Origin of the sequence: Streptococcus sp. 1449 (assembly GCF_013276805.1) — a bacterium.
GTDB classification, from domain to species: Bacteria; Bacillota; Bacilli; order Lactobacillales; family Streptococcaceae; genus Streptococcus; species Streptococcus pseudopneumoniae.
The window spans coordinates 1-115,343 of sequence record NZ_VMLS01000003.1 but is presented as its reverse complement, the minus strand read 5'-3'; the positions used below and the strand labels follow the sequence as shown (position 1 = coordinate 115,343).

The 115,343-nt window shown below is 39.1% G+C and carries 112 protein-coding genes, 1 tRNA gene, 9 pseudogenes, 1 riboswitch and 2 other annotated features (1 of these 125 running past the window's edge); of the genes and pseudogenes, 101 read left to right on the top strand and 21 right to left on the bottom strand.

Going from position 1 to position 115,343, the window contains the following annotated elements; translation table 11 throughout:
* The 5 genes from hrcA to dnaJ all read left to right on the top strand — a co-directional run.
* Positions 1 to 1,025, top strand: partial view of a heat-inducible transcriptional repressor HrcA gene (gene hrcA / locus HT687_RS01245; RefSeq protein ID WP_023935624.1) — the 3' portion only. It extends 10 nt beyond the left edge of the window; only the last 1,025 of its 1,035 coding nucleotides appear in the window; the start codon falls outside the window, past its left edge; it ends in the stop codon at positions 1,023 to 1,025.
* Between the two features lie 26 nt (positions 1,026 to 1,051).
* A complete protein-coding gene (grpE, locus tag HT687_RS01240) occupies positions 1,052 to 1,576 on the top strand; it encodes a nucleotide exchange factor GrpE (RefSeq protein WP_023935625.1) in 525 nt (174 codons plus the stop codon).
* Positions 1,577 to 2,052: 476 nt separating this feature from the next.
* Positions 2,053 to 3,876, top strand: a complete 1,824-nt coding sequence (gene dnaK / locus HT687_RS01235) for a molecular chaperone DnaK (RefSeq protein ID WP_000034669.1) — start codon at positions 2,053 to 2,055, stop codon at positions 3,874 to 3,876.
* Position 3,877: 1 nt separating this feature from the next.
* Positions 3,878 to 4,279: a hypothetical protein gene (locus HT687_RS01230; protein WP_000114360.1), complete on the top strand. Its 402-nt coding sequence runs from the start codon at positions 3,878 to 3,880 to the stop codon at positions 4,277 to 4,279.
* A gap of 278 nt (positions 4,280 to 4,557) precedes the next feature.
* Positions 4,558 to 5,697 carry a molecular chaperone DnaJ gene (gene dnaJ / locus HT687_RS01225; RefSeq protein WP_014017330.1) on the top strand — a complete coding sequence of 380 codons (1,140 nt, stop codon included), beginning with the start codon at positions 4,558 to 4,560 and terminating at the stop codon, positions 5,695 to 5,697.
* Between the two features lie 682 nt (positions 5,698 to 6,379).
* Here the strand turns inward: dnaJ and HT687_RS01215 are convergent.
* Together HT687_RS01215 and HT687_RS01210 are read right to left on the bottom strand one after the other, a co-directional pair.
* On the bottom strand, positions 6,380 to 6,667 hold the full coding sequence (locus HT687_RS01215) for a hypothetical protein (protein ID WP_000777749.1): 288 nt from the start codon (positions 6,665 to 6,667) through the stop codon (positions 6,380 to 6,382).
* 9 nt (positions 6,668 to 6,676) lie between these two features.
* A complete protein-coding gene (locus tag HT687_RS01210) occupies positions 6,677 to 7,087 on the bottom strand; it encodes an HIT family protein (protein ID WP_001278321.1) in 411 nt (136 codons plus the stop codon).
* A gap of 67 nt (positions 7,088 to 7,154) precedes the next feature.
* Here HT687_RS01210 and HT687_RS01205 point away from each other — a divergent pair, with 67 nt between their 5' ends.
* Positions 7,155 to 7,886 (top strand): ABC transporter ATP-binding protein, encoded by a 732-nt coding sequence (locus tag HT687_RS01205; RefSeq protein ID WP_023935627.1) that lies wholly within the window; start codon positions 7,155 to 7,157, stop codon positions 7,884 to 7,886.
* The gene (locus HT687_RS01200) at positions 7,883 to 8,932 is read left to right on the top strand and encodes an ABC transporter permease (protein WP_000653756.1); all 1,050 of its coding nucleotides are present in this window, start codon (positions 7,883 to 7,885) and stop codon (positions 8,930 to 8,932) included. The genes HT687_RS01205 and HT687_RS01200 overlap by 4 nt, the downstream gene beginning before the upstream one ends.
* Before the next feature lie 61 nt (positions 8,933 to 8,993).
* On the opposite strand, the gene HT687_RS01195 is transcribed toward HT687_RS01200, so the two are convergent.
* Together HT687_RS01195 and HT687_RS01190 are read right to left on the bottom strand one after the other, a co-directional pair.
* Positions 8,994 to 9,323, bottom strand: coding sequence for a hypothetical protein (locus HT687_RS01195; protein ID WP_023935628.1), 330 nt, complete (start codon positions 9,321 to 9,323; stop codon positions 8,994 to 8,996).
* A gap of 28 nt (positions 9,324 to 9,351) precedes the next feature.
* Entirely contained in the window at positions 9,352 to 9,603 is a 252-nt protein-coding gene (locus tag HT687_RS01190) for a hypothetical protein (protein ID WP_001130045.1), read from the bottom strand.
* Between the two features lie 358 nt (positions 9,604 to 9,961).
* On the opposite strand from HT687_RS01190, the gene HT687_RS01185 reads away from it, so the two are divergent.
* Genes HT687_RS01185 through HT687_RS01175 form a run of 3 tightly spaced genes read left to right on the top strand, consistent with a single transcriptional unit; the run spans position 9,962 to position 12,396 of the window.
* Positions 9,962 to 10,300 (top strand): LytTR family DNA-binding domain-containing protein, encoded by a 339-nt coding sequence (locus HT687_RS01185; protein ID WP_023935629.1) that lies wholly within the window; start codon positions 9,962 to 9,964, stop codon positions 10,298 to 10,300.
* 4 nt (positions 10,301 to 10,304) lie between these two features.
* Complete coding sequence (locus HT687_RS01180) at positions 10,305 to 11,042, top strand: LytTR family DNA-binding domain-containing protein (RefSeq protein ID WP_023935630.1); 738 nt, start codon at positions 10,305 to 10,307, stop codon at positions 11,040 to 11,042.
* Positions 11,043 to 11,055: 13 nt separating this feature from the next.
* Positions 11,056 to 12,396, top strand: a complete 1,341-nt coding sequence (locus tag HT687_RS01175; protein WP_023935631.1) for a sensor histidine kinase — start codon at positions 11,056 to 11,058, stop codon at positions 12,394 to 12,396.
* Between the two features lie 44 nt (positions 12,397 to 12,440).
* Here the strand turns inward: HT687_RS01175 and blpC are convergent, their stop codons facing one another.
* From blpC to blpA, 3 genes are read right to left on the bottom strand one after another with little or no spacing between them, the layout of a single operon-like run.
* The gene (blpC, locus tag HT687_RS01170) at positions 12,441 to 12,596 is read right to left on the bottom strand and encodes a quorum-sensing system pheromone BlpC (RefSeq protein ID WP_000358814.1); all 156 of its coding nucleotides are present in this window, start codon (positions 12,594 to 12,596) and stop codon (positions 12,441 to 12,443) included.
* Between the two features lie 56 nt (positions 12,597 to 12,652).
* Positions 12,653 to 14,014, bottom strand: coding sequence for a bacteriocin secretion accessory protein (locus HT687_RS01165; protein WP_023935632.1), 1,362 nt, complete (start codon positions 14,012 to 14,014; stop codon positions 12,653 to 12,655).
* A 10-nt stretch (positions 14,015 to 14,024) separates the two neighbouring features.
* Positions 14,025 to 16,178 (bottom strand): peptide cleavage/export ABC transporter BlpA, encoded by a 2,154-nt coding sequence (blpA, locus tag HT687_RS01160; RefSeq protein ID WP_023932574.1) that lies wholly within the window; start codon positions 16,176 to 16,178, stop codon positions 14,025 to 14,027.
* A 281-nt stretch (positions 16,179 to 16,459) separates the two neighbouring features.
* Here blpA and HT687_RS01155 point away from each other — a divergent pair, with 281 nt between their 5' ends.
* The 20 genes and pseudogenes from HT687_RS01155 to HT687_RS11680 all read left to right on the top strand — a co-directional run.
* Positions 16,460 to 16,687: a Blp family class II bacteriocin gene (locus HT687_RS01155; RefSeq protein ID WP_023935633.1), complete on the top strand. Its 228-nt coding sequence runs from the start codon at positions 16,460 to 16,462 to the stop codon at positions 16,685 to 16,687.
* Between the two features lie 51 nt (positions 16,688 to 16,738).
* Positions 16,739 to 17,113, top strand: a complete 375-nt coding sequence (locus HT687_RS01150) for a hypothetical protein (protein WP_023935634.1) — start codon at positions 16,739 to 16,741, stop codon at positions 17,111 to 17,113.
* A 5-nt stretch (positions 17,114 to 17,118) separates the two neighbouring features.
* Entirely contained in the window at positions 17,119 to 17,337 is a 219-nt protein-coding gene (locus HT687_RS01145; protein WP_000438253.1) for a hypothetical protein, read from the top strand.
* Between the two features lie 319 nt (positions 17,338 to 17,656).
* Positions 17,657 to 17,981, top strand: a pseudogene (locus tag HT687_RS01140) (immunity protein).
* A gap of 165 nt (positions 17,982 to 18,146) precedes the next feature.
* Positions 18,147 to 19,184, top strand: a complete 1,038-nt coding sequence (locus HT687_RS01135) for a thioredoxin domain-containing protein (protein ID WP_023935635.1) — start codon at positions 18,147 to 18,149, stop codon at positions 19,182 to 19,184.
* Positions 19,185 to 19,491: 307 nt separating this feature from the next.
* Entirely contained in the window at positions 19,492 to 19,725 is a 234-nt protein-coding gene (locus HT687_RS01130) for a ComC/BlpC family leader-containing pheromone/bacteriocin (RefSeq protein ID WP_000379956.1), read from the top strand.
* Between the two features lie 31 nt (positions 19,726 to 19,756).
* Positions 19,757 to 20,446 (top strand): CPBP family intramembrane glutamic endopeptidase, encoded by a 690-nt coding sequence (locus HT687_RS01125; RefSeq protein ID WP_023935636.1) that lies wholly within the window; start codon positions 19,757 to 19,759, stop codon positions 20,444 to 20,446.
* Between the two features lie 42 nt (positions 20,447 to 20,488).
* The gene (gene blpZ / locus HT687_RS01120) at positions 20,489 to 20,737 is read left to right on the top strand and encodes an immunity protein BlpZ (protein ID WP_023935639.1); all 249 of its coding nucleotides are present in this window, start codon (positions 20,489 to 20,491) and stop codon (positions 20,735 to 20,737) included.
* Between the two features lie 26 nt (positions 20,738 to 20,763).
* Complete coding sequence (locus HT687_RS01115) at positions 20,764 to 21,375, top strand: type II CAAX endopeptidase family protein (protein ID WP_023935640.1); 612 nt, start codon at positions 20,764 to 20,766, stop codon at positions 21,373 to 21,375.
* A 159-nt stretch (positions 21,376 to 21,534) separates the two neighbouring features.
* Positions 21,535 to 22,329 (top strand): phosphotransferase family protein, encoded by a 795-nt coding sequence (locus HT687_RS01110; protein ID WP_000363006.1) that lies wholly within the window; start codon positions 21,535 to 21,537, stop codon positions 22,327 to 22,329.
* Positions 22,326 to 22,961, top strand: coding sequence for a tRNA (guanosine(46)-N7)-methyltransferase TrmB (gene trmB / locus HT687_RS01105; RefSeq protein WP_001266096.1), 636 nt, complete (start codon positions 22,326 to 22,328; stop codon positions 22,959 to 22,961). The genes HT687_RS01110 and trmB overlap by 4 nt, the downstream gene beginning before the upstream one ends.
* Before the next feature lie 125 nt (positions 22,962 to 23,086).
* Positions 23,087 to 23,566, top strand: coding sequence for a ribosome maturation factor RimP (rimP, locus tag HT687_RS01100; RefSeq protein WP_007284956.1), 480 nt, complete (start codon positions 23,087 to 23,089; stop codon positions 23,564 to 23,566).
* Positions 23,567 to 23,609: 43 nt separating this feature from the next.
* Positions 23,610 to 24,746, top strand: a complete 1,137-nt coding sequence (gene nusA / locus HT687_RS01095) for a transcription termination factor NusA (RefSeq protein WP_023932582.1) — start codon at positions 23,610 to 23,612, stop codon at positions 24,744 to 24,746.
* Positions 24,747 to 24,767: 21 nt separating this feature from the next.
* Positions 24,768 to 25,061 carry a YlxR family protein gene (locus HT687_RS01090; protein ID WP_000857562.1) on the top strand — a complete coding sequence of 98 codons (294 nt, stop codon included), beginning with the start codon at positions 24,768 to 24,770 and terminating at the stop codon, positions 25,059 to 25,061.
* The gene (locus tag HT687_RS01085) at positions 25,054 to 25,353 is read left to right on the top strand and encodes a YlxQ-related RNA-binding protein (protein ID WP_001041390.1); all 300 of its coding nucleotides are present in this window, start codon (positions 25,054 to 25,056) and stop codon (positions 25,351 to 25,353) included. Before HT687_RS01090 ends, HT687_RS01085 begins: the two co-directional genes overlap by 8 nt.
* A gap of 16 nt (positions 25,354 to 25,369) precedes the next feature.
* Entirely contained in the window at positions 25,370 to 28,171 is a 2,802-nt protein-coding gene (gene infB, locus HT687_RS01080; protein ID WP_023935641.1) for a translation initiation factor IF-2, read from the top strand.
* 250 nt (positions 28,172 to 28,421) lie between these two features.
* The gene (gene rbfA, locus HT687_RS01075; protein ID WP_001273597.1) at positions 28,422 to 28,772 is read left to right on the top strand and encodes a 30S ribosome-binding factor RbfA; all 351 of its coding nucleotides are present in this window, start codon (positions 28,422 to 28,424) and stop codon (positions 28,770 to 28,772) included.
* A gap of 256 nt (positions 28,773 to 29,028) precedes the next feature.
* Positions 29,029 to 29,367, top strand: a pseudogene (locus HT687_RS11685) (hypothetical protein); the annotation flags it as partial.
* A 139-nt stretch (positions 29,368 to 29,506) separates the two neighbouring features.
* Positions 29,507 to 30,269 (top strand): annotated as a pseudogene (locus tag HT687_RS01065) (DpnI domain-containing protein).
* Positions 30,265 to 30,645: pseudogene (locus HT687_RS11680) on the top strand (DpnD/PcfM family protein); the annotation flags it as partial. The pseudogenes HT687_RS01065 and HT687_RS11680, both read left to right, overlap by 5 nt.
* A 63-nt stretch (positions 30,646 to 30,708) precedes the next feature.
* On the opposite strand, the gene dcm reads toward HT687_RS11680, so the two are convergent.
* Positions 30,709 to 31,974 carry a DNA (cytosine-5-)-methyltransferase gene (gene dcm, locus HT687_RS01055; RefSeq protein WP_023935642.1) on the bottom strand — a complete coding sequence of 422 codons (1,266 nt, stop codon included), beginning with the start codon at positions 31,972 to 31,974 and terminating at the stop codon, positions 30,709 to 30,711.
* 116 nt (positions 31,975 to 32,090) lie between these two features.
* Here dcm and HT687_RS01050 point away from each other — a divergent pair, with 116 nt between their 5' ends.
* Positions 32,091 to 33,581 (top strand): Sau3AI family type II restriction endonuclease, encoded by a 1,491-nt coding sequence (locus HT687_RS01050; protein ID WP_023935643.1) that lies wholly within the window; start codon positions 32,091 to 32,093, stop codon positions 33,579 to 33,581.
* A gap of 55 nt (positions 33,582 to 33,636) precedes the next feature.
* Here HT687_RS01050 and HT687_RS01045 read toward each other — a convergent pair whose 3' ends face one another.
* The 4 genes from HT687_RS01045 to HT687_RS01030 all read right to left on the bottom strand — a co-directional run bounded on the left by HT687_RS01045 (position 33,637) and on the right by HT687_RS01030 (position 37,265).
* A complete protein-coding gene (locus HT687_RS01045) occupies positions 33,637 to 34,899 on the bottom strand; it encodes a nucleobase:cation symporter-2 family protein (RefSeq protein WP_172922777.1) in 1,263 nt (420 codons plus the stop codon).
* Entirely contained in the window at positions 34,899 to 35,480 is a 582-nt protein-coding gene (locus tag HT687_RS01040; protein WP_172924044.1) for a xanthine phosphoribosyltransferase, read from the bottom strand. Before HT687_RS01040 ends, HT687_RS01045 begins: the two co-directional genes overlap by 1 nt.
* A gap of 123 nt (positions 35,481 to 35,603) precedes the next feature.
* A riboswitch (purine riboswitch) is annotated at positions 35,604 to 35,699 on the bottom strand.
* A 340-nt stretch (positions 35,700 to 36,039) separates the two neighbouring features.
* Complete coding sequence (locus HT687_RS01035; RefSeq protein ID WP_023935644.1) at positions 36,040 to 36,426, bottom strand: VOC family protein; 387 nt, start codon at positions 36,424 to 36,426, stop codon at positions 36,040 to 36,042.
* Between the two features lie 11 nt (positions 36,427 to 36,437).
* Positions 36,438 to 37,265 carry an exodeoxyribonuclease III gene (locus HT687_RS01030; protein ID WP_031233478.1) on the bottom strand — a complete coding sequence of 276 codons (828 nt, stop codon included), beginning with the start codon at positions 37,263 to 37,265 and terminating at the stop codon, positions 36,438 to 36,440.
* A 219-nt stretch (positions 37,266 to 37,484) separates the two neighbouring features.
* Between HT687_RS01030 and HT687_RS01025 the strand changes: the two genes are divergently transcribed.
* The 29 genes and pseudogenes from HT687_RS01025 to trpA all read left to right on the top strand — a co-directional run bounded on the left by HT687_RS01025 (position 37,485) and on the right by trpA (position 68,793).
* Positions 37,485 to 38,384, top strand: coding sequence for a type II CAAX endopeptidase family protein (locus HT687_RS01025; protein ID WP_000066794.1), 900 nt, complete (start codon positions 37,485 to 37,487; stop codon positions 38,382 to 38,384).
* Complete coding sequence (locus HT687_RS01020) at positions 38,368 to 38,655, top strand: autorepressor SdpR family transcription factor (RefSeq protein ID WP_000006513.1); 288 nt, start codon at positions 38,368 to 38,370, stop codon at positions 38,653 to 38,655. The genes HT687_RS01025 and HT687_RS01020 overlap by 17 nt, the downstream gene beginning before the upstream one ends.
* Complete coding sequence (locus HT687_RS01015; RefSeq protein WP_023935645.1) at positions 38,636 to 39,277, top strand: SdpI family protein; 642 nt, start codon at positions 38,636 to 38,638, stop codon at positions 39,275 to 39,277. Before HT687_RS01020 ends, HT687_RS01015 begins: the two co-directional genes overlap by 20 nt.
* Before the next feature lie 126 nt (positions 39,278 to 39,403).
* Positions 39,404 to 39,855, top strand: a pseudogene (locus tag HT687_RS01010) (DUF3290 family protein).
* Positions 39,852 to 40,483, top strand: a pseudogene (locus HT687_RS01005) (DUF421 domain-containing protein). Before HT687_RS01010 ends, HT687_RS01005 begins: the two co-directional pseudogenes overlap by 4 nt.
* Positions 40,484 to 40,537: 54 nt before the next feature.
* Positions 40,538 to 42,283, top strand: a complete 1,746-nt coding sequence (locus HT687_RS01000) for an ABC transporter transmembrane domain-containing protein (protein ID WP_172924043.1) — start codon at positions 40,538 to 40,540, stop codon at positions 42,281 to 42,283.
* Complete coding sequence (locus HT687_RS00995; protein WP_023935646.1) at positions 42,273 to 44,024, top strand: ABC transporter ATP-binding protein; 1,752 nt, start codon at positions 42,273 to 42,275, stop codon at positions 44,022 to 44,024. Before HT687_RS01000 ends, HT687_RS00995 begins: the two co-directional genes overlap by 11 nt.
* Positions 44,025 to 44,196: 172 nt before the next feature.
* Complete coding sequence (locus tag HT687_RS00990) at positions 44,197 to 44,889, top strand: sugar transferase (protein ID WP_023935647.1); 693 nt, start codon at positions 44,197 to 44,199, stop codon at positions 44,887 to 44,889.
* A gap of 42 nt (positions 44,890 to 44,931) precedes the next feature.
* Positions 44,932 to 46,158 (top strand): DegT/DnrJ/EryC1/StrS aminotransferase family protein, encoded by a 1,227-nt coding sequence (locus HT687_RS00985; protein WP_023935648.1) that lies wholly within the window; start codon positions 44,932 to 44,934, stop codon positions 46,156 to 46,158.
* Positions 46,159 to 47,321: 1,163 nt separating this feature from the next.
* On the top strand, positions 47,322 to 49,478 hold the full coding sequence (pfbA, locus tag HT687_RS00980) for a multi-ligand-binding adhesin PfbA (protein ID WP_172924042.1): 2,157 nt from the start codon (positions 47,322 to 47,324) through the stop codon (positions 49,476 to 49,478).
* Positions 49,462 to 50,208, top strand: a pseudogene (locus HT687_RS12275) (protein phosphatase 2C domain-containing protein). The gene pfbA and the pseudogene HT687_RS12275 overlap by 17 nt, the downstream one beginning before the upstream one ends.
* Positions 50,209 to 50,265: 57 nt before the next feature.
* The gene (locus HT687_RS00960; protein ID WP_000945329.1) at positions 50,266 to 50,907 is read left to right on the top strand and encodes a phosphate uptake regulator PhoU; all 642 of its coding nucleotides are present in this window, start codon (positions 50,266 to 50,268) and stop codon (positions 50,905 to 50,907) included.
* Positions 50,908 to 50,919: 12 nt separating this feature from the next.
* A complete protein-coding gene (gene galT, locus HT687_RS00955) occupies positions 50,920 to 52,395 on the top strand; it encodes a UDP-glucose--hexose-1-phosphate uridylyltransferase (RefSeq protein ID WP_023932602.1) in 1,476 nt (491 codons plus the stop codon).
* Between the two features lie 12 nt (positions 52,396 to 52,407).
* Positions 52,408 to 53,418 (top strand): UDP-glucose 4-epimerase GalE, encoded by a 1,011-nt coding sequence (gene galE / locus HT687_RS00950; RefSeq protein WP_000996560.1) that lies wholly within the window; start codon positions 52,408 to 52,410, stop codon positions 53,416 to 53,418.
* Between the two features lie 180 nt (positions 53,419 to 53,598).
* Positions 53,599 to 54,258 carry a DUF1868 domain-containing protein gene (locus tag HT687_RS00945; protein WP_000793816.1) on the top strand — a complete coding sequence of 220 codons (660 nt, stop codon included), beginning with the start codon at positions 53,599 to 53,601 and terminating at the stop codon, positions 54,256 to 54,258.
* A gap of 24 nt (positions 54,259 to 54,282) precedes the next feature.
* A complete protein-coding gene (locus tag HT687_RS00940) occupies positions 54,283 to 55,350 on the top strand; it encodes an extracellular solute-binding protein (RefSeq protein ID WP_000738376.1) in 1,068 nt (355 codons plus the stop codon).
* Positions 55,351 to 55,452: 102 nt separating this feature from the next.
* On the top strand, positions 55,453 to 56,463 hold the full coding sequence (locus HT687_RS00935; protein WP_000589142.1) for an ABC transporter ATP-binding protein: 1,011 nt from the start codon (positions 55,453 to 55,455) through the stop codon (positions 56,461 to 56,463).
* A gap of 11 nt (positions 56,464 to 56,474) precedes the next feature.
* Positions 56,475 to 58,166 (top strand): iron ABC transporter permease, encoded by a 1,692-nt coding sequence (locus HT687_RS00930; protein WP_001216169.1) that lies wholly within the window; start codon positions 56,475 to 56,477, stop codon positions 58,164 to 58,166.
* Positions 58,167 to 58,168: 2 nt separating this feature from the next.
* Positions 58,169 to 58,879, top strand: a complete 711-nt coding sequence (locus HT687_RS00925) for an MgtC/SapB family protein (RefSeq protein ID WP_000127548.1) — start codon at positions 58,169 to 58,171, stop codon at positions 58,877 to 58,879.
* Between the two features lie 95 nt (positions 58,880 to 58,974).
* The gene (locus HT687_RS00920) at positions 58,975 to 59,343 is read left to right on the top strand and encodes a hypothetical protein (protein WP_138699396.1); all 369 of its coding nucleotides are present in this window, start codon (positions 58,975 to 58,977) and stop codon (positions 59,341 to 59,343) included.
* A gap of 107 nt (positions 59,344 to 59,450) precedes the next feature.
* Entirely contained in the window at positions 59,451 to 60,452 is a 1,002-nt protein-coding gene (locus tag HT687_RS00915; protein ID WP_000789951.1) for a LacI family DNA-binding transcriptional regulator, read from the top strand.
* Between the two features lie 217 nt (positions 60,453 to 60,669).
* Positions 60,670 to 60,900 (top strand) — a binding site (T-box leader).
* A 161-nt stretch (positions 60,901 to 61,061) separates the two neighbouring features.
* Positions 61,062 to 62,240 carry a tryptophan synthase subunit beta gene (gene trpB, locus HT687_RS00910; RefSeq protein ID WP_000208439.1) on the top strand — a complete coding sequence of 393 codons (1,179 nt, stop codon included), beginning with the start codon at positions 61,062 to 61,064 and terminating at the stop codon, positions 62,238 to 62,240.
* Positions 62,237 to 62,462, top strand: a binding site (T-box leader). Its footprint overlaps the gene before it by 4 nt.
* Positions 62,463 to 62,533: 71 nt before the next feature.
* Positions 62,534 to 63,895: an anthranilate synthase component I gene (gene trpE / locus HT687_RS00905; protein ID WP_172924040.1), complete on the top strand. Its 1,362-nt coding sequence runs from the start codon at positions 62,534 to 62,536 to the stop codon at positions 63,893 to 63,895.
* Positions 63,892 to 64,458 carry an aminodeoxychorismate/anthranilate synthase component II gene (locus tag HT687_RS00900; RefSeq protein WP_172924039.1) on the top strand — a complete coding sequence of 189 codons (567 nt, stop codon included), beginning with the start codon at positions 63,892 to 63,894 and terminating at the stop codon, positions 64,456 to 64,458. The genes trpE and HT687_RS00900 overlap by 4 nt, the downstream gene beginning before the upstream one ends.
* A 10-nt stretch (positions 64,459 to 64,468) precedes the next feature.
* Positions 64,469 to 65,473: an anthranilate phosphoribosyltransferase gene (gene trpD / locus HT687_RS00895; protein ID WP_023935654.1), complete on the top strand. Its 1,005-nt coding sequence runs from the start codon at positions 64,469 to 64,471 to the stop codon at positions 65,471 to 65,473.
* The gene (gene trpC, locus HT687_RS00890) at positions 65,470 to 66,237 is read left to right on the top strand and encodes an indole-3-glycerol phosphate synthase TrpC (RefSeq protein ID WP_023935655.1); all 768 of its coding nucleotides are present in this window, start codon (positions 65,470 to 65,472) and stop codon (positions 66,235 to 66,237) included. Before trpD ends, trpC begins: the two co-directional genes overlap by 4 nt.
* Positions 66,224 to 66,823, top strand: a complete 600-nt coding sequence (locus HT687_RS00885) for a phosphoribosylanthranilate isomerase (protein WP_023935656.1) — start codon at positions 66,224 to 66,226, stop codon at positions 66,821 to 66,823. Before trpC ends, HT687_RS00885 begins: the two co-directional genes overlap by 14 nt.
* A complete protein-coding gene (gene trpB / locus HT687_RS00880) occupies positions 66,801 to 68,024 on the top strand; it encodes a tryptophan synthase subunit beta (RefSeq protein WP_054387992.1) in 1,224 nt (407 codons plus the stop codon). The genes HT687_RS00885 and trpB (HT687_RS00880) overlap by 23 nt, the downstream gene beginning before the upstream one ends.
* On the top strand, positions 68,017 to 68,793 hold the full coding sequence (gene trpA / locus HT687_RS00875) for a tryptophan synthase subunit alpha (RefSeq protein WP_023935658.1): 777 nt from the start codon (positions 68,017 to 68,019) through the stop codon (positions 68,791 to 68,793). Before trpB (HT687_RS00880) ends, trpA begins: the two co-directional genes overlap by 8 nt.
* On the opposite strand, the pseudogene HT687_RS00870 reads toward trpA, so the two are convergent.
* Positions 68,765 to 68,866, bottom strand: a pseudogene (locus HT687_RS00870) (prepilin peptidase); the annotation flags it as partial. The gene trpA and the pseudogene HT687_RS00870 overlap by 29 nt on opposite strands.
* Before the next feature lie 120 nt (positions 68,867 to 68,986).
* On the opposite strand from HT687_RS00870, the gene HT687_RS00865 reads away from it, so the two are divergent.
* Both HT687_RS00865 and HT687_RS00860 read left to right on the top strand, forming a co-directional pair.
* A complete protein-coding gene (locus HT687_RS00865) occupies positions 68,987 to 69,718 on the top strand; it encodes a hypothetical protein (RefSeq protein WP_023935659.1) in 732 nt (243 codons plus the stop codon).
* A 14-nt stretch (positions 69,719 to 69,732) separates the two neighbouring features.
* A complete protein-coding gene (locus tag HT687_RS00860) occupies positions 69,733 to 70,884 on the top strand; it encodes an XRE family transcriptional regulator (RefSeq protein ID WP_000481761.1) in 1,152 nt (383 codons plus the stop codon).
* A gap of 51 nt (positions 70,885 to 70,935) precedes the next feature.
* On the opposite strand, the gene HT687_RS00855 is transcribed toward HT687_RS00860, so the two are convergent.
* On the bottom strand, positions 70,936 to 71,595 hold the full coding sequence (locus HT687_RS00855) for an A24 family peptidase (RefSeq protein ID WP_000565602.1): 660 nt from the start codon (positions 71,593 to 71,595) through the stop codon (positions 70,936 to 70,938).
* A 69-nt stretch (positions 71,596 to 71,664) separates the two neighbouring features.
* On the opposite strand from HT687_RS00855, the gene HT687_RS00850 reads away from it, so the two are divergent.
* From HT687_RS00850 to HT687_RS00825, 6 genes are all read left to right on the top strand, one after another.
* Entirely contained in the window at positions 71,665 to 72,120 is a 456-nt protein-coding gene (locus tag HT687_RS00850; protein ID WP_023935660.1) for a GNAT family N-acetyltransferase, read from the top strand.
* Between the two features lie 180 nt (positions 72,121 to 72,300).
* On the top strand, positions 72,301 to 73,290 hold the full coding sequence (locus HT687_RS00845; protein WP_164496827.1) for a LacI family DNA-binding transcriptional regulator: 990 nt from the start codon (positions 72,301 to 72,303) through the stop codon (positions 73,288 to 73,290).
* Positions 73,291 to 73,456: 166 nt separating this feature from the next.
* Positions 73,457 to 74,374, top strand: a complete 918-nt coding sequence (locus tag HT687_RS00840; RefSeq protein ID WP_172924038.1) for a sugar ABC transporter permease — start codon at positions 73,457 to 73,459, stop codon at positions 74,372 to 74,374.
* 10 nt (positions 74,375 to 74,384) lie between these two features.
* Positions 74,385 to 75,275: a carbohydrate ABC transporter permease gene (locus HT687_RS00835; RefSeq protein ID WP_050306002.1), complete on the top strand. Its 891-nt coding sequence runs from the start codon at positions 74,385 to 74,387 to the stop codon at positions 75,273 to 75,275.
* A 27-nt stretch (positions 75,276 to 75,302) separates the two neighbouring features.
* Positions 75,303 to 76,919: an ABC transporter substrate-binding protein gene (locus HT687_RS00830; RefSeq protein WP_054387993.1), complete on the top strand. Its 1,617-nt coding sequence runs from the start codon at positions 75,303 to 75,305 to the stop codon at positions 76,917 to 76,919.
* A gap of 9 nt (positions 76,920 to 76,928) precedes the next feature.
* Positions 76,929 to 78,248: a glycoside hydrolase family 32 protein gene (locus HT687_RS00825; protein WP_054387994.1), complete on the top strand. Its 1,320-nt coding sequence runs from the start codon at positions 76,929 to 76,931 to the stop codon at positions 78,246 to 78,248.
* Between the two features lie 207 nt (positions 78,249 to 78,455).
* Here HT687_RS00825 and HT687_RS00820 read toward each other — a convergent pair.
* Positions 78,456 to 78,528: transfer RNA gene (locus tag HT687_RS00820), tRNA-Lys, on the bottom strand.
* Between the two features lie 264 nt (positions 78,529 to 78,792).
* Positions 78,793 to 80,064 (bottom strand): replication-associated recombination protein A, encoded by a 1,272-nt coding sequence (locus HT687_RS00815; RefSeq protein WP_054387995.1) that lies wholly within the window; start codon positions 80,062 to 80,064, stop codon positions 78,793 to 78,795.
* Positions 80,065 to 80,345: 281 nt separating this feature from the next.
* Between HT687_RS00815 and HT687_RS00810 the strand changes: the two genes are divergently transcribed.
* From HT687_RS00810 to pepF, 10 genes are all read left to right on the top strand, one after another.
* Positions 80,346 to 80,567 (top strand): hypothetical protein, encoded by a 222-nt coding sequence (locus tag HT687_RS00810; RefSeq protein ID WP_000425689.1) that lies wholly within the window; start codon positions 80,346 to 80,348, stop codon positions 80,565 to 80,567.
* A 154-nt stretch (positions 80,568 to 80,721) separates the two neighbouring features.
* Positions 80,722 to 80,910, top strand: a complete 189-nt coding sequence (locus tag HT687_RS00805; RefSeq protein ID WP_001862821.1) for a hypothetical protein — start codon at positions 80,722 to 80,724, stop codon at positions 80,908 to 80,910.
* A gap of 135 nt (positions 80,911 to 81,045) precedes the next feature.
* Complete coding sequence (locus tag HT687_RS00800) at positions 81,046 to 81,225, top strand: type II toxin-antitoxin system HicA family toxin (RefSeq protein WP_054387996.1); 180 nt, start codon at positions 81,046 to 81,048, stop codon at positions 81,223 to 81,225.
* Positions 81,226 to 81,261: 36 nt separating this feature from the next.
* A complete protein-coding gene (locus HT687_RS00795; RefSeq protein ID WP_000961810.1) occupies positions 81,262 to 81,714 on the top strand; it encodes a type II toxin-antitoxin system HicB family antitoxin in 453 nt (150 codons plus the stop codon).
* Between the two features lie 290 nt (positions 81,715 to 82,004).
* Complete coding sequence (locus tag HT687_RS00790) at positions 82,005 to 82,475, top strand: DUF3013 family protein (RefSeq protein WP_000257101.1); 471 nt, start codon at positions 82,005 to 82,007, stop codon at positions 82,473 to 82,475.
* Positions 82,476 to 82,493: 18 nt separating this feature from the next.
* Positions 82,494 to 83,582, top strand: coding sequence for a site-2 protease family protein (locus tag HT687_RS00785; RefSeq protein ID WP_000719722.1), 1,089 nt, complete (start codon positions 82,494 to 82,496; stop codon positions 83,580 to 83,582).
* Entirely contained in the window at positions 83,563 to 83,991 is a 429-nt protein-coding gene (locus HT687_RS00780) for an NUDIX hydrolase (protein ID WP_172924037.1), read from the top strand. The genes HT687_RS00785 and HT687_RS00780 overlap by 20 nt, the downstream gene beginning before the upstream one ends.
* A 137-nt stretch (positions 83,992 to 84,128) precedes the next feature.
* Complete coding sequence (prmA, locus tag HT687_RS00775; RefSeq protein ID WP_000451162.1) at positions 84,129 to 85,079, top strand: 50S ribosomal protein L11 methyltransferase; 951 nt, start codon at positions 84,129 to 84,131, stop codon at positions 85,077 to 85,079.
* Position 85,080: 1 nt separating this feature from the next.
* On the top strand, positions 85,081 to 85,824 hold the full coding sequence (locus HT687_RS00770; RefSeq protein WP_172924036.1) for a 16S rRNA (uracil(1498)-N(3))-methyltransferase: 744 nt from the start codon (positions 85,081 to 85,083) through the stop codon (positions 85,822 to 85,824).
* A 10-nt stretch (positions 85,825 to 85,834) separates the two neighbouring features.
* Positions 85,835 to 87,631: an oligoendopeptidase F gene (gene pepF / locus HT687_RS00765; RefSeq protein ID WP_138704708.1), complete on the top strand. Its 1,797-nt coding sequence runs from the start codon at positions 85,835 to 85,837 to the stop codon at positions 87,629 to 87,631.
* Between the two features lie 60 nt (positions 87,632 to 87,691).
* Here pepF and HT687_RS00760 read toward each other — a convergent pair whose 3' ends face one another.
* Entirely contained in the window at positions 87,692 to 88,369 is a 678-nt protein-coding gene (locus HT687_RS00760; RefSeq protein WP_000433071.1) for a metalloregulator ArsR/SmtB family transcription factor, read from the bottom strand.
* 267 nt (positions 88,370 to 88,636) lie between these two features.
* Between HT687_RS00760 and HT687_RS00755 the strand changes: the two genes are divergently transcribed.
* From HT687_RS00755 to HT687_RS00745, 3 genes are read left to right on the top strand one after another with little or no spacing between them, the layout of a single operon-like run.
* The gene (locus tag HT687_RS00755; RefSeq protein ID WP_016399294.1) at positions 88,637 to 89,749 is read left to right on the top strand and encodes a ThiF family adenylyltransferase; all 1,113 of its coding nucleotides are present in this window, start codon (positions 88,637 to 88,639) and stop codon (positions 89,747 to 89,749) included.
* Positions 89,719 to 90,489, top strand: a complete 771-nt coding sequence (locus HT687_RS00750) for an ABC transporter ATP-binding protein (RefSeq protein ID WP_000966495.1) — start codon at positions 89,719 to 89,721, stop codon at positions 90,487 to 90,489. The genes HT687_RS00755 and HT687_RS00750 overlap by 31 nt, the downstream gene beginning before the upstream one ends.
* Complete coding sequence (locus HT687_RS00745; protein ID WP_000475592.1) at positions 90,482 to 91,246, top strand: ABC transporter permease; 765 nt, start codon at positions 90,482 to 90,484, stop codon at positions 91,244 to 91,246. The genes HT687_RS00750 and HT687_RS00745 overlap by 8 nt, the downstream gene beginning before the upstream one ends.
* A 264-nt stretch (positions 91,247 to 91,510) precedes the next feature.
* Here the strand turns inward: HT687_RS00745 and HT687_RS00740 are convergent.
* The 4 genes and pseudogenes from HT687_RS00740 to HT687_RS00725 all read right to left on the bottom strand — a co-directional run.
* A pseudogene (locus tag HT687_RS00740) lies at positions 91,511 to 91,759 on the bottom strand (hypothetical protein); the annotation flags it as partial.
* A gap of 251 nt (positions 91,760 to 92,010) precedes the next feature.
* Entirely contained in the window at positions 92,011 to 92,778 is a 768-nt protein-coding gene (locus HT687_RS00735; protein WP_023935671.1) for a membrane protein, read from the bottom strand.
* Between the two features lie 16 nt (positions 92,779 to 92,794).
* Positions 92,795 to 93,490: an ABC transporter ATP-binding protein gene (locus tag HT687_RS00730; RefSeq protein ID WP_054388000.1), complete on the bottom strand. Its 696-nt coding sequence runs from the start codon at positions 93,488 to 93,490 to the stop codon at positions 92,795 to 92,797.
* A 4-nt stretch (positions 93,491 to 93,494) separates the two neighbouring features.
* Positions 93,495 to 93,860: a GntR family transcriptional regulator gene (locus HT687_RS00725; protein ID WP_000119153.1), complete on the bottom strand. Its 366-nt coding sequence runs from the start codon at positions 93,858 to 93,860 to the stop codon at positions 93,495 to 93,497.
* A 139-nt stretch (positions 93,861 to 93,999) separates the two neighbouring features.
* Between HT687_RS00725 and nrdR the strand changes: the two genes are divergently transcribed.
* From nrdR to HT687_RS00630, 20 genes are all read left to right on the top strand, one after another.
* Positions 94,000 to 94,473: a transcriptional regulator NrdR gene (gene nrdR / locus HT687_RS00720; RefSeq protein WP_001203672.1), complete on the top strand. Its 474-nt coding sequence runs from the start codon at positions 94,000 to 94,002 to the stop codon at positions 94,471 to 94,473.
* Positions 94,474 to 95,643, top strand: a complete 1,170-nt coding sequence (locus HT687_RS00715) for a replication initiation and membrane attachment family protein (protein WP_023935674.1) — start codon at positions 94,474 to 94,476, stop codon at positions 95,641 to 95,643.
* Positions 95,644 to 96,540 (top strand): primosomal protein DnaI, encoded by an 897-nt coding sequence (gene dnaI, locus HT687_RS00710; protein ID WP_023935675.1) that lies wholly within the window; start codon positions 95,644 to 95,646, stop codon positions 96,538 to 96,540.
* Positions 96,537 to 97,250 carry an NADPH-dependent oxidoreductase gene (locus tag HT687_RS00705; protein WP_023935676.1) on the top strand — a complete coding sequence of 238 codons (714 nt, stop codon included), beginning with the start codon at positions 96,537 to 96,539 and terminating at the stop codon, positions 97,248 to 97,250. Before dnaI ends, HT687_RS00705 begins: the two co-directional genes overlap by 4 nt.
* A 13-nt stretch (positions 97,251 to 97,263) precedes the next feature.
* A complete protein-coding gene (gene der / locus HT687_RS00700; protein WP_001207696.1) occupies positions 97,264 to 98,574 on the top strand; it encodes a ribosome biogenesis GTPase Der in 1,311 nt (436 codons plus the stop codon).
* A gap of 88 nt (positions 98,575 to 98,662) precedes the next feature.
* Positions 98,663 to 98,998 carry a hypothetical protein gene (locus HT687_RS00695; RefSeq protein WP_000400493.1) on the top strand — a complete coding sequence of 112 codons (336 nt, stop codon included), beginning with the start codon at positions 98,663 to 98,665 and terminating at the stop codon, positions 98,996 to 98,998.
* Between the two features lie 31 nt (positions 98,999 to 99,029).
* A complete protein-coding gene (locus HT687_RS00690; RefSeq protein ID WP_054388001.1) occupies positions 99,030 to 99,821 on the top strand; it encodes a hypothetical protein in 792 nt (263 codons plus the stop codon).
* The gene (locus tag HT687_RS00685) at positions 99,814 to 100,455 is read left to right on the top strand and encodes a hypothetical protein (RefSeq protein ID WP_054388002.1); all 642 of its coding nucleotides are present in this window, start codon (positions 99,814 to 99,816) and stop codon (positions 100,453 to 100,455) included. Before HT687_RS00690 ends, HT687_RS00685 begins: the two co-directional genes overlap by 8 nt.
* Before the next feature lie 3 nt (positions 100,456 to 100,458).
* Positions 100,459 to 101,109: an ABC transporter ATP-binding protein gene (locus HT687_RS00680; RefSeq protein WP_054388003.1), complete on the top strand. Its 651-nt coding sequence runs from the start codon at positions 100,459 to 100,461 to the stop codon at positions 101,107 to 101,109.
* A gap of 10 nt (positions 101,110 to 101,119) precedes the next feature.
* Positions 101,120 to 101,407: a hypothetical protein gene (locus HT687_RS00675; protein ID WP_054388004.1), complete on the top strand. Its 288-nt coding sequence runs from the start codon at positions 101,120 to 101,122 to the stop codon at positions 101,405 to 101,407.
* A 145-nt stretch (positions 101,408 to 101,552) separates the two neighbouring features.
* Positions 101,553 to 104,066: a preprotein translocase subunit SecA gene (gene secA / locus HT687_RS00670; protein ID WP_001274079.1), complete on the top strand. Its 2,514-nt coding sequence runs from the start codon at positions 101,553 to 101,555 to the stop codon at positions 104,064 to 104,066.
* Between the two features lie 80 nt (positions 104,067 to 104,146).
* The gene (locus tag HT687_RS00665; protein WP_000232198.1) at positions 104,147 to 105,178 is read left to right on the top strand and encodes a 3-deoxy-7-phosphoheptulonate synthase; all 1,032 of its coding nucleotides are present in this window, start codon (positions 104,147 to 104,149) and stop codon (positions 105,176 to 105,178) included.
* Position 105,179: 1 nt separating this feature from the next.
* Positions 105,180 to 106,211 carry a 3-deoxy-7-phosphoheptulonate synthase gene (locus HT687_RS00660; protein ID WP_000864063.1) on the top strand — a complete coding sequence of 344 codons (1,032 nt, stop codon included), beginning with the start codon at positions 105,180 to 105,182 and terminating at the stop codon, positions 106,209 to 106,211.
* A 44-nt stretch (positions 106,212 to 106,255) separates the two neighbouring features.
* Positions 106,256 to 106,618 (top strand): holo-ACP synthase, encoded by a 363-nt coding sequence (gene acpS, locus HT687_RS00655; RefSeq protein ID WP_031233486.1) that lies wholly within the window; start codon positions 106,256 to 106,258, stop codon positions 106,616 to 106,618.
* Positions 106,608 to 107,711, top strand: a complete 1,104-nt coding sequence (alr, locus tag HT687_RS00650) for an alanine racemase (RefSeq protein ID WP_023935689.1) — start codon at positions 106,608 to 106,610, stop codon at positions 107,709 to 107,711. Before acpS ends, alr begins: the two co-directional genes overlap by 11 nt.
* Positions 107,712 to 107,729: 18 nt before the next feature.
* Positions 107,730 to 109,745, top strand: coding sequence for an ATP-dependent DNA helicase RecG (gene recG, locus HT687_RS00645; protein WP_054388005.1), 2,016 nt, complete (start codon positions 107,730 to 107,732; stop codon positions 109,743 to 109,745).
* A 319-nt stretch (positions 109,746 to 110,064) separates the two neighbouring features.
* Positions 110,065 to 111,045, top strand: coding sequence for an acetylxylan esterase (locus tag HT687_RS00640; protein WP_138701048.1), 981 nt, complete (start codon positions 110,065 to 110,067; stop codon positions 111,043 to 111,045).
* 657 nt (positions 111,046 to 111,702) lie between these two features.
* Complete coding sequence (locus HT687_RS00635) at positions 111,703 to 111,930, top strand: hypothetical protein (RefSeq protein ID WP_000576348.1); 228 nt, start codon at positions 111,703 to 111,705, stop codon at positions 111,928 to 111,930.
* Between the two features lie 242 nt (positions 111,931 to 112,172).
* Complete coding sequence (locus HT687_RS12270; protein ID WP_316043892.1) at positions 112,173 to 112,406, top strand: YSIRK-type signal peptide-containing protein; 234 nt, start codon at positions 112,173 to 112,175, stop codon at positions 112,404 to 112,406.
* Positions 112,363 to 115,343 (top strand): sialidase domain-containing protein (locus HT687_RS00630; RefSeq protein WP_345890528.1); only part of this gene is annotated, 2,981 nt, incomplete at its 3' end. The genes HT687_RS12270 and HT687_RS00630, both read left to right, overlap by 44 nt.

Below are 115,343 nucleotides of genomic sequence, written 5' to 3'. Positions count from 1 at the left end.
AGCGTCAGCAGGATATTTTAAATCTGATTATTGACATCTTTACCAAAACGCACGAACCTGTCGGATCAAAAGCCTTGCAAGAGTCTATTAACTCTAGCAGTGCAACCATTCGTAATGACATGGCGGAACTAGAAAAACAAGGGTTGCTTGAGAAGGCTCATACTTCAAGCGGTCGGATGCCAAGTATTGCTGGTTTTCAGTACTATGTAAAACACTCACTGGATTTTGATCAACTGGCTGAAAATGAGGTATATGAGATTGTCAAAGCCTTTGATCAGGAATTCTTCAAATTGGAGGATATTCTGCAAGAGGCTGCTAACTTGCTAACAGACCTGAGTGGCTGTACGGTAGTGGCACTGGATGTTGAGCCCAGCAGGCAACGTTTGACAGCCTTTGATATCGTTGTTTTGGGGCAACATACAGCCTTGGCGGTATTTACCCTAGACGAGTCGCGAACGGTTACTAGTCAGTTTCTGATTCCAAGGAACTTCTTGCAGGAAGATTTGCTGAAACTGAAGAGCATCATTCAGGAACGTTTCCTCGGTCACACCGTTTTAGATATTCACTACAAGATTCGGACGGAGATTCCGCAGATTATCCAGCGTTACTTTACAACAACGGACAATGTGATCGATCTCTTTGAACATATCTTTAAGGAAATGTTCAACGAAAACATTGTGGTGGCGGGCAAGGTTAATCTCTTGAATTTTGCCAATCTAGCAGTCTATCAGTTCTTTGATCAACCGCAAAAGGTGGCTCTGGAGATTCGTGAGGGGTTGCGTGAAGATCAGATGCAAAACGTCCGTGTTGCAGACAGTCAGGAGTCCTGTCTAGCTGACCTAGCTGTGATTAGTAGCAAGTTCCTCATTCCTTATCGGGGAGTTGGAATTCTAGCCATTATCGGTCCAGTCAATCTGGATTACCAACAGCTAATCAACCAAGTCAATGTGGTCAACCGTGTTTTGACCATGAAGTTGACAGATTTTTACCGCTACCTCAGCAGTAATCATTACGAAGTACATTAAGATTGAAATCATTAAAGGAGGCGAAAATGGCCCAAGATATAAAAAATGAAGAAGTAGAAGAAGTTCAAGAAGAGGAAGTTGTGGAAACAGCTGAAGAAACAACTCCTGAGAAGTCTGAGTTGGACTTGGCGAATGAACGTGCAGATGAGTTCGAAAACAAATACCTTCGCGCTCATGCGGAAATGCAAAATATCCAACGCCGTGCCAATGAAGAACGTCAAAACTTGCAACGTTATCGTAGCCAGGACTTGGCAAAAGCAATCTTACCATCTCTTGACAACCTTGAGCGTGCACTTGCAGTTGAAGGTTTGACAGATGATGTGAAGAAGGGCTTGGGGATGGTGCAAGAAAGCTTGATTCACTCTTTGAAAGAAGAAGGAATTGAAGAAATCGCAGCAGATGGCGAATTTGACCATAACTACCATATGGCCATCCAAACTCTCCCAGCAGACGATGAACACCCAGCAGATACCATCGCCCAAGTTTTCCAAAAAGGCTACAAACTCCATGACCGCATCCTACGCCCAGCAATGGTAGTGGTGTATAACTAAGATACAAAGCCCGTAAAAAGCTCGCAGTAAAAATAGGAGATTGACGAAGTGTTCGATGAACACAAGAAAATCTATCTTTTTTACTCAGAGCTTAGGGCGTGTTCGATTCGGCAATTCTGACGGTAGCTAAAGCAACTCGTCAGAAAATGGCAATCGCTATGGCATTTGCCTAGCCTCCTTATTAACTCGTCGTCGAAATAAAATCGATTTCGACTTCTCGTGTCGCAATTTACATAATAGAAAACTTGTCCGAAACGACAATAAACTATGAAGAAAGATAAGAGGCAAGCCGGAGGCTTGCAAGGAAGATATTTCCCGCCGTGGTAAAAGTTTCAGTAGCTTTTGCTACTGAAATAGGGGATTTTTGAGACAATAGGCTCAAAAATAAGTGATGAAATCCCGAAGGGAGTTGCTCACGTCCCCACCACTTAAGGGAAATATAAAAAAAGAAAATTAACTAACAAGGAGAAAAACACATGTCTAAAATTATCGGTATTGACTTAGGTACAACAAACTCAGCAGTAGCAGTTCTTGAAGGAACTGAATCAAAAATCATCGCAAACCCAGAAGGAAACCGCACAACTCCATCTGTAGTCTCATTCAAAAACGGAGAAATCATTGTTGGTGACGCTGCGAAACGTCAAGCAGTTACAAACCCAGATACAGTTATCTCTATCAAATCTAAAATGGGAACTTCTGAAAAAGTTTCTGCTAATGGAAAAGAATACACTCCACAAGAAATCTCAGCTATGATTCTTCAATACTTGAAAGGATACGCTGAAGACTATCTTGGTGAAAAAGTAACCAAAGCAGTTATCACAGTTCCTGCTTACTTCAACGACGCTCAACGTCAAGCAACAAAAGACGCTGGTAAAATTGCTGGTCTTGAAGTAGAACGTATTGTTAACGAACCAACTGCAGCAGCTCTTGCTTATGGTTTGGACAAGACTGACAAAGAAGAAAAAATCTTGGTATTTGACCTTGGTGGTGGTACATTCGACGTCTCTATCCTTGAATTGGGTGACGGTGTCTTCGACGTATTGTCAACTGCAGGGGACAACAAACTTGGTGGTGACGACTTTGACCAAAAAATCATTGACCACTTGGTAGCAGAATTCAAGAAAGAAAACGGTATTGACTTGTCTACTGACAAGATGGCAATGCAACGTTTGAAAGATGCAGCTGAAAAAGCGAAGAAAGACCTTTCTGGTGTAACTTCAACTCAAATCAGCTTGCCATTTATCACTGCAGGTGAAGCTGGCCCTCTTCACTTGGAAATGACTTTGACTCGTGCGAAATTTGACGATTTGACTCGTGACCTTGTAGAACGTACAAAAGTTCCAGTTCGTCAAGCCCTTTCGGATGCAGGTTTGAGCTTGTCAGAAATCGACGAAGTTATCCTTGTTGGTGGTTCAACTCGTATCCCTGCCGTTGTTGAAGCTGTTAAAGCTGAAACTGGTAAAGAACCAAACAAATCAGTAAACCCTGACGAAGTAGTTGCTATGGGTGCGGCTATCCAAGGTGGTGTGATTACTGGTGATGTCAAAGACGTTGTCCTTCTTGACGTAACACCATTGTCACTTGGTATCGAAACAATGGGTGGAGTCTTCACAAAACTCATCGACCGCAATACAACAATCCCAACATCTAAATCACAAGTCTTCTCAACTGCGGCAGACAACCAACCAGCCGTTGATATCCACGTTCTTCAAGGTGAACGCCCAATGGCAGCAGATAACAAGACTCTTGGACGTTTCCAATTGACAGATATCCCAGCTGCACCTCGTGGAATTCCTCAAATCGAAGTAACATTTGATATCGACAAGAACGGTATCGTGTCTGTTAAAGCTAAAGACCTTGGAACTCAAAAAGAACAAACAATTGTCATCCAATCAAACTCAGGTTTGACTGACGAAGAAATTGACCGCATGATGAAAGATGCAGAAGCTAACGCTGAAGCAGATAAGAAACGTAAAGAAGAAGTTGACCTTCGTAACGAAGTAGACCAAGCGATCTTTGCGACTGAAAAGACAATCAAGGAAACTGAAGGCAAAGGATTCGACGCAGAACGTGACGCTGCCCAATCTGCCCTTGATGACCTTAAAAAAGCTCAAGAAGACAACAACTTGGACGATATGAAAGCAAAACTTGAAGCATTGAACGAAAAAGCTCAAGGACTTGCTGTTAAACTCTACGAACAAGCAGCAGCAGCGCAACAAGCTCAAGCAGGAGCAGAAGGCACACAAGCAACAGGAAACGCAGGCGATGACGTCGTAGACGGAGAGTTTACTGAAAAGTAAGATGAGTGTATTGGCTGAAGAATATCTAAAAAATACACGAAAAGTTTATAATGATTTCTGTAATAAAGCTGATAGTTATGAGTCTGCAAAAGATTTTATAGATAATATTCCAGCAGTATATTTGGCTAGGTATAAAGCAATTATTTTAGCTGAGCATGAAAGTTGTGTTAAAAATGATGAGGCGGTAAGGAATTTTGTTACTTCAGTATTGTTGTCAGCGCTAGTATCAGCACTAGTATCAGCAACCATACAAAAACCAGAATTTATAATATCGTTTATAATGGGCATGATTTGGGTTGTCGGTGTATTCCTTCTAATCTATTGGAATTTTATAGCAAATACTAAGAAGAGACAAAAATATATAAATATTTCTGTACTTATAGGATATTTAAAATCAAAATAAAGTTAATTTACTTATTTGCAGAGGTTGCAACCCAGCCTCTGTTTTTCGATAAAAAGGGACGGAATATCATTTGTTTGGGTTTTGTCTCATCAATATGAAAGAAAGGAACAAATGTGTTCAGGGAATTGAACACGGGTTCCCAAATTTCTTACTTAATATAACAGAAAGGAATTGAACCCGACCTAAATTCTCGGAAAAAAGATAAATCTGTCTAGGAGCATCGCTCCAGCGTCAGATTTCCTATTTTTCAGTCGAATTTTACGGTCTTGGTATCTTGTATGAACAATACTGAATTTTATGATCGTCTGGGGGTGTCAAAAAACGCTTCGGCAGACGAGATCAAAAAGGCTTATCGTAAGCTTTCGAAAAAATATCACCCAGATATCAATAAGGAGCCTGGTGCTGAGGAAAAGTACAAGGAAGTTCAAGAAGCCTATGAGACTTTGAGTGACGACCAAAAACGGGCTGCCTATGACCAATATGGTGCTGCAGGCGCCAATGGTGGATTTGGAGGCTTCGGTGGTGGAGCTGGCGGTTTCAATGGGGCAGGTGGCTTCGGTGGTTTTGAGGACATTTTCTCAAGTTTCTTCGGCGGAGGCGGTGCTTCACGCAATCCAAATGCTCCTCGCCAAGGGGATGACCTCCAGTATCGTGTGAACTTGACCTTTGAAGAAGCTATTTTTGGAGCTGAAAAAGAAGTTAAATACAACCGTGAAGCAAGCTGTCGTACATGTAATGGCTCAGGTGCTAAGCCAGGAACCAGTCCAGTCACTTGTGGACGCTGTCATGGTGCTGGTGTCATTAACGTCGATACGCAGACTCCGCTTGGTATGATGCGTCGTCAAGTAACCTGTGATGTCTGTCATGGTCGCGGAAAAGAAATCAAAGATCCATGTACAACATGTCACGGAACAGGGCATGAAAAACAAGATCATAGCGTACATGTCAAAATTCCTGCTGGTGTGGAAACTGGTCAACAAATTCGCCTAGCTGGTCAAGGTGAAGCTGGATTTAACGGTGGACCTTATGGTGACTTGTACGTGGTTGTTTCTGTGGAAGCCAGCGATAAGTTTGAACGTGAAGGAACTACTATCTTCTACAATCTCAACCTCAACTTTGTCCAAGCAGCTCTTGGTGACACAGTAGATATTCCAACTGTTCACGGTGATGTTGAATTGGTTGTCCCAGAGGGAACTCAGACTGGTAAGAAATTCCGCCTACGTGGCAAAGGAGCTCCGAGTCTTCGTGGTGGTGCAGTTGGTGACCAATATGTTACCGTTAATGTCGTAACACCAACAGGCTTGAACGATCGTCAAAAAGCAGCCTTGAAAGAATTTGCAGCTGCTGGTGATTTAAAAGTCAATCCAAAGAAAAAGGGCTTCTTTGACCATATTAAAGATGCCTTTGAAGGAGAATAATACTCTTCGAAAATCAAATTCAAACCACGTCAGCGTTGCCTTGCCGTACTCAAGTACAGCCTGCGGCTAGCTTCCTAGTTTGCTCTTTGATTTTCATTGAGTATAAACAAAAAGAGCCGAGTGGCTCTTTTTGTTTATAGATTTTTTAAGACTTTCCTTAAGTAATGACGGACGGTAGCGATCTTCTTCGAAGTTCCATACCTAAACTTTGAGCCTAGGTCTCAAAGTTTCCGGACGAGTCTGAGACAAAAAGATTTTGATTTCAGGAATTCTTTATTATAAATTTTAAAAATCGATAGATTAGATAAAAAAGCGAACAAGACAGAATTCTGAGTGTCAGATAACTCGTTTTGTTCGCTTTTTATATTGAAGATTAGACTTTTATCCCAGACTCGTTTTCAGTACGGCGGAAAATCTTCGATTTAGTTGTGAAATGGTGAATGATACTCTTTAAAAATCTCCTCAAACCACGTCAGCGTCGGCTTGTCTACAACCTCAAAACTGTGTTTTGAGCTGACTTTGTCAGTTCTATTCACAACCTCAAAACGGTGTTTTGAGCAGCCTGCGCCTAGCTTTCTAGTTTGCTCTTTGATTTTTATTGAGTATGAGTTGCCTAAATTATGATGTATAGTTGATGGGATATAACTTGTTTACGTTTTAAAAAAGAGCCGACTGGCTCTTTTTACTTATCTTCGATTTCCTGTGTTTCTTTAATCACAGCTAGTCTAGTCTGGATATCCTTTTCCAAGACCTTAAACTTGTAAGTCAGGTCTTCTTGATATTCCTTGATGAGTTCTTTTTGCTGGTCAATGATTTGTAGGCTGTTTTGGATAATATCCACATCGTCCTTGATAGCTTGAACGCGGTCAGTGGTATTCAAGACTTCATCTGTGATGGTTTGGCGATTTTTTGTGAGCAGATAACTTCCAGCTGCAGCTCCTGCAAATAGCAATAGATTGGATAATTTCATGGCAACTCCTTAGGCATTTTTGATGGTTTCAGCGACTTGAGCGAGTTTGTCAAAGTCTGGTTCGTGGGCGATAAAATCAATCTTAAGGTCATCGTCAGCACTGTAGCGAGGTACGAGGTGAACATGGGTATGAAAGACGGTTTGACCTGCGACTTCTTCACAGTTAGCAATGATATTCATACCAGTAGCCTTGGTAGCTTTCATGACTTTTTGAGCTACTTTTGGTACTTGGGCAAAGAGTTGGCTGGCGCTAGTAGCATCCATTTCTAAAAGATTACGATAGTGTTCTTTTGGCACGACCAAGGTGTGTCCTGGTGTCACTTGAGAGATATCAAGAAAGGCAAGAACCTGCTCATCTTCATATACTTTTGAAGCAGGAATTTCCCCTGCGATGATTTTACAAAAAATGCAATCTGACATAAAATCTACCTCTACTGTACTGAATTTTGATATAATATAGCTACATTATACCAGATTTGGAGAAAATATGTTAGAAATTAAAAACCTGACAGGTGGCTATGTTCATGTCCCTGTTTTGAAAGATGTGTCTTTTACTGTTGAAAGTGGGCAGTTGGTCGGTTTGATTGGTCTCAATGGTGCTGGAAAATCGACGACCATCAATGAAATTATCGGTCTGTTGACACCTTATAGTGGCTCCATCAATATCAATGGCCTGACCCTGCAAGGAGATGCGACTAGCTACCGCAAGCAAATTGGCTACATTCCTGAGACACCTAGCTTGTATGAGGAATTGACCCTCAGAGAGCATATCGAAACGGTTGCCATGGCTTATGGTATTGAGCAAGATCTTGCTTTTGATCGAGTAGAACCTTTGTTAAAAATGTTCCGTCTGGACCAGAAATTAGACTGGTTCCCTGTTCATTTTTCAAAAGGGATGAAGCAGAAGGTCATGATTATCTGTGCTTTTGTGGTGGATCCAAGTCTTTTCATCGTGGATGAGCCTTTCCTTGGTCTTGACCCGTTGGCTATTGCGGACTTGATTCAGCTTTTGGAAGTGGAAAAGCAAAAAGGCAAGTCTATTCTCATGAGTACCCACGTGCTGGATTCAGCGGAAAAGATGTGTGATGCTTTTGTCATTCTTCACAAAGGGGAAGTGCGTGCTAAGGGAAATCTCCTGCAACTGCGCGAAGCCTTTAACATGCCTGAGGCTAGTTTGAATGATATTTACTTGGCTCTGACCAAAGAGGAGGACCTATGAAAGACTTGTTTTTAAAGAGAAAGCAGGCTTTTCGTAAGGAGTGTCTTGGTTATCTACGTTATGTTCTCAATGACCACTTTGTCTTGTTCCTGCTTGTCCTGCTGGGCTTTCTAGCCTACCAGTACAGTCAACTCTTGCAAGATTTTCCTGAAAATCATTGGCCCATCCTTTTGTTTGTAGGAATTACCTCTGTTTTACTGTTGCTTTGGGGTGGAATTGCCACCTATATGGAGGCTCCAGACAAGCTCTTTCTCTTAGTTGGAGAAGAGGAAATCAAGCTCCATCTCAAGCGTCAAACTGGCATTTCCCTAGTCTTTTGGCTCTTTGTACAGACCCTTTTCTTGCTTTTATTTGCGCCCTTATTTTTAGCCATGGGTTATGGCTTGCCTGTCTTCCTAATCTATGTGCTTTTGTTTGGGTTAGGTAAATATTTCCTCTTTCGTCAAAAGGCCAGCAAATTTTTCACTGAAACTGGACTGAACTGGGACTATGTCATTTCCCAAGAAAGCAAGCGCAAACAAGTCTTGCTTCGTTTCTTTGCCCTCTTTACGCAGGTAAAGGGAATTTCAAACAGCGTCAAGCGTCGTGCCTATCTGGACTTTATCCTAAAGGTTGTTCAGAAGGTGCCTGGGAAGATTTGGCAAAATCTCTATCTTCGTTCTTATTTGCGAAATGGAGATCTCTTTGCGCTCAGTCTCCGTCTGCTCCTACTTTCCTTGCTGGCGCAGGTCTTTATCGAGCAAGCTTGGATTGCGACAGCAGTGGTAGTTCTCTTTAACTACCTCTTGCTCTTCCAGTTGCTGGCCCTCTATCATGCCTTTGACTACCAGTATTTGACTCAACTCTTTCCACTGGACAAGGGGCAAAAGGAAAAAGGCTTGCAGGCGGTAGTCCGAGGATTGACCAGTTTTGTTTTACTTGTGGAATTAGTTGTCGGGTTGATTACCTTCCAAGAAAAACTAGCCCTTCTAGCCTTGCTGGGTGCAGGTTTGGTTTTACAAGTCTTGTATTTGCCTTATCAGGTAAAACGTCAGATGCAGGACTAACATTGCCTATATGACACTAAAAAAGAAGTTGAGTTCAGTTTGCCTCAACTTCTTTTATTTTCTACAAGATAATGGTTGGCCCGTAGAGGCTCAACTTGGTCTTGACTTGGTCAAAGTGGAAGCGGTCATAGGCCCGCCAAGCGGCGCGAGTTGGAGCATCTGGATCAAGAGCGCTGAGTCCCATGAGAAGACTGGAAGTCTGGTAAAATTTTTCCAGTTCAATCAAGACTCGATTATCCACTGTCTCAGCCTTGGCTAAAAAACCAAGAATAGAGTTTAATTGCTCCTGAAAGCGGACGTCGTCAGCGGTTGCCTGTTTGCATGCTTGGTAGGCTTTATTTAAGTCAGTAATCAAAGCCTGAGCTGTTTTGATGGGGTTTGTGTCTGTCATTTACGTGACCTCCTATATAATTTATGTTTTAAGGTAAGGGATTGTGTAAATCTCCTAGTGAGGCACCTATATTATTAGCAACATTGCCAACTATGTTGCCCCAATCAATGATACATTTACCATTATCAAGATTAGCTTTATTATATGAATATCCATTTCTACATAGTACATTATCGCTAATCATATGAAACGGAGAATACCATCCATATGGAATACTACCGCCATTTATATGAGAAAGTTCGATTGATGTTAATTGTTTTGTTTTATTTGACTTGGCCATAATTTTCTCCTTGTTATATTTACGTCAATTGCAATAGAGTATATTTATAGGGTGTTAATCATGGTGGATGTGAATAAATCATATGCACCCCTCCTTTTTTGATGATTTTTAAAGTTGTTGCAAACATAGTCTTTCTATAATCATAGTCTATCACTTTTATCTCCTTTTTCACCATCAAATCTTTAATTGTCCTTGAAATTTCCTGAATGGTCCTGTTAAGATTTTATGATAAAATAGTTGTAAGCTCATCATGATGTTGTAGAAAAATAGTCCTTTTAGGAGTTTTCAAAGACTGTTTAGGATTGGGTGTGCTTGTGTTAGACCTTTTCTGTTATTCTTTTCTTAGGAGGAGAATCCAATGAAACATATGATTATTCAGACACAGAAAACAGTTTATAAAGTAAACATCGACGATGTCTACTATATCCAAACACATCCAACTAAAGCCCATACCGTACAGATTGTTACAGAAGAAGCTAGTTTTAATATGGTTCAAAATTTAAGTGATCTTGAGAACCAATATGGGGAAACCTTGATGAGATGTCATCGAAATTGTTTGGTCAATCTTGATAAAGTAAAATCGATTGATTTTCAAGAAAGAATCCTTTTTCTCGGAGAAGAAGGTCAATACGCTGTCAAGTATGCCAGACGTCGCTATAGAGAAATTCGCCAAAAATGGTTGAAACAAGGAGAGTAAGAAGATGAGAATATTTGTTTTAGAAGATGATTTTTCCCAACAGACTAGGATTGAAACGACGATTGAGAAACTCTTGCAAGAACATCAGATCATTCCTAGCTCTTTTGAGGTATTTGGCAAGCCAGACCAGCTGCTGGCAGAGGTGCATGAGAAGGGAGCCCATCAACTATTCTTTTTGGACATTGAGATTCGAAATGAGGAGATGAAGGGTCTGGAAGTGGCTAGAAAGATTCGGGATTGGGATCCTTATGCTCTCATCGTCTTTGTGACGACTCACTCAGAGTTTATGCCCCTGTCCTTTCGCTACCAAGTGTCTGCTTTGGACTACATTGATAAGGCCTTGTCAGCAGAGGAGTTTGAATCTCGGATCGAGACAGCCCTCCTCTATGCCAATAGTCAAGATAGTAAGAGCCTGGCGGAAGATTGCTTTTACTTTAAATCAAAATTTGCCCAATTCCAGTATCCTTTTAAAGAGGTTTATTATCTTGAAACGTCGCCTAGAGCCCATCGTGTTATTCTCTATACCAAGACAGACAGGCTGGAATTTACGGCGAGTTTAGAGGAGGTTTTTAAGCAGGAACCCCGTCTCTTGCAGTGCCATCGCTCTTTTCTTATCAATCCAGCAAATGTGGTGCATTTAGATAAGAAAGAAAAACTGCTTTTCTTTCCCAATGGTGGAAGTTGTCTGATCGCGCGTTATAAGGTCAGGGAAGTGTCTGAGGCTATTAATAACTTACACTGAACTAGGAGAGTTTATGAATATTGTTTGGATATTATTGCATACACTCATTACTAATGGGCTAGAAATTGTCATTTTCTTTAAGGTAGATGGAATTAATCTTACTTTCGAGAGGATTTTTAAAGCCTTTCTTTTGAAGATACTGTTGGCCTTTGTTTTTGTAATGATTGGCTATATGGTAGGAAATGTTTACCTATCTTATTTTATGGAACCCTTGTACGGCATATGCTTGTCTTTCTTATTGTTAAGAGGGCTTCCTAAAAAACTCCTTTTCTTTTATGGTCTCTTTCCAATGATATTGGTGAATCTCTTTTATAGAGGAGTCTCCTATTTTGTGCTTCCATTTTTGGGACAAGGGCAAGTATATGATGGCTACTCATTTACTGGGTTATGTATAATAATTTTCAATTTCTTCATTTCTCTAGCCTTTTTGAAATGGTTGGACTATGATTTTACTAGTTTGAGAAGGGAGATTCTCGATACAGGTTTTCAAAAGTCCCTGACTAAGATTAACTGGATAATGGGGGCTTACTATTTGGTGATACAAAGTCTGTCTTACTTTGAATATGAGCAAGGTATTCAATCAACGACTGTTCGCCATCTCATCCTAGTGTTCTACCTCCTATTTTTTATGGGGGTTATCAAGAAATTGGATACCTATTTGAAGGACAAACTCCATGATAGACTGAACCAAGAGCAGGCCTTGCGCTATAGAGATATGGAACGCTATAGTCGGCATATAGAGGAGCTTTACAAGGAAGTAAGGAGTTTTCGCCATGACTACACCAACCTCTTGACTAGTTTACGTCTGGGTATTGAAGAGGAGGATATGGAGCAGATAAAAGAGGTCTACGGCTCCGTCTTAAAAGATTCCAGTCAGAAATTGCAGGACAATAAATATGACCTTGGGCGATTGTTGAATGTTCGGGACCGCGCCCTCAAAAGTCTCCTAGCAGGGAAATTTCTAAAAGCTAGAGAAAAGAACATTGTCTTTAATGTTGAAGTTCCTGAGGAGATTCAGGTTGAGGGGATGAGCCTACTTGATTTTCTAACCATTGTGTCTATCCTTTGTGATAATGCTATTGAAGCCAGTGCAGAGACTAGTCAACCTCATGTTTCAATTGCCTTTTTTAAAAATGGAGCACAGGAGACCTTTATCATTGAAAACTCCATCAAAAAAGAGAGCATAGATATTTCTGAAATCTTCTCCTTTGGAGCCAGTTCTAAAGGGGAGGATAGAGGAGTTGGTCTCTATACCGTCATGAAGATTGTGGAAAGTTATCCCAATGCTAGTCTCAATACTACCTGTCAAGATCAAGTCTTTCGTCAGGTGCTTACTATGATACCTACAGAATGATGAAAAAAATAAGACCGAGAGTTCTTGTTACTCGGTCTTATTTTTTATAGTTGTATTGGATGATGAAGTCCTTTCGTATTGTTATGCTTAATTATATTAAGGCTGTATAAGATATCTTCCCACAGTCCTCCACCTGTAATTTGGTTGAGTTCGGTAGTTGTTAGTTCTTGAAATGAAGTTAGGTTTTGTTTCTTATCCATGTTATGATTCTCCTTTTTGATAAGATAATAAATAGTTATAGAGTGTTATCTGAAAATTAATCAGAATGGGTTAAAATTTTATCTTTGAAATAATCAAAATATGTTTTCTTTGCAGTTACACTAGTGACGCGACCTTGTAAGCCATATTGGATGAGTTTACTATCCTCATTAGATAGTTTTGCAAGAGCGGTTAATTTAAAGAGATTACCTTGCTCTGTTCTGGTAGGAGTTTGATCAATTGTCTGAAGTTGACCGATAATGGTGGTGCCGTGATTTCCAATCTTCTCCAGTTTTAATCTTACAGTTTGTCCTTTATCTAGTAGAGGTAGATAGTCAGAAGATACGTAGTAAGTGATTAGTACTTCTCTTGTATCTGTGATGACAGGGAATATTTGAGCAATTTCTGTACCAGTTGGAATTCTATTTTTACCTTCAAATTCACTGTTTAAGTGAATGATACCTTTACTTGGGGCGGTTAAGGTATTGTTTTCTAAGCGCTGTGTCGCTTGATCTAGTTGTACTGTTAATTCTGTTAATTGATTCTCCACGGTTAGTTGTTGCTGTGAGGCTGTCTGTAAAAATTGAGTACGGAGTACTTCAATTTTGGTTGCTAAACTATTATCATAAGTTGCTACACTTCCGATACCAGCTTGCTGAATTTTGAGGCTTGCGATAGATGATTCAAGACCTGCAATACTTTGATTAATTTGAGATAAAAATGGCTCCTCTGCAGTTCCTTGTGTTTGTCCTTGTGAGGCTACAAGATAACGATTCAAAATTGACTGGTGCGGATTGCCAGTTGGTAAGCGTGCTCTGTTATTTATGATAGCATCTCTCAACTCTTGATATTCTCCAATTTGTTGTTGAACTTTTGTAATTTCTTGTTCGATGGCTGATGAACTGCTATTGGCAAGATTAGCTTGATTTGAAACTTCGGTGTTAGTCTTTGTGATACCCAGTTCAATATCATGGGATTGTTTAGTAAAATTCCTAAAGGTATTATGGTAGCCAAATTCATCCTCGCCAGAAAAAAGATCAGTCGCTTTTTCTAAGCTTTGTTTCAAAATTCCAAGTCCTTCTTTTTGCTTCTCAAGTCTTTGTAATTGAGTTTCTAAGGCAGTTTTCTGACTTTCTTCCATTGTTTCAGAGTATTTGATGAGTAAGTCACCTTTTTCAACTACTTGATTTGCCACTAAATGATTAGCTAGGATAGGATTATCACTTGTTGACTGAATAGATGCAATGACACTTGTAGGGGCGATTTCTCCTTGGGAAGTAACAGTAATTTCTTTTGTGGCAACAAGGGAGAAAATCAAGATGAAAGTAAATAGTAATGAAAGAGGTATAATTAACATTGTCGCATAGTTATGGTAACGTCTCTGATAAAACTCGACGCTTCTAAAAAGATTAGGATTCATGACATTCTCCTTATTTATTGAATAGATGATGGTAGAAGCCTTGCGCCTGCATTAACTCTTGGTGACTACCAACTTCAATGATTTTCCCCTGGTCAAGAACAATGACACGGTTAGTTCGTTCGGCTATACTGAGACGATGGGCTACAAAGAGAATGGTTTTATCAGTTAGGGACATAAGATTATCTATAACTTTTTTCTCAGTCAAGACATCAAGACCGCTAGTAGCTTCATCTAGTATTAAAACAGGAGCTTTAGTTAAAAGAGCACGAGCGAGAGCGATTCGTTGCTTTTGTCCTCCTGATAGACCAGCTCCATCAGAGAGCTGAGTTTGATAGCCCATAGGCATTCTTTCAATGTCTTGACGGATTTCAGCTAATTCACAAGCTCTTAGAATATCTTCTTGGCTAATCATATGATTACCACCCAAGGTTAAGTTTTCCAAGATAGAGCCATTAAAGATATAGGCTTGTTGAGGTAGGTAATTAATATGACGGCGCAAGACTTTCTTATCAATGTTTTTAATATCCTGATGATTGATGGAAATATGTCCTTTGTAAGGTTCAAAGAAATTGACAATCATTTTGGCTAAAGTTGTTTTACCAGAACCACTAACTCCAACTAGGCTAACCTTATCTCCTTGTTTAATCGTGAGATTAATATCTGTTAAGGTATCTCGTCCAAAACCATACTTATAAGAAAGGTCATCAAATTCAATATCTCCCATCAAAAAATGTGAATGAACAGGATTTTCTTGAACTTGAAATTCAGATTCGACTAGATAGACCTCGTTCAAACGGTTATTAGCGACCTTCGCAGATTGGAGTTTGGTTTGGAGGTTGATAATATTTTCCATAGGAGTTGTAAAGTAAGAAAGAAGTGTGTTAAAGGTAATCAGCTGACCGATAGAAATTTTACTCGACATGACTAATTGAGCGCCAAACCATAGGATAAGGATATTCAGAACTAATTTTGTTCCCTGCTTTAAACTCGTTTGTAAAATAGAATATTTACTGAGCTTAAAGGATTTTTCCAAATAATCTACAAATTCGCTGTCTATATTTTGATAGCGATTTTCTTCACTCGTGAGCGACTTTATAGTTTCAATCCCGTTGATATCTTCGATAATGGCAGAGCTAACCATAGAATTACTTTGCATGACATCATGGTTCATTTTTTCGAAAGGCTTCATAAAAGAAAAGATGATGAACATGTATATAGGAATGGAAATAAGAGAAAGAAGGAAGAGATTAGGGTTTTGTGCCAGTAAGACTCCCCCTACAAGAATCAGAATAGAAACATCCAGAAAAAGAGATAGAATGGTAGAAGCCAAGGCATCTATAATAGAGTTAGCATCTGTGAACCGTGAAATGATTTCTCCTGTACGACGTGTCGCAAAGAAAGACATAGGAAGTTCAAAAATATGGCGAATATAGGATAAAATCACATCAATGCTTAATCTCTGGCTCAGAACGGTTAGGAGATAATCTCTGGAGAAGCTCATGACTTGTTGGAGGATATAGGTTACAACCAGACCAACTGAGATGATTCCTAAAGTTGATTTCATCTGATTTGGGATGTATTCATCTAAGATTCCTTGGAGATAATAAGAACCACCGATATTGATAATCGTGACCAATAAGCTTGAGAGAACAATGTAAGCAATGAGAGATTTTTGTTTGAAAATCAGAGGAAGGAAGCTTAGTAGACCATTCTTTTTATCTTTATGGGGTTGATAGCTGGGTTTGGGAGCTAGAAAAATAGCTACTCCAGTCCATTCAGAGAAAAAGCGTTCTTTTGACATTTTAGTGATTTTTACAGAAGGGTCAGGATCACCAATAATCAGATAGTCTTTCTTTGTTTGATAGACAACATAGTAATGTTGGAGTTTTCCTTCTTTGTTAACGTGAACGATAAATGGATAGGGGACATCACTCATGTCAAAGAGAGTTTTATCTGCTTGAACAGGTCTTGTTTCAAAGCCCATTTCATCAGCGGCTTTTACAATGCCAAGAGCAGTCGTTCCTTCTTTATTGGTCTTTGCAAGTTCTCTCAAGTGAGCTAGAGAAAAATCTGAACCATAGAATTTAGCAATCGAGGCTAAGGCAGCAACACCGCAGTCTCTAGCATCTATTTGAGGAACAAATGTACGTTTATAAGAAGTCATTGGCAATTCCTTTCATATAGTGGATAGGTCTATTATGACATAAAAACAATTTCATGCTTTATAAAATCTTGAATAGTCATTGAAATGTCCTGAATGGTAAAAAAGTGATTAGAAATTATCTTTTAAAAAAATTTTAGAGGTGGTTTTAAATAAAAAAGCTAATTCAAGACGTTTCGATGACAATTCAAGATTTGGATGAAAAATTTTAAAAAACAATGATATACTAAACTTGTCAAAGTTGCAACAAGACAAAAATTAAAAATAAAAAAGGAGTATTTGTCATGAATACAAAAATGATGTCACAATTTTCTGTTATGGATAATGAAATGCTTGCTCGTGTTGAAGGTGGAGATAAAGTAGGGGCTGGAGAAGTTGTTCAAGCATTAGGAATTTGTACAATAGGAGGTGCAGCTCTGGGGAGTGTTATCCCAGTTGTGGGAACTCTTGCCGGCGGGATTTTAGGAGCACAGTTTTGTACAGCGGCTTGGGGAGCTTTTAGAGCAAGTTAAACTTTTAGAGATATAGTAGATTGAGAATAGTAGTAAAAGGAGGTGATTTATATGAAATACAGATTATTTCTTATTATTTTCTTGAGTAGTGTTTTGGATATTCTTTTAGGTACATTTTTGAAAATCTCGAATGTATCGATTGGATGGCTTGTTCTCTACAGTGGCTTATTTGAAGCAGGAGTTTTCCTTCTTGCTAATAAAGGTTTGGCGGTAAAAATTAAGGAAGCAGACATTCAAAATCGCTTTAAATTTATTTTTGGAAAAACGCTATGGTTTCAAATTCTTTTGCTCATCTTTTTGATGGTCAAACTGTATCTTGGTTTGGAGGCGAGGCTAATCTTATTCTATGGAAATATTTTAATTGTCTTTAATGCCTTAGTTTATCTTTTGTCTACTAGCCAAATTAATTTAACAAAGAAAGTGTGAAAAGAATGGAACAATCAGTAAATAATTTCATCATTTTACCTGATGAAAAACTAACAACGATAACAGCTGGAGATAAACAACTTGCAGACAGATTTTTAAGTGGAGTAGGTGGTGCGGTTGAGGGGATTTCGCTTTGTGCGCAGACAATCCCTTTCCCAACCCCGCAGATTTATTTAATTTGTGCAGCTGGTGGGGCGGCAGTTTCAGTTTTATGGCCACATTAGAGAAACCTGATTATGCATATATAACACAAAAAAGCATCCAGAATCGGTATGAAACCAAGGATTCTAGATGCTTTTCTCTTTTCACCCATTGGGTGCTGTTTTTACTGGAAAAAAGGGAGTTTCTCCTTTATGATATAAGTTCAAAAAATAAAAACAAAAGGACACTCCAATGCTCAGTATATCAAATAAGTCTATGAAAAACAATACTTTATCACACTTTTCTTTCGATGGTGGAAATCTGATCAATCAAGCTGGTTCTCTGCTTTTCAAATAACTCTTCACAAAGTTGAATCTAAAAGAAATCAGGTCAAAACACCTTGTGACCGATGATAAGCGACGCTATTATCACTATTCGGATATCGATATTGTCATCCAATTTCTTTTAGTGATTATTAACCTGGCTTCTATTTTGGTCACTGTTTACCTCACTAGGAAAATGAGAGTTTGAAGATGATGATTTGGTTAGTCCTAGAACCAATCAACTTATGTATATCGGCTTGACAGGTTTTATGTCTATTATCTATTTGTATAGAGGTATCACAGTAGCAGAATCCTATCAACAACTAATCGCTTATATTGGCGCTATTCTCTGCTCAACCATCATGCTTCTGCTCATTTGGGGTTTGAAGTATTATAAAAAGTAGAGCTTAATGAAGTATAAAAGAAAAGGGTAAGTGTTTTCGTAATACTTATCCTTTTATAATGAAGTTTTTGCAATTCAAGATGTTTCGATGACCATTTAAGATTTATATGAATTTGTAATCTTAAATAAGGTAAGATAAAGATAACAAATGTAAAGGAGTATTCTTATGAAGAAACAAAATATAAAATCGCTATTACTTGTACCACTTGTATTTGCATCTATTACTGCAGGTCTTGCATATGCAGAAGAACAGCCTACTACTTCATCTATCCAGGCGAATGATAGTTTTCTTGTGGCACCAGATTTGCCATCGGCTAAGAAAAAGGTGGAGCATAAACCTTCTGTTGTAACCCCAGAAGAGTATGAGAAGAATGTTACGGACTTTAAAAAGATAGATATTGAAGCCGTTCGTCAATCTTTTACAGAGGATCAATTGGAACATACTATTTATTTTGGTAGAAAAACTTGCTCTCATTGTCGTCAATTTTCTCCTGAATTGAAAGAATTTAATAACTTGATTGAAAAGAAGTTAGAGTATTATGATTTGGATGGTAAGGATTTTGATGGGGAAGCGAGAGAGTTTCTATTTAAAAAAGTCGGTATTCCAGGAACACCAACAATTTTGTATTTAAAAAATGGACATCCGATATCTGGATGGGTTGGTGGCGGAGCAACTGCACAACAGGTGTATGATTATATGTACTCGAGAAACTCACCTAAGCAAACGGAGACAGTGAAATCTTCTGAGGAAACAGTAACTGAAAGTGTCCGTGATGAGAATACTAGAAGTGACAGCATGAATATTAGTGATAAAGTTGTAAGTGACAGCAAAGGTATGAGTGATGAAAAAAGAACTGAAATGAAAATATCCAATGTTAATCCCAATTCTAATAGTGAAAATAGTGGGAAAGTGAAGAGTACAAACTCAACTTCTGAAGCTAAAACTACTCAATCTGACAATTTAGCAATGTTAGACAATAAGAATCAATTGGAAACTCCTAAACCTATTTTTGATGTTGCTCAAGAAAATAAAACTCCTTCAACTGATGTTAAGGGGACTGATTATGTAAGCAAATCTATTACTTCGAATGAAAAATTATTACCGAAAACAGGAGAGGAAGAAAGTTACCAACTGCTTCGGCTGGCTGTCGCGTTTTTTATGACTTCTGTAATGATTAAAGTGAAACAAAAAATTCATAAATAAAAATAGATGGTAAACAGGTGCAATGATACTATTTGTTTGTAATAATATATGGCTAGAATTTGCCTGTAGATAAGAATGAGAAGATAGGTGTATTTATTTTATATATAAAAGATTATAATTGTATATGAAATGAATGGTAAAAGGTAAAGTATTTCTGAAATGCTTTCTTTTTCGACTATTTTAACGCCTCAAGATGTTTTGATGACTATTTATGATTTGGATGGAAAATTTCAAAAAATAGTAGTATACTAACATTGTTAAGGTTGCAACAGGACAAAAATTAAACATAAAAAAGGAGATATTCGTCATGGATACAAAAATGATGTCACAATTTGCAGTTATGGATAATGAAATGCTTGCTCGTATAGAGGGTGGGGATGTATCTGATATTTATAGAGGGTACGCTAATCAGGTAAGTCCATTCGGTTCTTACCCTCCTATATTAAAAAATTCAGGTCCTTTTCCAGTAAGTGGTTACTGCCCGCGCGGTTATCATGACCGTGGTTATATAGGAGCAGGTTTTCATTTATGTGGAATATAGGCTGAAATACAAGAAATGAGGAAGAATTTCTATGAAAAAGTATCAGCTTGTCTTCAAAATAAGTGCAGTCTTGTCTTACCTATTTTTCGTATTTGGTCTTTCTCGGCTGACGCTTATTGTTCAAAATTATTGGCAATTTTCTTCCCAGATTGGCAATTTCGTCTGGATTCAAAATTTCTTGAGTTTGCTATTTAGCGGAGTCATGATTTGGATTCTGGTTAAGACAGGGCACGGCTATCTCTTTCGCATTCCAAGAAAAAAATGGCTTTGGTATTCGATTTTGACAGTATTAGTGCTAGTGCTCCAGATCTCTTTTAACGTTCAGACAGCTAAACATGTTCAGTCAACTGCTGAAGGTTGGGCTGTATTGATCGGTTATAGTGGGACCAACTTTGCTGAGCTAGGTATCTATATAACTTTGTTCTTTCTGACTCCACTTATGGAAGAGCTAATCTATAGAGGATTACTGCAACACGCCTTTTTTAAGCATTCGAGATTTGGCCTTGATTTGCTTCTTCCGTCAATTTTATTTGCTCTTCCTCATTTTTCAAGCCTGCCTAGTTTGTTAGATATCTTCATCTTTGCAACATCTGGCATCATCTTTGCTAGTTTGACCCGCCATACCAAGAGCATTTATCCTTCCTATGCGGTGCATGTGATCAATAATATTGTAGCGACCTTCCCGTTTTTGCTCACTTTTCTACATAGGGTCTTGGGGTAAAAAAACCAAAAGGCTTGCTTTTTAGCCATAAAGGAGGTTATCATGTATAAACACTTATTTTTCCTAAACTCAAAAACCTTAGATCGGTTGACACCCTATATTCTAGTCTTGGCTTCTGACACCATTGCCTTTAATGTTTTTGTGCTAACCTTTGTGTCTGCGGTGATCTTTAATTTCCTGAATCCCCTGCTAGCTTTGATAACTATCTTCTTAGGTGCTGGTTATGTTGTCGGATTTTGGTTACTAAAATGGTTTGTTTTGGAAAGACTAGAGTTAAAGGATGACTTGTAGGGAAGTTTGTTGAGGAGGATAATTTTATGGAGTTTTTTGATAAATTTCATGCCTTGTGTTTTGGACTTTTAGTACTACTAATCGTCATTACAGTTCCTTATACGATTAACCATGGGGATTTTTTTCAAAATGAATTTGCACTGATTATTGTAAGTCTTCTTGTAACCTCGATGAGTGTTGCTTATGCTAGAAAGTTTGAAATGATTTCTTTTGGGATGTTAAGCAAGAAAGAACTTTTACTTTTCATTGCAATCTTTCTTCTAAGTGTGCTTGAGACGCTGGTTTATATTCATTTCTTCGCTGTTTCTTCTGGCGCAGGAGTTCAACACTTGGCGGAAGTCAGCAGAGGAGTTTCTCTGTCTTTGATTTTGACTTCCTCAGTTTTTGGCCCCATCCAGGAGGAACTCATTTTCAGAGGACTTCTTCAAGGTGCGGTTTTTGACAATTCTTGGTTAGGGCTTGTGCTAACTTCCTCTCTCTTTTCTTTTATGCATGGTCCTTCTAATGTCCCTTCGTTTATTTTTTATCTACTTGGGGGCTTGTTACTGGGATTTGCTTATAAAAAGAGCCAAAACCTATGGGTTTCTACTCTAGTTCACATGTTTTACAATGCTTGGCCACTCTTATATTATTTATAAAAATCATGAAAGGTAAGCAGAAGACGGTGCTTGCCTTTTTCTTTCTATAATGATACCAAGCCAATCCAGAGGCTTTTCTTTGAGAATCGGGTGTGGAGCGGTTGACGAATAGGCCAAAAACTAGTAGAATAGTAAGGAAACTTTATACGGAGGAAAGAAATGGATTTGGGTGATAATGAGCTAACACTGACTCCCATACCTGGGAAAAGTGGCAAGGCTTATATGGGTAGCTATCCTGATGGGAAGCGCATCTTTGTAAAAATGAACACCTCTCCAATCCTACCTGGTCTAGCTAGAGAACAAATTGCTCCACAATTATTATGGAGTCGCCGTTTGGCAGATGGGCGTGATATGTGTGCTCAAGAATGGTTGACAGGCAAGATATTGACCCCCTATGATATGAATCGTAAACAAATCGTCAATATTTTAACCCGCCTTCATCGCTCACGTCCTTTGATGACACAGTTGAGTCGTTTGGGCTATGCCATGGAAACACCTGTAGATTTACTACAGTCTTGGCAGGAAACGGCTCCAGATGCTTTGCGTAAAAATCATTTTATCAGTGAAGTGATGGCTGATTTACGTCAGACTATTCCAGGATTTAGAGAGGACTATGCGACCATTGTCCATGGAGATGTACGACATAGTAATTGGATTGAGACAGATAGTGGCTTGATTTATTTGGTAGATTGGGATTCGGTTCGCTTGACCGACCGCATGTTTGATGTGGCCCATATGCTCTGCCATTATATTCCAGAACATCAGTGGAAGGAATGGTTGACCTACTACGGTTACAAGTATAATCAAACGGTATTAAGTAAATTGTATTGGTACGGTCAATTGTCTTATTTGAGCCAGATTTCCAAGTATTATATGAACCAAGATTTAGAAAATGTTAATCGGGAGATTCATGGCTTGCGTCACTTCCGAGACAAGTATGGAAAGAGAAGATGAGAGTTAGAAATCGTAAAGGGGCGACAGAATTACTAGAGGCAAATCCCCAGTATGTGGTCCTCAATCCCTTGGAAGCCAAGGGGAAATGGCGGGACTTGTTTGGCAATGACAATCCCATTCATGTGGAAGTTGGAAGTGGGAAGGGTGCCTTTGTTTCAGGTATGGCAAAGCAGAACCCTGACATCAACTATATCGGGATTGATATTCAAAAGTCTGTTTTAAGCTATGCTTTAGACAAGGTTCTTGAAGTTGGAGTGCCTAACATCAAGCTCTTGTGGGTAGATGGTTCTGACTTGACTGACTACTTTGAAGACGGTGAGATTGATCGCTTGTATCTGAACTTTTCAGATCCATGGCCGAAAAAACGCCATGAAAAGCGTCGTTTGACCTACAAGACCTTCTTGGATACCTTCAAACGTATCTTGCCTGAAAATGGAGAAATTCATTTCAAGACGGATAACCGTGGCTTGTTTGAGTACAGTTTAGTGAGCTTTTCTCAGTATGGCATGAAGCTCAATGGTGTCTGGCTAGACTTACATGCCAGTGATTTTGAAGGCAATGTCATGACAGAATACGAGCAAAAATTCTCCAATAAGGGGCAAGTTATCTACCGAGTTGAGGTAGAATTTTAAGAAATAGCCTGAAATCAGGCTGTATAAGTGCTTTTGCTTTACATAAGTTAGCAAATGTGATATACTAAGAGTAAGAATATGAAAAGTGAGGCGGGGAAATATCTTCGCCTCTTGCTTATGAGGAGGTGGACGCAATCGCAACAATCGTAGAATTAGTCAGAGAAGTTGTAGAACCTGTCATAGAAGCTCCTTTCGAGCTCGTGGATATCGAGTATGGAAAGATTGGCAGTGACATGATTCTCAGTATTTTTGTAGATAAACCTGAAGGAATTACCTTGAACGACACGGCAGACTTGACAGAAATGATCAGTCCTGTCCTAGATACCATCAAGCCAGATCCCTTCCCAGAACAATATTTCCTAGAAATCACCAGTCCAGGTTTGGAACGTCCTTTAAAAACCAAGGATGCCGTTGCTGGAGCAGTTGGGGAATACATCCATGTCGGGCTCTACCAAGCCATCGATAAGCAAAAGGTCTTTGAAGGAACCTTGTTGGCCTTCGAAGAGGACGAGTTGACTATGGAATATATGGACAAGACGCGTAAGAAAACCGTCCAAATTCCATACAGTTTAGTATCAAAAGCACGTTTAGCAGTTAAATTATAGAAAAAGAAAGGATAGCTTTTGAGGATTCAAAAGTGAAGAAAACATGAGTAAAGAAATGCTAGAGGCCTTCCGCATTTTGGAAGAAGACAAGGGAATCAAAAAAGAAGACATCATCGACGCAGTAGTAGAGTCGCTTCGTTCCGCTTATCGCAGACGCTATGGTCAGTCAGACAGCGTAGCTATTGACTTCAACGAAAAAACAGGTAACTTTACAGTTTATACTGTCCGTGAAGTTGTTGATGAAGTATTTGATAGCCGTTTGGAAATCAGCTTGAAAGATGCTCTTGCCATTAATTCAGCTTATGAACTTGGAGACAAAATCAAGTTTGAAGAAGCACCAGCTGAGTTTGGTCGTGTAGCAGCCCAATCTGCCAAACAAACCATCATGGAAAAAATGCGCAAGCAAACACGTGCCATCACTTACAATACTTACAAAGAACATGAGCAAGAAATCATGTCTGGTACAGTAGAACGCTTTGACAACCGCTTTATCTATGTCAACCTTGGTAGCATCGAAGCCCAATTGTCAAAACAAGACCAAATTCCTGGAGAAGTTTTTGCTTCTCATGATCGTATCGAAGTTTATGTTTACAAGGTTGAAGACAACCCTCGTGGTGTGAACGTCTTTGTTAGCCGTAGCCATCCAGAAATGATCAAACGTTTGATGGAGCAAGAAATTCCAGAAGTTTATGATGGAACTGTTGAAATCATGAGCGTGGCTCGTGAAGCAGGTGACCGTACGAAGGTTGCTGTTCGTAGCCACAATCCAAACGTGGATGCTATCGGTACAATCGTTGGACGTGGTGGTGCTAATATTAAGAAGATTACTAGCAAATTCCACCCAGCTCGTTACGATGCTAAAAATGACCGCATGGTACCAATCGAAGAAAATATCGATGTTATCGAGTGGGTAGCAGATCCAGCTGAATTTATCTACAATGCCATCGCTCCTGCTGAGGTTGACCAAGTTATCTTTGATGAAAACGACAGCAAACGTGCCTTGGTGGTTGTTCCAGATAACAAGCTTTCTCTTGCCATTGGTCGTCGTGGACAAAACGTGCGCTTGGCGGCTCACTTGACTGGTTACCGTATCGATATCAAGTCTGCTAGCGAATTTGAAGCCATGGAAGACGCTGCTTCAGTAGAGTTGGAAGTAGAAAACGATACTGTAGAAGAATAAAAGCTGCTAGAGGAGGGAAAGATGAAAACAAGAAAAATCCCTTTGCGCAAGTCTGTTGTGTCTAACGAAGTGATTGATAAGCGTGATTTGCTCCGCATTGTCAAGAACAAGGAAGGACAAGTCTTTATTGATCCTACGGGCAAGGCCAATGGCCGCGGCGCTTATATCAAACTAGACAATGCAGAAGCCCTAGAGGCGAAAAAGAAGAAGGTCTTTAACCGCAGCTTTAGCATGGAAGTGGAAGAAAGCTTTTATGACGAGTTGATCGCTTATGTGGATCACAAAGTGAAAAGAAGAGAGTTAGGACTTGAATAAGCAAAAGATAAGTAATCTCTTGGGACTTGCTCAGCGAGCAGGGCGGATTATATCGGGTGAAGAATTGGTGGTCAAGGCCATTCAAGACGGCAAGGCCAAGTTGGTCTTTCTAGCTCATGATGCTGGACCCAATCTGACCAAGAAGATTCAAGATAAAAGTCATTATTATCAAGTGGAAATTGTAACCGTGTTTTCAACACTGGAATTAAGCATAGCAGTCGGGAAATCGAGAAAGGTTTTGGCTGTAACAGATGCTGGATTTACAAAGAAAATGAGGTCTCTTATGGAATAGAAGAGGAGGACATGATTTGTCTAAGAAAAGATTGTACGAAATCGCAAAAGAACTTGGAAAAGAAAGTAAAGAAGTTGTAGCGCGTGCAAAAGAGTTGGGCTTGGATGTGAAAAGCCACTCATCAAGTGTGGAAGAAGCTGTCGCTGCAAAAATTGCTGCCAGCTTTAAGCCTGCAGCTGCTCCGAAAGTAGAAGCAAAACCTGCAGCACCAAAAGTAAGTGCAGAAAAGAAAGCCGAAAAATCTGAGCCAGCTAAACCAGCTGTAGCTAAGGAAGAGGCAAAACCTGCTGAGCCAGTCGCTCCGAAAACAGAAAAAGTAGCAGCTAAACCGCAAAGTCGTAATTTCAAGGCTGAGCGTGAAGCTCGTGCCAAAGAACAGGCAGAACGACGCAAGCAAAATAAGGGCAATAACCGTGACCAACAACAAAACGGAAACCGTCAGAAAAACGACGGTCGCAATGGTGGAAAACAAGGTCAAGGCAACCGCGATAATCGTCGCTTTAATGATCAAGCTAAGAAACAGCAAGGTCAGCAAAATCGAGGAAATGAACGCCGTCAACAAGAGGATAAACGTCCAAATCAAGCGGCTCCACGTGTTGACTTTAAAGCCCGTGCAGCAGCCCTAAAAGCAGAGCAAAATGCTGAATATGCACGTTCAAGTGAGGAACGTTTCAAGCAGTATCAGGCTGCTAAAGAAGCCTTGGCTCAAGCTAACAAACGCAAGGAACCAGAGGAAATCTTTGAAGAAGCGGCTAAGTTAGCTGAACAAGCGCAACAAGAACAGCAAGTTCAAGCAGTGGTTGAACTTGCTCCTGTAGCTAAAGAAGCGCCAGTGGATACACGTCGTAAGAAACAAGCTCGACCAGACAAAAATCGTGACGATTATGATCACGAAGAAGATGGTCCTAGAAAACAACAAAAGAATCGAAGTAGTCAAAATCAAGTGAGAAATCAAAAGAATAGTAACTGGAATAACAACAAAAAGAACAAAAAAGGCAATAACAAGAACAACCGTAATCAGACTCCAAAACCTGTTACAGAGCGTAAATTCCATGAATTGCCAACAGAATTTGAGTATACAGATGGTATGACCGTTGCGGAAATCGCAAAACGTATCAAACGTGAACCAGCTGAAATCGTTAAGAAACTCTTTATGATGGGTGTCATGGCCACACAAAACCAATCCTTGGATGGGGAAACCATCGAACTCCTCATGGTGGATTACGGTATCGAAGCCAAACAAAAGGTTGAAGTGGATAATGCTGACATCGAACGTTTCTTTGTCGAAGATGGTTATCTCAATGAAAATGAATTGGTTGAGCGTCCACCAGTTGTAACTATCATGGGACACGTTGACCACGGTAAAACAACACTCCTAGATACCCTTCGTAATTCTCGTGTTGCGACAGGTGAAGCAGGTGGTATCACTCAGCATATCGGTGCCTACCAAATCGTGGAAAATGGCAAGAAGATTACTTTCCTTGATACACCGGGACACGCGGCCTTTACATCTATGCGTGCGCGTGGTGCTTCTGTTACCGATATTACGATTTTGGTCGTAGCGGCAGATGACGGGGTTATGCCTCAGACTATCGAAGCCATCAACCACTCAAAAGCGGCCAATGTTCCAATCATCGTAGCTATCAACAAGATTGATAAACCAGGTGCTAACCCAGAACGCGTTATCGGTGAATTGGCAGAGCATGGAGTTATGTCAACTGCTTGGGGTGGAGATTCTGAATTTGTTGAAATCTCAGCTAAATTCAACCAAAACATCGAAGAATTGTTGGAAACAGTCCTTCTTGTAGCTGAAATTCAAGAACTCAAGGCAGACCCAACAGTGCGTGCGATCGGTACAGTTATCGAAGCGCGCTTGGATAAAGGAAAAGGTGCGGTCGCAACCCTTCTTGTTCAACAAGGTACCTTGAATGTTCAAGACCCAATCGTTGTCGGAAATACCTTCGGTCGTGTCCGTGCTATGACCAATGACCTTGGTCGTCGTGTTAAGGTAGCAGGTCCATCAACGCCAGTTTCAATCACAGGTTTGAACGAAGCGCCAATGGCGGGTGACCACTTTGCTGTCTACGAAGATGAAAAATCTGCGCGTGCAGCAGGTGAAGAGCGTGCCAAACGTGCCCTCATGAAACAACGTCAAGCTACCCAACGTGTTAGCCTTGAAAACCTCTTTGATACCCTTAAAGCTGGTGAACTCAAGTCTGTTAACGTTATCATTAAGGCTGACGTACAAGGTTCTGTTGAAGCCCTTTCTGCATCACTTCAGAAAATCGATGTGGAAGGTGTCAAAGTGACCATCGTCCACTCAGCGGTCGGTGCTATCAATGAATCTGACGTGACCCTTGCCGAAGCTTCAAATGCCTTTATCGTTGGTTTCAACGTACGCCCTACACCACAAGCTCGTCAACAAGCAGAAGCTGACGATGTGGAAATTCGTCTCCACAGCATTATCTATAAGGTTATCGAAGAGATGGAAGAAGCCATGAAAGGGATGCTTGATCCAGAATTCGAAGAAAAAGTTATCGGTGAAGCAGTTATTCGTGAAACCTTCAAGGTGTCTAAAGTGGGAACTATCGGTGGATTTATGGTTATCAACGGTAAGGTTGCCCGTGACTCTAAAGTCCGTGTTATCCGTGATGGTGTCGTTATCTATGATGGTGAACTCGCAAGCTTGAAACACTATAAAGACGACGTTAAGGAAGTTACAAACGGCCGTGAAGGTGGATTGATGATCGATGGCTACAATGATATCAAGACTGATGATGTGATTGAGGCCTATGTCATGGAAGAAATCAAGAGATAAGATTTTTTGCTCCTTTCTTAGGTGGTGAGGGACGCAAGCAAACCGATGGTTTCATTGCTTATTTTTGAGCCTAGGGTCTCAAAAATCCCCTGTGATGGGACTGATAAATCAGTTCCATCACTTTCACCACGGCGAAAGAAGCAGATGACTTCAAATTGAACTTCGTTTCAATTTAAACTGAAAATCAAGAAGTTTAAAATAGCTAGGTCTGCTGGCCTAGCTTTTGGTTCAAAGTAGAGAAAGGAATATCATGGCAAATCATTTCCGTACAGATCGTGTGGGCATGGAAATCAAGCGTGAAGTCAATGAGATTTTGCAAAAGAAAGTCCGTGATCCACGTGTCCAAGGTGTGACCATCACAGATGTTCAGATGCTGGGTGACTTGTCTGTTGCCAAGGTTTATTACACCATTTTGAGTAACCTTGCTTCGGATATCCAAAAAGTCCAAATCGGGCTTGAAAAAGCAACTGGTACCATCAAACGTGAACTTGGTCGCAATTTGAAATTGTACAAAATCCCAGATTTGACCTTCGTCAAAGACGAGTCCATCGAGTATGGAAACAAGATTGACGAGATGCTACGCAATCTGGATAAGAACTAAAGAAGAGGGGCAACCCTCTTTTTTGGTGGAGAAAAAGGCAATAAAACATGATGGGGGAATCTTTCTAGACTTATACTCAATGAAAATCAAAGAGCAAACTAGGAAACTAGCCGCAGGCTGTACTGGAGTAGGGCAAGGTGAAGCTGACGTAGTTTGAATTTGATTTTCGAAGAGTATTAAAAATTATTAAAAAGATTTATAAAATTTAGATAGTGTGATATTATGAGATAAAGATACAAGAGAAAGAGGTATTTATATGGCTGAACAAGACTTAGCTATGCAAGTATTGCAACAAGTGGTGAAACTACCTGTTGTTAAGGTTGATCGTTCGAAGTTTTTAGTGGATAAGTTTTCCAAAGAATTAGATCCACAGGACATTCCTACCTTATTAGAACAAGACCCAACGTCTCTCTTATCTTAAGAAATCTTAGATCGAGTGGCTAATGTCTGTATTAGGGATAATGTTTTATTAGCGAGTGGGACTTCTGTTGTTGCAGGATTACCAGGTGGACTTGCCATGGCAATTACCATACCAGCGAATATAGCTCAATTTTATGCTTTTTCTTTAAAATTAGCTCAAGAACTAGGGTATATTTTATGAGATATGTGAGAAGGAAATATAAAAGAGAATGATGAAATACAAATGTAATAGGTACATATATGTGGTATACTAGTTATAGTAGATTTTAATTGCTTATATCGAGTGAATTCTCATATTAGTGAGGAATTTTTAAATGGAATTACAATTTAATTTAGAACTAGTAGAAACCTATAAAAGTAATAGTCAGAAGGCACGTATCTTAATGGAGGATTGGGTTTATCGTCAGTCTTATTGCCCTAATTGTGGGAAAAATCCTTTAAATCATTTTGAAAATAATAGACCTGTAGCAGATTTTTACTGTAATCATTGTAGTGAGGAGTTTGAACTAAAGAGCAAAAAAGGAAATTTTTCATCAACAATCAATGATGGTGCTTATGCAACGATGATGGAGCGTGTGCAGGTAGATAATAATTCTAATTTCTTTTTTAACTTATACAAAAAATTTTGAGGTAAATAATTTTCTTGTCCTTCCGAAGCAATTTGTTACACCGAAATCAATTATTCAAAGGAAGCCACTTGCGCCAACTGCTAGACGAGCAGGTTGGATTGGTTGTAACATTGATTTATCACAAGTACTTTCTAAAGGAAGAATATTTTTTGTGAAAAATGGACAAGTTAGAGATCCAGAAAAAGTTACAAAAGAATTTAAGCAAAGTTTATTTTTAAGGAAGAACTCTCTTTCAGTAAGAGGTTGGACAATAGAAATTCTAAATTGTATAGATAAGATAGAGGGTTCAGAATTTACCCTTGAAGATATGTATCGTTTTGAAAGTGACCTAAAAAATATCTTTGTTAAGAACAATCATATCAAAGAAAAGATTAGGCAACAGCTTCAAATATTAAGAGACAAAGAAATAATAGAATTTAAAGGTAGAGGAAAGTATCGGAAATTATGAAAACTTATGTGTAATGGTTTATACTTTATCAGACCCTGATTGTGTGAGGTGGTTGTCTGAAAATATGGAGTTTGGTGATGAGAAACAACTTTTTTTATTGAATAAAAAATATAGCTGGGAATATGGAGATGAATTACCAGAGTGGTTGGAAAGCCCAAAACTATATAGATTATTGCTAATAAGTGAATGATTGGAAAGCAATTTAAAACTGAAAAAGTATACAGTAGAAATTACAGAAACTTTATCACGTTTAGTAAGTATAGAGGCTGAAAATCCAGATGAAGCCGAACGACTTGTAAGAGAAAAGTATAAGAGTTGTGAAATTGTTCTTGATTCAGATGATTTTCAGAACTATGACACTAGCATATATGATTAGATAGATGTTTTTATTTTGTCACACAAAAAAGAGGCTCGCACCTCTTTTTTAGTTTCAGATAAATTAATCAATTTTTTTAATAAATTTAGCAATTTCTTTTACAATCTCAGTAACCAAAGCATTTCCCATAAAAAACATTCTCATTTTATCAGATACCTCTACAATAGATCCATCTGACAATTTCTTTTTAGCTGTCCAATCATCTGGGAAATCCTGAAGGCGTTCAGCTTCAATGGGTGTAATTAATCTATATTTATTGTTTACAAATAATAAATGTGTGGAACGATTAACTGTTCCTTCGGATGTAAGCATTGTTCGTCCTGGAAGGTTTAAATCATCATAAGGGGACATTCCTCCTTCTGAATAGATGTATTGATGTCCGTCAGAGGATGTTCGTTCAATTTTCTTAGGTCCTCTAAGATATTGAAATTTTTCCAATTTTGACTGATCAGTTAAAAAATATTTTTCAGGTACTTCAGACTCATCTTGAAGAATTTCTCCTAGAGTGATAGGATTGCCATTGTAATTAGGTTCTGTATCAATAGAATAGTATTTTCCATGTCTCATAATTCCTGTATTCCAAACAGTACCAGTAAAAGTATCTGAAACTTCAACTATATCATTTGGTAACTCATAAAACACATGACGATTTTTAACTGCTATAGGTTTAATAGGAAATTGTTTTGCAAATAGACCTTGATTGAAAATATAGTCATCATACCTATTCTCTTCAAAGATTTCTTCATTTTTTTCGTAAAGATTGTCATTTTTTTGGGCAAAGACTGTATCATTTCGATATACGAAAAAGAATACACGACGTCTTCGTTGGCTTCTTCCATACTCAGCAGCATTAATAACTCTCCACTCTACAGAATATCCAAGGTTATTAAAAGCTGTTAGCATGATTGCAAAATCACGTCCTCTCTGTTTTGAGGGCGCTTTTAAAAGCCTATCCACGTTTTCCAGAATTAAGTATTTGGGTTTAATGATTTCAGTTGCTCTAATGATTTCCCAAAATAAAACTCCTTTTTTTCCTTCAATACCTTTTTCATCTTTCTTGCTACGCGCAACAGAGTAATCTTGGCAAGGAAAACCACCGACAATCATATCGGCATCCATTTTGGAAAATTGTTCGTCTGTTACATCAGAGATACTAATATTGATGTTTTCGCTATTGGGGAAGTGATAATCATAGACCTCAAATGCGTCTTGAGATTTACGAGATGGTTCCCATTGGTTTGCCCATTTTGTTTTAAAGAGTTGCTTATCGGCATTTTCTAATCCTATCCGAAAACCGCCAACTCCAGCAAATAGTTCGAGAACTTTCATCTTTTCTCCTTCATTTTTTTACAGTTTAATCCATTATATACTATTTTCAATGATTGATCAAGTATTAATGTTTGCTTTAGTTTAATTTGATATAATATAAAAGATAGGAGAAGAAAATGGATCAAAACTTATTTAACTATAACGATGAAGATATCGATAGTGTTATTGAATATTCTCATAAACTATTAAATAGAAAATTTTCCGATGTTATGGAGGAGTATAATCGTTCGCTTTATAAATCATATGACGATTATAATGATAGAGTAGTCTCTGAGGTACAAGATAAAGCAATTAGTATGAAGTCAAAAGGGCAGTATGGGAATTATATTGAAAAATATTTCTATGGTTATCAGCCAAATAGTGACTCGGAAGCTGACTTTGAAAAAATAGGTGTAGAATTAAAAGTTACTCCTTTTAAGATAAACAAAAATGGGACACTTAGTGCAAAAGAACGACTTGTATTAACAATACTAAACTATATGGAGGAAAATTTAGAGGATTTTTACTCCACTCATTTATGGAAAAAATGTGCAAAGATTTTGTTATTGTTTTACAATGGCTTAATTCCCAATCAAACAATGAAGGACTATGTCATTGAAAAAATATTTTTATATGAATGGTTTGAGGAGGATATGGCAGTCATCCTTGAAGACTATCAGAAGATTACAGACAAAATCAAAAATGGAAAGGCACATGAATTATCAGAATCAGATGGAAACTATTTATCAACTTGTACAAAAGGTGCAGGTAAAGGAAAGGATTTAAGACAGCAACCATTTAGTCATGAATTAGCAAAACAAAGAGCTTGGGAATTAAAATCAAGTTATATGACCTATCTGATTAATCATAAAATCTTTAACCAATCAGATCAAGAAAGTGTTTTGGCTAATTTTAGGGGTGAAAAAAAGTCATTTACTGAGGTTATTGCAGAGAAGATTCTTTCCTACAAAGGTTTCTCTGAACAAAAGTTATATGATAGATTTGAAGTGAATCCCAAGGCAAAAGGTAAGAATAGTACTCTGATTAGAAAAATTTTAGGCTTGACAGGGGATTTGGATAAGACCAAAGAATTTCAAAAAGCAAACATGAATTTGAGAGTTATTCGAGTAGATAAGAATAATTTACCTAAGGAAGACTCTCCATTTAAAACTTATTGTTTTAAAGAATTAGCAGAAACAGATAGTTGGGAATCATCACATGTTTATAATGAAATTTATAATAAACGATTCCTTTTCGTTATTTTTAAGGAAATTGAACCTAAGCTATTTGTATTAGATTCTATCAAATTTTGGGGATTTCAGGATAGACAATTAGAAGAAATCCAAAGAGTGTGGCAGGAAACTAGACAAATTATTTCTGACGGAGTTAAATTAACTCAAAATGGTAATAAAGTTTCAACTAATTTCCCTCAAAGTAAGATAAATAGAATTCTATTTACGAAATTACATGCTACCAATGCTTACTATGAAATTGAAAAAGGAAAATTTGTTGGGAAAGGCTCATTATCTGATACAGATGAACTTCCAGATGGACGTAGGATTACAAAACACTCCTTTTGGATGCCTAAGAAGTTTATAAAAGAAATATTAGATGGGAATTGGGATTGATAGTATTTATAATCAATTTGTGATAAACAAAAAAAGAGGCTCGCACCTCTTTTTCTTATTGCTTTTTATGATTTAATACAGCATTGAGTACAATGGCGAGTAGGCTAGCTACGACGATTCCGTTTGAGAAGAACATTTGGAAGGCTGTCGGCATGCTGACAAAGAGATTACTGTTGTTGAGTCCGACACCTGCAGCGATGGATACAGCTGCGATAAGGAAGTTATGTTCATTGTTAGCAAAGTCAACACGGGCGAGGATTTGCATTCCTTGAATGGATACAAAACCAAACATCACCAGCATGGCACCACCGAGGACAGGGCTCGGAATGATTTGGGCAAGGGCGCCAAACTTAGGAAGGAGTCCAAGGAGAACCAGGAAACCAGCTGCGTAGTAGATTGGCAGGCGAGTCTTGATACCTGACAATTTAACCAAACCAACGTTTTGTGAAAATCCGGTGTAAGGGAAGGTGTTAAAGATTCCTCCGAGAAGTACGGCCAAACCTTCTGCGCGGTAACCGTTGCGAAGGCGCGTGCTGTCGATTGGATCCTTTGTGATATCAGACAAGGCCAGATAAACACCAGTTGACTCAACCATAGACACCGTTGCGATGATACACATCATGACAATAGATGAGATTTCAAAGGTTGGCATCCCAAAGTAGAGTGGAGTTGGGACATGGACAAGTGGTGCTGCCGCAACAGGCGAGAAGTCAACCAAGCCCATGGTAGCGGCAATGGCAGTTCCAACAACCAGACCAATCAAAATAGAGATAGACTTGATAAATCCTTTGGTAAAGATGTTAATCAAGAGGATAATCAAAACAGTGATAGCTGCAAGCAAGAGACTTTGACCAGTTGGCTCAGGAACGTTATTTCCCATATTTCCAATAGCGACAGGGATCAAGGTTAAACCAATCGTAGTAATAACAGATCCTGTTACGATAGATGGGAAGAGATTGGCTATTTTTGAGAAGATGCCTGAAACAAGAACCACGTAAATCCCAGATGCGATAAGGGCACCAAACATAGCGCCACTACCATGGCTTTGCCCAATCATAATCAAGGGAGCGACCGACTGGAATGCAACTCCAAGAACGACTGGGAGTCCAATCCCAAAGTATTTGTTGAGTTGGAGTTGGAGGAAGGTTGCCACCCCACACATGAAGATATCTGTAGAAATCAGGTAGGTCAACTGCTCAGCTGAATAGCCAAGGGCTGTCGCAATCATGATGGGAACCAGGATAGATCCTGAGTACATGGCTAGTAAGTGCTGCAAGCCAAGAACGGCTGCTTGCGAGTGTTTTTCTTGAGTTTGCATTAGAGATCTGCCTCCTTAAATACGACCTGACCATTTTCAAAACGATCCAAGCGAGCAAGTGATAGGACAGGGTAGCCTGCTTTTTCAAGCAAATCACGACCATCTTGGAAGGATTTCTCAATCACGATACCGATAGCTTGGACTGTGGCACCGGCCTGTTCGATGATTTGAATCAAGCCTTTAGCAGCTTGGCCATTAGCAAGGAAATCGTCGATAATCAAAACCTTGTCCTCTGGTGAGAGGAATTTTCCAGCGATAGAAACGGTGCTGGTCACCTGCTTGGTAAAGGAGTAGACTTGAGCAGTTAAGATGCCTTCGTTCATGGTGATGTTCTTAGCTTTTTTGGCGAAAATCATGGGAACGTTTAAGGCTTCAGCTGTAAAAAGGGCTGGGGCAATGCCTGACGCTTCAATGGTCACAACCTTAGTAATGCCAGCAGCAGCAAATTTTTCCGCAAAAACCTTACCAATCTCTCGCATCAAGCTAAAGTCAACTTGGTGGGTTAAAAAGGAATCTACCTTGAGGATGTTGTCACCTAAGATATGCCCATCCTTGAGGATGCGCTCTTCTAATAATTTCATAAGACCTCCTAAAGTCTAAAAGCCAATCCATTTGCTTGTTTATAGTTTCTAGCAAGAAATAGAAAAAGGACTTACTTAATCTCTAAGTAAGTCCCCAAAATAGGCATGGCAAAAACGACCATACCTCACTTCTGACTTACTTATTGTTAGGTGTTCCGGCACCTTGTAGAAACGTCGTGCCAATTCACGACATAAACAAGTAAAATGATATTCAATTTTAAATAGGCTTGAGCCAATGTTTTTATTTTACACTAAATCACTTTAGAAATCAACTGTTTTGTTAGTGTTTTGGTTTAAAAAACGAACAAATATAATAAAAATGGAGAAAAATCAACTTATTGGCTAACATTTATACTCAATGAAAATCAAAGAGCAAACTAGGAAGCTAGCCGCAGGCTGTACTTGAGTACGGTAAGGCGACGCTGACGTGGTTTGAATTTGATTTTCGAAGAGTATTAGAAGATTTTTTCATCATAAAAGACATATTATCAAGATTTTTCAAGACCTGACAATATGCCTTTTTCTGATTTGAAATATTTTTTGCTAAACCTTTATTATTCTACTCGCTAAATCTTAAAAAATAACCATCTGGATCCAAAATCGCAAATTCATGGGGATATATAAAGTTATCTCCTACTCGAAATTCTCTTTTTGTCAGGGGACGATGGATAGGATAGTCAGCTTCCATCACTTTTTGATAAAGTTGTGGGACATCCTTTATACCAAAGGATAGATTGACACCTTTTCCAAAAGGGTAGGTAAGGTTAGCCAGTTCCTCCGGGGTTCCTTCCTCTAGCATTAGCTGGCAGTCTTCAAGCGAGAGGAAGAGAAATTTCTCCTCGGGACGCTCGTATTCGACAGAGAATCCTAGCAGGTCGCAGTAGAAGTGACGTGATTTTTCGATGTCAGATACTACAAATTCAGGAATGACAGCTTGATAGTCCATTCGTTTTCTCCTTAGAGTTCAATCTCCATGACAATGGGTGTGTGGTCTTGACGAGCACCTGAGTCAATCATATCAGATTTAGTGACCTTGTCTGCGAGACGGTTACTTGTGAGCCAGTAGTCGATTCTCCAGCCTGTATTGTTGATTTTAGAAGTCTTGCTGCGCTGTGCCCACCAAGTGTAGCGTTCTGGAACATCACCGTGAACGTGGCGGAAGGTATCCGTAAATCCAGTTGCTAAAAGGTTGGTAAATCCAGCACGTTCCTCGTCGGTAAATCCAGGTGAACGGCGGTTGCTAGCAGGATTTGCAAGGTCAATCTCATTGTGGGCCACGTTGTAGTCACCGGTTGCAAGGACTGGTTTTTCTTTGTCTAGTTCAGCCAAGTATTCAGCATATTTGACATCCCAGACTTGACGTTCTTCCAAGCGTTTGAGACCATCGCCAGCGTTTGGAGTGTAAACTTGGGTCACGAAAAATTCATCAAATTCTAGAGTGATGATACGACCTTCCAAGTCCATGGTAGAAGGGGCACCGATTTCTGGGAAAGTGACAGTGGGTGTGAGTTCTTTCTTATAAAGGAACATGGTTCCAGCATAGCCTTTACGGGCAGGTTCTTGGGAAGAGCGCCACGTGTTTTCGTAGCCTGGGAAGAGTTCTTCTAAAATTTCCACGTGTTTCTTTGTAGGCCCTTTGGCAGAAAGCTTGGTTTCTTGGATAGCGATGATATCAGCATTTTCAGCGACCAAAGTTTGTAAGACTTCTTGGGACAATTTGGCACGAGCTGAGTCACTAGTTAGGGCAGCATTGAGGGAATCAATATTCCATGAGATAAGTTTCATAAAGTTACCTTTTTCGTTCAGATTATAGATTTTATTATACCAAAAAAAGGTCTATTTCCCCAACGTATGGTTTGAAAAATTACTCTTTAGACTTTATCCTGAGAAAATAAAAATTTCCTAAACTATTTAGAAAAAAATCTAAATAGCTCTTGTGTTTAGAATAGAAAGGTGTATAATGTTATTTAGAAAAATATCTAAATAGAAAGTGAAGTTACATATATGTCAAATAAGAGAACAATCCTTCTTTTTGTGGTCTTGGCTTATGCCCTTGCTTGGATAATATGGTTGGCACTATGGATAGGTGGTGTTGGTCTAAATTCTCCATGGAGTCAACTTGCTAGTATTGTAGCCATGTGGATGCCTGCGCTTGCAGTCTTTCTCTTAGGGAAAATCACGAATCAACCTAGTGGAATCAAATCTAAATTAGTCGTGAATCTCAAGAGGAACTGGCGCTTTTACTTACTAGCTATCTGGTTCCCAGCAGTTATCAGTTTTTTAGGAGCAGGACTTTATTTTCTTCTATTCCCTAGCAATTTCAGCCTTGGTTTTGAATCTATTCAAGCTATTTTACAAGAAAAAGGAGTCCTTCAATCACCGTTCCCCTTATCTTTCTTGGCCTTGATTCAAATCCTAGCTAGTTTGACCTACGCTCCTTTTCTTAATAGTTTCTTTGCATTGGGAGAGGAAATTGGTTGGCGTGGCTATCTTTACCCAGCTCTAAGAGGACGCTTTTCAATAGTCCAGACTCATGTCTTGCTTGGTCTCATTTGGAGTCTTTGGCATCTACCAATCAATTTGCAAGGCTATAATTATGGACTATCTTATTTTTCTTATCCCGTTTTGGGAGTTGTTGCTATGTTTCTATTTTGTTTTAGCCTAGGAATATTGTTGAGCTGGTTGTTTGAAAAGACAGGTTCTATCTGGGCTTCTGCCCTATTTCATGGGGCAATCAATGCAACTGCCGGTATTGGGTTACTCTTTCAATTACCAGGAGAAAAAGTTTCAAGCCTCTTGATTTTAGGCCCATCACCGACAGGAATACTATCAGTTCTACCTTGCTTAGTCCTAGCCCTACTAATATTACAGAGGGAAAGGAGTCATTATGAGTTTTGCAAATAGCTTTAAAGCCTTATCTCATCCAGTTAGGAGAGAGATTTTGAATTTACTCAAAACAGGTAGATTACCTGCAGGAGAAATTGCCAGTCAATTTGAGTTGACTAGTGCAACTATTTCACACCATCTTACGATTTTGAAAGCAGCGGATTTGATTCATGAAATGAAAGAAAAAAACTTTATTTATTATGAGTTAAATACATCGGTTTTAGAGGATATAATGGTTTGGTTAGCAGATCTGAAAGGAGATCATTTTGATGAAGATAAAAATCAATAAGAAATTGGTATTATTTACGAGCATTCTCATCCTACTACCTTCCCTTGTAGGTTGTGTTTTCTGGAATCAATTACCAGAGGAGATACCCACTCATTTTAATCTACTGGGTCAAGCAGATGGCTACAATCATAAAATGTCTGCTATCTTTGGATTACCGACTCTCATGCTTTTGATGCATTGGGTGCTTCTATTTTTAATGATTAAGGATCCTAAATCTAGCAATATCAGTTCAAAAATACAAGTTTTGATTTACTGGATTATTCCTTTTATATCTTGTCTATTAATGATTTCTATCTTCGGAGAATCTTTGGGTTATTCTATGATGAGTGGGCTACTAGCTCAGATTTTTATGGGAGTCGTGATGATCGTAATTGGAAATTATCTACCAAAAACACACCGAAATTATATAATCGGTATTCGACTTCCGTGGACCTTGGAGAGTGATAAAAACTGGAGAAAAACACATCGATTAGCTGGAAAAATTTGGGTATTAGGAGGATTGTTATTGTTTCTAAATTCCTTTGTGCAACTATATGTTTACTGGGTATTCTTCTTGACACTTTTCTTTGTAGTGATAATTCCTAGTGTCTATTCTTATCAATTATCAAAATTAGAATCTTGAAACAGGTATTTGAGTCATTAGTTAGAGAAGTTGGTCTGATAAGTCTATTTCCCCAACGTATGGTTTGAAAAATCATCCTCTTTTGTTTATAATTAAGAATGATTTTATGAAAGGGAGTGAAAATACATGAAATTCTACTCTTATGACTATGTACTCAGCCAAATCGGTCAGCAAAATGGTATCATGGTTGGCTTTGGGATTGTGCTCCTAGCTATCACAGGATTTTTTGCCTTCAAGGCGTATCGTGATAAAAAAGGTGACTAGATTTTGTGAATTGGTCATGATTTTTGTCTTGACTTTGATGGCCATGCTTTTGGTGACAATCTCAAAATATCAGACCAATTAAGCCTCTAACAACCAATTTCAAACTTCATTTCATAGAGGTTGTTTCTAAAGACTTGGGAGTGGATAAATCAGAAGTTTACGTCAATACTTCTGCAGTTACTGATGGAGAACTTGTCAAGGTCGGTTCAGATTTCTACCACGCCATGAACGAGAGCGAATTAGATAAGTATCTTTTAAAGAAATTAGAATTGCATCAAACAGACGTTATTGAATTGGTGAAGGTAAACAAGTGACACTCAACTGTATGGAAATTGTAATCGAACTGGCCTTGGGGCTCTTCTCACTTGTTTTGTTATCAATGTGACAGGAAAGGGGAACTTAGCACCTAACTCTGCGACAGATTAAATTCAGAATTATGTTCTCTGTGCTATCATTGGTGGGGTGATTTACAATAGTTCTATCAGCATTTTGCAGTACGAGGTGATTTTACTGATGTGGACTATTTTGGTTTTGACCCTCAAGTGGCTTCATAATATTCGTTTTGTGAAATGTTTGATTGATGGTAAGCCAACTCTCCTCATCAAACATGAGAAGATTGACCTAGAAGCCTGTCGTTCGGTTGATTTGTTTGGGGTGGATGTAACCCTCAAACTTCGTAGCCAAGGGATTTTCCAGATGAAGCAAGTTGAACGAGCTGTGCAGGAGCAAAATGACCAACTCATCGTGGTCCAAATGGGAGATGAAAATCCTAAGTATCTAATTGTGACTGATGGTGTTATCCAAGTAGAAGTCTTGGAATCGCTTGGCTGTAGCGAAGAGTGGTTGATTGATAATCTCGGCAAACAAGGGCATGACAATGTAGCCAATATCTTTATCGCTGAGTATGACAAAGGTGACGTTACAGTTGTAACCTATGAATAAGAAAAACCTGGGGTCGGAGTCTCAGGTTTCCATTTGGAACTAGAAAGGAATTTTATGTCCATTATTCAAAAACTCTGGTGGTTTTTTAAGCTAGAAAAACGCCGTTATCTAGTCGGAATTGTGGCCTTGGTCTTGGTTTCTGTCCTTAACCTCATTCCCCCAATGGTCATGGGGCGGATCATTGATGCTATCACATCGGGGCAATTAATTCAGAATGAACTACTTATTTACCTATTTTACTTGCTTCTTGCGGCCTTTGGTATGTACTATCTGCGCTATGTTTGGCGTATGTATATTCTTGGGACATCCTACCGTCTGGGGCGGATTATGAGGTCTCGCTTGTTTGAGCATTTTACAAAGATGTCTCCAGCCTTTTATCAAACCTATCGGACGGGGGACTTGATGGCACACGCAACCAATGATATCAATTCTTTGACGAGTCTTGCAGGTGGTGGTGTTATATCTGCGGTGGATGCCTCTATTACAGCTTTAGTGACTTTGCTGACCATGCTCTTTAGCATTTCCTGGCAGATGACTCTAGTTGCAATTTTACCCCTGCCTTTTATGGCATATGCGACCAGTCGTTTGGGAAGAAAGACTCATAAGGTCTTTGGAGAGTCACAGGATGCCTTTTCTGAACTCAATAACAAGGTTCAGGAGTCTGTATCAGGTATCAAAGTGACCAAGTCTTTTGGTTATCAGGCAGATGAGCTGGAGTCCTTTCAGGCAGTCAATGAATTAACCTTCCAAAAGAATCTCCAAACCATGAAATACGATAGACTCTTTGACCCAATGGTTTTCTTGTTTGTTGGATTATCCTATGTTTTAACACTCTTAGTCGGCTCTTTGATGGTTCGGGAGGGGCAGATTACAGTTGGAAATTTGGTCACTTTTATTAGTTATTTGGATATGATGGTCTGGCCTCTCATGGCTATTGGTTTCCTCTTTAATATCACTCAGCGAGGAAAGGTTTCTTACCAGCGGATTGAGAATCTTTTGTCTCAGGAATCATCTGTAAAAGACTCCGAGTTTCCTCTGGATGGTATTGAAAACGGGCGCTTGGAGTATGCTATTGATAACTTTGCTTTTGAAAACGAGGAAACGCTAATGGATATTCACTTTAGTTTGGAAAAAGGGCAAACTCTGGGCTTGGTTGGGCAGACAGGCTCTGGGAAAACATCCTTGATTAAACTCCTCTTGCGTGAGTACGATGTGGATAAGGGAGCTATTTATCTAAATGGTCACGATATTCGCGATTATCGTTTGACAGACCTTCGTAGTCTTATGGGCTACGTCCCTCAGGACCAGTTCCTCTTTGCGACTTCGATTTTAGACAATATTCGCTTTGGCAATCCTAACTTGCCCATTTCAGCGGTCGAGGAAGCGACTAAGCTAGCTCAAGTTTACCAAGACATTGTAGCCATGTCACAGGGATTTGATACGTTGATTGGTGAAAAGGGAGTCAGTCTTTCTGGTGGGCAAAAGCAGCGTCTGGCTATGAGTCGGGCTATGATTTTAGACCCTGATATCTTGATTTTGGATGATTCTTTGTCGGCCGTGGATGCCAAGACAGAGTATGCGATTATCGACAACCTTAAGGAGACGCGAAAGGACAAGACAACCATTATTACGGCTCATCGCCTCAGTGCAGTTGTCCATGCAGATTTGATTTTAGTCCTGCAAAATGGTCAAATCATCGAACGAGGCAGGCACGAAGACTTGCTAGCTTTGGATGGCTGGTATGCCCAAACCTACCAGTCTCAGCAGCTGGAAATGAAGGGAGAAGAAGATGCAGAATAAACAAGAACAATGGGCTGTATTGAAGCGCTTGATATCTTATCTCAAGCCTTATGGTCTTCTGACCTTTTTGGCACTCAGCTTTCTCCTAGCGACTACGGTCATTAAAAGTGTCATTCCCCTTGTGGCTTCCCACTTTATCGACCAGTATCTCAGCAATCTCAATCAACTCGCTGTGACAGTGTTGCTGGCCTACTATGGTCTCTATATCCTGCAAACTCTGGTTCAGTATGTCGGAAATCTTCTCTTTGTACGGGTGTCTTACAGTATTGTGAGGGATATTCGTCGCGATGCCTTTGCCAATATGGAGAAGCTAGGCATGTCTTATTTTGACAAGACGCCAGCAGGCTCTATCGTCTCTCGTTTGACTAATGATACCGAGACAATCAGTGATATGTTTTCGGGGATTTTATCCAGTTTTATCTCAGCAATTTTTATCTTTTTGACAACCCTTTATACCATGTTGGTGTTGGATTTTCGTTTGACAGCATTAGTCCTGCTCTTTCTCCCTTTGATTTTCCTTTTGGTCAATCTCTATCGTAAAAAATCAGTCAAGATTATCGAGAAAACCAGAAGTCTCTTGTCAGATATCAATAGTAAGCTGGCAGAAAATATCGAAGGAATTAGGATTATCCAGGTCTTTAATCAAGAAAAGCGCCAGCAGGCAGAATTTGATGAGATTAACCAAGAACACTTGGTCTATGCCAACCGCTCTGTAGCCTTTGATGCCCTCTTGTTGCGCCCTGCTATGAGTTTGTTGAAACTCCTAGGTTATACTGTCTTAATGGCCTATTTTGGCTACCGTGGTCTTTCTATCGGGATAACGGTCGGGACTATGTATGCTTTTATCCAGTACATCAATCGTCTCTTTGATCCTCTGATTGAAGTAACGCAAAACTTTTCAACCCTGCAAACGTCTATGGTGTCTGCAGGCCGTGTCTTTGCCTTGATTGACGAGGCAACCTATGAGCCTCTTCAAGAAAATAGTCAGGTTGAGGTTGAAGAAGGCAATATTCGTTTTGAACATGTGTGTTTCTCATATGATGGCAAACATCCTATTCTGGATGATATTTCTTTTTCGGTCAACAAGGGTGAAACCATTGCCTTTGTAGGTCATACAGGTTCGGGGAAATCTTCGATTATCAATGTCCTCATGCGCTTTTATGAATTCCAGTCAGGGAGAGTTCTCTTGGATGATGTGGATATCAGGGATTTCAGTCAAGAAGAGCTGAGAAAAAACATCGGTTTGGTCTTACAGGAACCCTTCCTCTATCATGGAACTATTAAGTCCAATATCGCCATGTACCAAGAAATCAGTGATGAGCAGGTTCAGGCTGCGGCAGCCTTTGTGGATGCAGATTCCTTTATTCAAGAACTTCCTCAGGGGTACGACTCCCCTGTTTCCGAGCGTGGTTCGAGCTTCTCTACTGGGCAGCGCCAGCTTCTTGCCTTTGCTAGAACAGTCGCCAGCCAGCCTAAAATCCTGATTTTGGATGAAGCGACAGCCAATATTGACTCTGAAACAGAAAGCTTGGTTCAAGCTTCTCTGGCGAAGATGAGACAGGGCCGAACAACTATTGCTATCGCTCACCGCCTTTCTACTATTCAAGACGCCAACTGCATCTATGTCTTGGATAAGGGACGCATTATCGAGAGTGGAACCCATGAGGAACTCTTGACTCTGGGAGGAACCTATCACAAGATGTATAGTTTGCAGGCAGGGGCCATGGCCTATACTCTTTGAAAATCTCTTTAAACCATGTCAGCTTTATCTGCAATCTCAAAGCTGTACTTTGATTTTCATTGAGTACTAGAAGGAAATCCTTCAAATTACAGATTTCTTTCACCGCCTTTTCCATTTTGTGGTATAATGAAAAATGTTGACAAATAGTATAATAAAAACAAAGGAGAACAGCATGCTGAAATGGGAAGACTTGCCTGTGGAAATGAAATCAAGCGAGGTTGAGTCTTACTACCAGCTTGTCTCTAAAAGGAAGGGTTCGCTGATTTTCAAGCGTTGCTTGGACTGGGTTTTGGCCTTGGGCTTACTGGTTCTGACCTCTCCCATCTTTCTCATCTTGAGCATTTGGATCAAGTTGGATAGCAAGGGGCCAGTGATTTACAAGCAAGAGCGTGTGACCCAGTACAACCGTCGGTTCAAGATTTGGAAGTTCCGTACCATGGTGACGGATGCGGATAAAAAAGGAAGTCTGGTGACTTCTGCTAACGATAGCCGCATTACCAAGGTTGGAAATTTCATCCGACGTGTCCGTTTGGACGAACTGCCTCAGTTGGTCAATGTCCTTAAAGGTGAGATGTCCTTTGTCGGTACACGACCTGAAGTGCCACGTTATACAGAGCAGTATAGCCCTGAAATGATGGCAACCTTGCTCTTGCAAGCAGGGATTACCTCTCCAGCCAGCATCAACTACAAGGATGAGGACACCATCATCAGTCAAATGACGGAGAAAGGTATGTCAGTTGATCAGGCCTATGTGGAGCATGTTCTTCCTGAAAAGATGCGCTATAACCTCGCCTATCTCCGAGAGTTTAGTTTCCTTGGGGACATCAAAATCATGTTTCAAACCGTGTTTGAGGTACTAAAATAAAGTAGTCATAAGAAAATGAGTACAGATAAAAGGAGCAAATCAATGCCAAATTACAATATTCCATTTTCACCGCCTGATATCACAGAAGCAGAAATTGCTGAAGTAGCGGATACCCTGCGTTCTGGTTGGATCACAACAGGTCCTAAAACAAAAGAACTGGAGCGCCGCTTGTCTCTTTACACACAGACACCTAAGACTGTTTGTCTCAACTCTGCGACAGCCGCTCTGGAGTTGATTTTACGCGTTTTGGAAGTGGGACCTGGTGATGAAGTCATCGTTCCAGCCATGACCTATACGGCTTCATGTAGTGTCATTACGCACGTGGGAGCAACCCCTGTCATGGTGGATATCCAAGCAGATACGTTTGAGATGGACTATGACTTGCTTGAGCAAGCTATCACTGAAAAGACTAAGGTGATTATTCCGGTTGAGCTTGCGGGGATTGTTTGCGACTATGACCGTTTGTTCCAAGTCGTGGAGAAAAAACGTGACTTCTTTACCGCTTCAAGCAAGTGGCAACAGGCCTTTAACCGTATTGTCATTGTCTCTGATAGTGCCCACGCTTTGGGATCTACTTATAAAGGACAACCTTCTGGTTCTATCGCTGACTTTACTTCCTTCTCATTCCATGCCGTTAAGAACTTTACAACGGCAGAAGGTGGAAGTGCGACTTGGAAGGCCAATCCAGCGATTGACGACGAAGAGATGTACAAGGAATTCCAAATCCTTTCCCTTCACGGGCAAACTAAGGATGCCCTTGCCAAGATGCAACTGGGGTCATGGGAATACGATATCGTCACACCAGCCTACAAGTGCAATATGACTGATATCATGGCATCGCTTGGTTTGGTACAATTGGACCGTTACTCTGGTTTGCTAGAACGTCGTAAGGACATTGTGGACCGCTATGATCGTGGTTTTGCAGGTTCTCGCATCCATCCATTGGCACACAAGACTGATACTGTTGAATCTTCACGCCATCTCTACATTACCCATGTAGAAGGAGCGAGCTTAGAAGAACGCAATCTTATCATCCAAGAATTAGCTAAAGCAGGAATTGCAAGTAACGTCCACTACAAACCGCTTCCGCTCTTGACAGCCTATAAGAATCTTGGATTTGATATGACGAACTATCCTAAGGCCTATGCCTTCTTTGAGAATGAAATTACCCTCCCTCTTCATACTAAATTAAGCGATGAAGAAGTAGACTATATCATTGAGACTTTCAAAATAGTTTCTGAAAAAGTACTAACTTTATCAAAAAAATGACAAACTACAGACAAGCGAAAGTGATCCTGTCCTTAAAAAGTCTAATTGAGTGTAAAAACTGTTGTTTTCAATTGATAATAGTTTACACCTGTAGTTGAGGCTCCTTTCTCCTCAGAGAGAGAATTTTTATAGGATTTTCCTTTCTTGTGGGAGTCCCGTGGTTTGAAATAAGATGTGAGCAATTTGGTGTAGCATTTAGAATCCTTACTAGACATCATTTAGAAAATCTAGTGTCTTGTTCTAGTTTTCAATTCACCCTATTTTTTGAAAGACGTGAGTTTCCATGAGTGAGATTGTGGAAACTCGCGTCTTTTTTTGTTTTCAGAATATTGTTCAAAGTTTTGTGCCTGTCTTTCATGTTCTAGTCATTCTTTTGCATGATAGAATTTATAGTATGTTGATATTACAATAATACAAATATCCCATATGTTTAGTGAAGCTTGCTATACATCATTAGATCTCCTGCGAGACAATCTATAAAACACTTGTCTACGATTACCTATATACCCTATTCCAGTATTTTAGAAGCACTGCATCTATTTTTATCGAGGTTAAATCTAGCTTTTATAGAAGGTCTATTTAAGAAATATATTGTAGTGTTTTAGTTTCAATCCGCCATATGAGCGATATTCATGTAAATATCCCTGGCGAATGCTTGTATGACAAGATATTTGTTCTTTCATTTATAATTTACAACATATCAACAAATTTAAATATAGTAAATGGGATATTTTATATTCAAGCTAAGAAAGATAGCATCACTTTTGAATGGAAGGCTAAAGAGCAAACTAGGAAGTTGGCCATAGATAGCTCAAAACCCTGCTTTGAGGTTGTAGATATAGTAAAATGAAATAAGAATAGGACAAATCGATCAGGACAGTCAAATCGATTTCTAACAATGTTTTAGAAGTAGAGGTGTACTATTTTAGTTTCAGTCTACTATAGAACTGACCAAGTCAGTAACCTAGACTTAGGGCAAGGCGGCACTGACCTAGTTTGAAGAGATTTCCGAAGAGTATAAATTTTAATATTTTCTTGTGTTATTCCTTGACAATTCAATTTGGAAAATATATGATAAAGATAATGACAGCGGTGTCATTCTATCTATTTTAAGAAAAGTAATAATCAATTGTTAAAAATAGTAAAAAAAATTGGAGGTTCTGATGAAATATTTTGTTCCTAATGAGGTATTCAGTATTCGTAAATTAAAGGTGGGGACTTGCTCGGTACTATTGGCAATTTCAATTTTGGGAAGCCAAGGTATTTTATCGGATGAAGTTGTTACTAGTTCTTCACCGATGGCTACAAAAGAGTCTTCTAATGCAATTACTAATGATTTAGATAATTCACCAACTGTTAATCAGAATCGTTCTGCTGAAATGATTGCCTCTAATTCAACCACTAATGGTTTAGATAATTCGTTAAGTCTTAATAGTATCAGCTCTAATGGTACTATTCGTTCCAATTCACAATTAGACAACAGAACAGTTGAATCTACAGTAACATCTACTAATGAAAATAAGAGTTATAAGGAAGATGTTATAAGTGACAGAATTATCAAAAAAGAATTTGAAGATACTGCTTTAAGTGTAAAAGATTATGGTGCGGTAGGTGATGGGATTCATGATGATCGACAAGCAATTCAAGATGCAATAGATGCTGCAGCTCAAGGGCTAGGTGGAGGAAATGTATATTTTCCTGAAGGAACTTATTTAGTAAAAGAAATTGTTTTTTTAAAAAGTCATACACACTTAGAATTGAATGAGAAAGCTACAATTCTAAATGGTATAAATATTAAGAATCACCCTTCCATTGTTTTTATGACAGGTTTATTTACGGATGATGGTGCGCAAGTAGAATGGGGCCCAACAGAAGATATTAGTTATTCTGGTGGTACGATTGATATGAACGGTGCTTTGAATGAAGAAGGAACTAAAGCAAAAAATCTACCACTTATAAATTCTTCAGGTGCATTTGCTATTGGGAATTCAAATAACGTAACTATAAAAAATGTAACATTCAAGGATAGTTATCAAGGGCATGCTATTCAAATTGCAGGTTCGAAAAATGTATTAGTTGATAATTCTCGTTTTCTTGGTCAAGCTTTACCCAAAACGATGAAAGATGGGCAAATCATAAGTAAGGAGAGCATTCAGATTGAACCATTAACTAGAAAAGGTTTTCCTTATGCCTTGAATGATGATGGGAAAAAATCTGAAAATGTGACTATTCAAAATTCCTATTTTGGCAAAAGTGATAAATCTGGAGAATTAGTAACAGCAATTGGCACACACTATCAAACATTGTCGACACAGAACCCCTCTAATATTAAAATTTTAAATAATCATTTTGATAACATGATGTATGCAGGTGTACGTTTTACAGGATTCACTGATGTATTAATCAAAGGAAATCGCTTTGATAAGAAAGTTAAAGGAGAGAGTGTACATTATCGAGAAAGCGGAGCAGCTTTAGTAAATGCTTATAGCTATAAAAACACTAAAGACCTATTAGATTTAAATAAACAGGTGGTTATCGCCGAAAATATATTTAATATTGCCGATCCTAAAACAAAAGCGATACGAGTTGCAAAAGATAGTGCAGAATATTTAGGAAAAGTATCAGATATTACTGTAACAAAAAATGTAATTAATAATAATTCTAAGGAAACAGAACAACCAAATATTGAATTATTACGAGTTAGTGATAATTTAGTAGTCTCAGAGAATAGTATATTCGGTGGTAAAGAAGGAATTGTTATTGAGGATTCAAAGGGTAAAATAACCGTTTTAAATAACCAATTTTATAATTTATCCGGTAAGTATATATCATTCATCAAATCTAATGCAAATGAGAAAGAACCTGTTATACGTGATAGCGATGGTAATTTCAATATTGTAACGGAGAATGGGCTTTATAAAATTGTAACAAATAACTTAAGTGATAAAAACGAAAAAGAAAAAAACAAAGAGGAAAAATTTAAAACAAGTTCATATGTGCATGAAAAACAATCTAATTCAAATAATGTAATTGATAGTAACCAGAAGAACGGAGAGTTTAACTCAAGTAAAGATAATAGACAAATGAATGACAAGATCGACAATAAACAAGATAATAAGACAGAAGAAGTGAACCATAAAATAGTTGGAGATGGCAGAGAAACTGAAAATCATATTAATAAATCTAAAGAAATAGTAGATGTAAAACAAAAATTACCAAAGACTGGTTCGAACAAGATTATGGAACTATTCTTAACAGTGACAGGAATTGGTTTACTTTTGACACTAAAAGGGTTGAAGTATTATGGTAAAGATAAATAAAATTTGTTCGATACAAGGAAGTTCTGTAGAAAATGAGGATGCTGTAGGTTCACAAAATCAGTATTTTTGGATTATTGATGGAGCTACAGATTTATATAATTCTAAAGAGGAGATAGGTTATTCAGTCTCAGAAGTTGTACATATTTTATCATAAAGTTTGTCGGTTAATTGTAAAGAATCAAAAACTCTTAAACAAATATTTGAAACTGCTTTACTTGAGGTTAAAGATGAAATCGGTTTAAACTCATATGAATTAACAGAGTATTATCGCTTACCAACATTTGCTTTTATATTTGCTAAACTTTCAGAAAAAAAGTTGGAGTATATGATGCTAGGTGACTGCGTCATGTTAGTAAACGAAATGGAAATAACTGATCATAGAGTAGATAACTTATTTGAAAAAGGGAAAAATGAGATAAAAGATTCAATTGGTACAAATAGTGTTTTAAATAAAAAAATTATTTTACAAAAAATCAGAAAATTATCTAATCAACCGAGTGGGTACTGGATAGGTTCGTTGGATGAGAGATTTTTAGACCATGATATTATTAATCAAATAGATGTTACTAGTGAACAAATTGTTTTAATGAGCGATGGCTTTTATGAATTCTATCAAAATAATCAAAATAAAACTTTTGAAGAGTTAATTAAGATGAGATTTAATTCTTCTGCTATTGATCCAATCTATGGAAAGAAGGATGATGCAAGTATTCTAGTTATTGATGTTTGATATATTGTTTAAAATATTAATTGTTACTATTGAACTTTGTTAAGAAGAGGTACCTAAATGTTAAGGTTATATTTAGAAAATGAAATTATAGAATTATCAAATAATTTAGAGACCATTTGGGTATCTGTGCTTGATAAATACGAGAAGTTATTTGAATATTTATCAAATGAAGAACGAGTAGAATTGATTAAAGAAGATTTAATCATAAATGAGTCAGTTCTAAATATTGATAAAAAAGGATTTGAGTTAATTTGTTTACAACATCCTGTTTCATATGACTTAAGAAGAATTATTAGTGTAATAAAAATATCAACTGACATTGAACGTATTGGGGATAGAATTGTTGAAATTTTAAAAAATCTACAGATTATTCAAAATAATGAAAATTTGAAGAAAATTATTTCAGAAATAAAAATACTTCATGAAGTTATCGGACAGCATATGAATAGGGCTATATCTTGTTATAGAGAGGAACAATCTGGATGTTTAGATATGGTTGTTATACAAAAACAGAATGAGATAGAAGAGCTTAGTATAAATATTGAAAAGAAAATAATGAATTACATATTTGAAGATGATGGGAATGTTTCTGAAGTAATTGGTGCTTTAGATATTATTCATCACCTTGATAAAATTGCTCATACTACGCAAGCAATTTATAAATGGATAATGTATAGAAAATATGGGAACATAAATTAGAAAGAAAAATATATGAAAACAATTATTGATAATTTTGTTGATAGAGTAATTGAATACGGAATGTATAATGAAATTGACAAAATATATGTGAAAAATAGAGTATTAGCGTTAATAGGTGAGGAGGGAACTGATCGCATTTCCGATGAAAATGACCTGAAACAAATAAAAGATTACTTAGTGGAAATCGCCTTAAAAAACGGTAAAATTAAAGATTTAATCGAGGAAAAGGAATGTTTAGGAGCAGAGTTAATGAATTTCATAGTTCCTTTACCTAGTCGATTAAATGATATTTTTTGGAGTTCATATGATATATCACCTCAAGAAGCAGTTGAAGAGTTTTATAAGTTAAGTAAAGATAGTGATTATATTAAAACTTCTGCTATTGCTAAGAATATTGAGTTTAGAGCATCAACTAAATATGGAGAGCTAGAGATTACGATAAATTTGTCAAAACCCGAAAAAGATCCAAAAACAATTGCTGCTGAAAAATTAGTAAAAGCAACTAATTATCCCAAATGTTTACTATGTATGGAAAATGAAGGATATCAGGGGCGAATAAATTATCCAGCACGTTCGAATCATAGAATTATTCGGTTGAAACTTGGTGACGAAGTATGGGGATTCCAGTATTCTCCCTACTCATACTTTAATGAGCATGCGATATTTTTGAATAGTCAACATGTACCAATGGCTATTACCTCTAAAACATTTGAACAATTATTGGAGATTGTTGATATTTTGCCAGGATATTTTGCTGGTTCAAATTCTGATCTTCCTATCTCAGGAGGCTCCATTCTTAGTCATAACCACTATCAGGGAGGGAAATATATTTTCCCAATGGAAAAAGCAAAATTTGAGAGTGAATTTCGTTTTAAAGACTTTGAGGATATTAATGCTGGTATTGTAAAATGGCCAATGTCAGTAATTAGGTTACAAAGTGAAAATAAAAATCGCTTGTTAGATTTAGCTACTAAAATTCTAAATAAGTGGAGAGAATATTCAGATTTAGAAGTAGACATCATTGCTATGACTGAAGATGTCCCACACCATACGGTGACTCCTATTGCTCGTAAAGTGGACGGGAGATATGAATTAGATATTGTTCTAAGAGATAATCATACTACTGAACAATACCCAGATGGTGTTTTCCATCCTCATCAAGATGTACAACATATTAAAAAGGAAAATATCGGATTAATCGAAGTGATGGGACTTGCGATATTACCACCTCGTTTGAAACCAGAGTTAGAAGAAGTTGGAAAATATCTTTTAGGAGAGGAAAACGCAATTGCGGATTATCATTTAGAATGGGCCGACCAATTGAAAGAAAAATATCCTAACATTAAAAAAGAAGAGGTTAATAGCGTAGTTCAACACGAAGTAGGACAAGCATTTGCGAGAGTCCTAGAAGATGCAGGTGTTTATAAGAATACTTCATCTGGACATGAAGCGTTTATGAGATTTGTTAAGTCGGTTGGAATTAATTAGGAGGAAACCCAAATGGCAATATTGGTAACAGGCGGAGCTGGTTATATTGGTAGCCATACCGTAGTAGAATTACTAAATTTAGGAAAGGAAGTTATCATTGTCGACAACCTTTCGAATTCTAGCATCTTGGTGCTAGACCGTATTGAAGCAATTACAGGAATACGTCCTGTGTTTTACGAATTAGATGTTTGTGATAAACAAGCATTGAGAAAGGTATTTGAACAAGAATCGATTGATGCTGCAATTCATTTTGCAGGTTATAAAGCTGTCGGAGAATCCGTGCAAAAGCCTGTGATGTACTACAAAAATAATATTATGAGTACATTGGCACTTGTTGAAGTGATGTCAGAATTTAATGTTAAAAAGATTGTCTTTTCTTCAAGTGCGACTGTATATGGAATTAACAATCAGTCACCTCTAATTGAGACGATGCAAACAAGTGCGACAAATCCTTATGGGTATACGAAAGTGATGCTTGAGCAAATTTTAAAAGATGTTCATGTGGCAGATTCAGAATGGAGTATTGCGTTGCTTCGTTATTTCAATCCAATTGGTGCTCATGAGTCTGGGCTTATTGGGGAAGATCCCTCAGGAATTCCTAACAACTTGATGCCTTATATTGCACAAGTAGCGGTAGGTAAGCTGTCAGAGCTAAGTGTGTTCGGAAATGATTATGATACGCTTGATGGTACTGGTGTGCGTGATTATATCCATGTAGTAGATTTAGCAATAGGACATATAAAAGCTTTAGAAAAAGTATCTGAAAAAACAGATGTTTATATCTATAACCTAGGCTCGGGAGAAGGCACTAGTGTATTACAACTTGTAAATACATTTGAAAGTGTTAATAAGATCCCTATTCCTTATAAAATAGTTCCAAGACGTTCAGGAGACGTTGCAACTTGTTATGCAAATGCAGACAAAGCATATAAGGAATTAAATTGGAGAACAACAAAATCGATTGAAGACATGTGTAGAGATACATGGAATTGGCAATCAAAAAATCCCAATGGCTATAATTGATGATACTGTCTATATGAGTGCTGTATTTTGGAAAAATTACTTAACCTTTTAATGAAATGTATATTTAATGAAAGATAAATTAAAAAAAATGTTTGACAGCGCTTGACAAAGGAAACGGTTTCATTGTATAATGTAAACATGATGACACCGATGTCAAATATAAAAAAAGAAGGTCTTTATATGAAAAACTTAACAAAAATTAAGTTCAAAGAGAATGGGGAATTTAATCATTTTCCAGGAAATACTGTTGTAGCAAATCTTTATACTAAACAAGATTTGATGGAAGTTGTTGATATTATTCAATCACGTTATAGAGAATTACCATTTATCGATAAGTTCACTTTAACTCCAAGGAATTCTATTCACATGACTGTAATTGAATTGTTGTGCCATGAAAATCGTGAAACGGAGTTTTGGAGCAGTAATCTTCCTTTAGATACACCTTTACAGAAAATACATGATTACTTTGCTAAACAACTTGAAATTTTTCCATTGTTAAATGAAGAAATTCTTATGCGTGTAACGGAAATGGGAAAACAAAACATACTAGTTGAACCTGCAGATGAAGCTTCTGCTAAGAGATTAGAAGAAATTCGTACTTATGTCTCAGAAAAAGCAGGTGTTTGTTTCCCTAATCATGATAGATATCAATTCCATATTTCAATTGGGTATCTTCGGATTCCTCTAACCGAAGAGGAGGAAGAAGAGTTTACTAAAGTTAGAGCGGAATTAACTGAAATTTTATTAGAGAAGATTCCAACTATTACTGTAAACCGTATTGACTATACTGTATTTGAAGATATGAGACAATTTGTTCCATATCACGAAAAATTTAAATAAAATAATAAAAAAGGAGAACTTATCATGAAAAAAATGAAAGTTTGGTCTACTGTACTTGCAACGGGAGTTGCTCTTACTACACTTGCTGCTTGCTCTGGAGGTTCAAATTCTACGACTGCTTCTTCATCTGAAGAAAAAGCTGATAAAAGTCAAGAATTAGTAATCTATTCGAACTCAGTCTCAAATGGTCGTGGTGATTGGTTAACTGCTAAAGCAAAAGAAGCTGGTTTTAATATAAAAATGGTTGATATTCCTGGCGCTCAATTAGCAGACCGTGTTATTGCCGAGAAGAATAATGCAGTTGCAGATATGGTATTTGGAATTGGTGCTGTTGATTCAAATAAAATTAGAGATCAAAAATTACTAGTCCAGTACAAGCCTAAATGGTTAGATAAAATTGATCAATCTTTATCAGATAAAGATAATTATTATAATCCTGTGATTGTTCAACCATTAGTTTTAATTGGAGCGCCTGATGTAAAAGAAATGCCTAAAGATTGGACTGAATTAGGTAGTAAGTATAAAGGTAAATATTCAATTTCTGGTCTTCAAGGTGGTACAGGACGGGCAATTCTAGCAAGTATCTTAGTTCGATACCTTGATGATAAAGGTGAATTAGGTGTTTCCGAAAAAGGTTGGGAAGCAGCAAAAGAATATTTGAAAAATGCATACACTCTTCAAAAGGGAGAAAGTTCAATTGTTAAGATGTTAGACAAAGAAGATCCAATACAATATGGAATGATGTGGGGTTCTGGTGCATTAGTTGGACAAAAAGAACAAAATGTTGTTTTCAAAGTTATGACTCCTGAGATTGGTGTACCATTTGTAACTGAACAAACTATGGTTTTAAGCACTAGTAAAAAACAAGCGTTAGCTAAAGAATTTATTGATTGGTTTGGTCAATCAGAAATTCAAGTAGAATATAGTAAGAACTTTGGATCTATTCCTGCAAATAAAGATGCCCTAACAGAGTTACCTGAAGATACGAAAAAATTTGTTGATCAAGTGAAACCACAAAATATTGACTGGGAAGCTGTTGGAAAACATTTGGATGAATGGGTAGAAAAAGCTGAATTAGAATACGTACAATAAGAAATAAGAGTTAATTTTTATGTCCAAGTCTCTCTATTATTTCTAAATTTAAGGAAGAAATAAAGAGAGGCTTTTGGTTTAGTAATAGAGGGAGTTAGTGAGATGATTAAATTTGATAATATTCAAATTAAATATGGTGATTTTGTTGCAATTGATAATCTGAATTTAGATATACATGAAGGGGAATTCTTTACTTTTCTTGGACCTTCAGGATGTGGTAAATCAACTACTTTGAGAGCATTGGTAGGTTTTTTAGATCCATCATCAGGAAGTATTGAAGTTAATGGAACAGATGTCACTCATTTGGAACCTGAAAAGCGTGGAATTGGAATTGTATTTCAATCTTATGCGCTATTTCCAACTATGACTGTTTTTGATAATATTGCATTTGGTTTAAAAGTTAAGAAGGTAGCTCCAGATGTTATTAAAGCAAAAGTATCAGCAGTAGCAGCAAAAATTAAGATCTCTGATCAACAGTTACAGCGTAATGTATCAGAATTATCTGGGGGTCAACAACAAAGGGTAGCATTGGCTCGTGCTCTGGTTCTTGAACCTAAAATTCTTTGTCTAGATGAACCATTGTCAAACCTTGACGCAAAATTACGTGTAGATTTGAGAAAAGAGTTGAAAAGACTTCAAAAAGAGTTAGGTATTACTACTTTATATGTTACTCATGATCAAGAGGAAGCCTTGACTTTATCTGATAGAATTGCAGTCTTTAACAATGGATACATCGAACAGGTCGGTACACCAGTAGAGATTTATCATAATTCTCAAACTGAATTTGTATGTGATTTTATTGGAGATATTAATGTTTTGACCGATGAAACAGTCCACGAAGTATTATTGAAAAATACAAGCGTTTTCTTAGAGGATAAAAAAGGATACATTCGATTAGAGAAAGTTCGATTCAATCGTGAAACTGAACAAGATTTTATTCTAAAAGGGACAATTATTGATGTTGAGTTTTCTGGAGTTACAATTCACTATACAATAAAAGTTTCTGAAAGTCAGATTCTTAATGTAACAAGTATTGATAGTCAGGCTGCTATTAGATCTGTCGGAGAAAGTGTGGAATTATTTATCACTCCATCAGACGTTCTGCAATTTTAAGGAGGTGCAGTATGCGTCATAAATTAAATTTAAAAGATTGGCTTATTCGTTTAGGGTTAATCTGGTTCTTAGTAACATTTATTATTTATCCAAACTTTGATCTAGTAGTGAATGTATTTGTAAAAGGAGGAGAATTTTCCCTTGATGCTGTACATCGTGTTCTAAAATCTCAAAGGGCACTTCAGAGTATTATGAACAGTTTTAAGTTGGCATTTTCACTCATTATTACAGTTAATATCGTAGGTATTCTTTGTGTTCTATTTACAGAATACTTTGATATTAAAGGTGCTAAAATTTTAAAATTAGGTTATATGACCTCTTTAATTTATGGAGGAGTGGTTTTAGCGACTGGATATAAATTTGTCTATGGTCCTTATGGATTGATTACAAAATTTTTACAAAATATTATCCCTTCTTTAGACCCTAACTGGTTTATTGGGTATGGTGCAGTCTTATTCATTATGACATTTTCAGGAACGGCTAATCATACATTGTTTTTAACAAATACAATTCGAAGCGTTGACTATCACACTATTGAGGCTGCTCGAAATATGGGAGCAAAACCATTTACTGTTTTCCGAAAAGTAGTGTTACCAACCTTAATTCCAACTCTATTTGCACTTACTATTATGGTTTTTCTTAGTGGTTTATCTGCAGTAGCAGCACCCATGATTGTTGGTGGTAAAGAATTTCAAACTATAAATCCAATGATTATTACATTTGCAGGGATGGGGAATTCTCGTGATTTAGCTGCCCTACTTGCAATTATTTTAGGTATTGCAACTACAATTTTGCTTACTATCATGAATAAGATAGAAAAAGGTGGAAATTATATTTCTATCTCTAAGACTAAAGCGCCTCTTAAAAAACAAAAAATTGCGTCTAAGCCTTGGAATATCATTGCTCACATTGTAGCATATGGATTGTTCACAGTTTTCATGCTTCCACTAATTTTTATAGTATTATACTCATTTACAGATCCAGTTGCAATTCAAACAGGTAACTTAACATTATCAAACTTTACTTTAGAAAATTATCGCTTATTCTTTAGTAATAGTGCGGCATTCTCTCCATTCTTGGTCAGCTTTATTTATTCTATTATTGCTGCGACAACAGCAACAATTCTCGCAGTTGTATTTGCTCGTGTTGTCAGAAAACATAAATCTCGTTTTGATTTCTTATTTGAATATGGTGCTCTACTTCCTTGGTTACTACCAAGTACACTTTTAGCAGTAAGTTTATTATTTACTTTTAATCAGCCACAATTTCTTGTCTTGAATCAGATTTTGGTAGGTGGTTTGGTAATTCTACTTATTGCATATATAGTTGTAAAAATCCCATTTTCTTATAGAATGGTACGTGCTATTTTATTTAGTGTTGATGATGAGATGGAAGATGCAGCAAGAAGTATGGGTGCTTCACCTTTTTATACTATGATGAAGGTTATCATTCCATTTATTTTACCGGTTGTTCTCTCTGTTATTGCTTTAAACTTTAACTCTTTATTAACTGACTTCGACTTATCTGTATTCCTTTACCATCCCCTAGCTCAACCATTAGGTATTACGATTCGATCTGCAGGTGATGAAACAGCAACATCTAATGCACAAGCTCTGGTATTTGTTTATACAATTGTTCTGATGATTGTTTCTGGAACTGTATTATACTTCACACAAAGACCGGGGCGTAAAGTAAGGAAATAATCATGACAGCCACTAGTCTTGGGTTATCACATATTGAAATAGTTGTCAGGATTGTTTTATCAGTAGTTATTGGTGGTGTAATTGGTTTAGAGAGAGGAAGTAAATCTCAACCAGCAGGTATTCGTACACATAGTATTGTTTGTCTGGCTGCATGTTTAATTATGATGACGAATGAATACGTATCTTATAAATTTGGTACAGGAGATCCTACACGCTTAGGTGCGCAGGTTATATCAGGTGTTGGTTTTCTTGGGGCTGGAACAATACTTATTACAGATAAAAAGAAAATAACTGGTTTAACAACTGCAGCCGGAATATGGGCTTCAGCTGGAATTGGATTAGCTATTGGAGTAGGTTTTTATGAGGGAGCTCTTTTAGTAGCCATTTCTGTTTGGGGTGTGATATCCATGTTCCAACCACTAAAAAAATATCTACGAAATCGTTCTAAAATGATTGAATTGTATATAGTGGTTAAATCTACAGAAGCCTATAATCGTGTATTGGTTTATTGTGCAGAAAATGGCATTAGAATGACTGATTCTAGAACTGCATTTGGAGATGTTAATTCTGACAGAATTGAATATTTTGATGTTCCAGACAAAAAAATCGCGTCATTTATTACTCTGGAATTATCAGGTAGATTTGAGCACCTTAAACTAATGGAAGAAATTGCTAATATTGTAGGTGTTATTTATGTCGAAGAAATTAGCTGAAATTTAGTAAACAAAGGGACAGATGTTTTTGTCCTTTTGTTTTTTAGATGTTTTAATCATCTAATTTTTGAGTAGATTTTTGCTCAGAGGTTTTTATGAAAGATTATAAAATCAATTTTGATTTAGGTAAAATAGAATATTTTGATAATAATTGTTTGATACAAGTATACAAATTTATTTCTTTTTATGATATTTATGAAATGGTGTTTGCCTTTCATTTACCTCCTGATGAGTTGATAACAAATGTTATCTTTAAAGAAAAAATTAACTCTATGTTAAAATGTTGCATTGACAGGCTATTATATGTTTTTATAAATCCTACACATTTTACTGAAAAAGTTAATCTACAATTTTATGGTAGTTTTTTCTCATATGAATTTATTTGTCGTGAAGTTGGAAACATTCTTAAAAATAAAGGTGTGAAATGCAATTTAAACTTTTTTGAAGGGGAAGAATATTTGTAAAATTAATTTTGTGAATTTGTGGATCTTAAATAATTTACTAAATTCTCTTGTTAAAAAAAATTAAATATTGTATAGTAATATTAGAATGTTCGTAATGGAGGACTGAAATGAAAAATATAAATGGGAAAAAGGTAACTATTTATGACATTGCACGTTTATCAGGTTTTTCTCCAAAAACAGTTTCACGAGTTATTAATGGTGGAGTAAATGTTAAAGAAGAAACTTATCAAGCGATTCAAAAAGTTATAGAGGAATTGTCGTATATTCCAAATGCGTATGCAAAAAATTTAACTAAAAAAGAAGCTATAAATATATTGATTTCTGTAAAAAAAATCGACTCTTTTCCTTTAATTTGGTTTCAAACTTTATTAGATAAAGTTTTACAAACTTGTAAAGAGTATGGTGTTAATGCTATAGTTGAGTACTTTGGAGAGGAGGATACAATTAGTAATTCAATTATATCAAGCACAGGTAGCCTAGTAGATGGTGTTATTGTTTTTTATGAAAGTGTAGATGATATCAGAATTCAGTATTTAAAGAAGAACCATATGCCTTTTCTTGTTTTCGGTGAATCTCAAACGTCTGGAGTAGTCTATGTATCTAATAATAATTTTCAAGCTACTTATGATATGATGAAAGCTGTAACTGAAGAAAAATTTAAAAATATGTGGTTGCTTATGGGAGGAGAATCTCATGTTAATAAGGATCGTGAAAGAGGTGTGCGTTCTTTTCTGAATGATAAAAATTACTTTATGGATTTAAAAGTCATTTATGGCTTATCTACAATTGATTCAGTTTATTCTTATGCAATGCAGCACTTGACTACCCAAAATGATCCGGACATTATTTTTGTTTCAGGAGATGAAAAGGTTCAGGGCTTGATTCGTGCGTGCTATGAGAAAGGAATTCTTATTCCAGATGATATTTCTATCATTGGATTTGATAATATTCCTATTTCTCAGTATTATACTCCAGCTTTGTCTACAATTGCTCCCAATTATGTTAAATTGGCTAAAGAAATGATAGAAGGTGTTTTAGCAATTATTAAAGGGGAAAGTGTCACATCTGTTGAAGTTTCTCCTAAATTTGTTAGGAGACAGAGTTTCTAGTATTGTTTAATTCTTGAAAATCCTAGTGGAAAAGATGGAGTGTTCTAAAATAAGTTCTGTTTAGCCTCCATTCAGTTTCTATTGAGTTGGATCCAATTTCTAACAAGTGGGACATGTTCATGTTCATGTTCGATCTAAGGAAGACATGGTCACATTCGAATGATATTTTCAAAAAAATCGTAAAAAAGTCTTGACAAAGAAAAAACAAAGTATTAAAATAAGTTCAACAAATCAGAAAAGTAACTATTTTTGATCTTCAGGGAGCCTGTGGTGATTGTGAATAGGTGGTTGGAAGTAGTGAAAGTGGGCTGATTTAAAAAATGAATTTGAAACAATGAAAATTCGGTGCGCACACCTTACAGTGCAGCTTGTTGTTAGACAAGGCAGAGATGTAAAGGAGATAGTTCCTTTATAATTGAGGTGGCACCGCGTTACCAACGCCCTCACACGGAAGTATTTTCTGTGTGTGGGCTTTTTTCTATCCGTCATTTTGTTTATCTTTTATTAGGGCGTTAAGTCGCTTTGATGAACTTGAGTTCTATCTGCAGCTCCTTGCCTACTACTAAAAGCAAACAAAAAGTCGAATAAATACAGAAAGAGGAAAATTTTATGACAACTAAAGGTTATTTTGGACAATTTGGTGGTAGTTTTGTACCGGAGCCGATTCAGGCTTTGTTGGATGAGTTGGAAGTGACATTTGACAAGTACAAGGATGATCCAGAATTTTTGGCAGAATTTCGTCATTACTTAAAGGACTATTCCGGTCGCGAAACACCACTCTATTTTGCGGAAAGTTTGACAGACCACCTAGGTGGCGCTAAGATTTATCTCAAGCGCGAAGACCTTAACCACCTTGGTTCTCACAAGCTTAACAATGTTTTAGGACAAATTCTTCTTGCTAAACGTATGGGCAAAAAACGAGTAATCGCAGAAACAGGAGCTGGTCAGCACGGTGTTGCGACAGCAGCGGCTGCAGCCAAGTTTGGTATGGCCTGTGATGTCTACATGGGGGCAGAGGATGTGGAGCGTCAACGTCTCAATGTTTTCCGTATGGAGATGATGGGAGCAACTGTTCACGCAGTTGAAACAGGGACTCGTACCCTCAAAGATGCTGTTGATGCAGCCTTTGGAGCATGGATGAATGATTTGGAAGCCTTTTATGTTCTGGGATCTGCTGTGGGACCTCACCCATATCCAACCATTGTTCATGAGTTCCAAAAGGTCATCAGTGAAGAATCTCGCCGTCAAATCTTAGAAAAAGAAGGTCGTTTACCAGACTACGTTATTGCTTGTGTAGGTGGTGGTTCTAATGCTATTGGTGCATTTTCTCAGTATGTGGCTGATGAAGAAGTCAAATTGGTTGGGGTTGAAGCTGCTGGTCACGGACTTGATACAGACAAGCACGCAGCTACTATGACAAAAGGTAGTATCGGAATTGTTGATGGTATGAAGACTTATGCAGTCTTTAAGGAAGACGGAGAGCTAGCTCCAGTTTACTCTATCTCAGCTGGATTGGACTATCCAGGGGTTGGCCCAGAACACGCCTACTTCAAAGATTCAGGTCGCGTGGAATATGTCGCTGCGACGGATGAAGAAGCTGTTCAGGCTCTCCTCCTTCTCAGCAAGACTGAAGGAATTATCCCAGCGATTGAAAGCTCACACGCTATCGCAGAAGCAGTTAAACGTGCACCAAAACTAAGTAAAGATGATATTATCATCATCAATGTCTCTGGTCGTGGAGACAAGGACGTAGCTGCGATTGCAGACTACCTAGAAGCTAAAAAATAAAAGATGGAAAAATTACAGTCTTTTCTCTCACAGAGAGCTTGTGGTTGCTGGAAACAAGCAGAGAAAGCTGTAAGGTTGGGTCCATCTGAAACAAGAGAAGAAAACATCATTCTCAAGGGAGTGCCCTTTATCGCACAGCCTGTTACAGAATCTTTCTAAGACAGGAATGAGAGATAGGAGAAATCCTATAATTGAGGTGGCACCGCGAATTTCGTCCTCACGCAAGTTATTTTGCGTGGGGATTTTTCATACAGTCACCACGGACTAGAAGTAGAACTGAAAGGAAAATTACAATGGAACGAATCATTCATGGAGATGTCTTATCACCAATCTTGGCTTATATGCGCCTAAAGGGGCAACACAAGGTTATCTTAGAAAGTATTCCGAAAGACAAGGAAACAGCTCGTTTTTCTATCTTAGCCTATAATCCAGTTTTTGAGATTAAGTTTGAAAATGGAATTCTTTATCAAAATGGTCAAGTGATTGATCAGGATCCCTTGGATTTTCTTTATGAAGTGACTCATAAGAGCCAGCATAATTCAGATCTCCCTTTTGGTGGTGGGGCAATTGGTTTTGTTGGTTACGATATGATTTCGCTTTATGAAGAAATTGGTCAAATTCCTCAAGATACAATTGGAACGCCAGACATGCATTTCTTCGTCTATGAGAGTTACATTGTCTTTGACCACAAGAAGGAAAAAATTCATGTCATCGAGGATGCTCTTTATAGTGAGCGTAGTCAAGACGACTTGGAAAAAGTCTTGAACCAAGTGCTTGAGGAATTACGCATTCCTGCTCCAAATGAATTTGAAGACTTGGATCTATCTCCGTTAGACTTCAAACCGCATATCGCTCCTCAGAAGTTTGAGGAAATGGTGGAAACCGCTCGTGACTTGATTCGTAACGGGGATATGTTCCAATGCGTGCTCAGTCAGCGCTTCTCAGCAGAAGTTACTGGAAATCCATTTGACTTCTACAGAAATCTCCGCGTGACTAATCCTTCTAATTACCTTTATTTCTATGATTTTGGTGATTATCAAATCATCGGTGCCAGTCCAGAAAGTTTGGTTTCTGTCAAAAATGGCATCGTGACAACCAATCCGATTGCAGGGACACGACCAAGAGGAGCTACGGATGAAGAAGACAAGGCTTTGGCGACAGACCTGCTTTCGGATGAGAAGGAAACAGCAGAGCATCGAATGTTAGTAGACTTGGGTCGTAATGATATTGGTCGCATCTCTGAAACGGCCAGTGTCCAAGTCACCAAGTATATGGAAGTAGAGCTCTTCCGCTACGTTATGCATTTGACCAGTGTAGTCAAGGGGCGTTTGCTTCCAGAACTCACTGCCATGGATGCCTTGAAAGCTACACTTCCAGCTGGAACAGTTTCAGGAGCACCAAAGATTCGAGCTATGAGACGCATCTATGAACTGGAAACAGAAAAACGTGGCGTATACGCAGGGGCAATCGGCTACTTGTCTGCGACGGGTGATATGGATTTGGCCATTGCCATCCGAACCATGATTCTCAAAAATCAAACAGCTTATGTGCAGGCTGGGGCAGGGATTGTCTACGACTCCATCGCCCAAAACGAATACCAAGAAACCATTAACAAAGCAAAATCTATGACTAGAATTGGAGAACTAAGACCATGATTTTATTGATTGACAACTATGATTCTTTTACCTATAACTTGGCCCAATACATTGGGAATTTTGCAGAAGTTCAGGTTTTGAGAAATGATGATCCCAAGCTGTATGAAGAAGCTGAAAAAGCAGATGGTCTGGTCTTTTCGCCCGGCCCTGGTTGGCCAGTTGATGCTGGAAAGATGGAAGACATGATTCGTGATTTTGCTGGCAAGAAGCCGATTCTTGGGATTTGTTTGGGCCACCAAGCTATCGCAGAAGTCTTTGGTGGTAAGTTAGGTTTGGCTCCAAAAGTCATGCATGGGAAACAGAGCAATATCAGCTTTGAAGTGCCATCTGTTTTGTATCAAGGCATTGAAGATGGACGTGCAGTCATGCGTTACCACAGTATTTTAATTGAAGAAATGCCAGAAGACTTTGAAGTGACAGCTCGTTCGACTGATGACCAAGCCATCATGGGGATTCAACACAAAAGCCTGCCGATTTATGGCTTCCAGTACCATCCAGAGAGCATTGGAACGCCAGACGGCTTGTCTTCTATTCGGAATTTTATCGAGAAGGTTGTAAAGTGAGGAAACTAGGATGAAAGAGATTATTGAAAAACTAGCAAAATTTGAAAATTTATCAGGTGTGGAAATGATGGATGTCATTGAGCGTATCGTAACTGGGCGTGTAACGGAAGCGCAGATTGCTTCTCTCCTCTTAGCTCTTAAGATGAAGGGGGAAACACCTGAAGAACGCACAGCCATTGCCCAAGTCATGAGAGGACATGCCCAACATATTCCAACTGAGATTCATGATGCCATGGACAACTGTGGTACAGGTGGAGACAGGTCTTTCAGTTTTAATATTTCCACAACTGCAGCCTTTGTCTTGGCTGGTGACGGTGTTCATATGGCAAAACACGGTAACCGCTCGATTTCTTCTAAATCTGGTTCTGCAGATGTCCTCGAAGCCTTGGGAATCAATCTTGATCTCAAACCAGCTGAACTAGGTAAGGTCTTTGATAAAACTGGAATCGTCTTTCTCTTCGCTAAAAATATGCACCCAGCTATGAAATACATCATGCCAGCTCGTTTGGAATTGGGAATTCCAACGATTATGAACTTGACTGGTCCCCTGATTCATCCAATGGCTTTAGAAACACAGCTTCTTGGAATTAGTCGTCCAGAACTCCTAGAAAGTACAGCTCAGGTTTTGAAAAATATGGGTCGCAAACGTGCCATCGTGGTTGCTGGACCAGAAGGGTTGGATGAAGCTGGTTTGAATGGAACAACCAAAATTGCACTTCTTGAAAATGGCGAAATCACCTTATCAAGCTTTACTCCCGAGGATTTGGGAATGGAGCGCTACGCTATCGAAGATATTCGTGGAGGCAATGCTCAGGAAAATGGAGAAATTTTGCTCAGCGTTCTTAAAAATGAACCAAGTCCATTCTTGGAAACGACAGTTTTAAATGCAGGTCTTGGTTTCTATGCTAATGGTAAGGTAGTTAGTATCAAGGATGGAGTTGCCTTAGCTCGTCAAGTGATTGCTAGTGGCAAGGCCCTTGAAAAACTCAGACTGTTACAGGAGTACCAAAAATGAGTCAGGAATTTTTAGCACGAATTTTGGAGCAGAAGGCGCGTGAGGTTGAGCAGATGGAGCTGGAGGAAATCCAGTCCCTGCGCCAGACCTATCGCTTGGCAGAATTTTTGAAGAATCATCAGGACCGCTTGCAAGTAATCGCAGAAGTCAAGAAGGCTAGCCCTAGTCTGGGAGATATCAATCTCGATGTGGATATTGTGCAACAGGCCCAGACTTATGAAGCAAATGGAGCAGTGATGATTTCGGTGTTGACAGATGAGGTTTTCTTTAAAGGGCATTTGGATTATCTACGGGAAATTTCCAGTCAGGTAGAGATTCCGACGCTCAACAAAGACTTTATCATCGATGAAAAGCAAATCATCCGCGCTCGCAATGCAGGTGCGACAGTTATCTTGCTCATTGTGGCAGCCTTGTCCGAAGAACGCCTCAAGGAACTGTATGACTACGCGACAGAGCTTGGTCTGGAAGTCTTAGTGGAGACTCACAATCTAGCTGAACTAGAGCTAGCCCACAGACTTGGTGCTGAGATTATCGGGGTCAACAACCGCAACTTGACTACCTTTGAGGTCGACTTGCAGACCAGTGTAGATTTAGCCCCTTACTTTGAGGAAGGTCGCTATTACATTTCTGAATCTGCCATTTTCACAGGGCAGGATGCGGAACGACTAGCCCCATACTTTAACGGAATTTTGGTAGGGACAGCTCTTATGCAGGCAGAAGATGTGGCCCAGAGAATCAAGGAGTTGCAGATTGACAAAGGTTAAGATTTGTGGACTATCGACCAAAGAAGCGGTGGAAACAGCCGTATCAGCAGGAGCCGACTACATCGGTTTTGTCTTTGCACCTAGTAAAAGACAAGTGACCTTGGATCAGGCTGCTGAGCTGGCAAAGCTTATTCCTGCAGATGTCAAAAAGGTTGGTGTATTTGTTTCACCAAGTCGGTCAAAACTGCTAGAAGCGATTGAAAAAGTTGGCCTAGACTTGGTTCAAGTTCACAGTCAGGTGGCGGATGATTTGTTTGAGAATTTGCCTTGTGCCAGTATTCAGGCTGTGCAGGTGGATGGAGAGGGTCATGTGCCCAATTCTCAGGCAGACTATCTACTCTTTGATGCCCCTGTGGCTGGGAGTGGTCAGACCTTTGACTGGGGTCAACTGGATACGATTGGACTAACTCAGCCTTTCTTTATCGCAGGTGGGCTTAATGAAGACAATGTAGTAAAAGCAATTCAACACTTTACTCCCTATGCAGTAGATGTATCGAGCGGAGTGGAGACAGATGGACAAAAAAATCATGAAAAGATTAGAAGATTTATAGAGAGGGTAAAGAATGACATATCAAGAACCAAATAAAGATGGATTTTACGGAAAATTCGGCGGACGTTTTGTCCCAGAAACATTGATGACAGCAGTTTTGGAGTTGGAGAAGGCTTACCGTGAAAGTCAGGCAGACCCAAGTTTCCAAGAGGAATTGAACCAACTCTTACGCCAGTATGTGGGGCGTGAAACTCCTCTTTACTACGCAAAAAACTTGACCCAGCATATCGGCGGAGCCAAGATTTATCTTAAACGGGAAGACCTCAACCATACAGGGGCTCACAAGATTAACAATGCCTTGGGACAAGTTCTTCTGGCTAAACGCATGGGCAAAAAGAAAATTATCGCTGAAACAGGTGCTGGTCAGCACGGTGTGGCAACTGCAACTGCTGCAGCCCTCTTTAACATGGAATGTACTATCTACATGGGTGAGGAAGATGTCAAACGCCAAGCCCTCAATGTGTTCCGTATGGAGCTTTTGGGAGCCAAGGTTGAGGCAGTGACAGACGGTTCGCGCGTGCTCAAGGATGCGGTCAATGCAGCCCTTCGTTCATGGGTGGCAAATATCGACGACACCCACTATATCCTTGGTTCTGCCTTGGGGCCTCATCCATTCCCAGAAATCGTTCGTGACTTCCAAAGTGTCATCGGTAGAGAAGCTAAACAACAGTATCGCGATATGACAGGTCAAGATCTCCCAGATGCCCTAGTAGCCTGTGTTGGTGGTGGGTCGAATGCCATCGGTCTCTTCCATCCATTTGTAGAAGATGAGTCAGTAGCTATGTATGGGGCTGAAGCAGCTGGACTTGGTGTAGACACAGAGCACCACGCAGCTACCTTGACCAAGGGTCGTCCGGGTGTCCTTCACGGTTCCCTCATGGATGTACTCCAAGATGCTCATGGTCAAATTCTTGAAGCCTTCTCTATCTCGGCAGGTTTGGACTATCCTGGTATCGGTCCAGAACATTCTCACTACCACGATATCAAACGTGCCAGCTATGTTCCTGTGACGGACGAAGAAGCCTTGGAAGGATTCCAACTCTTGTCTCGTGTGGAAGGGATTATCCCAGCCTTGGAATCTAGCCATGCTATCGCCTTTGCAGTGAAATTGGCCAAAGAACTTGGACCAGAAAAGTCTATGATTGTCTGCCTATCGGGTCGTGGGGACAAGGATGTGGTTCAAGTCAAAGACCGCTTGGAAGCAGATGCAGCAAAGAAGGGAGAAGCTCATGCCTAAGACACTAACAGAAAAATTGAATGCTATAAAAGCAACTGGAAAAGGAATTTTCGTTCCTTATATCATGGCTGGTGACCACGAAAAAGGTTTGGACGGTCTTGCTGAAACAATTCACTTTTTAGAAGATTTGGGTGTCTCTGCAATTGAAGTGGGCATTCCCTTTTCAGATCCTGTCGCAGATGGACCTGTTATAGAAGAAGCTGGCTTGCGTAGTTTAGCCCACGGGACTTCTACCCAGGCTTTGGTTGAAACCTTGAAAACCATTGAAACAGAGGTTCCGCTGGTCATCATGACCTACTTCAACCCCCTCTTTCAGTACGGTGTGGAGAACTTTGTCAAAGATTTGGTAGATACAGCGGTTAAGGGCTTGATTATCCCAGACCTGCCTCATGAACATGCCAACTTTGTAGAACCATTTTTGGCAGATACAGACATTGCCTTGATACCCCTAGTTAGTTTGACAACAGGACTTGAGCGCCAGAAAGAGTTGATTGAAGGAGCAGAAGGATTTGTCTATGCTGTTGCCATCAATGGGGTGACAGGGAAATCAGGCAATTACCGCGCAGATTTGGATAAGCACTTGGCACAATTGCATCAAGTGGCTGACATCCCAGTCTTGACAGGATTTGGGGTATCTAGTCAAGCTGATGTAGAACGCTTTAATGCGGTGTCAGATGGCGTTATCGTTGGTTCGAAAATTGTAAAAGCTCTCCATCAAGGAGAGCCAATTCAGGACTTTATCAGACAAGCAGTAGCTTACCAAAAATAATCACACAAGCAGCAAGTAAGAGGAAAGGCACGAAAGGAAGTCTTTCCTTTTTCTTTTGTAGGAGAAAGGCTAGTTTTAGATATCATTTGCCAAATTACTCTGATATGAAACTTTAAGAAAAAGCTAATTATTGTAGTAATTTCTTTAAGAAAATGATATAATTCATTAAAAAGTATTCGGAGGAGGAAGAATTATGTTAAATCAGGATCTCTTTGATTCGCTCAAGGCACAAAAAATTGTAGATACTTTGATGAAAGGTCAAAAAGATTATGTCGATGAACGTCTAGAAAAAAGAGAGACAATGATAGTGTCGAATGGTTATGCATGGACGCGACCTAATCATATTGATACTGCATTTGCATCAGCAGATTTGTTTGAGTATAAATTACAATTAGCAGGACAGACTTGGGGATATTTAGAATTTGAAACAAATACAGAAAAATATGGGAAAGTATTGTTAATTATAAAGGGTAAGAAGCGACTTACGAACCAATTTCCTTTGGTACAAAAAAATAAGAGTGGCTACTTATTTGAATATGCTCAGATGAATACACTTTATCTTAATCAACATTCTTCCTACAAAAATGATGAAGATAGTCATTCCTTTCCAATTCAGATGGAGTTAGTTTCTGATGAAATGATTCAAGAAATTGAACAAGCTACCAAAAATTCGAATATCGAAAAATTTATGATTTTAACTTATGAGGCAGACTCAGAAAACAATATTATATCTGTAGATGTTGTTATGCCTGATGCACGAACTGGTCAGTTACACTTGATTCAAGATTTGTCTGAGTATATTCAATCAAGTTCGTACCATTTCGAAGAAGCTAAATATCAAGATATTCCTAATTTTTCAGAATTATCGGAAACAGAAGATTTTGAAATTATTCCAAGAATAGAAAAACAAGAAGGTCAAAAGTAGTAAGGAGTATGTAAATGTTTAATGGTCGGGTATTGAAAGAATTACGGCTGTTAAATGGTTTAAGTAGAGCAGAATTGGCTCAGAGAATTAATTTAACGGAACAAGCCATTTGGCAGTTTGAGTCCAACGAAACGAAACCTAAATTATCAACCAAAATGCATTTGGCTAACCAATTTCATGTTGATTTAACTTATTTTGAACAGGAAGAGGAGAGCATTCGATTTGATTCTTCTGTAATTGCCTTTAGAAATGCAGACCTAGCAACACGGAAAACAATAGATATTCAAACTATGTATTTACATAAGGTAGATAGTTTGATTGATTATTTTGAAAGTTTTGTAATTATACCTAATATTACAATTCATGACCTAAGTAATGTAGTGAGTGAATCTTATCATAAGGGAAAATCCATTGAGGAATTGGCTCTTTATGCCAGGGAAAAATTAGGTATTTCAAAAGATAATCATGATTTGCTTTATAAATTAGAACGTTCAGGCATCTATATCGTGGAACGATTAATTAATGGTCAAGCTGATGCTTATAGCGCATGGTCAAAATTGGGAAGACCTTACATTGTGTTGGGAACGAATAAATCATCTGTACGTCGAAATTTTGACTTAGCTCATGAGCTAGGACATATTCTTTTACACAAATATAAAGATATGAATGAAGATGGCGATCGTTTGGAGCAAGAAGCAAATTATTTTGCATCATGTTTTTTATTGCCAAAAGAAGAGTTTTTAGTCAAATTTGAAGAGAGGGTTGGCAAGCGTGTCAGCAATCCTGATAGTTATATTTTATTGAAGTCGGATTTGAATGTTTCGATACAGGCTTTAGAGTATCGAGCTTTTAAGTTAGGATTATTGACTCCAAAGCAACATTCTTACTTTTATCGTCAAATTGCGCAAAAAGGTTACAAAATGATAGAACCTCTGGATGATCAAATTTTTGTTAAAAAACCAAGCAAAGTAAAGAGTATTCTGGACGTCGTTTTGAGTAATCATCTAGTCAGTCTAGCGACTATAATGTCTAAACAAAGTATTCGTTTACAGTTTATAAGCGAAATATTTTCAGTCGAAATGAAATTTTTTGATCAGTATCAAGAAGATAAAAGAACAGATCGATTTGATAACATCATTCCTTTGTACAAAAGAAATAATTTATAATTCAACTGTGAAATAATTTCATGAAGGACATATGGCAGAAATTGGACTTTATCAAACAAGCAGTAGCTTACCAAAAATAATCACACAAGCAGCGAGTAAGAGGAAAGGCACGAAAGGAAGTCTTTCCTTTTTCTTTTGCAGGAGAAAGGCTAGAATCCCCGTTGCAGAAGCAAACTGAATCAAGATGAGCAATTCTGTTGCGCTAAAGACGAGAGCGCAAGAAGCTAAAAAAAGGAAATCCCCTGCACCCATGCGGATATCGATAAAATGAGCCAAAATTCCAAGTATGAGGAAGGAGATCATGACCAGATTCCAGCCAGAGGAAGCTATTAGGATTAGGTGGAAAGTCATCCAGACCAGTAAGGGATATTCCTGATGGCGAAAGTCGTAGATGCCCAAGGTCAAACCAGCAGTGATTAGGATGACTTGACTCAAGGAAAGTAATTCCCAAGAGTAAAGCAGAAAGAGGAGTCCTAAGCCTAGTTCAAAGAGGGCATACCAGACAGGATAGCGGACCTTGCAGTAGCGACAGCAAAAGCGATTGAAGACCTGTGAGAGAATCGGAATCAAATCTAAGGGACGCAAGCGAGTCTGACAGGAATCGCAGTGACTGGCTGGACTGATAATGGATTGCTCTGGAAAACGGTCAATGACCAAACCAAGAAAGGAAGCGAGAATACTCCCGACAAGAAAAAAATAAATATCAATCATACTTATCTATTCGTAAAAAATAGGAGAAGTAGTATAATGGAGAGACATAGATAAGATGGTGAGGTCAAGATGATAATTCGTTTTGAAGAAAAGGTGAGCACAGAAAACGCTCAGCTCGTATGCCAATGGTCCAACTCCCTTGGCAAATCCTTTCAAGAACAATGGATGGGACCAAGGATTCCTTTTCCACTGACCCTTCAAGCCTTGCAAGACTTGGAAGGAGTCTTTTCAATCTTTGATGGACACGAGTTTGTCGGGCTTATCCAGAAAATCAGGCTAGAAGACAGCAATCTTCATATTGGAAGATTCTTTATCAACCCCCAGAAACAGGGGCAGGGCTTAGGTAGGCAGGCTTTAAGGAAATTTGTTAGTTTGGCCTTTGAAAATGAAGATATAGACAGTATTTCTTTAAATGTCCTCGAAGCAAATCAAAGAGCTCAGAATCTTTACCAAAAAGAAGGATTTGAAATCGTTCAAATGGTTGAAGCACCTGTACGGAAATACGTTATGAAAAAGGGGAGATAGGAAGAAACAAAGTCTTTTCCTGTGGTAGGTAGATTCCTATATATGAAATTGAAGGGATTTTAGGAAGCCAATTGGAGTGATTTTATCCATGATGGTAAAAAGGGTCTGGACAAAAATGATTGAGAAATAGTTGCTAAAAAAGCGTTTGCATGATACTATATATTGAAAGGAGGTGATAAGATGGTAGAACAAAGAAAATCAATTACCATGAAAGATGTTGCTTTAGAAGCAGGAGTTAGTGTTGGAACAGTTTCACGTGTAATTAATAAAGAAAAAGGCATTAAAGAAGTAACCTTGAAAAAAGTGGAACGAGCAATTAAAACCTTGAATTACATTCCAGATTACTACGCTCGAGGAATGAAAAAAAATCGAACAGAAACGATTGCAATCATTGTACCAAGTATCTGGCATCCCTTTTTTTCAGAATTTGCTATGCATGTGGAAAATGAAGTCTATAAGAGGAATAATAAATTACTCTTATGTTCTATAAATGGTACAAATAGAGAGCAAGACTATCTGGAGATGTTGCGTCATAATAAAGTTGATGGAGTGGTTGCCATTACCTATAGTCCAATTGAACATTACCTGTCGTCAGGAATTCCCTTTGTCAGTATTGACCGTACATACTCAGATATTGCAATTCCTTGTGTTTCATCAGATAATGATGCAGGTGGAAGAGAAGCAGCTAAACAATTAATTAGTAAAGGATGTCAGCACTTAGCCTTTGTGGGTGGACATAATACAACCATTAATGAAACCAAACGTCGTAGAATTTCATTTGAAAAGTATGTCCAAGAGCATAAAATACCTCTTAGTATTTTTGATTTGGATGAGACAGTTACTGACTATCATGGAAAGCTAGAGAGTTTCTTGGAAGAAAATCCTTCTATAGATGGAATTTTTACAATTAACGACTTTGCAGCTTTAGATGTTATTGATATACTAGAAAAAAATGGCAAACGTATTCCTCATGATGTCCAAATTATTGGATACGATGGAATTAAAATGGCTGGAGATAGAAATTATCTACTTTCAACAATTGAGCAACCCCTGGAGGAAATGGCTAGAGAAGCTGTACGAATCCTATTTGATATCATAGAAGGAAAGGCTGTTAATTTGCAGACAATCCTACCAGTAAAATTTGTTGAAGGAAAAACAACAAAAAAATGAAAATAAGTCTTGACAGAAAGCGCTATCAATGATAGAATGAATTCAGATAAAAAAGATTTATTTTTTTAGAACAAAAATGAAACGTTTCAAAAAAAGAAATAAATAGACAGCGCCAAGCGCTATCTTTTCTAGGAAAAAATGAAACGTTTCAAAAAAGGAGGTTGCTATGAATAGCAAAGCGAAGCAAGTTTCTCTTTGGGAAAGAATCAAGAAACAAAAACTCTTGTTATTGATGACTGTCCCTGGTTTAGTTTTAACCTTTATCTTTAAATACATTCCTATGTACGGGGTTTTAATCGCATTTAAAGATTACAATCCCTTAAAAGGAATTTTAGGGAGTGATTGGATTGGTTTTTCTGAGTTTACAAAATTCATATCCTCTCCCAACTTTGGTATCTTGTTAGCCAATACTTTAAAATTAAGTATCTATGGTTTATTGCTTGGCTTTTTACCACCAATCATTCTTGCTATTATGCTCAATCAACTCTTGAGTGAAAAAGTCAAAAAACGAATTCAGCTCATTTTATACGCACCAAACTTTATCTCAGTCGTTGTTATCGTTGGTATGATTTTCCTTTTCTTTTCAGTGGGAGGGCCAATCAACAATTTTCTCTCTATGTTTGGAATAAAGGCTGACTTCTTGACAAATCCAGACTTCTTTAGACCTTTATACATCTTTAGTGGTATCTGGCAAGGAATGGGCTGGTCTTCAACGCTCTACACAGCAACATTAGTAAATGTAGATCCAGCTTTAGTAGAAGCATCCCGACTGGATGGAGCCAATATCTTCCAACGAATCTGGCACATTGATATTCCAGCTCTTAAGCCTATTATGGTTATCCAATTTGTTTTAGCTGCAGGTGGAATTATGAATGTCGGATATGAAAAAGCATTCTTAATGCAGACATCGTTGAACTTGCCAACTTCTGAAATTATCTCTACATATGTCTATAAAGTTGGTCTTGTATCAGGAGACTATTCTTACTCAACAGCGGTTGGTTTGTTTAATGCAGTGATTAACGTAGTATTGCTTGTTGCAGTTAACCAAATCGTTAAACGCATGAATAATGGTGAAGGAATTTAAGGAGGGAAGCATGAAAAATTCGATTATGGATACAAAATTTGATAGACGTATCTTACTCTTAAATAAAATCATTATTGTCTTTATCGTTTTGATGACTTTGCTTCCTTTACTTTATATCGTCGTAGCATCCTTTATGGATCCTAAAGTTCTGGTTAGTAGAGGGATTAGCTTTAATCCAGCCGATTGGACGGTAGAAGGTTACCAGCGTGTATTCAGTGACCAATCTATTCTAAGAGGTTTTATCAATTCTCTACTATACTCTTTTGGCTTTGCGGCTTTAACAGTATTGCTATCTGTGTTTACAGCTTATCCTCTTTCTAAGAAAGACTTGGTTGGACGTCGTTGGATTAACTACTTCTTGATTGTAACCATGTTCTTTGGTGGTGGTTTAGTCCCAACTTACTTGCTGGTAAAAGATTTGGGCATGCTGAATACTCCATGGGCTATCATTGTTCCAGGTGCTGTCAATGTTTGGAATATTATTCTTGCTAGGGCTTATTTCCAAGGATTGCCTGAAGAATTAGTTGAAGCAGCGGTCATTGATGGTGCAAATGATTTACAGATTTTCTTCAAAATCATGCTTCCTCTTGCAAAACCAATTATGTTTGTTCTCTTCCTCTATGCTTTTGTAGGACAGTGGAACTCATACTTTGATGCAATGATTTATATCAAGGATCCAAACTTGGAACCATTGCAACTAGTACTTCGTAAAATTCTCATTCAGAGCCAACCAGGTCAAGACATGATTGGAGCACAAGCGGCTATGAATGAAATGAAACGTTTAGCTGAATTGATTAAATACGCAACTATTGTCATTTCCAGCTTGCCATTGATTGTTATGTATCCATTCTTCCAAAAATACTTTGATAAAGGAATTATGGCTGGTTCACTTAAAGGATAAAAAAGAAAAAATAAAAGGAGATTTCTCATGAAATTCAAAACATTCTCAAAATCAGCAGTTTTGTTGACAGCTAGTTTAGCAGTACTTGCAGCCTGTGGCTCAAAAAATACAGCTTCAAGTCCAGATTATAAGTTGGAAGGTGTAACATTCCCGCTTCAAGAAAAGAAAACATTGAAGTTTATGACAGCCAGTTCACCGTTAGCACCCAAAGACCCAAATGAAAAATTGATTTTACAACGTTTGGAGAAGGAAACTGGCGTTCATATTGACTGGACCAACTACCAATCCGACTTTGCAGAAAAACGTAACTTGGATATTTCTAGTGGTGATTTACCAGATGCTATCCACAACGACGGAGCTTCAGATGTGGACTTGATGAACTGGGCTAAAAAAGGTGTTATTATTCCAGTTGAAGATTTGATTGATAAATACATGCCAAATCTTAAGAAAATTTTGGATGAGAAACCAGAGTACAAGGCCTTGATGACAGCACCTGATGGGCACATTTACTCATTCCCATGGATTGAAGAGCTTGGAGATGGTAAAGAGTCTATTCACAGCGTCAACGATATGGCTTGGATTAACAAAGATTGGCTTAAGAAACTTGGTCTTGAAATGCCAAAAACTACTGATGATTTGATTAAAGTCCTAGAAGCTTTCAAAAACGGGGATCCAAATGGAAATGGAGAGGCTGATGAAATTCCATTTTCATTTATTAGTGGTAACGGAAACGAAGATTTTAAATTCCTATTTGCTGCATTTGGTATAGGGGATAACGATGATCATTTAGTAGTAGGAAATGATGGCAAAGTTGATTTCACAGCAGATAATGATAACTATAAAGAAGGTGTCAAATTTATCCGTCAATTGCAAGAAAAAGGCTTGATTGATAAAGAAGCTTTCGAACATGATTGGAATAGTTACATTGCTAAAGGTCATGATCAGAAATTTGGTGTTTACTTTACATGGGATAAGAGTAATGTTACTGGAAGTAATGAAAGTTATGATGTTTTACCAGTACTTGCTGGACCAAGTGGTCAAAAACACGTAGCTCGTACAAACGGTATGGGATTTGCACGTGACAAGATGGTTATTACCAGTGTAAACAAAAACCTAGAATTGACAGCTAAATGGATTGATGCACAATACGCTCCACTCCAATCTGTGCAAAATAACTGGGGAACTTACGGAGATGACAAACAACAAAACATCTTTGAATTGGATCAAGCGTCAAATAGTCTAAAACACTTACCACTAAACGGAACTGCACCAGCAGAACTTCGTCAAAAGACTGAAGTAGGAGGACCACTAGCTATCCTAGATTCATACTATGGTAAAGTAACAACCATGCCTGATGATGCCAAATGGCGTTTGGATCTTATCAAAGAATATTATGTTCCTTACATGAGCAATGACAATAACTATCCAAGAGTCTTTATGACACAGGAAGATTTGGACAAAATTGCCCATATCGAAGCAGATATGAATGACTATATCTACCGTAAACGTGCTGAATGGATTGTAAATGGCAATATTGATACTGAGTGGGATGATTACAAGAAAGAACTTGAAAAATACGGACTTTCTGATTACCTCGCTATTAAACAAAAATACTACGACCAATACCAAGCAAACAAAAACTAGAGGTTGATTATGGGAGATAAGAAATACACAGTAGAAAAAGCCAATCGTTTTATAGCAGAAAATAAACATCTCGTTAATACTCAATATAAGCCTGAAGAACATTTTTCAGCTGAGATTGGTTGGATCAATGATCCAAATGGATTTGTCTATTTTCGTGGAGAATACCATCTCTTTTATCAATTCTATCCATATGATAGTGTTTGGGGACCTATGCACTGGGGACATGCTAAAAGTAAGGACTTGGTGACTTGGGAGCACTTGCCAGTGGCACTTGCTCCTGACCAAGACTACGACAGCAATGGTTGCTTCTCAGGCTCTGCAATTGTCAAAGACGATCGCCTCTGGCTCATGTATACTGGAAACATCGAAGAAGAAACCGGTGTTCGTCAAGTGCAAAATATAGCATTTTCAGACGATGGGATTCACTTTGAAAAGATTGAACAAAATCCAGTTGCAACTGGAGCAGACTTGCCAGATGAGTTGATTGCTGCTGATTTCCGTGATCCAAAACTCTTTGAAAAAGATGGACGCTATTACTCCGTAGTAGCTGCTAAACACAAGGATAACGTGGGCTGTATCGTTCTACTAGGGTCCGATAACCTAGTAGAATGGCAGTTCGAATCCATCTTTTTAAAAGGGATAGAACACCAAGGCTTCATGTGGGAATGCCCAGATTACTTTGAGTTAGATGGGAAGGATTGCCTTATTATGTCACCCATGCGTTATCAGCGTGAGGGAGACTCATATCATAACATCAATTCATCGGTTTTGTTCACGGGTAAGGTAGATTGGGAAGAAAAACTTTTTATTCCAGAATCAGTTCAAGAAATTGACCATGGCCAAGACTTCTATGCGCCTCAAACATTGTTGGACGATCAAAATCATCGTATCCTGATTGCTTGGATGCAGACATGGGGGCGTACCCTTCCAACCCATGACCAAGAACACAAATGGGCTGGTGTCATGACTTTACCTAGAATTCTAAGATTGGAAGATGGCAAACTAAGACAATTCCCTGTTAAAAAAGGCCAATATCAAATCCAAATAGATAAAGATTGTCATTTCCACTTAGGAAATGATACAGATTATCTTGAATTTGGTTATGACAGTAATGCGCAGCAAGTTTACATTGATCGTAGCCATCTTGTTCAAAAAATTCTAGGTGAAGAAGAACAGGACACTAGTCGACGGTATGTAGATATTGAAGCTAAAGAATTGGAAGTTGTTCTAGATAAAAATTCCATCGAGATTTTTGTCAATCAAGGTGAAGCAAGCTTGACTGCAACTTATTACTTAACGGTGCCAGCTGAGCTATCACGAATTGATTAAAAATTAAGTTATTTCTCCTAAAGAAAAAGTTCTCTTTCTAAAATAGTGGAAAGAGGACTTTTTGTGTTTTGGGTATATAAGCTTAGTTTATGGTATTTGTAAAATTGGTGTTGGATTATGATTTAAGCTAGTTTTCTAAAGAATTTGAAAAAAATTTTATTTAAGCAAAAAAACCTTGGTTCCAAGACTTTTCCTGTTGTATTTATATGCCTCCTACAGGGATCGAACCTGTGACCCACGGATTAAGAGTCCGCTGCTCTGCCAGCTGAGCTAAGGAGGCAAAGAAAAAAGCTGTATTGGTGCCGAAACTTCACGGTTTGTATTGAACCCGCGCAATTAAGCAGGTGGGCAACTCGCTCTAACTGAAGCTGTTTCCGTGTGAGACGGCCTACATGCTGTTAGAAGACTTTTGTTTCCCTAATAATACAAAAAATAGTCGGTCAACACTTAAGTGTGAAGTCGTACACCACAGCGTTTCTATACTTATATGATACCACTTTTTCAAAAAAAATCAAGAGGAAAGTGCAATTTTTTGAAAAGGATTTCAGATTTTTCGCAAACGGTCGATAGCTTCCTTTCTTTGAGCCAAGGCCCGTTCATATTTACCAGTATCTTCTGCTTGGAAATAGTGATGATTACGAATTTTTTCTGGCAGATAGTCTTGCTTGACCCAATTTCCAGGATAGTTGTGTGGATAGAGATAGTCTTGGGCATTGCCAAGTTCCTTGCTTCCACTGTAGTGCCCATCACGCAGGTGTCGCGGAATAGGCAAGTGCCCTGATGTTTTGAGGTCAGCAAGTGCCTTATCCATAGCTACATAGGCTGAGTTGGATTTTGGAGAAAGGGCCAAATCAATCACGACATTGGCAATGAGAATGCGGGCTTCTGGGAATCCAATCCTTTGTGCAGCATCCAGAGCAGTCACGGTATGAATCTGGGCTTCAGGGTTGGCCAAACCGATATCTTCATAGGCGATAACGGTCAAGCGTCGAGCGAGACTTGGCAAATCACCAGCCTCAATCAAGCGGGCAGCATAGTGGAGACTAGCATCCACATCCGAGCCACGGATAGACTTTTGCAGGGCTGAGAGGACATCGTAGTGTCCATCCCCATCTTTGTCCATAGTAATATAACTCCGCTGCAGGCTATTTTCCATGATATCAAGGGTGATATGGCGAATGCCCTCGTCATTCTCAGGGGTAGAGAGAATAGCCAGGTCCAGCGAGTTAAAGGTAGAGCGCAGGTCTCCGTTTGTAGAGGTTGCGATGAAATCCAGCACATCCTCATCTAGTTCTACTGGAAAATCAAAACCACGCTCAGGGTTACTTAGAGCTATCTGCAGGGCCTCTTTGACGTCTTGGTTAGACAGAGGTTCTAACTCAAAAATTTGAACTCGGCTACGGATGGCAGGAGTGACCGAGAAGAAAGGATTTTCAGTCGTAGCGCCAATCATGATGACCAGTCCGCTTTCCAAGAGAGGCAAGAGGAAGTCCTGCTTGGTTTTATCTAGTCTATGAATCTCGTCTAGTAATAGGACGAGACCACCAGAGAATTTAGCCTCTTCCGCAATTTCTTGCAGTCGCTTTTTACTATCAACTGTCGCATTGAAAGTTCGAAAGGCATACTTGGTCGTTCCAGCGATGGCAGAGGCAATACTGGTTTTGCCGATTCCCGGAGGGCCATATAGAATCATGGAGGACAGGCGGTTGGCTTCCACCATGCGGCGGATGATTTTTCCAGGTCCGACCAGATGCTCCTGACCGATGACCTGGTCGATGGTTTTAGGGCGCATGCGAAGCGCGAGATTGTCTGGCATAGCAGTCCTTTCTAGCGTGGATTTGAGTAGAATGACTCATCTACTATATCCATTCTAGCCTATTAGTTGTGATATTTCAATGGTTTTGTAATAATCAGGGAGTGAGATAGAATCTTTTTTACTATTTAATTTAATGAGGAGAGGTATCAGCATGAGAGATTTGATTTTCTTTAAAGCTCAAAATAGGATAGTTGAGCCTAAAGAAGTGGAAGTGCTGACTTGAGAAATAATATTGCTGAATGTCATTGTATGAACTATAATGAAAAGAGAGGTGATAAGCAATGGAAATGATGGAACTACCAAGTCAGGAAATTTTGATTTTTACAAAACAAATTCGTCATTGGATTCTTAGTGATCAAGTTATTTCAGGGAAAAGAAAACTTTTCTTCCGAGAAGATACTCCAAAAGAGATTTTAGATTTGTACGAAAACATTAAATCTAAACTTGATTTTGCTTACCAAGAAGTTCATTCTAATAATGGGTTGAAAAAATATGAAAAATAGAATAATTGATGTTTTTGAAGTAGTAAATCGCCTCCTTGTAATAACTGTTGAAAATCCTGATTTTGAATACTTGAGAGTTAATCATACTCAATGAAAATCAAAGAGCAAACTAGGAAACTAGCCGCAGGCTGTACTTGAGTACGGTAAGGCGACGTTGACGTGGTTTGAAGAGATTTTCGAAGAGTATCAGTTTGTAAAAATTGGAGATAAAAAATATAGAGTACGCAGTGTTCCTATGATTCATTCAACTCCGCCTCAATCTGTCTTAGATCGAGATACTTTTACAATTGACTATACAGATGATGAATTGCTCGATAAAGAAGCAGTTTTTACTACTCATTAGAAAATAGGTATGAATAAATTGGCTTCCCTTAGAACCACATCTAGGGGCTTTTATGTATAATAGAATAATAAGTATCACTCCTTTACAATACGTGTAACACGTGTTATAATGGTGTTGTCAGGAGGTAAAAGCGCTATGCCTATGACACAAAAAGAGATGGTTAAACTCCTTACGGTCCATGGTTGGATAAAGACTAGAGGCGGTAAAGGTTCCCATATTAAAATGGAAAAGCAAGGGGAAAGACCTATCACAATCCCTCATGGTGAGCTGAATAAGTACACTGAAAGAGGGATAAGAAAGCAAGCTGGGTTGTAAAATTCAGTCCCTGCTTTTTGATATGGAGGTAGTGAAATGTTAGTTACGTATCCAGCTTTATTTTATTATGACGACACAGACGGAACAGAAGCGACTTATTTTGTCCATTTCCCAGATTTTGAATACTCAGCTACACAAGGAGAGGGGATTTCTGAGGCTTTGGCTATGGGGTCGGAGTGGCTAGGGATAACTGTTGCAGATTTGATAGAGAGTGATGGAGAGTTACCTCAGCCATCAGATATCAATAGCTTGTCTTTAATTGATAATGATCCTTTTAAAGATGATGAAGATTTCGTGTCAACCTATGACCTTGATAAATCTTTTATTTCTATGGTATCTGTTGATGTATCAGAATACCTAGGAAGTCAGGAACCCATTAAAAAGACTTTGACCATACCAAAATGGGCAGATAAGTTGGGACGAGAAATGGGACTTAACTTTTCTCAGACTTTGACAGACGCTATTGCAGATAAGAAAGTTCAAGCCTAAGATTAAGCGTGGTATCGTGGTAATAGTCAATAAAAAAGCACGTCCACTTGTGCTAGTTACTCGCCTATTGATTTTATAGATTTATTAGCCCTTTCGCGGGCTTTTTATATTGATTTTTATGAGAAATGAAGAAATCAGACTTTTAAGAAAATCACTGATACCAAGGGTTTAAATGAGGTAATATGGTATAATTAGGACATAAAATAATTTTGTGGTAAGATGGTAGTATCTATTTTAGCATATTTCCGAGCAATCGGGGCGATTAAAGAGTCGCATAGAAAGAGGACAAAATGGCAACATACGGATTTTTAGATGTTTTAGAGGAAGAGTTGGACAAGAACTTTCCCTTTGACTTTGAGATTAGCTGGGACAAACGCAACCATGCGGTAGAAGTGAGTTTTCTATTGGAAGCGCAAAATGCTGCAGGTGTGGAGATGGTGGATGAAGACGGAGAGGTTTCATCAGATGACATTCTTTTTGAGGAAGCGGTCCTTTTCTACAATCCTGCCAAGTCAACAGTCAATGAGGAAGACTATTTGACTGTTATTCCTTACCTGCCTAAAAAAGGATTTTCCCGTGAATTTTTAGCTTATTTTGCCCTTTTCCTTAAAGATACTGCTGAGGTTGGGCTAGATACCCTCATGGACTTTTTGGAAGATCCAGAAGCAGAGGAATTTGTTATGGAATGGAATCAAGAAGTCTTTGAAGAAGGAAAAGTTGGCTTGGAAGAGGGAGAATTTTATCCTTATCCAAGATACTAGGAGTTGGTTGGAGGTGTTATGAAGAAAATTGGGACTTATTTGGTTTATGTGCTAGCTGTTGTCTTTATTATGCTAGCTTTTGCTTGTGGAACAATCGCATTTGCAGAGTTGGGGTATTCCGCAGTTTTAGCCTTTACTTTTGGTTATGCCTTCGCTCTTCTAAGCATGTATTTAATCTTTATTCTTCATGAACTGGGTCATGCTTTTTGTGGCTACTTGACAGGCTATCGGCTGGTGGCTTTTGGATTAGGACATTTTATTTTGACCAAAAAGTCAGGCAGGTTTCATCTTAGTAGAACAGCCATTCTGAAAAATGTTGGTGCTCAATACATTGGTTTAAAAGAGGATGAAAGCGATCAAAGAATCATCCTGATGCTTTCAGGAGGCTTGATGGTTCATCTCGGCTTGATATTATTGGCGATAGTGTTTGGATTTTTGACAAGAAGCTGGTATTTTGCAGGGACTTGGATTTTTCTTAATTTATCTTTCTTCCTAAATAACATTTTGCCAGTCGACATCACCGATGGAGCAAAAATTTGGGAATTACTACAACACCCTGAAAATACCAAATACGCCTACCTGGTATTGAGACATTCTGCTCAAACTTTGCTTGCTCCTCAAGAATATGATTTGAAAGACTTTGTTCAAGCAGTTCCTGAGGATGCACGAGGGAGTTTTGCGGATGGTGTATTAGGTATGCAAGGTGAAGTTTCCATTTTGGAAGGGAAGGAAGAAGTAGCTAAACAGCAGTTTCAAGCATTACTTGAGAGGACAACTACTCCGATGATGCAGACAGTTGCCCAACTATCCCTGCTTCATATCGCCTTGTTGGAAGGAGATTTTGAGCAAGCGGAGCAATATGCTAGTATTCGACAGGTCAAATCGTTTCTGTCTCTCAAACTGTCCAATCTTCAAGTGATACAAGCCTGGTATCAATTAAAGGTGAAGAAAGATGTAGATCGAACTCGTAAGGCTCTCAAGATTGCTAGACAGAAAATGGATAGTAGTCGAATGTTGAGGGACGAGAAACGCTATTATGAAAACTTGTTAGCAGAGCTGGAAAAGGAAATGTTAGAAGGAACTGAAGATGGAACTAGAAATTTCTGATTTCCAAGGTTGCAAGATTGCCCTCTTTTGTGGGGATAAGCTACTGACGATTTTGCGTGATGACAAGGACGATATCCCTTGTCCCAACATGTGGGAGTTGCCAGGTGGTGGCCGTGAAGGGGACGAAAGCCCTTTTGAATGCGCTCGGCGTGAAGTTTATGAGGAACTGGGAATTCATTTAGATGAAGACTGTCTGCTTTGGAGCAAGATTTATCCTAGCGTAATTTTTAAAGGCAAGAAATCGGTCTTTATGGTTGGTCAGCTAAGACAAGAACAATTTGAGAATATCATCTTCGGAGATGAAGGACAGGGCTATCAGCTGATGAATGTTGAGGAATTTCTTAGTTCCAGTCAAGTTGTGCCTCAGTTGCAAGAGAGATTAAAAGATTATTTAAAAGTAAGTGATTAGAAAGGATGGTTCAGTTACATTTCTAAACTGAACCCGCCCTAAACACTGTGCCAAAAAGATAAACTTCTCTTAGACACAAACGTCTTCAGAGAGTTTCCTATTTTGGCTTTGTGTTTTACGGGCTTGGTATCTTAATAATGGAAACATGGCAAGAGTTAAAAGTTACAGTGAAGCGTGAGGGAGAGGAGTTGGTTTCCAATCTCTTGATTGAGCTGGGAGCGCAAGGGGTAGCAATTGAAGACAGCATGGACTATGTGGGAAATGTGGACCGATTCGGTGAAATTTTCCCAGAGGTGGAGCAACAGGAAGAAATCGTAGTGACCGCCTACTACCCTGAAACGGTTGATGTAGCAGCAGTTGAAGCGGATTTGCAGGCTCGTCTGGCAGAATTGACCGACTTTATGGACCTAGGAGAAGTCAAGATGGGCACGACTGCCTTGGCTGAGGAAGACTGGGCTGACAACTGGAAGAAGTATTATGAACCGGCACGCATCACTCATGACCTGACCATCGTACCGTCATGGACGGACTATGAGGCAACAGCAGGAGAAAAGATTATCAAGCTGGATCCTGGTATGGCCTTTGGGACAGGGACCCACCCAACAACCAAGATGAGCCTCTTTGCCTTGGAACAGGTTCTTCGTGGTGGCGAAACAGTGCTAGATGTAGGGACTGGTTCAGGGGTTCTTTCTATTGCAAGCTCACTCCTAGGTGCCAAGGAGATTTTCGCCTATGACTTGGATGATGTGGCGGTTCGTGTCGCTCAGGAAAATATTGAGCTCAACACTGGTATGGAAAATATCCATGTAGCAGCAGGAGACTTGCTTAAGGGAGTTGAGATTGAAGCAGATGTCATCGTGGCTAATATCTTGGCGGATATTCTCATTCATCTGACGGAGGATGCTTATCGCTTGGTAAAGGATGAAGGCTACCTCATCATGAGTGGCATTATCAAGGACAAGTGGGACATGGTGCGCGAGTCGGCTGAGTCAGCTGGATTTTTCCTTGAAACCCACATGGTTCAAGGGGAATGGAATGCCTGTGTCTTTAAGAAAACCAAGGATATTTCAGGTGTGATTGGAGGCTAGCATGCAGCAGTATTTTGTCAAGGGGAGTGCAGTCTCTCCTGTCACCATCGAGGACAAGGAAACCAGCAAGCATATGTTTCAGGTTATGCGCCTGAAAGAAGATGATGAAGTGACCTTGGTCTTTGATGATGGCATAAAACGTTTGGCGTGCGTGCTGGATGTGGAAGCCCGTCAGTTTGAGTTGGTCCAAGAATTAGCTGACAATGTGGAATTACCAATCCAAGTGACCATCGCATCTGGATTTCCCAAGGGAGACAAGCTGGAGTTCATCGCTCAAAAAGTAACCGAACTGGGTGCTAGCCAAATCTGGGCCTTTCCTGCCGACTGGTCAGTTACCAAGTGGGATGGCAAGAAATTGGATAAAAAGGTTGAAAAATTAGAAAAAATTGCCCTTGGAGCAGCAGAACAAAGCAAGCGTAATCTAGTACCGAGTGTCACACTTTTCGAGAAAAAAGCAGATTTTCTAGCTCAGCTGAACCAGTTTGACCGCGTCGTAGTAGCTTATGAAGAGTCGGCCAAAGAAGGAGAAGCCGCTGCGCTTTTACAAGCAGTTACTGGACTCGAGAAGGGAAATAAATTGCTCTTTATCTTTGGTCCAGAAGGCGGTCTCTCACCTGCAGAAATTGAGAGTTTTGAAGCTAAGGGAGCGGTTCTTGCAGGACTTGGTCCTCGTATTTTGCGAGCAGAAACAGCACCACTTTACGCTTTATCAGCCCTTAGTGTTTTATTAGAATTAGAGAAATAAGAGGAAGAAAATGGAACAAAAACACCGTTCAGAGTTTCCAGAAAAGGAACTTTGGGATTTAACAGCTCTATACCAAGACCGTGAAGATTTCTTGCGTGCAATCGAGAAGGCTCGCGAAGACATCAATCAATTTAGCCGTGATTACAAGGGTAATCTTCATACTTTTGAGGATTTTGAAAAGGCCTTTGCGGAATTGGAACAAATATACATCCAGATGAGCCATATTGGTAACTATGGTTTTATGCCGCAGACGACAGACTATAGCAATGACGAATTTGCCAATATTGCCCAAGCTGGGATGGAATTTGAAACAGCTGCCAGCGTAGTATTGACCTTTTTTGACGATGCTTTGGTAGAAGCTGATAAGGAAGTCTTGGACCGTTTGGGTGAATTACCACATTTGACCGCAGCTATTCGTCAGGCAAAAATCAAAAAAGCCCACTATCTAGGGGCTGATGTGGAAAAAGCCTTGACCAATCTCGGTGAAGTTTTCTACAGTCCGCAGGATATTTATACTAAGATGCGTGCTGGGGATTTTGAAATGGCTGACTTTGAAGCCCATGGCAAGACCTACAAAAACAGCTTTGTGACCTATGAGAATTTCTACCAAAACCATGAGGACGCTGAGGTTCGTGAAAAATCTTTCCGTTCCTTCTCAGAAGGTCTTCGTAAGCACCAAAATACGGCTGCAGCAGCCTATCTAGCCCAAGTCAAGTCTGAAAAACTATTGGCAGATATGAAGGGCTACGAATCAGTTTTTGATTATCTTCTAGCTGAGCAGGAAGTGGACCGTGCCATGTTTGACCGCCAGATTGACCTCATCATGAAGGATTTTGCACCAGTCGCTCAGAGATACCTCAAGCATGTTGCCAAGGTTAATGGTCTTGAAAAGATGACCTTTGCAGACTGGAAATTGGATTTGGATAGTGCCCTCAATCCTCAAGTGACCATTGACGACGCCTATGATTTGGTCATGAAGTCGGTAGAACCTTTGGGACAAGAATATTGTCAGGAAGTTGCTCGCTATCAAGAAGAGCGCTGGGTGGACTTTGCTGCCAATAGTGGCAAGGATTCCGGAGGTTATGCGGCGGATCCATATCGCGTGCACCCTTATGTCCTCATGAGCTGGACAGGTCGTTTGAGCGATGTCTATACTTTGATTCATGAAATCGGGCATTCTGGTCAATTCATCTTTTCAGACAATCATCAGAGTTACTTCAATGCTCACATGTCGACCTACTATGTCGAAGCGCCGTCAACTTTCAATGAATTGCTACTCAGTGACTACTTGGAGCACCAATCTGACGACCCTCGTCAAAAACGCTTCGCTCTGGCTCACCGCTTGACAGACACCTACTTCCATAACTTTATCACTCACCTTTTGGAAGCAGCCTTCCAGCGTAAGGTGTATACATTGATTGAAGAAGGGGAGACCTTTGGAGCAAGCAAACTCAACAGTATTATGAAGGAAGTTTTGACGGATTTCTGGGGAGATGCCATTGAAATTGACGATGATGCAGCTTTGACTTGGATGCGTCAAGCTCACTACTACATGGGCTTGTATAGTTACACTTACTCAGCTGGACTAGTCATCTCGACTGCTGGTTACCTTCATCTAAAAAATTCAGAAACTGGAGCTGAAGACTGGCTCAAACTTCTCAAATCAGGTGGTAGTAAGACACCACTTGAGTCAGCCATGATTATCGGAGCGGATATTTCAACAGATAAACCACTTCGTGATACCATCCAATTCTTGTCTGATACGGTTGATCAGATTATCGCCTACAGTGCCCAGTTGGGAGAGTAAGGGGAATAGAGAGGTTGTTATAGAATTGGTATGGACAGTTATTTGCTTAAAAATCTATGTTTAAATCCCCCACTCCTTTTCGAGGAATTCTTTGCCCTGCTCTGTAATGGTAAGTGAACGTGGCGTTTGTGCAGGGATGACCAATTGTTTTTCACTGAAAAATTCTAAAAGAGCATTGCCGAGAGCTCCGCCGACATGATTTTTACGTTCGCTCCAATCCAAACATTTAGGGCAAAATTTCCGTTTTTTCTTTTTCAATTCATCCGTATCAATGTGTAATTTTCTTTGGAAATAAGACTTCCCAGCTTCAGTGAGTTGGAAGTCTTTTTCTGATTCGCTGAGGAGATTTTCTTGCAAGAGATAATTGGTAATGGAAATGCCAAGCTCACCAGCAATATGGTCATAGCAGGTGCGAGCGACCTTTAATTCCTTTTTGTGAATGTGTTGTTTATAACTTTTGACATCACGCTGAGGAGAGTAGAAGCTGAGAAATTCCAGCATTTCTGCAATGGCAGCACTTTTTAAAGAATAATAATGAAAACGTCCATAGGTTTGTAGAGTGGTTACCTGTGCTTCGGTAAGTAATTTGAGGTGATAGCTGACAGTATGTTGCTTGATTTTGGTAAAGCTGGCAATTTCGTTAACCGTGTGAGCTTTTCCATCCATTAGAATATCTAAAATGTGCATCCGAGAAGGGTCTGATAAGAGTTTTGTGATGATGAAAATATCTGGTTCCATAAAAATTTTCTCCAAATTTCATATATCGATGATTTTCTATCTTTTATTATACTATAATTAAAGCACAAGATAAATAGATTTTTAAAATGTTTTACTAGAGAATATTTTAAATTTTATTGTCTGAGTTTAAATGGAGGTAAAATTACAAAAGTAATTGCAGCAGTATCCACAGTTGAAGGACGTTAATCTTAAGATTACATTCTCAACATTTTTTCAAAAGTGAATGGATTTTTCCATTCCTTTTGTCTATTTTAGGAGGAAATAGAATTGAATTTACCTAAAATTAAAGATATTCATAGTGTCCTATTTTTAAAGGATAAAATTAGATTAGGTATAGGAAAAGATTATGGTATTGAGATTGAGAATCTGGATGAGAAGTATACTCAGCTCATTAAGCTTCTCGATGGACAATACACAATCAATGAAATTTGTAGCTTAGTTGATAGCTTGTCCCCTAATGAGGTAGAAGAAAGTATTTCTTTACTAGATACACTAGGGTATTTGGAGGATAATTTTGTTACTACAACTGAATTAACTTCAGAAGAATTGGACAGATATTCCGTAAATCTTAACTTTTTTAATACTTTAGATACATTATCTTTAACAAAATATGATTATCAGTTAAAATTAAAAAAGACGCGTATTTTGCTCTTAGGTATTGGTGGTATAGGAAGTAATATCTGTCTAGCATTGGCTGAATTAGGTATAGGGCATATTACAGCAGTTGATTTTGATACGGTAGAAGCTAGTAATCTCAATAGACAAATTTTGTATTCGACATCTGATATTGGAAAAAGAAAAGTAGAGGCTGCAAAAGAGTCGCTTAGAAAGTTTAATCCTTTAATTGAATTTGAGGTACTTGATAAAGAGATAGGTTCAAAAGAGGATGTTGATGAGTTAATAAAAACTTCAAAATGTGATATCGTAGTAAATGTTGCAGATTATCCAACAGGCTATATTGATTTTTGGGTCAATGAAGCTTGTGTTCAATACAATAAATTATGTCTGTCTGCTGTGGTGGGTAAGAAAAATGGGAAAGTATATTCAATTATTCCGTATAAAGCAGCGTGCTATTACTGTCAGTTTTTAGAGGATTTGGAAAAAATTCCTGAGTATGCTGAGGAGTTGGAGACTGTTCGTACGATGACAAATTCATTGGAACTAGAGATGTTCAGAACTCCGAATGGTGCTTTAGGTCCTGCTTGTCTATTTCAAGGGTATTTTATTTCGTTTGAAATTTTAAGATATATTTTTTGGGGATACGAAGCATTGCTAACATTTAATAAAAGATTCTCAATTGACTTTATAACATTCGAACAACATTTTGATGAATTAACAAAGTATCCAACATGCTCTATTTGTGGGGGAAAGAAAGAGTGAAGAAGTTAAGTGTTAAAAATCTAAAAAAGCAATATGGTTCTTATGAAGCTGTCAAGGGAATTAGCTTTGAATTGGGAGAAGGAGAGTGTTTGGGTATCTTGGGAATCAACGGTGCTGGCAAAACATCCACTTTAAAGATGATTTACTCACTGACCTCAATTTCCTCAGGAGAGATTGATATCTTGGGGCAAAATATTGAAACCAATCGTCGTAAGAGTAAATCTTGTCTGGGTATTGTAGGGCAGGAGGATATGCTGGACATGACCTTGAATGTTTATGATAATCTTTTTGCTCACGGTCTATGTTATGGTATCTCATCTGTCGAACTTAGGAAGAGAATCGATTCTCTCTTGGATTTTGTTCAACTGAGCAAACATGCGCAAAAGATGGTGAATCAGCTGTCGGGTGGGATGCGACGACGTCTTGTCTTGGCAAGAGCTCTCATCAATCGGCCTGATATTATCATTTTAGATGAACCGACAGTTGGTTTAGACATTCAATCCCGCAATATTATTTGGGATAAACTTTTGGAGTTGAAGGAATTAGGTGTTTCTATCATTATTACTTCCCACTATATGAATGAGATTGAATATTTGACAGATAGGGTGCTGATGCTCCACCAAGGGACTATCAAAGAAGAAGGAACTGTAGAAGACTTGCTCATCAAGTATGATGCTGACAACCTTGAGACGCTTTTTTTGGGGTTGACTGGGACAGAGAAGGAGGACTTGCATGTTTAAGTTATCATTTCAGTCCATCGGACACGTTGTGGTACGCAACTACATGAGTTTTAGAAATTTATTTAAAATTTCAATTGTCCCCAACCTTATCGACCCCCTCTTTTATCTTTTAGCAATGGGATTTGGAGTTGGTGCCTATTTGACGCATGTTAACGGTATGCTCTACCGTGATTTTGTCATTACAGGTTTAATTGCTGCGACTGCCATGTCTGCGGCCACCGCAGAAACAACGGTCAATGCCTTTATCCAGTATAAGATTGAAAAGACTTATGATGCTATGTTGATGACGCCAATCAATACGAGTGATATTGTGGTGGGTCAGGCTATCTGGGCAGGTATTCGTGCAGTGATTTTCGGTGGGATTTTTTGGCTGATTTCCATGCTTATCACAGCGCATTTTCATGTCTTGATGTTATTGATTCCTCTGATTTTATTTATAGTGGGTTATTTGTTTGGTGTTTTAGGACTAATCTTTACCTACTTGGCACCGTCTAGGGAATTTCTGAATTACTACAATGTTTTGGTAATCCGTCCTCTTTATATGTTTTCAGATACCTTCTTTCCCATTACTTCCTTGCCCCCAATACTTGGTGATTTGACTTGGTTTTCTCCCTTGTATCACGCTACCCGCATGATTCGTATTATATGGGGAGGTGAGGTGACAGGTTTGTATCTTCATCTTATCTGGTTGATAGCCTTGGCGCTCTTGATAACGGTGCTTCCTATGTATATGTTACATCGTAGATATTATAGATAGTCTAATTATTTGTGATGTTGTAGTCATATTCTAATTTATACTAAACGTTATTCGAATTTGGACAGGTATGGGAACTGTGCCTATCAATATTGTAATTTATGGAAGTTGAAATAGTACGGTTCAGTTTTTAAAATATTGTTAGAAATTATAGTGAAATGAAATAAGAACAGGATAAATCGATCAGGACAGTCAAATCGATTTCTAAGAATGTTTTAGAAGTAGAGGTGTACTATTCTAGTTTCAATCTACTATGTTTTAAATTCCCTAATCAATTTGTATAGTCTTTATTTCATTGCCAAATTTCAAGTTCTCCATCAAGAAGTCTTCTCTGGGGGACTTGTAGTTCAAGTGTTTTTTAGGATAGTTATTAATCCAATTTTCGATGAATGCGACTTCTTTGGGAGTCGTTTTCTTAGTTCCTTTAGGTAACCATCTCTGAATGAGCCTATTGTGATTCTCATTAGTTCCCCTTTCCCAAGAGACATAGGGGGGTGCATAATAGATATGCTCCTTAGCACTGCTTTGAGGTTGTAGATAGAACTGACGAAGTCAGCTCAAAACATGGTTTTGAGGTTGTGGATAGAACTGACGAAGTCAGTAACCATACCTACGGCAAGGTGAAGCTGATGTAGTTTGAAGAGATTTTCGAAGAGTATTAATTGGTTAGAAGGATTCGTCTGTAAGATAAAGTTAGACGGAAAATGAGATAAAATCAAAAAGGATAGCCTCTCTGTGATGAGATGTTATCCTTTTTGATTTTAAAACTATTGCAAGTTAACCTTGTTTCTCAAAATATAGTAGGTTCCGAGATAAAAGATAGCTATGAATATGAGTTCTTTAACAATGCCTATGCTTGCTCCCATATAGAAATTATCATTAAATCCTGCAAGTGAATTGACATAGAAGTTAGTACTGGTATTGAAGAAGACTTCAATAAAGCCAATGACGATTTGGATCCCAATGTAGGCTGCAACAGCGAGTGCTGTACGGTATTCATTGAAAAGCTGTCCAATGGAAATAGCCAAGTAGATGCAGAGGATTCCAGAAACGGTATTTAGTAGGAAGGATAACCCCACAAGAGAGAGTTGAGGAAGGTATGTTCCTACAAGTGGGAACAAGTCATAATGTGACATCCATTCTGGAACCGTTATAGTCACAATAAGAAAAGCACTTAGAGCCAGTACAACCGAGCTAAGTATAGACCAGATAAAGGCTCCGACTAATTTAGCAGTGATGATATAGTGCTCAGAAACTGGCAAGGTCAAAGTCAGATAGCCTTGTCGGTCATAGACACTACCTTTAAAGCGTTTAATAATCAAGAAAATGGTTGAAATCCCCAGTGTAATCATCAAGCCACCAAAGACAGTAGCTAGAAAAATGAGTAGGACAGGTTGGTTTTCTTTGACAGGCAGATTGTTATAGGTCTGTGCTTGTATCCCGATAAGGGCAGAAAGGACTAGCACAGCACCATAAAGGGCTAAATACCACTTGTTAACATTTTTAAATTCGTAGCGAACTAAATTCCAAAACATAAATAATCTCCTTTGCTTAGGCCTTAAATTCCTGACGGAAGAGCTGGTCAATGGATTCACCAGACTCATAGCGAATGTCATCTACATTGCCTTGACGGACGACTTTTCCGTCTTTGAGGAAGACAATTTCATCCAAGATTGGCTCGATATCAGAAATCAAGTGGGTAGAAATCAAAACGGTAGAAGTTGGGGAGTAGTTGTTGATAATGGTATTGAGGATATACTCACGGGCTGCTGGATCCACCCCACCAATGGGTTCGTCCAGAACGTAAAGACGAGCATCACGGCTCATAACCAAAATCAGTTGTACCTTTTCCTTGTTTCCTTTTGATAGTTTCTTGAGACGACTATTTTCATCAATGCCGAGGTCTGCAAGTAGATGATGGGCGCGTTCAAGATTGAAATCTTTATAGAAGGTCTTGAAGTAGGTTAGGGCTTCTTTGACCTTCATTTGCTCATTGAGATAGGTCGTATCAGGCAAATAAGCTACAACGGCCTTGGTTGCTGGGCTTGGGTCCATGTCGTTGATGAGGACACGTCCTTGATCTGGTTGTAAGAGGCCGTTGATTAGTTTAATCAGGGTTGTTTTTCCTGAGCCGTTTGGCCCAAGAAGGCCGACAATTTTTCCAGCTGGAATGTCAAGAGAAACATTTTCAAGGGCTGGTGTTGCTCCATATGATTTGGATACATTTTCAAATGCTAGTAATGACATAGGCTTAAACTCCTTTAATATAATCACTGACTACGCCTGGTAGTTCTTCTTTTTCATAGCCAAAATGGGTCATGGAGGAAACGAAGTGTTCCAATTCTTCTTCTGATAATTGTTTGCGTGACTGGGCGATTAGCTCCTTATCCTTAGTCACAAATCGTCCAGTTGTTCGCTTGCTGTAGACAAATCCTTCTCGTTCAAGGTCTGATAAGGCTCTTTGGATGGTATTGGGATTGACACCAGCCTCACTAGCTAGCTCCCTCACGGTTGGAAGTTGTTGATTGGGTTCCAGTGTATGGGAAACAATCTGAAGCTTGATTTTCTCCATAATCTGTAAATAGATGGGTTTTTTGTTGTCAAATGTCCAGGACATCTTAGTCTCCTTTCTCTTACCCTTTTGTCTTAATTAAATAATACAACAAAACAAAAAACTTGTCAAGCAAAAAGAAGAATTGTTTTGGGAATCGTTTAAAAAATGGTATAATGAAAAGAAAACGATAAGGAGGGAAAGGATGCGTTGTCCAAAATGTGGGGCTACCAAGTCAAGTGTTATCGATAGTCGCCAAGCAGAAGAAGGGAACACCATTCGTAGAAGACGTGAGTGCGACGAATGCCAACACCGTTTTACAACCTACGAACGGGTAGAAGAAAGAACCTTAGTGGTTGTTAAAAAAGATGGCACACGGGAACAATTCTCCAGAGATAAAATCTTTAATGGGATTATCCGCTCAGCCCAGAAACGTCCTGTGTCAAGTGATGAAATCAACATGGTAGTCAATCGTATCGAACAGAAACTCCGTGGTCGAAATGAAAATGAAATTCAAAGTGAGGACATTGGGTCACTCGTCATGGAGGAGTTGGCTGAATTGGACGAGATTACCTATGTACGTTTTGCTAGTGTCTATCGTAGTTTTAAGGATGTCAGTGAGTTAGAGAGTCTGCTCCAACAAATCACCCAGTCCTCTAAAAAGAAAAAGGAAAGATAAATGAAGCCAATTGACCGTTTTTCTTATCTAAAGAATAATCGGGTGTCGCAAGATACCTCATCTCTGGTACAGTGCTACCTCCCGATTATCGGTCAGGAGGCACTGAGCCTTTATCTTTATACAATCAGTTTTTGGGATAATGGCAGAAAGGAATATCTCTTTTCAAGTATTCTCAACCATCTCAACTTTGGGATGGACAGATTTTTAAAATCCTTGAAAATCTTATCGGCTTTTAATCTCTTAACCCTCTATCAAAAGGGGGATGTTTATCAGCTAGCCCTCCATGCTCCTCTTTCAAGTCAAGATTTCTTGGAGCATCCTGTGTATCGCAGACTTTTGGAGAAGAAGATTGGTGATGCCGCTGTGGAGGATTTGAAAGATGAAAGTGCTGAGGGTGAAGAAATACCTGTCTCACTCAATCAAGTCTTTCCAGACTTAGCAGAACTGGGAAGTCAAGAAGACCTTAGTCTCAAGAAGAAAGTGGCCAACGATTTTGACTTGGATCATTTTCGTCAGCTTATGGCTCGAGATGGGCTTCGCTTTGCGGATGAGCAGTCCGATGTCTTAAACCTCTTTGCCATTGCCGAGGAGAAGAAATGGACTTGGTTTGAAACTTATCAATTGGCTAAGTCAACAGCTGTTTCCCAAGTCATTTCAACCAAACGCATGCGGGAAAAAATCGCTCAAAAACCTGTTTCCTCTGACTTTAGTCCTAAGGAAACAACCATTATCAAAGAGGCCAAAAGTAAAACTGCCCTGCAGTTCTTGGCAGAAATCAAGCAAACACGCAAGGGAACCATCACCCAAACAGAAAGAGAACTCTTGCAACAGATGGCTGGTTTGGGCTTGCTGGACGAAATCATCAATATCATTCTCTTATTGACCTTTAATAAGGTGGATTCGGCAAACATCAATGAGAAATATGCCATGAAGGTGGCTAATGATTATGCCTATCAAAAGATTCATTCGGCAGAAGAGGCAGTCTTGCGAATCCGTGAGCGTGGGCAGAAGAATCAGGCTCAAAAAAGCAGTACCCCTAGTCCTGCCAAGTCCAATGTACCCAAGTGGAGCAATCCAGATTATAAAAATGAAACCAGCGAGGAAACTCGTCTGGAACTAGAACGTAAGAAACAAGAACTATTAGCTCGATTAGAAAAAGGAGGAGATTAGATGGAAAGTGTCGGAGACGTACTCAAGCGTCAACCTAGCCGTTTTCATTATCAAGATTTGGTCCAGAAAATCATGAAGGACCCTGATGTTGCGGCCTTTATCCAGCAAGAATCCTTGACCCCAGAGGAATTGAATCGCAGTATCTCCAAGTTTAATCAGTACATCACCGAGCGCGACAAGTTTCTCCGTGGTGATACGGATTATATTGCCAAAGGCTACAAGCCGATTTTGGTTATGAATCATGGCTATGCGGATGTTTCTTATGAAGAAACTCCTGAGCTAATCGCGGCTGAAAAAGAAGCGGCTATTAAGAACCGTCTCAAGCTAATCAATCTACCAGCCAGTCTCAAGAAAGCTAGTTTGGCTCAAGTTGACTTGGATGATTTGGGGCGCTTACCAGTTTTTGAAAAGCTACTAGCCTTCGTGGAGCAATATCCAGCTATTCGAAAAGGTCTTTACTTATATGGAGACTTTGGTGTGGGTAAAAGTTTCATGGTGGCGGCCTTAGCTCATGATTTATCAGAAAAACGTGGTGTTTCATCAACTCTCCTCCACTATCCTAGCTTTGTCATTGATGTCAAAAATGCTATCAGTGATGGCAATGTTAAGACCTTGGTGGATGAGATTAAGCTGTCTGAGGTCCTGATTTTAGATGATATTGGCGCCGAGCAATCAACCGTTTGGGTGCGTGACGAAATCCTGCAGGTCATTCTCCAATATAGGATGCAGGAAAATTTACCGACCTTTTTCACATCCAACTTCAACTTTGAAGATTTGGAGAAGCATTTTGCGAAAGTGAAACATGGAAATGACGAAACCTGGGAAGCCAGACGGGTCATGGAACGCATCCGTTATTTGGCTGAGGAGACTCGTTTAGAAGGAGTAAACCGTCGATGACAGAAACCATTAAATTGATGAAGGCTCATACTTCAGTGCGCAGGTTTAAAGAGCAAGAAATTCCCCAAGTAGACTTAAATGAGATTTTGACAGCAGCCCAGATGGCATCATCTTGGAAGAATTTCCAATCCTACTCTGTGATTGTGGTACGAAGTCAAGAAAAGAAAGATGCTCTGTATGAATTGGTACCTCAAGAAGCTATTCGCCAGTCTGCTGTTTTCCTTCTCTTTGTCGGAGACTTGAACCGAGCAGAAAAGGGAGCCCAGCTTCATACCGATTCATTCCAACCCCAAGGTGTAGAAGGTCTCTTGATTAGTTCAGTCGATGCGGCTCTTGCTGGTCAAAATGCCCTGCTGGCAGCTGAAAGCTTGGGCTATGGTGGTGTCATTATTGGCTTGGTGCGTTACAAATCAGAAGAAGTGGCAGAGCTCTTTAACCTGCCTGACTACACCTATCCTGTTTTTGGGATGGCACTGGGTGTGCCAAATCAAGAACATGAAGTTAAACCTCGCTTGCCATTGAATCAAGTGGTGTTTGAGGAAGAATATCAGGAACAAACAGTTGATGTGATTGAGGCTTATGACCGTGTACAGGCTGACTATGCTGGGGCGCGTGCGACCACAAGCTGGAGTCAGCGCCTAGCAGAACAGTTTGGTCAAGCTGAACCAAGCTCAACTAGAAAAAATCTTGAACAGAAGAAATTATTGTAGAAAGTGAGAAATTATGGCCCTACCAACTATTGCCATTGTAGGACGTCCCAATGTTGGGAAATCAACCCTATTTAATCGGATCGCTGGTGAGCGAATCTCCATTGTAGAGGATGTCGAAGGAGTGACACGTGACCGTATCTATGCAACGGGTGAGTGGCTCAATCGTTCCTTTAGCATGATTGATACAGGAGGAATCGATGATGTCGATGCTCCTTTCATGGAACAAATCAAGCACCAGGCAGAAATTGCCATGGAAGAAGCCGATGTTATCGTCTTTGTCGTGTCTGGTAAGGAAGGAATTACCGATGCAGACGAATACGTAGCCCGTAAGCTTTATAAGACCCACAAACCAGTTATCCTCGCAGTTAACAAGGTGGACAACCCTGAGATGCGAAATGATATCTATGATTTCTATGCCCTCGGTTTGGGTGAACCACTGCCTATCTCATCTGTCCATGGTATCGGTACAGGGGATGTGCTAGATGCGATCGTAGAAAATCTTCCAAATGAATATGAGGAAGAAAATCCAGATGTCATTAAGTTTAGCTTGATTGGTCGTCCTAACGTTGGAAAATCAAGCTTGATCAATGCTATCTTGGGAGAAGACCGTGTTATTGCTAGTCCTGTTGCTGGAACAACTCGTGATGCCATTGATACCCACTTTACAGATACAGATGGTCAAGAGTTTACCATGATTGATACGGCTGGTATGCGTAAGTCTGGTAAGGTTTATGAAAATACTGAGAAATACTCTGTTATGCGTGCCATGCGTGCTATTGACCGTTCAGATGTGGTCTTGATGGTCATCAATGCGGAAGAAGGCATTCGTGAGTACGACAAGCGTATCGCAGGATTTGCCCATGAAGCTGGTAAAGGGATGATTATCGTGGTCAACAAGTGGGATACGCTTGAAAAAGATAACCACACTATGAAAAACTGGGAAGAAGATATCCGTGAGCAGTTCCAATACCTGCCTTACGCACCGATTATCTTTGTATCAGCTTTAACCAAGCAACGTCTCCACAAACTTCCTGAGATGATTAAGCAAATCAGCGAAAGTCAAAATACACGTATTCCATCAGCTGTCTTGAACGATGTCATCATGGATGCCATTGCCATCAATCCAACACCGACAGACAAAGGAAAACGTCTCAAGATTTTCTATGCGACTCAAGTGGCAACCAAACCACCAACCTTTGTCATCTTTGTCAATGAAGAAGAACTCATGCACTTTTCTTACCTGCGTTTCTTGGAAAATCAAATCCGCAAGGCCTTTGTTTTTGAGGGAACACCGATTCATCTCATCGCAAGAAAACGCAAATAAAAAAGTAGAATCTGGAATGACAGTTCCGGATTTTTTTGATATAATAAAATAATAGAAAACGCTATCAAAAGAAGGGGGGATGTCGGTGATGGAACATTTGTTTAAATTCTTACTTTTAGCACCGTACTTTTATTTTGATAACTGGATTGAAAAGGCCAACAGAAATAGTAAGTTTTTTCCAATTTTTTATTATTTTTACTGGTTTTACATCCCCTTCTATTCTCTTTTTAGCCTTGCTTGGACAGTTGTTTCAGTTCTGTTTTTCAATACCGTCTTGAGAAATGTGACAGATATCAAGTTATGGGGCATTTGGTTTCTTTTTATTCTGCTAGCTATTGGTATGAATTGGTTAACTTATTCCTGTTTCAAAGAAATGTTTCGCTTGAGACAGGAACTAGGGAAGTCTAAGGGTGGAAGGCATTGATTTATATCGGTTTTTTAATAGGAGGTGGCTTATGAAGATTCCTCTCTTAACTTTGGCAAGGCATAAATTTGTTTATGTCTTGCTTACTTTGCTTTTTCTTGCTTTGGTTTATCGTGATGTTTTGATGACTTATTTCTTTTTTGATATTCATGCGCCCGATCTAGCTAAATTCGATGGACAAGCAATTAAAAATGACTTATTAAAATCAGCATTAGATTTTCGTATTCTCCAGTTCAATCTAGGTTTTTATCAATCATTTATTATTCCAATCATCATTGTTTTGCTAGGTTTTCAATATATTGAGCTGAAAAATAAAGTTTTACGATTGAGTATTGGAAGAGAAGTGAGTTATCAAGGGGTAAAAAGAAAGTTGACTTTGCAAGTTGCAAGTATCCCTTGTGTGATATATTTAGTGACTGTGCTGATAATTGCAATTTTAACTTATTTCTTTGGGACTTTTTCTCCTCTTGAATGGAATTCTCTATTTTCTAATGGGAGTAGTTTACAAAGGTTCTTGGATGGAGAGATAACAAGCTATTTGTTCTTTACTTGTGTCCTTCTAATCGGTATCTTCATCAATACGGTCTATTTTTTAAAAATAGTTGATTATTTAAGGAATGTGACTCGTTCGGCAATCGCCTATTTGATGTTTCTTTGGCTTGGTTCTATGTTACTCTATAGTGCCTTGCCTTACTATATGGTTCCTATGACGAGTTTGATGCAAGCTAGCTATGGGGATGTAAGTTTGATGAGACTCTTTACTCCTTATATCCTTTATATTGTCCCCTATATGGTACTTAAAAAATATGAAGATAATGTTTAAGAACTTTAACAATATTTGGCTAAAGAGAAAGATCGTTTTACTACTTCGTATAGTTCTGATGATGATTTTGATTAACTATCTATTGTCAATAGCGGTTCAAAAGCAGGATGTTTTTCTCTTTTTCAAGAGGGAATTGATTTCAATCTTTTCCTATAATGACTATTCTGAAGCGAATTTAGAAATCCCCAAATTCTTGTTAAACCTTTCGATTTTCATGGTTGGATGGCTCTCTGTCATTTTGCTTGAAAGTGATTTGGCAGACCATTACCATCACTTGATTCGCTATCAATCAAGCTCCTTTTTCGATTATACAAGGAAACGATTGGTTGTCATCTCTAAATTTTTTATTCAAGATTTATTTGTCTGGTTTCTTGGTTTACTTCCTCTAGGAATTCATTTCAAAACAGTCGCACCTTTCTTTTTACTTGCTCAGTTAATGATGTTGTACTTGCTACTGTCTTATCTGATAGCACTGATTAGTGCGGGCGCTGGTTTTTCCTTTTTTCTCTATTTTTTAGCATTTGTGGGACAAGAATGGATGATGGATCATATTGTAATAGTATATTTAGGACTCCTAAGTTTATTGGTTATCTTGATTGTTAGTCGTTTGGAAGAGAAATTTAAGAAAGGATAAACGATGAGACTTGAAATTATAAATGGACAGAAAATTTATGGGAAAAGACCTATTTTAAATCAGTTGAATTTGGTGTTTCAATCAGGAAAAATTTATGGACTTAAAGGTGATAATGGATCTGGTAAGACAGTTCTTTTAAAGATACTTGCTGGTTATATTAAGCTTGATAAAGGAAAAGTTCTTCAAGATGGCAAAGTTTACGGGGTAAAAAATCATTATATTCAGGATGCAGGGGTTTTAATTGAAAAAGTTGAGTTTCTATCTCATTTATCCCTGAGAGAAAATTTGGAACTGTTAAGGTATTTTTCATCTAAAGTTACGGAAAAAAGAATTGCCTATTGGATTCAATACTATGATTTACAGGAATTTGAAGACGTTGAGTACCGTCATTTATCCTTAGGAACGAAACAAAAAATGGCTTTGATCCAAGCCTTTATTGCCGAACCATCTATACTCTTTCTCGATGAACCTATGAATGCTTTGGATGAGAAGAGTGTGAGGTTAACCAAACAGGTCATTTTATCTTACCTGAAAAAAGAAAATGGTCTGGTTATCCTGACATCACACATATCGGAAGATATTTCAGACCTTTGTACAGATGTATTAGTTGTCGAAAATGGGCATATACAGTATTCAAAAGATATACAAGCTTAGGAGGTAGCTTATGGTACATCTAAAATCATTTATTACACGCTATTCCAAGGTCTATATTGGTTTAGTTCTGTTAATATGGATTGCTTTCTTCTTTCTTCCTTGGGGCAGTCCGATTCTGGGGGGGAAGATTGACCTCTTCAGCATACAGAAAGTCTTGCTAGTTTTTGGCATTCTGTCCATTTTGATGGCCTTGCTGTCCAAGAAAGTCAGTCTCTTTGTTTTTGGATTGATCTGCTGTCTTTCTCTTTGGATTAACCTATTTATCCTATTTGCTATTTTGCCGATTTTTGGTAATTAAAGTATCATAAAAGTCAGAGAGGTTAGCTTGAAAACTAGCCTCTTTTTCCTTTTCAAAATGGGGATTCTTCCTTGAAAATAATCAGTAATTGTGCTAAAATTAAAAGAACATTCTAAAATATTCGGAATTTAAAGTAAGGAAAAACATGGCTAATATTTTAAAAACAATTATCGAAAATGATAAAGGAGAAATCCGTCGTCTGGAAAAGATGGCTGACAAGGTTTTCAAATACGAAGACCAAATGGCTGCTTTGACTGATGACCAACTAAAAGCAAAAACAGTTGAATTTAAAGAACGTTATCAAAATGGAGAATCGCTGGATTCATTGCTTTATGAAGCATTTGCGGTTGTCCGTGAGGGTGCCAAACGTGTCCTAGGTCTCTTCCCATATAAGGTTCAGGTCATGGGGGGAATCGTTCTTCACCATGGTGACGTGCCAGAGATGCGTACAGGGGAAGGGAAAACCTTGACTGCGACTATGCCGGTATACCTCAATGCCCTTTCAGGCAAAGGGGTTCACGTAGTTACGGTTAACGAATACCTATCAGAACGTGACGCGACTGAGATGGGTGAATTGTACTCATGGCTTGGTTTGTCAGTAGGGATTAACTTGGCTGCCAAATCTCCAATGGAGAAAAAAGAAGCCTATGAGTGTGACATTACCTACTCAACCAACTCAGAAATCGGATTTGACTACCTACGTGATAACATGGTCGTTCGTGCTGAAAACATGGTACAACGTCCGCTTAACTATGCCTTGGTCGATGAGGTTGACTCTATCTTGATTGACGAGGCCCGTACACCTTTGATCGTATCAGGTGCTAATGCAGTTGAAACCAGTCAGCTCTACCATATGGCAGACCACTATGTAAAATCTTTGGACAAAGACGACTACATCATCGATGTGCAGTCTAAGACTATTGGTTTGTCTGATTCAGGGATTGACAAGGCTGAAAGCTACTTCAAGCTTGAAAATCTCTATGACATCGAAAACGTAGCTCTTACTCACTTTATCGATAATGCCCTTCGTGCCAACTACATCATGCTTCTCGATATTGACTATGTGGTGAGCGAAGAGCAAGAAATCTTGATTGTCGACCAATTTACAGGTCGTACCATGGAAGGTCGTCGTTATTCTGATGGCTTGCACCAAGCTATTGAAGCCAAAGAAGGTGTGCCAATCCAGGATGAAACCAAGACATCTGCCTCAATCACGTATCAAAACCTTTTCCGTATGTACAAGAAATTGTCTGGTATGACGGGGACAGGTAAGACTGAGGAAGAAGAATTCCGTGAAATCTACAACATTCGTGTTATTCCAATCCCAACAAACCGTCCTGTTCAACGGATTGACCACTCAGACCTTCTTTATGCAAGTATCGAATCTAAGTTTAAAGCGGTTGTCGAAGACGTTAAGGCTCGTTACCAAAAGGGTCAGCCTGTCTTGGTTGGTACAGTAGCGGTTGAAACTAGTGACTACATTTCTAAGAAATTGGTCGCAGCTGGTGTTCCTCACGAAGTCTTGAATGCCAAAAATCACTATAGAGAAGCCCAAATCATCATGAATGCTGGTCAACGTGGTGCCGTTACCATCGCAACCAACATGGCGGGTCGTGGTACCGACATCAAGCTTGGTGAAGGTGTTCGTGAACTTGGAGGACTTTGTGTGATTGGTACAGAACGTCATGAAAGTCGTCGTATCGATAACCAGCTTCGTGGACGTTCAGGTCGTCAAGGAGATCCAGGTGAGTCACAATTCTACCTCTCTCTTGAAGATGATTTGATGAAACGTTTTGGTTCTGAACGCTTGAAAGGCATATTTGAACGCTTGAATATGTCTGAAGAGGCCATTGAGTCTCGTATGTTGACGCGTCAGGTTGAGGCAGCTCAGAAACGTGTCGAAGGAAATAACTACGATACCCGTAAACAAGTCCTTCAATACGACGATGTCATGCGTGAACAACGTGAGATTATCTATGCTCAACGTTACGATGTCATCACTGCAGACCGTGACTTGGCACCTGAAATTCAGGCTATGCACAAACGCACGATTGAACGTGTCGTCGATGGTCATGCGCGTGCCAAACAAGATGAAAAACTTGAAGCAATTTTGAACTTTGCTAAGTACAACTTGCTTCCAGAAGATTCTATTACGATGGAAGATTTGTCAGGCTTGTCTGATAAGGCCATCAAGGAAGAGCTTTTCCAACGTGCCTTGAAGGTTTATGATAGTCAGGTTTCAAAACTACGCGATGAAGAAGCAGTTAAAGAATTCCAAAAAGTTTTGATTCTACGAGTGGTGGATAACAAGTGGACAGATCATATCGATGCCCTTGATCAATTGCGTAACGCGGTTGGACTTCGTGGTTATGCTCAGAACAACCCTGTTGTTGAGTATCAGGCAGAAGGTTTCCGTATGTTTAATGATATGATTGGTTCGATTGAGTTTGATGTGACACGCTTGATGATGAAAGCACAAATTCATGAACAAGAAAGACCACAGGCAGAACGCCATATCAGTACAACAGCGACTCGCAATATCGCTGCTCACCAAGCAAGTATGCCAGAAGATTTGGATTTGAGCCAGATTGGACGCAATCAACTTTGCCCATGTGGTTCTGGTAAGAAGTTTAAAAATTGTCACGGTAAAAGACAATAAAATGAGATAGTTTAGAGGCGGATATCTTGTGAAAAGTAAATTTTTACTTGGTATCCGTTTGCTTTATAAGGAGATGACTTATGGTATTTACAGCAAAAAGTCCTAAAATAAATATCGAAGAAGTTCGTGCCTTATCAAAATTAGAAGGCCAAGCTTTGGAGAGAAAATCACAGCGCGATCAAGAGCTAGAAGCCATCATGCGTGGAGAAGACCAGCGGATTCTCTTGGTAATCGGTCCGTGCTCATCTGACAACGAAGAAGCTGTCCTTGAATACGCTAAGCGTTTGGCAGTCCTACAAGAAGAAGTGGCAGATCGTATCTTTATGGTTATGCGTGTTTATACTGCCAAACCCCGTACCAACGGAGATGGCTATAAGGGCTTGATTCACCAGCCTAACGCGACAGAAGCGCCTAGTCTTATCAATGGAATCAAAGCCGTTCGCCATCTTCACTATCGTGTCATCACAGAAACAGGGATGACAACTGCTGATGAAATGCTTTATCCTGAAAACCTTCCGCTTGTAGATGATTTGATTTCTTACATGGCAGTTGGTGCCCGTTCAGTTGAAGACCAGCAACACCGCTTTGTGGCAAGTGGGGCAGGATTTTCTACTGGTTTTAAAAATCCAACCTCTGGAAATCTCAATGTCATGTTTAATGGGATTTATGCTGCTCAAAACAAACAAAGTTTCCTTTTCTTAGGAAAAGAAGTAGAAACAACTGGGAACCCGCTTTCACACGCTATTCTTCGTGGTGCTCTTAATGAGTATGGTAACAATATTCCCAACTACTATTATGACAATTTAATTGAGACCATTGCCCAGTATGAGAAAATGGGCTTGGAAAATCCTTTTATCATCATTGATACCAATCATGACAATTCTGGTAAGCAGTATATGGAACAGATCCGAATTGTCCGCCAGACCTTGATTAACCGTGCTTGGAATGAAAAAATTAAGCAGTTCGTTCGTGGTTTTATGATTGAGTCTTATCTGGAAGATGGTCGACAAAATGAGCCAGAAGTATTTGGTAAGTCTATCACAGACCCTTGCTTGGGTTGGGATAACACAGAAGCTCTTGTCAGAGAAATTTACAAAACGTTAGGAGAATAAGATGGCATTTATTGAAAAAGGTCAAGAAATCGATATGGAAGTCATTAAGGCTGAAACCCAATTGTCTGCGGAAGCCTTGAGACTCAAGGAAAGCCGTGACAGGGAATTGGCAGACATTATTTCAGGGGAAGATGACCGTCTCCTTTTGGTAATTGGTCCTTGCTCTTCTGATAATGAAGAAGCTGTCTTGGAATATGCCCGCCGCTTGTCAGCCTTGCAAAAGAAGGTAGCGGACAAGATTTTCATGGTTATGCGCGTTTATACTGCTAAGCCTCGTACCAACGGAGACGGCTATAAAGGGTTGGTTCACCAGCCAGACACTTCTAAGGCTCCAAGCCTGATTAACGGTTTGCAGGCTGTGCGCCAGTTGCACTACCGAGTGATTACAGAGACTGGTTTGACGACGGCAGATGAGATGCTTTATCCGTCAAATCTAATCTTGGTGGATGACTTGGTCAGCTACCATGCTGTTGGCGCTCGTTCTGTGGAAGACCAAGAGCACCGCTTTGTGGCTTCTGGGATTGATGCACCAGTAGGGATGAAAAATCCAACCTCAGGAAATTTGGGTGTTATGTTTAACGCCATCTATGCTGCTCAAAATAAGCAAACCTTCCTTTATCATGGGCAGGAAGTTGAGACTTCAGGTAATCCTTTGTCCCATGTCATCCTCCGTGGAGCAGTTAATGAGTATGGCAATTATATGCCGAATTACTACTATGAAAACCTACTCCAAGCCATTGAACGCTATGAAACCATGGGACTTGAAAATCCCTTTATCCTCATTGATACCAACCATGATAACTCAGGCAAGCAGTATATGGAGCAGATTCGAATTGTTCGCCAGACCTTGCAAAATCGTGATTGGAATGAGAAAATTAAAAAGACAGTTCGAGGATTTATGATTGAATCTTACCTAGCAGATGGTCGTCAAAACCAACCAGAGGTCTTTGGCTGCTCTATTACAGATCCTTGCCTAGGTTGGGAAAATACAGAGGCTTTGGTAGAAGAAATCTATGCTACCTTGGCAGAATAAGTGAAAAGGATGGAGTTGGGGAATCTCAACTCCTTTTGATGAGAATGATAGTTGGACACGGAATTGACATCGAAGAATTGGCTTCGATAGAAAGAGCGGCTGCACGACATGAAGGCTTTGCCAAGCGCGTGCTGACAGCCAAGGAAATGGAACGGTTTAACAGTCTTAAAGGGCGCAGGCAAATCGAATATTTGGCTGGTCGCTGGTCGGCTAAAGAAGCCTTTTCCAAGGCCATGGGAACGGGAATTGGCAAGCTCGGTTTTCAGGATTTAGAAGTCTTAAACAATGAACGCGGGGCGCCTTATTTTAGTCAGTCACCATTTTCAGGAAAAATTTGGCTATCTATCAGCCATACCGATCAGTTTGTGACAGCCAGTGTCATTTTGGAGGAAAATCATGCAAGCTAGTCCGCATAGACCAACCAAGGCTCTGATTCATCTGGGAGCTATTCGACACAATATTCAGCAAATGGGGGCTCATATCCCTGAGGGGACACTCAAGTGGGCAGTGGTCAAAGCCAATGCCTATGGGCATGGGGCAGTAGCTGTTGCCAATGCGATTCAAGATGATGTCGATGGCTTCTGCGTTTCCAATATTGATGAAGCTATTGAACTCAGACAAGCTGGACTCAGCAAGCCAATCCTCATTTTAGGAGTTTCTGAGCTAGAAGTTGTTGCTCTAGCTAAAGAATATGACATCACCTTGACAGTGGCTGGACTGGAGTGGATTCAAGCACTCTTAGATAAGGAAGCGGACCTAACTGGATTGACAGTTCACCTCAAGATTGACTCAGGGATGGGACGGATTGGTTTTAGAGAGGCTAGTGAGGCTGATCAGGCTCAAGACTTGCTCCAACAACACGGTGTTCGTGTTGAAGGAATCTTTACCCACTTTGCGACTGCTGATGAGGAATCAGATGACTATTTTAATGCCCAGTTAGAACGGTTTAAAACCATTCTATCAAGTATGAAAGGTCTTCCAGAGCTGGTTCATGCCAGTAATTCGGCAACGACCCTTTGGCATGCAGAGACTATTTTTAATGCGATCCGTATGGGAGATGCCATGTATGGTCTTAATCCTAGCGGAGAGGTCTTGGATTTACCCTATGACTTGATTCCAGCCTTGACCTTGGAGTCTGCTCTGGTTCATGTCAAGACAGTTTCAGCTGGAGCTTGCATGGGCTACGGGGCGACCTATCAGGCAGATAGCGAGCAGGTCATCGCGACCGTGCCAATCGGCTATGCAGATGGATGGACAAGAGACATGGAAAATTTCTCTGTCTTGGTAGATGGCCAAGCTTGCCCAATTGTCGGCAGGGTTTCGATGGACCAAATCACTATTCGATTGCCTAAGCCTTACCCACTCGGAACCAAGGTAACCTTGATTGGCTCCAATGGGGATAAGGAAATCACTGCAACTCAGGTAGCGTCCTACCGTGGGACTATTAACTATGAGGTGGTTTGTCTTCTCAGCGACCGCATTCCGAGAGAATATGATTAGAAAAGAAAGGAGTGGAGCATGAATCTACATCAACCCTTGCATGTCTTACCTGGTGTGGGACCAAAGTCAGCAGAAAAATACGCCAAACTAGGAATTGAAAACTTGCAAGACCTCTTGCTTTACTTTCCTTTCAGATATGAAGATTTCAAAACCAAGCAAGTGCTGGAGCTGGAAGACGGAGAAAAGGCAGTTCTGTCTGGACAAGTAGTGACTCCTGCCAGTGTCCAGTATTATGGTTTCAAGCGCAATCGTCTGCGCTTTAGCCTCAAGCAGGGAGAAGTCGTTTTTGCGGTGAACTTCTTTAACCAGCCCTATCTGGCTGATAAGATAGAGTTGGGAGCAACTCTTGCTGTCTTTGGAAAATGGGACCGTGCCAAGGCTAGTCTGACTGGGATGAAGGTCCTGGCTCAGGTGGAAGATGATCTCCAACCTGTCTATCGCTTGGCTCAGGGAATCAGTCAGGCCAGTCTGGTCAAAGTTATCAAGACAGCCTTTGATCAGGGACTGGACCTCTTGATAGAAGAAAATCTGCCCCAGTCTTTACTAGACAAATACAAACTCATGTCCCGTTGTCAGGCTGTTCGTGCCATGCATTTCCCCAAGGATTTGGCAGAATACAAGCAGGCTCTTCGCCGTATCAAATTTGAGGAACTCTTTTATTTTCAAATGCAATTGCAGACGCTCAAGTCTGAAAATAGAGTTCAGGGAAGTGGTCTGGTTCTGAATTGGTCTCAGGAAAAAGTGACAGTAGTTAAAGAAAATCTACCTTTTTCCTTGACCCCAGCTCAAGAAAAAAGTTTGCTGGAAATTTTAACCGATATGAAGTCCGACCACCACATGAATCGTCTCCTACAAGGGGATGTGGGGAGCGGAAAAACGGTGGTCGCTGGCTTGGCCATGTTTGCGGCGGTGACAGCTGGCTATCAAGCAGCCCTCATGGTGCCAACAGAAATCCTTGCAGAGCAACATTTTGAGAGTCTACAGAGTCTCTTTCCAGACCTAAAACTGGCTCTCTTGACAGGTTCCTTAAAAGCTGCAGAAAAGAGAGAAGTCTCGGAGACTATTGCTAAGGGTGAGGCTGATTTGATTATCGGAACCCACGCTCTGATTCAGGATGGGGTGGAGTATGCTCGTCTTGGTTTGATTATCATCGATGAGCAACACCGTTTTGGTGTGGGGCAAAGGCGTATTTTACGGGAAAAAGGCGACAATCCAGATGTCCTCATGATGACGGCGACTCCCATTCCACGGACGCTTGCCATCACAGCCTTTGGAGATATGGATGTTTCCATTATCGACCAGATGCCAGCAGGTCGGAAGCCTATTGTGACGCGCTGGATCAAACATGAGCAACTAGCTCAGGTTTTGACTTGGTTAGAGGGGGAAATCCAAAAAGGTTCTCAAGCCTATGTCATCTCTCCTTTGATTGAAGAATCAGAAGCTCTAGATTTGAAAAATGCCATTGCCTTATCAGAAGAGCTGACGGCTCATTTTGCAGGTAAGGCAGAAGTGGCTCTTCTACATGGTAAGATGAAGAGTGACGAAAAAGACCAGATCATGCAGGATTTCAAAGAGAGAAAGACGGATATTCTGGTTTCGACGACGGTTATCGAGGTTGGGGTCAACGTTCCTAATGCTACGGTCATGATTATCATGGATGCCGACCGTTTCGGTCTCAGTCAGCTTCACCAGCTTAGAGGTCGTGTCGGTCGGGGGGACAAGCAGTCCTATGCTGTTCTCGTTGCCAATCCCAAGACTGATTCTGGGAACGACCGCATGCGCATCATGACAGAAACGACCAATGGATTTGTCCTGGCCGAAGAAGATTTGAAAATGCGTGGTTCAGGTGAAATTTTTGGAACCAGACAGTCAGGACTCCCAGAGTTTCAAGTAGCTGATATTATCGAAGATTTTCCGATTTTAGAAGAAGCCAGAAAGGTTGCTAGCTACATTAGTTCTATTGAAGGCTGGCAAGAGGATCCAGAGTGGCGCATGATTGCCCTTCATTTGGAAAAGAAAGAACATCTGGATTAAGCTTTCTCTAAGGAAAACTTAAGCTAGCTTTCAGGTTTGACCCTTATACTAGAGTCATCAAAAAGAAACGAGGACTCTCATATGACAGTAACGATTAAAGTAAATTACCAAACTACTTTCCAAAAGAAAGAAGCAAAAAACTAAGATTGAATAAAGGAAGAAGAGCGAAATGCTCTTTTTTCGTTTCTAAAACTACTTTCAGTCAATAGGCTTGAAGGAGGAAAAGCTAAATTCACTTTCTATTTATCCTTCTTTCTTGCATTGCTTTCTTAGATGTGCTACAGTTGTGGTAGCGATTACAAAATAAAAGGAGCATGCTATGAAAAATCCAGCTTTGTTAGAAGAAATGAAGACTTATAAAGGCAGGGACGAGGTTCCGGAAGATTTTGATGCTTTCTGGGATGAGGAAGTGAAAAAAGTTTCCACGCTTCCAGCCTACCACTTGGAGGAAAGAGATTTCCACATTCCTCAAGTCAAGTGCTATGAACTAACCTTTGAAGGAAGCAATGAAGGCAAGGTCTATGCACGCGTCGTTCTTCCAAAGAGTGAGGAGAAGGTTCCGCTAATCTTCCATTTTCATGGTTATATGGGACGTGGCTGGGATTGGGCCGACATGCTGGGCTTCACCGTAGCTGGTTACGGTGTTGTTTCCATGGATGTTCGAGGCCAGTCGGGCTATTCACAAGACGGTTTGCGTTCTCCTCTAGGAAATACGGTTAAGGGACATATTATCCGTGGTGCTGTGGAGGGTCGGGATCACCTCTTTTATAAGGATGTTTATCTGGATATTTACCAGTTGGTTGAAATTATTGCTAATCTGCCTGAGGTAGATGAGAAGCGTCTTTCTAGCTATGGTGCCTCTCAAGGTGGTGCTCTAGCTTTGGTTGCAGCAGCGCTCAATCCTCGAATTCAGAAAACAGTTTCCATCTATCCCTTCTTGTCAGACTTCAGACGGGTGATTGAGATTGGCAATACTAGTGAGGCTTATGATGAACTTTTCCGTTATTTCAAGTTCCACGATCCTTTTCATGAAACAGAGGAGGAAATCATGGCGACCCTTGCCTATATCGATGTCAAAAATCTTGCCCATCGTATCCAAGGTGAGGTTAAGATGATTACGGGCTTGGACGACGATGTTTGCTATCCCATTACCCAGTTTGCGATTTACAATCGTTTGATCTGCGATAAGGCTTATCGCATCATGCCTGAGTATGCCCACGAAGCCATGAATGTTTTTGTCAATGACCATGTTTATAACTGGCTCTGTGGGAGTGAGATTCCTTTCAAATATCTAAAATAAGGAGTCGACTCTAGGCACAAAATCTTAAAAATCACAAACACGCATAGTATCAGGGGATTAAGAAGACTTGATACTATGCGTTTTATCATGGAAATATTTATAGAATTTTTTGTTGCTAGCTTTGTCAAATTGCTTAAAATAATTTTTTTCAGAAAGCAAAAGCCGATACCTATCGAGTAGGGTAGTTCTTGCTATCGTCAGGCTTGTCTGTAGGTGTTAATACTTTCCAAAAATCTCTTCAAACCACGTCAGCTTCGCCTTGCCGTAGGTATGGTTACTGACTTCGTCAGTTTCATCTACAACCTCAAAACGGTGTTTTGAGCATCATGCGGCTAGCTTCTTAGTTTGCTCTTTGATTTTCATTGAGTGTAAAAAACAGATGAGTCTCTGTTTTCTTTTTATGGACTATAAATGTTCATCTGAAACTACTTTCAAGGATATTATTATACAAAAGAGTTTCTTGAAACTAAAATCTATTATACTACACTGTATTGAAAGCGTTTTAGAAATGAGGTATAATAAATTTGCTAACACTTATAAAAAGTGATAGAATCTTATCTTTATGTATATTTAAAGATAGATTGCTGTAAAAATAGTAGCAGCTATGCGAAATGACAGATAGAGAGAAGGGATTGAAGCTTAGAAAAGGGGAATAATATGATATTTAAGGCATTCAAGACAAAAAAGCAGAGAAAAAGACAAATTGAACTACTTTTGACAGTTTTTTTCGACAGTTTTCTGATTGATTTATTTCTTCACTTATTTGGGATTGTCCCCTTTAAGCTGGATAAGATTCTGATTGTGAGCTTGATTATATTTCCCATTATTTCTACAAGTATTTATGCTTATGAAAAGCTATTTGAAAAAGTGTTCGATAAGGATTGAGCAGGAAGTATGGTGTAAATAGCATAAGCTGATGTCCATCATTTGCTTATAAAGAGATATTTTAGTTTAATTGCAGCGGTGTCCTGGTAGATAAACTAGATTGGCAGGAGTCTGATTGGAGAAAGGAGAGGGGAAATTTGGCACCAATTTGAGATAGTTTGTTTAGTTCATTTTTGTCATTTAAATGAACTGTAGTAAAAGAAAGTTAAGAAAAGACAAACTAAGTGCATTTTCTGGAGTAAATGTCTTATTTCAGAAATCGGGATATAGATATAGAGAGGAACAGTATGAATCGGAATGTTCAAGAACGTAAGTGTCGTTATAGCATTAGGAAACTATCGGTAGGAGCGGTTTCTATGATTGTGGGAGCAGTGGTGTTTGGAACGTCTCCTGTTTTAGCTCAAGAAGGGGCGAGTGAGCAACCTCTGGCAAATGAAACTCAACTTTCGGGGGGGGGGGAGCTCAACCCTAACTGATACAGAAAAGAGCCAGCCTTCTGAGGAAGGAGAAAATATAACTCTTCCTGCAGAGCATGTAGAGTCTGTTTCAGAGACTGAACTTTCTGGCAATGAGCAAGAACAAGAAAGGGAAGATAAGCAAGAAGAAAAAATTCCAAGAGATTACTATGCACGAGATTTGGAAAATGTCGAAACAGTGATAGAAAAAGATGACTTAGAGACGAATGATTCAAATGGAAAAAGAGTAGACTTGTCTGATGAATTAGAGAAAGTAAAGGGACTCCAAAATGCAACTGTTCATGTGGAGTTCAAACCGGCTGCTGATGGTCCTAGTTTTTACAATCTCTTTTCTGCTTCCAGTACAACTAAAGTAAATGAGTACTTTACAATGGCAATCAATAATGGGACAGCTTTGATAGAGGGACGTGGAGCTGATGGTAGTCAATTTTATGGAAGTTATACAGATGCGCCTTTGAAGATTAGACCAGGCAAGTATAATTCGGTTACTTTTACTGTTGAAAGACCAAGAAAGGATAGTCCAAATGGTCAGGTTCGTCTTTATGTGAATGGTGTATTATCTCGTACGAATAAAAAGTCAGGGAAATTCCTGGCAGACATGCCAGATGTGGATAAACTTCAGTTAGGTGCAACTAATAGAGCAGGAGAACTGAAGTGGGGCTCAAATCTCTCTATTCGTAATCTGACTGTATACAATCGTGCTCTAACTCCAGAGGAAGTCAAAAAACGTAGCCAGTTATTTGATGTGACAGATATTGAGCCGTCACTTCCTGAAGGGGCAGTCTTGACAGAGAAGCAAGAGTTGTTTATGAGCGGTGTCAATGGTAAGCCAAATAGTGAAGGAATTAAGAGTTATCGGATTCCAGCTTTGCTACGTACGGATAAAGGAACATTACTGGCAGGGGCAGATCAGCGTCGTCTCCACCATTCTGATTGGGGAGATATTGCTATGGTCGTTAGGAGAAGTGAGGATGGGGGAACTACTTGGCAGCCAACCTTAACCTTGACCAACTTGCGAGACAATCCAGAAGCAAAAGATCCGCAGGCACCATCTCCACTTAATATCGATATGGTCTTGGTTCAAGATCCTACCACAAAGAGAATTTTTTCAATCTACGATATGTTTCCAGAAGGTCGAGCTGTCTTTGGAATGCCAAACAAACCTCAAAAAGCTTATCAACAAGTTGGAGATAAGCACTATCAATTACTATATAAACAAGGGGAAAATCAAGCATATACTGTCCGAGAAAACGGAGAAGTATATGATGCAAATAATCAAAAAACAGATTATCGCGTTGTAGTGGATCCAAAAGAAGAAGCCTACAGAGATAAGGGTGACCTCTATAAAGGAGAAGAGCTTCTTGGGAATATCTACTTTGCTCCATCTGCTAAAAATCCATTTCGTGTAGCCTATACGAGCTATTTGTGGCTTTCTTATAGTGATGATGATGGGAAAACATGGTCGCAACCAAGAGATATTACACCATCAATTCGCCAAGATTGGATGAAATTTTTAGGAACAGGTCCAGGTACAGGAATTGTGCTTAGAACAGGAGAGCACAAGGGTCGTATCTTAGTTCCTACTTATACCACCAATGCTATCTCCCATCTAAGCGGATCCCAGTCTTCTCGTTTGATTTATTCAGATGACCATGGAGAAACATGGCAGGCTGGAGCTGCTGTCAATGATGATAGGACAGTAGGCGGAAGGAAAATTCATTCCTCAACTATGAATAATAGTCCTGCCCAAAATACAGAGTCAATTGCTGTACAGTTAAATAATGGTGATGTGAAACTCTTTATGAGAGGATTAACGGGTGATTTACAGGTTGCCACAAGTAAAGATGGTGGGCAAACTTGGGACAAGGAAATCAAGAGATACAATCAGGTTAAAGATGTTTATGTCCAAATGGCTGCTATTCACACCATGCACGAAGGAAAAGAATACATCATTTTAACCAATTCAGGAGGACCTAAACGGACGAATGGAATGGCTCATTTGGCTCGTGTAGAGGACAACGGAGACTTGACTTGGTTACATCATAGACCAATTCAAAAAGGAGAGTTTGCCTATAATTCGCTCCAAGAATTAGGAAATGGGGAGTATGGTATCTTGTATGAACACACTGAAAAAGGACAAAATGACTATACCCTATCATTTAGAAAATTTAATTGGGACTTTTTAACAAAAGATCCGGTATATCCAACGAGTGTAACTATCAGGGACGTTCGTAAATTGGAAACAGAAGAAGAGGATGCAGAACAAGGTATCTTAGCTATGCAATTTGATTCTGAGGTACTAGTAAATTCTATTCCGACTTTGACTTTAGCGAATGGACACAAAGCTACCTTCTTGACCCAAGCAGATCAAAAAACTCTACTTTTCACCTTTAATAAAGAAGATGCAGGTCAAGAAATTACAGGTCTACTGGCCGGTAGAATTGACAGTATGCATGATTTACCAGTTACACTAGCTGGCAGTAGAATTCCTGAAGATGCGAAAGAAAATCCTGTCGAGACCATGAATACAGTAAGAGAAAATGTATCTGAGGAGATGACAGAAAGGAAGTCAGAGAAGGATAAATTATCTTTGGGGTCTTCAGATAGAATGGTAGCAAACTCTCCTCTTACTTCTTTTGCTCCTCGTTACCTCCAATCTTATGTAGGAGATGTTATTAAAACTGAGACTAAAGTTCCAATAACGACTGGTTGGAAGCAAGAAAATGGTGCGTGGTATTTTTATACATCTGCTGGTGAAGTGGTGAAAGGCTGGCATCAGGAAGCGGATAAATGGTACTACTTGAGTTCTACTGGTGCGATGGCAACTGGTTGGGTCAGAGATGGTAATCAATGGTATTATTTGAGTGAGAGTGGAGCAATGTCTACTGGCTGGGTTGAATCCAGTGGTGTGTGGTACTATCTCGAAGGTGACACGTG

What these genes read in the sequence shown, in the direction of transcription:
- HT687_RS01215 (WP_000777749.1), bottom strand. Translation starts at nt 6,667, where the DNA reads ATGAAATTATCCAATCTATTGCTATTTGCAGGAGCTGCAGCTGGAAGT.
- HT687_RS00725 (WP_000119153.1), bottom strand. Translation starts at nt 93,860, where the DNA reads ATGTCCTGGACATTTGACAACAAAAAACCCATCTATTTACAGATTATG.
- HT687_RS00990 (WP_023935647.1), top strand. Translation starts at nt 44,197, where the DNA reads ATGCTGAAATGGGAAGACTTGCCTGTGGAAATGAAATCAAGCGAGGTT.
- HT687_RS01050 (WP_023935643.1), top strand. Translation starts at nt 32,091, where the DNA reads ATGGATCAAAACTTATTTAACTATAACGATGAAGATATCGATAGTGTT.
- HT687_RS01190 (WP_001130045.1), bottom strand. Translation starts at nt 9,603, where the DNA reads ATGGCCAAGTCAAATAAAACAAAACAATTAACATCAATCGAACTTTCT.
- der (WP_001207696.1), top strand. Translation starts at nt 97,264, where the DNA reads ATGGCCCTACCAACTATTGCCATTGTAGGACGTCCCAATGTTGGGAAA.
- HT687_RS00845 (WP_164496827.1), top strand. Translation starts at nt 72,301, where the DNA reads ATGGTAGAACAAAGAAAATCAATTACCATGAAAGATGTTGCTTTAGAA.
- HT687_RS00915 (WP_000789951.1), top strand. Translation starts at nt 59,451, where the DNA reads ATGAAAAATATAAATGGGAAAAAGGTAACTATTTATGACATTGCACGT.
- HT687_RS01015 (WP_023935645.1), top strand. Translation starts at nt 38,636, where the DNA reads ATGAAGATAAAAATCAATAAGAAATTGGTATTATTTACGAGCATTCTC.
- HT687_RS00640 (WP_138701048.1), top strand. Translation starts at nt 110,065, where the DNA reads ATGAAAAATCCAGCTTTGTTAGAAGAAATGAAGACTTATAAAGGCAGG.
- HT687_RS01130 (WP_000379956.1), top strand. Translation starts at nt 19,492, where the DNA reads ATGGATACAAAAATGATGTCACAATTTGCAGTTATGGATAATGAAATG.
- recG (WP_054388005.1), top strand. Translation starts at nt 107,730, where the DNA reads ATGAATCTACATCAACCCTTGCATGTCTTACCTGGTGTGGGACCAAAG.
- trpB (WP_000208439.1), top strand. Translation starts at nt 61,062, where the DNA reads ATGACAACTAAAGGTTATTTTGGACAATTTGGTGGTAGTTTTGTACCG.
- HT687_RS00825 (WP_054387994.1), top strand. Translation starts at nt 76,929, where the DNA reads ATGGGAGATAAGAAATACACAGTAGAAAAAGCCAATCGTTTTATAGCA.
- HT687_RS00865 (WP_023935659.1), top strand. Translation starts at nt 68,987, where the DNA reads ATGTTAAATCAGGATCTCTTTGATTCGCTCAAGGCACAAAAAATTGTA.
- HT687_RS01165 (WP_023935632.1), bottom strand. Translation starts at nt 14,014, where the DNA reads ATGAATCCTAATCTTTTTAGAAGCGTCGAGTTTTATCAGAGACGTTAC.
- HT687_RS00715 (WP_023935674.1), top strand. Translation starts at nt 94,474, where the DNA reads ATGAAGCCAATTGACCGTTTTTCTTATCTAAAGAATAATCGGGTGTCG.
- HT687_RS01145 (WP_000438253.1), top strand. Translation starts at nt 17,119, where the DNA reads ATGGAACAATCAGTAAATAATTTCATCATTTTACCTGATGAAAAACTA.
- HT687_RS00695 (WP_000400493.1), top strand. Translation starts at nt 98,663, where the DNA reads ATGGAACATTTGTTTAAATTCTTACTTTTAGCACCGTACTTTTATTTT.
- pfbA (WP_172924042.1), top strand. Translation starts at nt 47,322, where the DNA reads ATGAAATATTTTGTTCCTAATGAGGTATTCAGTATTCGTAAATTAAAG.
- HT687_RS00800 (WP_054387996.1), top strand. Translation starts at nt 81,046, where the DNA reads ATGCCTATGACACAAAAAGAGATGGTTAAACTCCTTACGGTCCATGGT.
- HT687_RS00830 (WP_054387993.1), top strand. Translation starts at nt 75,303, where the DNA reads ATGAAATTCAAAACATTCTCAAAATCAGCAGTTTTGTTGACAGCTAGT.
- HT687_RS00660 (WP_000864063.1), top strand. Translation starts at nt 105,180, where the DNA reads ATGGCATTTATTGAAAAAGGTCAAGAAATCGATATGGAAGTCATTAAG.
- HT687_RS01045 (WP_172922777.1), bottom strand. Translation starts at nt 34,899, where the DNA reads ATGCAAACTCAAGAAAAACACTCGCAAGCAGCCGTTCTTGGCTTGCAG.
- HT687_RS00680 (WP_054388003.1), top strand. Translation starts at nt 100,459, where the DNA reads ATGAGACTTGAAATTATAAATGGACAGAAAATTTATGGGAAAAGACCT.
- HT687_RS00935 (WP_000589142.1), top strand. Translation starts at nt 55,453, where the DNA reads ATGATTAAATTTGATAATATTCAAATTAAATATGGTGATTTTGTTGCA.
- HT687_RS00835 (WP_050306002.1), top strand. Translation starts at nt 74,385, where the DNA reads ATGAAAAATTCGATTATGGATACAAAATTTGATAGACGTATCTTACTC.
- pepF (WP_138704708.1), top strand. Translation starts at nt 85,835, where the DNA reads ATGGAACAAAAACACCGTTCAGAGTTTCCAGAAAAGGAACTTTGGGAT.
- HT687_RS00925 (WP_000127548.1), top strand. Translation starts at nt 58,169, where the DNA reads ATGACAGCCACTAGTCTTGGGTTATCACATATTGAAATAGTTGTCAGG.
- HT687_RS00790 (WP_000257101.1), top strand. Translation starts at nt 82,005, where the DNA reads ATGGCAACATACGGATTTTTAGATGTTTTAGAGGAAGAGTTGGACAAG.
- HT687_RS00900 (WP_172924039.1), top strand. Translation starts at nt 63,892, where the DNA reads ATGATTTTATTGATTGACAACTATGATTCTTTTACCTATAACTTGGCC.
- dnaI (WP_023935675.1), top strand. Translation starts at nt 95,644, where the DNA reads ATGGAAAGTGTCGGAGACGTACTCAAGCGTCAACCTAGCCGTTTTCAT.
- HT687_RS00795 (WP_000961810.1), top strand. Translation starts at nt 81,262, where the DNA reads ATGTTAGTTACGTATCCAGCTTTATTTTATTATGACGACACAGACGGA.
- HT687_RS00985 (WP_023935648.1), top strand. Translation starts at nt 44,932, where the DNA reads ATGCCAAATTACAATATTCCATTTTCACCGCCTGATATCACAGAAGCA.
- trpE (WP_172924040.1), top strand. Translation starts at nt 62,534, where the DNA reads ATGGAACGAATCATTCATGGAGATGTCTTATCACCAATCTTGGCTTAT.
- trpA (WP_023935658.1), top strand. Translation starts at nt 68,017, where the DNA reads ATGCCTAAGACACTAACAGAAAAATTGAATGCTATAAAAGCAACTGGA.
- HT687_RS00930 (WP_001216169.1), top strand. Translation starts at nt 56,475, where the DNA reads ATGCGTCATAAATTAAATTTAAAAGATTGGCTTATTCGTTTAGGGTTA.
- HT687_RS01040 (WP_172924044.1), bottom strand. Translation starts at nt 35,480, where the DNA reads ATGAAATTATTAGAAGAGCGCATCCTCAAGGATGGGCATATCTTAGGT.
- grpE (WP_023935625.1), top strand. Translation starts at nt 1,052, where the DNA reads ATGGCCCAAGATATAAAAAATGAAGAAGTAGAAGAAGTTCAAGAAGAG.
- HT687_RS00785 (WP_000719722.1), top strand. Translation starts at nt 82,494, where the DNA reads ATGAAGAAAATTGGGACTTATTTGGTTTATGTGCTAGCTGTTGTCTTT.
- nusA (WP_023932582.1), top strand. Translation starts at nt 23,610, where the DNA reads ATGAGTAAAGAAATGCTAGAGGCCTTCCGCATTTTGGAAGAAGACAAG.
- HT687_RS00995 (WP_023935646.1), top strand. Translation starts at nt 42,273, where the DNA reads ATGCAGAATAAACAAGAACAATGGGCTGTATTGAAGCGCTTGATATCT.
- HT687_RS00760 (WP_000433071.1), bottom strand. Translation starts at nt 88,369, where the DNA reads ATGGAACCAGATATTTTCATCATCACAAAACTCTTATCAGACCCTTCT.
- HT687_RS01135 (WP_023935635.1), top strand. Translation starts at nt 18,147, where the DNA reads ATGAAGAAACAAAATATAAAATCGCTATTACTTGTACCACTTGTATTT.
- HT687_RS00780 (WP_172924037.1), top strand. Translation starts at nt 83,563, where the DNA reads ATGGAACTAGAAATTTCTGATTTCCAAGGTTGCAAGATTGCCCTCTTT.
- HT687_RS00815 (WP_054387995.1), bottom strand. Translation starts at nt 80,064, where the DNA reads ATGCCAGACAATCTCGCGCTTCGCATGCGCCCTAAAACCATCGACCAG.
- dnaJ (WP_014017330.1), top strand. Translation starts at nt 4,558, where the DNA reads ATGAACAATACTGAATTTTATGATCGTCTGGGGGTGTCAAAAAACGCT.
- rbfA (WP_001273597.1), top strand. Translation starts at nt 28,422, where the DNA reads ATGGCAAATCATTTCCGTACAGATCGTGTGGGCATGGAAATCAAGCGT.
- blpA (WP_023932574.1), bottom strand. Translation starts at nt 16,178, where the DNA reads ATGACTTCTTATAAACGTACATTTGTTCCTCAAATAGATGCTAGAGAC.
- HT687_RS01185 (WP_023935629.1), top strand. Translation starts at nt 9,962, where the DNA reads ATGAAACATATGATTATTCAGACACAGAAAACAGTTTATAAAGTAAAC.
- HT687_RS00685 (WP_054388002.1), top strand. Translation starts at nt 99,814, where the DNA reads ATGTTTAAGAACTTTAACAATATTTGGCTAAAGAGAAAGATCGTTTTA.
- HT687_RS00635 (WP_000576348.1), top strand. Translation starts at nt 111,703, where the DNA reads ATGATATTTAAGGCATTCAAGACAAAAAAGCAGAGAAAAAGACAAATT.
- HT687_RS12270 (WP_316043892.1), top strand. Translation starts at nt 112,173, where the DNA reads ATGTCTTATTTCAGAAATCGGGATATAGATATAGAGAGGAACAGTATG.
- HT687_RS00960 (WP_000945329.1), top strand. Translation starts at nt 50,266, where the DNA reads ATGTTAAGGTTATATTTAGAAAATGAAATTATAGAATTATCAAATAAT.
- blpC (WP_000358814.1), bottom strand. Translation starts at nt 12,596, where the DNA reads ATGGATAAGAAACAAAACCTAACTTCATTTCAAGAACTAACAACTACC.
- secA (WP_001274079.1), top strand. Translation starts at nt 101,553, where the DNA reads ATGGCTAATATTTTAAAAACAATTATCGAAAATGATAAAGGAGAAATC.
- HT687_RS01110 (WP_000363006.1), top strand. Translation starts at nt 21,535, where the DNA reads ATGGATTTGGGTGATAATGAGCTAACACTGACTCCCATACCTGGGAAA.
- acpS (WP_031233486.1), top strand. Translation starts at nt 106,256, where the DNA reads ATGATAGTTGGACACGGAATTGACATCGAAGAATTGGCTTCGATAGAA.
- HT687_RS00675 (WP_054388004.1), top strand. Translation starts at nt 101,120, where the DNA reads ATGGTACATCTAAAATCATTTATTACACGCTATTCCAAGGTCTATATT.
- HT687_RS00770 (WP_172924036.1), top strand. Translation starts at nt 85,081, where the DNA reads ATGCAGCAGTATTTTGTCAAGGGGAGTGCAGTCTCTCCTGTCACCATC.
- HT687_RS01025 (WP_000066794.1), top strand. Translation starts at nt 37,485, where the DNA reads ATGTCAAATAAGAGAACAATCCTTCTTTTTGTGGTCTTGGCTTATGCC.
- trpB (WP_054387992.1), top strand. Translation starts at nt 66,801, where the DNA reads ATGACATATCAAGAACCAAATAAAGATGGATTTTACGGAAAATTCGGC.
- HT687_RS00945 (WP_000793816.1), top strand. Translation starts at nt 53,599, where the DNA reads ATGAAAAACTTAACAAAAATTAAGTTCAAAGAGAATGGGGAATTTAAT.
- HT687_RS01180 (WP_023935630.1), top strand. Translation starts at nt 10,305, where the DNA reads ATGAGAATATTTGTTTTAGAAGATGATTTTTCCCAACAGACTAGGATT.
- HT687_RS01210 (WP_001278321.1), bottom strand. Translation starts at nt 7,087, where the DNA reads ATGTCAGATTGCATTTTTTGTAAAATCATCGCAGGGGAAATTCCTGCT.
- HT687_RS01205 (WP_023935627.1), top strand. Translation starts at nt 7,155, where the DNA reads ATGTTAGAAATTAAAAACCTGACAGGTGGCTATGTTCATGTCCCTGTT.
- HT687_RS00665 (WP_000232198.1), top strand. Translation starts at nt 104,147, where the DNA reads ATGGTATTTACAGCAAAAAGTCCTAAAATAAATATCGAAGAAGTTCGT.
- nrdR (WP_001203672.1), top strand. Translation starts at nt 94,000, where the DNA reads ATGCGTTGTCCAAAATGTGGGGCTACCAAGTCAAGTGTTATCGATAGT.
- HT687_RS00810 (WP_000425689.1), top strand. Translation starts at nt 80,346, where the DNA reads ATGGAAATGATGGAACTACCAAGTCAGGAAATTTTGATTTTTACAAAA.
- trpD (WP_023935654.1), top strand. Translation starts at nt 64,469, where the DNA reads ATGAAAGAGATTATTGAAAAACTAGCAAAATTTGAAAATTTATCAGGT.
- HT687_RS00840 (WP_172924038.1), top strand. Translation starts at nt 73,457, where the DNA reads ATGAATAGCAAAGCGAAGCAAGTTTCTCTTTGGGAAAGAATCAAGAAA.
- HT687_RS00855 (WP_000565602.1), bottom strand. Translation starts at nt 71,595, where the DNA reads ATGATTGATATTTATTTTTTTCTTGTCGGGAGTATTCTCGCTTCCTTT.
- galT (WP_023932602.1), top strand. Translation starts at nt 50,920, where the DNA reads ATGAAAACAATTATTGATAATTTTGTTGATAGAGTAATTGAATACGGA.
- HT687_RS00690 (WP_054388001.1), top strand. Translation starts at nt 99,030, where the DNA reads ATGAAGATTCCTCTCTTAACTTTGGCAAGGCATAAATTTGTTTATGTC.
- HT687_RS00735 (WP_023935671.1), bottom strand. Translation starts at nt 92,778, where the DNA reads ATGTTTTGGAATTTAGTTCGCTACGAATTTAAAAATGTTAACAAGTGG.
- HT687_RS00850 (WP_023935660.1), top strand. Translation starts at nt 71,665, where the DNA reads ATGATAATTCGTTTTGAAGAAAAGGTGAGCACAGAAAACGCTCAGCTC.
- alr (WP_023935689.1), top strand. Translation starts at nt 106,608, where the DNA reads ATGCAAGCTAGTCCGCATAGACCAACCAAGGCTCTGATTCATCTGGGA.
- HT687_RS01030 (WP_031233478.1), bottom strand. Translation starts at nt 37,265, where the DNA reads ATGAAACTTATCTCATGGAATATTGATTCCCTCAATGCTGCCCTAACT.
- HT687_RS00745 (WP_000475592.1), top strand. Translation starts at nt 90,482, where the DNA reads ATGTTTAAGTTATCATTTCAGTCCATCGGACACGTTGTGGTACGCAAC.
- trpC (WP_023935655.1), top strand. Translation starts at nt 65,470, where the DNA reads ATGAGTCAGGAATTTTTAGCACGAATTTTGGAGCAGAAGGCGCGTGAG.
- dnaK (WP_000034669.1), top strand. Translation starts at nt 2,053, where the DNA reads ATGTCTAAAATTATCGGTATTGACTTAGGTACAACAAACTCAGCAGTA.
- galE (WP_000996560.1), top strand. Translation starts at nt 52,408, where the DNA reads ATGGCAATATTGGTAACAGGCGGAGCTGGTTATATTGGTAGCCATACC.
- HT687_RS00860 (WP_000481761.1), top strand. Translation starts at nt 69,733, where the DNA reads ATGTTTAATGGTCGGGTATTGAAAGAATTACGGCTGTTAAATGGTTTA.
- HT687_RS01035 (WP_023935644.1), bottom strand. Translation starts at nt 36,426, where the DNA reads ATGGACTATCAAGCTGTCATTCCTGAATTTGTAGTATCTGACATCGAA.
- blpZ (WP_023935639.1), top strand. Translation starts at nt 20,489, where the DNA reads ATGTATAAACACTTATTTTTCCTAAACTCAAAAACCTTAGATCGGTTG.
- HT687_RS01200 (WP_000653756.1), top strand. Translation starts at nt 7,883, where the DNA reads ATGAAAGACTTGTTTTTAAAGAGAAAGCAGGCTTTTCGTAAGGAGTGT.
- HT687_RS01000 (WP_172924043.1), top strand. Translation starts at nt 40,538, where the DNA reads ATGTCCATTATTCAAAAACTCTGGTGGTTTTTTAAGCTAGAAAAACGC.
- HT687_RS01125 (WP_023935636.1), top strand. Translation starts at nt 19,757, where the DNA reads ATGAAAAAGTATCAGCTTGTCTTCAAAATAAGTGCAGTCTTGTCTTAC.
- HT687_RS01230 (WP_000114360.1), top strand. Translation starts at nt 3,878, where the DNA reads ATGAGTGTATTGGCTGAAGAATATCTAAAAAATACACGAAAAGTTTAT.
- HT687_RS01175 (WP_023935631.1), top strand. Translation starts at nt 11,056, where the DNA reads ATGAATATTGTTTGGATATTATTGCATACACTCATTACTAATGGGCTA.
- HT687_RS00730 (WP_054388000.1), bottom strand. Translation starts at nt 93,490, where the DNA reads ATGTCATTACTAGCATTTGAAAATGTATCCAAATCATATGGAGCAACA.
- HT687_RS01150 (WP_023935634.1), top strand. Translation starts at nt 16,739, where the DNA reads ATGAAATACAGATTATTTCTTATTATTTTCTTGAGTAGTGTTTTGGAT.
- HT687_RS00705 (WP_023935676.1), top strand. Translation starts at nt 96,537, where the DNA reads ATGACAGAAACCATTAAATTGATGAAGGCTCATACTTCAGTGCGCAGG.
- HT687_RS01155 (WP_023935633.1), top strand. Translation starts at nt 16,460, where the DNA reads ATGAATACAAAAATGATGTCACAATTTTCTGTTATGGATAATGAAATG.
- HT687_RS00920 (WP_138699396.1), top strand. Translation starts at nt 58,975, where the DNA reads ATGAAAGATTATAAAATCAATTTTGATTTAGGTAAAATAGAATATTTT.
- trmB (WP_001266096.1), top strand. Translation starts at nt 22,326, where the DNA reads ATGAGAGTTAGAAATCGTAAAGGGGCGACAGAATTACTAGAGGCAAAT.
- HT687_RS01020 (WP_000006513.1), top strand. Translation starts at nt 38,368, where the DNA reads ATGAGTTTTGCAAATAGCTTTAAAGCCTTATCTCATCCAGTTAGGAGA.
- prmA (WP_000451162.1), top strand. Translation starts at nt 84,129, where the DNA reads ATGGAAACATGGCAAGAGTTAAAAGTTACAGTGAAGCGTGAGGGAGAG.
- HT687_RS01195 (WP_023935628.1), bottom strand. Translation starts at nt 9,323, where the DNA reads ATGACAGACACAAACCCCATCAAAACAGCTCAGGCTTTGATTACTGAC.
- HT687_RS01115 (WP_023935640.1), top strand. Translation starts at nt 20,764, where the DNA reads ATGGAGTTTTTTGATAAATTTCATGCCTTGTGTTTTGGACTTTTAGTA.
- HT687_RS00940 (WP_000738376.1), top strand. Translation starts at nt 54,283, where the DNA reads ATGAAAAAAATGAAAGTTTGGTCTACTGTACTTGCAACGGGAGTTGCT.
- HT687_RS01090 (WP_000857562.1), top strand. Translation starts at nt 24,768, where the DNA reads ATGAAAACAAGAAAAATCCCTTTGCGCAAGTCTGTTGTGTCTAACGAA.
- dcm (WP_023935642.1), bottom strand. Translation starts at nt 31,974, where the DNA reads ATGAAAGTTCTCGAACTATTTGCTGGAGTTGGCGGTTTTCGGATAGGA.
- HT687_RS00750 (WP_000966495.1), top strand. Translation starts at nt 89,719, where the DNA reads ATGCTCTATTTGTGGGGGAAAGAAAGAGTGAAGAAGTTAAGTGTTAAA.